Genomic DNA, 113972 nt, shown 5'->3' with positions numbered 1-113972 from the left:
GCAGGAAAACGGGCAGAGCCAGGATCACGAACCCGAAGGCGGTCTTCACATGGCTCATCCACGGGCCGCTCTTCGGCAGCAGACGGTTGCCAAATACGGTGACGAGGATCAATGGCAGGCCCATGCCCAGCGCGTAGAGGTACAGCGTGCCGCCGCCCAGCCAGAGATTACCGCTCTGGGCGATATACAACAGGATGGCGCTCAGCGGCGCGGTGGTGCATGGGGAGCAGATCAGTCCGGCAATGGCGCCCATCGCGAAAACGCCACCGGGCGAGCCGCCCTGGCGCTTATTGCTGAGCAGCGCCAGCCGCGTCTGCAGCGAGGAGGGCAACTGGAGCGTGAACAGGCCGAACATGGAGAGCGCCAGCAGAATAAATACCACCGACAGTCCCGCCAGGACATACGGGTGCTGCAGGGCCGCCTGGAACTGCAGACCGGCGGCGGCCACTACCAGCCCCAGCGCGGTGTAGGTTAAGGCCATCCCCTGGACGTAAATAAAGGCCAGCAGCAGGGCGCGCGCGGTGGAAAGCCGCTGCTTTCCGCCCAGCACAATGCCGGAAATCAGCGGGTACATCGGCAGTACGCAGGGGGTGAAGGCGATACCAATACCTATCAGCAGCGCCCACAGCGCCGTAAAGGGCAGGCGGGCAGGCGTGTCTGCAGGCGGCACTGCGGCAGGCGCAGGTGATGTGGCGAGCTCCGGGGCCGGTCGCGGCTCAACCGGCAGCGGCGGGTTGAACGCCGGACGGCTGCTCGTCGACGGCATGGGCTCGATGGCGGTTGCCTGGCCGTCGGCAGAAGTCGCCAGCACGGCGCTCAGCGGGATCACTTTGGTTTCCGGTGGATAACAGAATCCGGCATCGGCGCAGCCCTGCCAGGTGACGGTGAGGGTGGCGTCTTTCTCCGCCTGCTTCACCGTGACCGGCACGGTCAGGCGCTGGCGGAAAATCTCGCTTTTGCCGTAAAACTCATCTTGATGCCACTCTCCTGCCGGGAGCGCCGGTTCGTCGATCGTCGCCCCGGCGGCGCGAAAGGTAAACTGTTGACGATAAAGATAGTAACCATCCTTGATTTGCCAGCTCAGGTTGACATCGTGCTGTTGCTGCTGAAAGTCAAAGGCGAAGGCCTGGTCAGCAGGCACGAAGTTCGAGCGCCCCGGCGCGTCGAATAACCCGGCGGTGGCTGACGTGCTGCACAGCAGCAGGATCAGCGTAATGATGCGGTAAGCCATGAGAGGTAATCGTTGTCTCCATGAATGACGGGCAGAACCAGCAGTTCAGGGGTTTGATACGGGTGGTGAGACTTCAGGCAATCCAGCAGCGCCTGCTGATGGGCAAGGTCGGTTTTGAGCAGCATCTGAACTTCATACTCCTGCTCGAGTTTCCCTTCCCAGTAATAGAGCGAGGTGGCGCCCGGCAGCAGCGTGGCACAGGCGGCAAGCTTGTCCGCCAGGGCTTTTGCCGCCAGATCCTGGGCGGTCGCTTCATCCGGCGCGGTACAGAGCACAACAACAGCATCAGGCGTAGTCATCATGAACCTCGTATCAGCGAAAAGAGGCACTATAGCACGCAAGATGCGGGGATATTAGCGTCACGATCGGGGTAGGGGAGGGAAACGGGCAGCGGGCCCGCGCGGGGCCCGCTGCCAGCGGTATTTACAGCATAATCCCGCCAAAGATAAAGCCCAGGATCACGCACAGCGTGATAGCGATAACGCCAGGGATCAGGAAGGCGTGGTTAAAGACGTATTTGCCGATGCGCGTCGAGCCGGTGTCATCCATCTCCACCGCCGCCAGCAGGGTCGGATAGGTTGGCAGGACGAACAGCGCCGAGACGGCGGCAAACGAGGCGATCGCCGTCAGCGGGCTGACGCCGAGCAGCAGCGCAGCGGGCATCAGCGCCTTGGTGGTGGCTGCCTGTGAGTAGAGCAGCGTGGCGGCAAAGAACAGCACCACCGCCAGCAGCCATGGGTAATTGTGCAGCAGGTCGCCGGCCACGGCCTGGATATCGCTGATGTGCGCTTTAACGAAGGTATCGCCCAGCCAGGCGACGCCGAGGACGCAGACGCAGGCGCTCATCCCGGACTTAAAGGTGCTGGCGTTGAGCACTTCGCCAGTGTCGATTTTGCAGGTGATGCTAATCAGGGTGGCGATGGTCAGCATAAACACCACGATCGCTTCGTTACGCGGCAGCACCGGGTTCTTAATCAGGCCGACGGTATCGCTGATGGCCGTGGCGTAGAACATCACCGCCACGATGCCGATCAAAAACAGGAGGACAGAGCGTTTGGCGTGCGGCTTCAGCTCAAACACCTGGCTGCCGCGCAGTCTAACTTCCCCCTTGGCCAGCCGCTCCTGGTAAATGGGATCGTCTTTCAGTTCGCAGCCGAGGAAGTTGCAAACAATCGCGGTGAGCATTACCGCCAGCAGGGTGACCGGAATACAGATGGCCAGCAGCGTCAGGTAGCTAACGCCCAGCGGCTCAAGGATCCCGGCAAAGAACACCACCGCCGCGGAGATAGGCGAGGCGGTGATCGCTATCTGAGAGGCCACGACCGCAATCGACAGCGGACGAGATGGGCGAATGCCTTGCTCTTTGGCCACTTCGGTGATCACCGGCAGCGTGGAGAAGGCGGTATGGCCGGTGCCGGCGAGTACGGTCATAAACCAGGTCACCAGCGGGGCAAGGAAGGTAATGTACTTCGGGTGGCGGCGCAGCATCCGTTCGGCGAGGCTGACCAGGTAATCCATCCCGCCGGCGACCTGCATGGCGGCGATAGCGGCGATGACCGCCATGATGATTTCAATAACGTCGAAGGGGATCGCACCCGGTTTGATTTGAAAAATAAGCGTCAGGACAAGGACGCCAAGGCCACCGGCAAAGCCGATACCAATGCCGCCGAGCCTGGCGCCGAGATAAATCGCCAGCAGGACAATAACCAGTTCTGCACCAAACATATATGCCTTCCTTGTTTTTTAACAAGTTGATATTGGATTGTTGTATTTTAGTAAAACTAAAAAGCAAAAAAGGCATGTCATCGCTGACATGCCTTTCAATGACTAACCGGAAAGATTACTGTTCGCTTTCATCGGTATAACGCTTCGCTTTATAAGCAGGATGCATCAGGTTTTGCGCGGAGAAAATATCATCCAGCTCCGCCGCCGTCAGCAGCCCACGCTCCAGCACCACTTCCCGCACGCTCTTGCCGGTTTCGGCGCAGATCTTGCCGACGATATCGCCATTGTGGTGGCCGATAAACGGGTTGAGGTAGGTGACGATGCCGATGGAGTTGTAGACGTAGCCTTCACATACCGCTTTATTGGCGGTGATGCCGTTAACGCATTTCTCCAGCAGGTTGTAGCAGGCGTTGGTCAGGATATGTATGGATTCGAACATCGCCTGGCCGATCACCGGCTCCATCACGTTCAGCTGCAGCTGCCCAGCTTCGGAGGCCATGGTCACCGTGGTGTCGTTGCCGATGACTTTAAAGCAGACCTGGTTGACCACCTCCGGCACTACCGGGTTAACCTTCGCCGGCATAATAGAGGAACCCGCCTGCAGCTCCGGCAGGTTGATTTCGTTGAGGCCTGCGCGTGGACCGGAAGAGAGCAGGCGCAGGTCGTTACAGATCTTGGACAGTTTCACCGCCAGGCGTTTCAGCGAACTGTGAACCATAACGTACGCCCCGCAGTCCGAGGTGGCTTCAATCAGATCTTCCGCCGGAACGACCGGTAAGTTGCTCACTTCCGCCAGCTTCTGCACCGCCAGCTGTTGATAGCCGTCCGGGGTGTTGAGGCGTGTACCGATGGCGGTGGCGCCGAGGTTCACCTCCAGCAGCAGCTCCGCAGTGCGCAGAATACTTTTGGTCTCTTCATTAAGCAGCACATTGAAGGCATGGAACTCCTGGCCGAGGGTCATCGGCACCGCGTCCTGCAGCTGGGTGCGGCCCATTTTGAGAATGTCCTGGAACTCCACGGCTTTCGCCTGGAAGCCTTCGCCCAGCTGTTTAATCGCATCGATTAACTTCAGGATGGAGGCATACACCGCGATGCGGAATCCGGTCGGGTAGGCATCGTTGGTGGACTGGCATTTGTTGACGTGATCGTTTGGGTTCAGGTACTGGTATTCGCCTTTCTGATGGCCCATCAGCTCGAGGCCGATGTTCGCCAGGACTTCGTTGGTGTTCATGTTTACGGAGGTGCCGGCCCCGCCCTGGAAGACATCGACCGGGAACTGGTCCATGCATTTGCCGTTATTGAGGACTTCGTCACAGGCGGCGATAATCGCATTTGCCGCGCTTTTGGGAATGGTCTGCAGCTCCTTGTTCGCCAGCGCGGCGGCTTTCTTCACCATCACCATGCCGCGCACGAATTCTGGTATGTCGCTGATTTTGCTGTTGCTAATGTAGAAGTTTTCAATCGCTCGCAGAGTATGAACGCCGTAGTAAGCGTCCGCGGGAACTTCCCTGGTGCCCAACAGATCTTCTTCGATACGAATGTTGTTTAACATGTGAACCTTCTTTTCAAGCTGCCAATGAATTCACCAAATACACAGAATATCCAGGATTCAGTATATTTTCTGGCCGACGATTATTTCCTTAACCGGCCTGGTGCCCAAGATCATATGCTGATGATAGCGAATATCAGTAAGCTTGATCACTTATTACATCGCGGGTGTGAGAAGATTTATTAATCTGTGAAATGGGTCACCGCTTTCCTATTGCTGGAAAAAATAAGCATTTCCGCTGATTGAAAAGCCGCGCAGCATCCCCATCTTAGAGGGATGCGATCAGCAAATTGATGATTACGGGGGCTGAGCTCAGCGCCCGTTGATGAAGGAGACGCCGGTGCGTTGGATTCCGTTTATTGCCTTTTTTCTTTACGTTTACATTGAGATATCGATCTTTATCCAGGTCGCGCACGTGCTGGGCGTCTTTATGACCCTAATCCTGGTGATCTTTAGCTCGGTGGTAGGGATGTCGCTGGTGCGTAACCAGGGCTTCAAAAATTTCCTGCTGATGCAGCAGAAGATGGCCGCAGGCGAGAGCCCGGCGGCGGAGATGATCAAGAGCGTTTCACTGATTATTGCCGGTCTGCTGCTGTTGCTCCCGGGGTTCTTTACCGACTTCCTTGGCCTGCTGCTATTGCTGCCGCCAGTGCAGAAGCACCTGACGATGAAGCTGATGCCGCATCTGCGCTTCAGCCGGATGCCGGGCGGCGGCTTTAGCGCCGGAACTGGCGGCGGTGAGACCTTCGAAGGGGAATTCCAGCGTAAGGATGAGCAGCGCGAACGTCTGGACCATAAGGACGATCCCCGCGATTAATACACGCCCGGCCCGGTCAGCAAATGCGACCGGCCGGTTTCTTTCCTGGCTTACACGCCAGCTTGCGCCTGGGTAAAAACAGCCACAGCCCCGCCAGCATCACCAGCGCGTACAGACTCTTCCAGCCGACCATCGCCAGCAGCAGCAGACAGAGAATACTGCCCACCACCGCCAATAGCCGATAGCGCCCGCGCAGCAAACGACAGCCGGCCAGCATGCACAGCAGATAGATCATGATGAAAATGCCGTTGGCATAGACGATCAGCGCGTCCAGGTTGATATCGAGCAAATAGATACACAGGGTGCTGACCACGCAGGAGCCCAGCACGGCGTTGAGGGCATTGCGCGGGATCTGCCGTGGCGACAGCCGTGCGAGGTAGCTTTCGGGCTTATGCTGCGCCTGCGACCAGACCAGGCGGGCGAAGCTTTGAATATAGATGTTGAGGCTGGCGAAACAGGCGAGATAGCCGATGACGCAGGCCACCCACAGCGCTTCGACGCCGAACAGACGGACCACGATGTTCGGTAGTGACGCCGCCGCCGCCATCTCCTCGCCAAAGGCGTGGAAGTGCAGCACCAGCACGGTACAGGCCCAGTAGACCGAACCGGCAAGCAGCAGGCCTATCATCAGCGCCCTGGGGAAGTCACGCTCGGGATGTTTAAACTCCGAGGCCAGGTGAGCAAAAGCTTCCAGACCGACAAAGCACCAGAACATGACCGACAGCGCGGAGAAGAGCTGACCATGGTCGATCTCCGTCAGGGCGGGGAAGGGGATCTGCGCCGGGCTTATCCCGCCACGCCACCAGACGGCGACGATCAGCGCCACAATCAGCACGGCAACCAGCGTCTGCAGGTTGGCGCTGGAGCTGGCGCCACGCGAACCGATCCACCAGACGATGGCCAGGGTGCCCAGCTCCGCCAACAGTAGCTGCGCATCATGCCAGCCGAACAGCGCCTGGCCGAAGCCGGTGGCGATGTGCAGCGCGGCGGGGAGTCCGACCGGGATAACGGATAAAAACAGCCAGCCGGTGACGCTGGCCAGACGTGGGCCAAATGCCATATCGACAAAGTGGGCCACGCCGCCCGCGCTGGGAAAATGGCGGCCCAGCAGGGCAAAGACGATGGCAATCGGGAAAACAAGGAGAATGAGCAGCGGCCATGCCCACAGACTGTTATCGCCAGCGACCAGCGCCGCCAGCGCCGGGACGGCGAAGACGCCGGTACCCAGCAATGAGGTGGAAAGTAATCCGACTCCCTGTCCCAGTCCCAACTCCTGTTTTAAACCACTCATGATTCCATCCTGCGCCAGTGAAAAAAAAGAGAGTATCACAATCGCTTTTCCTTATGACGCATTGGCCGATAGCGCTGCTTTTTGCGCGCTAGCGCAAAGGTAAAAATTTTTTTTGATTTTGCCCTTGAAGCGGGAAATGGCCACCCCCATCTCTCTCTGCACTAGCCGGTAAACCGCGTTCGGCCCGGCGTCACCCATAACTGATAATGACTTTCTCGAAGGAGAGCTATCAATGAGTATTCGTCCGTTACATGATCGTGTGATCGTCAAACGTAAAGAAGTTGAAACCAAATCTGCAGGCGGCATCGTTCTGACCGGTTCTGCGGCAGCTAAATCAACTCGTGGCGAAATCATCGCTGTCGGTAAAGGCCGCATTCTGGAAAACGGAACTGTGCAGCCGCTGGACGTTAAAGTTGGTGACATCGTGATTTTCAACGATGGCTACGGCGTGAAGTCTGAGAAGATCGACAACGAAGAAGTGCTGATCATGTCCGAAAGCGACATCCTGGCAATTGTTGAAGCGTAATTCGCACGACCCTGAACGAATTTGAGGAATAAAAGAAATGGCAGCAAAAGACGTAAAATTCGGTAACGACGCTCGTGTAAAAATGCTGCGCGGCGTAAACGTACTGGCAGATGCAGTTAAAGTGACCCTGGGCCCGAAAGGCCGCAACGTGGTTCTGGACAAATCCTTCGGCGCGCCGACCATCACTAAAGATGGCGTTTCCGTTGCTCGTGAAATCGAACTGGAAGACAAGTTCGAAAACATGGGTGCGCAGATGGTGAAAGAAGTTGCCTCTAAAGCGAACGACGCGGCAGGCGACGGTACCACCACCGCAACCGTACTGGCTCAGGCTATCGTGAACGAAGGCCTGAAAGCTGTTGCAGCAGGCATGAACCCGATGGATCTGAAACGTGGTATCGACAAAGCTGTCATTGCCGCCGTTGAAGAACTGAAAGCGCTGTCCGTACCGTGCTCTGACTCTAAAGCTATCGCTCAGGTTGGTACCATCTCCGCTAACTCCGACGAAACCGTCGGTAAACTGATCGCGGAAGCGATGGATAAAGTCGGTAAAGAAGGCGTGATCACCGTTGAAGACGGTACCGGTCTGGAAGACGAACTGGACGTAGTTGAAGGTATGCAGTTCGACCGCGGCTACCTGTCTCCGTACTTCATCAACAAGCCGGACACCGGTGCCGTTGAGCTGGAAAGCCCGTTCATCCTGCTGGCTGACAAAAAAATCTCCAACATCCGCGAAATGCTGCCGGTTCTGGAAGCCGTAGCGAAAGCGGGCAAACCGCTGGTTATCATCGCTGAAGACGTTGAAGGCGAAGCGCTGGCGACCCTGGTGGTTAACACCATGCGCGGCATCGTTAAAGTGGCTGCGGTGAAAGCACCGGGCTTCGGCGACCGTCGTAAAGCCATGCTGCAGGATATCGCTACCCTGACTGGCGGTACCGTTATCTCTGAAGAGATCGGTATGGAGCTGGAAAAAGCGACTCTGGAAGATCTGGGCCAGGCGAAACGCGTGGTTATCAACAAAGACACCACCACCATCATCGATGGCGTTGGCGAAGAGTCTGCAATCCAGGGCCGTGTAGCTCAGATCCGTAAGCAGATCGAAGAAGCGACCTCCGATTACGACCGTGAAAAACTGCAGGAACGTGTCGCTAAACTGGCTGGCGGCGTGGCAGTAATCAAAGTCGGTGCGGCTACCGAAGTTGAAATGAAAGAGAAAAAAGCACGCGTCGACGACGCCCTGCACGCAACCCGTGCTGCGGTTGAAGAAGGCGTGGTGGCTGGCGGCGGCGTAGCGCTGGTTCGCGTTGCGGCGAAACTCGCTGGCCTGACCGGTCAGAACGAAGATCAGAACGTCGGTATCAAAGTTGCGCTGCGCGCAATGGAAGCACCGCTGCGTCAGATCGTGTCCAACGCCGGTGAAGAGCCGTCTGTTGTTGCTAACAACGTGAAAGCTGGCGACGGTAACTACGGTTACAACGCAGCAACTGAAGAATACGGCAACATGATCGACTTCGGTATCCTGGACCCAACCAAAGTGACCCGTTCTGCTCTGCAGTACGCGGCATCCGTGGCTGGTCTGATGATCACCACCGAGTGCATGGTGACCGACCTGCCGAAAGGCGACGCGCCTGACTTAGGTGCTGCTGGCGGTATGGGCGGCATGGGCGGTATGGGCGGCATGATGTAATCGTGCGCTCTACGGCATAAAAAAGCAGAAACCCCTGGCCAGCAATGGCTGGGGGTTTTTCTTTTGGCGCGCTTTTTAGTATAAGGCTTATACATAAAAATCATTTAAGCTGCATCAGAGCGGCAAGCACCTCCGTTTCGGGCGTGAACTGACAAGCGCGACCGGGGAGGAAATGAACGCGGCTCATGCCGACGCAGTTTGAAGGATGACAGATTTACATCCGGGCCAGTGCGTCCAGCTCATCGATCATGGGGAATAACATGCAGGTAAAATATTTAGCAGGGATTGTCGGCGCAGCCTTACTGTTGGCAGGTTGCAGTTCCAGCAATGAATTAACCTCTGCCGGCCAGAATGTGCGCTTCGTGCAGGAGAAGCCGGGCGCAGAGTGTCAGCTGTTAGGGACCGCGACGGGTAAACAGAGCAACTGGCTCTCCGGCCAGAATGGCGATGAGGGTGGTTCTATGCGCGGTGCGGCGAACGCTCTGCGTAACCAAGCGGCAGCGATGGGCGGCAACGTGATTTACGGCGTCAGCAGCCCGACGCAGAATCTGTTGTCGAGCTTTGTACCTACCGACAGCGAAATGAACGGCCAGGTTTATAAGTGCCCGAACTGATGCGTGACGCCTCTCTCTGCGAGCGCGGAGAGAGGCGTGGTGTTATTTAATCCCTAAAGAGACTTTAGTTTCCTGATAGTAGTTTTTCAGGAATTTTAAGCCTTGTTCGGCCGATAACGTCTGTCCATCTTCGGCAGGGAGGTCATGCATAAACGTCCGTTTTATCTGATGCTTATCGTTATATCCGCGAAATTTAGGTATAAGGTGCATTATACGTAATGCAACATTTTGAATTTGCTGATCGTTAGCGTTGAGGTAGGTCTTGACGATACATCCGCATAGTAGTTTCTCACCATCATCGGTGTGGTAGCTAAACAGAATGGCGACATGATTGGGAAATAACGCCTTTCGCCATTCATCATGAGAATAGTGTTGATAATTCATGGTCGCGCTTTCATCAAGTTCGCAGTCGTAGAGCATAATAAAATCAAGAGTTCCGCTGAAATGAAGAATCGCTTCTTTATCACCGGAGTTTTGTAGTGCCTGAATCATTGCGCGTAATATGATCTCTGCCTGACCATTACTGAAGCGTAAGGTAACAATTTGCTCGCTTTGTAAAGCAGCGATGATGGTAAAGGTTTCACTATCTTTCTTTAAAGCGATTGACATGATGCGCTTTGCAGGATCGGGACATTCGACGTCTTCCTGTTGCATAACTGGTGACTGACTAATAAGAGCCTGGCTTTCCGCGATGAGAACAGTTTTATATTTTTCACCGTCTTTTTGCAGTCGCTCCATTACCGCCATTAGTCTATTCTGCGTAATTAATAAAAAATCACGAATGACCGTATGCTGCATTGTATAACATTCATCAATGCCATCACTATTGCGGACTTTGAGAACAATCGCTAATAAATGTCCTTCATGCATGATAGTTCCGGTATTGATGCCTTTAATGAGGTTATTCATTTTTCTCCTTCCTTGAGATTAACAATTATTTATGAATGTTTTTGCTAGAGAGATCGATGATTCTATCTGCTGAAGCAATTGTTGATGGCCGGTGTGCCACGATAATACGAGTAATACTTAACGATGATATGGACTGATTAATATAAGATTCATTAGCCAAATCCAGGTGACTGGTAGCTTCATCCATAAATAAAATATTTGGCTTACGATAAAGTGCACGAGCGATAAGCAGACGCTGTTTCTGTCCACCAGAGATCCCCAGGCCTAATTCCCCAACCAGGGTTTCGTATCCCATTGGCATCTTCATGATTTCATCATGAATGTTGCTGAGTTTGGCACAATGCATCACAAACTCCATGTCAGGGTTATCTTCAAAACTACAGATATTATCCGCAATTGAGCCAGAAAACAGGCGATCTTCCTGCAATACACAAGCTGTACTCATGCGATAGTTATTTAAACCAATTTTTGAGATATCTAAACCTTCAACAACGACTTCCCCATGAGTGGGGGTCAGAAGACCACACATCACTTTCAAGAGCGTCGTTTTGCCAATACCTGAGGGACCGACCAGCGCAATTGATTCGCCAGGTAGGACATTAATATTAAGATCGCTGAAAATTGGCTTGGTAAACGGATCATATTGATAGCTCAAGTTTTGAACGTTGAGGGCGACACCTCTATTCTCTTCAAATATACGCCTGGCCGGGAGTTCTTTTTCAGGCTCGGTGAAAACGATCTCAGAGAGACGTTCATTATGTAAAGAGAGCATGCGTAGCTGCATACTTAAGTCCACCAGGCTTGACGCTCGTTGCGAGAACTGGCCACGGAAGGCATTAAATGCCATAAACATCCCAAGCGTCATTTCGTTATCAATAACCATGACTGCCCCTAACCACAGGATAACGACCTGATCTATTGATGTAATTAAGGTGTTTATACCACCGAATAGCATATCGAAGCGTGTTTGTTTAATACCAGCATTACAGGCTTCAATATTGATGTTAAGCCAATGTTCCGAACGCCGCCCTTTAAGATCGAGAGCCTTGATTGTAGAGATGCCATACAATGATTCCATAAAATGTGAGCTGGAACGCGCGCCTTTTACAACCTGCTCTTCCGCCACTCGGCGATAGAACTGGTAAGTCGCCAGACGCATGATGGCGTAACACAGAGTAAACCCGATCACTACCCAGACCAACCATCCGCCATACAGCGTCAGCATGATGATTAAGCCAACAGTCATGATCAGGTCTATCAATCCGGAGATGATGCTGTTAGTAAACGTTGAGCGAATTGTATCTAATGAAGAAAAACGTGATTGAATATCACCCAGATGCCGCTTTTCAAAGAAAGAGAGTGGCAGGCTCATTAAATGATCAAATAGCGTAGTTTTCCATTGAATACTGGTTAAGGTGTTTAATGTTAATGAGGTCCATGCACGTAACATGCTGATGAACGTCCGAAATAACGTAAACATTACTAAACCGATGCAGATGACAGCTAAAAGGCTTTCATCGTGAGCAATAATTACATGGTCGGTTACCAGTTGGGTGCCAATGGGTAATAGCAGGTTGATTGCTTCAACAACAACCGAATAAGCAAAAATTTTAAGCAAAGCATTTTTTAGACCACTGATGTTTTTCATCAGGTCAATGAGGCGTAAGCGACTTTTTGCTTTTTCCTGCTGAAAGTTGTTATCAGGCCATAATTCAAGTGCAACGCCGGTAAAGTGATTTGACATTTCTTTTATGCCTATAACACGTTTACCCATTGCCGGATCGTGAATAATGAAACTATTTTTCTTGCGTTTTACTAGTACTACGTAATGATTTAAATCCCAATGTAAAATACAGGGTAGTTTCAATTGTTGGATTTCATCAAGATCAAGAGAAAGCGCGCGACTTTTGAGTTGCGCTTGTTCGGCCGTTTTGCTAAGTGATAATAGTGTTGCACCTTGCGTTGCGCTACCGAAACGATGACGAAAATTAAATAAATCAATTTCGAGACCATGGTAGCCACATATCATTGCCAGACATGCAATGCCACATTCTGAGCCTTCGGATTGCAATATAATAGGGGCTTTTCGACGTAACGAAAAATTTACGCGAGAAGTAATTTTGTCAAATAATTCGTTAATCATTGATCGGCCCATTTACACTGTGAGAGATTTTATAGAAAGGAGTAAACATCCACATATAAAGTGGTCGCTCTTCCAGGAAGACAGTTGCTTCTGCTTTTAGTCCGTTTGAAAGTGTTAAAACTTTATCGTTATAGCGAAATGAACTGTCTTCTATAGATACTAAGGCCTTATATAAAGTGATATCTTGTTGGTTAGCCGCATTACCAACGTTGTTATACTCTTGTAACTCTTGTCGAGAGGCAGGAACCGTTGAGATAGTCGCTACCTTACCAGGAAATTGTCCAAATTTATCTGAAGGAAAGGCTTCATAACGAATATTTATGGTGTCCCCAACCTTAATATAGGGAATACTATTGTTAGGTAGCCAAAGCATTAGATAATATTCAACATTCCCGATGGGCTTAATCTGTGCAAGGCTACTGCCACGATCAACCATTTGACCGCTAGTCACTGCTAATGATTCTATTTTTCCGTCGGCAGTTGCTTTAATGATAGCATTGTCGTTTGCGCTAGACTCGACACGCTGATTTTTATAGTCATTGATTTGGTTCTTTTGGCTTGAGATCTGGTTATCAAAATCAGCAGATTTAGTCACCATATCGCTCTTAAGCTGTGTTAACTGCGTCTCCAGTTGCATTTTTTGGCTGGTAAGCGATTGGTAGGAACTCTGCTGTTGAAAATAAAGGTTATGCTGATAATTATACTGATCTTTAGTAATTAGCCCCTTTTTAAGATAGTCATCGTAGCTGGAAAGATTGGTACGCATCTTTTTCAGGCCAGCTTGAGTATTTGCCAACATACGCACGGTTTCATGTAGAGAAGATTCTACGCTGGTGAGCTGGTCATTTAGCGCATCAACAGTTTCTTTTTTGTTTTCGGTAATCTTCTGAATAATTTCTTTTGCATTACTGATTTTTTCATCGATCACCTCTGTCATAGCCAGACTAACGTTACCACTGGTGGTATGTCTGGAGACATCAAGTTCGTAGAGCGGAGTTCCTTTTTTTACAACATCACCGATGTTAACAAATTGCTTAACGACAAAACCCTGTTGCGGAGCAAAAACGTTGATGGAGTGCGGTAACGTGACGACTTCACCATACACATTAATGCGCTGGGTATAGTTAAAAAAAATCAGCATGAATATTAGGACGATTAAAAAGGTACACGCCAGCAGGGTAATTAGCCAGGCAGGCATCCCTGCCAACAGAAGTGCTTTGCCCTTCCAGTGATATTTTTTATATTCGATCGCTTCCTTGCGATAAATATTTTGTGCCATATGTGTCTACTTTTTTAATGGGAGAGAAAAGGCCCGAGGGCGGGCCTTATGAAGGGGGTCATTTATGTTTCCCAGAGTACAGACGTGGCGTTAAAAACCGCATATAACATGTCTTCAGTAATCTGGGAAGCGATATTGAGCCCCCTAAAGACGTCAGTGGTTAAGTCACCAACCAGACCAGCGGCCCAGCTGACGATATAGTATTTTGATTAAATTACCAAAATACTAAAGTACCGTTGAACCCTGCGTACAATACATCTTCGAAAATTTGGCAGACAGTATCGTAACCACCAAAAAGGCCTGCAGTTAGGCCACCGACCAGGCCAGCAATACCGCCGACGATGGCACCACCCAAGGCACCAATCAGACCGAAGCCTAACATACCGCCGGTATTTCCGCCGATGGCGGCGCCTGTTGCCATGCCGCCGAGTGTTCCGCCTACCCCACCGATAATCAGACCTGCACCTGCCTGAAAGAGATTGTTGGCGAGAGAGGTGATCGCACTCTGGGCAGAGCTAAAGTCCCAGATATATCCGGTGCCCCATCCTGGTGTATCAGCAGCACCAGAGACGCAATCCATTTCGACCATTGATAATTCTTTCATTGCGAATTCCTTTGCAATAAGAAAGTTATAAAAATCCTAAATTAGGATCTGCTTGGTTCGGTTTGCTTACCAGAGAACAAACGTACCATTGAAGGCCGCATACAGTACGTCTTCGGCAATTTGAAAAACGGTATCGAAACCGCCGAATAAGCCCGCAGTCAGACCACCGACCAGGCCAGCAATACCACCGACGATGGCACCACCCAAGGCACCAATCAGACCGAATCCGAGATTGCCGCCAGTATTGCCGCCGATGGCGGCGCCTGTTGCCATGCCGCCGAGTGTTCCGCCTACCCCACCGATAATCAGACCTGCACCTGCCTGAAAGAGATTGTTGGCTAGAGAGGTGATCGCACTCTGGGCAGAGCTAAAGTCCCAGATATATCCGGTGCCCCATCCTGGGGTATCAGCAGCACCAGAGACGTAATCCATTTCCATAATAGATAATTCTTTCATTATGATATCCTTCACATAATATTTTTCGATTCGTATGGTAGTTTTAGTATTTGTCTTGTATTACCAGAATACTAAGGTGCCATTAAAGCCAGCATAAAGTACGTCTTCTGCAATTTGCATAACGGTGTCAAAACCACCAAAAAGCCCTGCGGTCAGGCCACCAACCAGGCCAGCAATACCGCCGACAATGGCACCACCTAGAGCACCAATCAGACCGAAGCCTAACATACCGCCGGTATTTCCGCCGATGGCAGCACCTGTCGCCATACCGCCAAGTGTTCCGCCTACGCCACCAACAATCAGGCCTGCTCCAGCCTGAAAGAGGTTGTTGGCAAGGGAGATAATTGCGCTCTGGGTAGAACTAAAGTCCCAGGTATAGCCAGTACCCCACCCTGGGGTATCAGCAGCACCAGAGACATAACCCATTTCCATGATAGATAATTCTTTCATTTATTATTTCCTTTATGAGTTAAATGTAATCTCCGTTTTTCAGAGCCGGAGAAACGCTCCCTATAGCTATAGCTAATATAAATATTATTAGTACAGATATTCGTTTTCTGATGGCAGAGGAATGGACACTATCAGCAAATTATCTGCCATAAAATTTCCGCACAAATTAAGTGGTCCTGTATTCTCATGCAATGTGAATTAATAATTCATATTAAAAATTCATCACAAAACAAAACCCTCAACAATAGATGAGGGTTTTGTTATTACAGTTGCTTATCAATCCTGATCGATGGTTACCGTCATGCCCGTATTTGCCGTTCCTGGGCCGATATTGCCAACAGTGGTTGCAGCCTTATATCTGGCAGTCATTGGTAATGTGAGCTCCTTGTTACTTACGCTTGAACTGGTGTAAGTATAATCAGAAGAGAATTTAAGTAGGGTATTATTATTATCCCGGACCTCAACACCTACGTTCTGGGCTGCATTTGCGACTGTGGAATCAACATCCATAAAGCCGTCACTTGCACCAGACGTCATTCGCTCGAAGGAAATCTTCACCGGCGCATCGGTTGGGATGCCATCGGGGCAGTTAATCACCAGTTTGAAGTTTTTCACCGGACCGTAGCCGCCACTATTAAAATCGCTCTTACTGATAGTCCCCATCTGTACTGTCTGGTTACGGTTTGAGTTACTTAAGGTACAACTTTTCGCCGTCCACCCTCCGGCAGGCCCATTGGCAATGTTAATTTCATAAAATTGCTTGGCACCGACAGAAGTGGCACGTGAATTAACCTTAGCAGTGACCAGCGTACCTGTTTTAAATTTTCCTTTATTAACAGTAGGAATTTCACCCGTTTTGATAATTTCTATTTTTACCGTACCGGTGGCATTGCTACCGCTCCATGAACCCATGGCAGGGCTTTGAGTGTAGGGGGCATACTGTGAACGATAGACAATGTCCGTAACACGGATGCCGATACCGGTTAGCCCTGTTTCATAAACTCCTGAAATAGCAGATTCTGTACTAAAATTAGATCCCATCGTTGACCCATACCACAGCGCCTGCGTTCCACAGTTAAAGGCGGCGGGATAATTTCGGGTATTTACCTGCTGTACTTTTAATACACTGCCTACTGGCGCATCGGGATCGATTTTAAGTGAATTAATAGTGATATTCACCTTATTGGCTGAAACAGAGCAGTCTGCCGCCTGAGCCTTGCCGATAGCCAGAGACGTAGCCGCGAGCAACAGGCTTATATGCAATATATTTTTTCTAGTAACTCTCATGCTCAATATCCTTTTATCGCATCCGATTAGCGGCAGACCGCTTGAGACTGTGTTATCCCTGCGTTCTGCGCAGCAGTTTGTAATGAGAATGCAGCAGTACACATTTGGGTCGATTTTTTACCCCACTGTACTTTCAACGAGCCAGTCTCTTGAAGTCCGGTTAGGTATACCATGCCATTATCGTTAACAATACTGCTATAATTTTCCTGCGCAGGGTCAGATACCGTGGCACCGAAAGGTAAAGGATTATTTAAAGTATCAACCAATCTAATTATTGCTCTTAATCCAACATTACCGCTAAAGTTTGCTCTGGATATGGCACCGCGGGTGGGGACAACTTTTTGACTTGTAATATCCATATCGACGTTGTCTGCAAAAGTTTCACTATCCAACATAACTTCATTATAACGATAAGGCGTCAGATACGGGACAATCGCATAGCCGCGGAAATCTGTTTTCACACCGGTTTCATTTAATATCCGGGTGTCTGTCACTCCTGGTGCTTTAACCAGGGCTGCAGTATCGCCTAATTGTTGGCCAAATGTTAATCCGTTCTCATGAAGAACAACGCTGCCTGATGCGCCATAGTTTACGCGCTGCGCATTGTGATCATAGTCATAGCTGCCAAAAACTTCTCCATAGGTTCCGCTATAATCCATACCGGCGCTGCCACTAGCATATTGTTCATTATCATAAGATTGCTGAACGTTCCAGCTTAAATTGTTATCAGCCAGGGTGGTGCCATTTAGCCCAACACTGTTAGTTGTTGAGCCTGGATTCCCTGTATTCATTGAGTATGTGACCCAGGTATTTGGTAACAAACTGCTAAATGGCAGACTTAAGGTTAGTGAAAATAATTTATCACTGTCGTAGTGTCGATTTGAGTCACCATTGATTTGTGAGGATCTATTGTATGAATAATTAAGTGAATAATTAACCAGTTTCCATGTATTGTTATAACCTACACTAAGTGAAGTATTCCGGCGATCTTCATTCCAGTAATCTTCAACTACACCATTGAGCGTTAATGATCCCAGTGAGCGTCCCATATTCTGGCTAATTGTCGCTTCTGTTCTATTGCGAACACGGTCGTATGAATAACTACCGCTATTGCGATAGCTGTTTAGCACATCATCTAACGTATTATAACCAGACGTTGAGTAGCGATAGCCTGCAATGGATAAGTTTGTCCCGATATCGGTTAAGTTTTTACTATAGCGTATGCGCCAGGACTGACCCGATGTTTTATCCTGATTTTTTAATGTTGACCACGCTTGCGTGACATCGACGGATACCGCACCAAAATCACCCATATTTTGTCCAATACCGACCGCAACAGACTGGTATTTTGAGGATGACTGAAAGCCTCCAAACGTGGTGGCACCATACGGTAAACCATAGCTGGCTGTGGCTTGTGTAAATGGAGTCTCGTCAACGGCACCATCGTAGGGGCGATATTGTCCAGAAGTGATACTGTATTTCAGACTGCCTTCACGACGCAGAACTGGCAGGGAAGCGTAAGGTACAACGAACTCTTGCCGACTACCATCTGATTCCTCTACGGTAACATAGAGGTCGCCACTACCACCGGTAGAGTACATATCAGAAATTTCAAAAGCCCCGGGACGCACATAGGATTGGTAGATTAAATATCCGTTTTGCTTAATTAATACTTTAGCATTTGTTCTGGCTATCCCGCGGACAACAGGAGCATATCCCTGAATACTATCGGCATCCATTTGGTCATCAGTAGCTAACTGAGCACCTGTAAAAGGCACACTATCAAAAATGTCTGCATTAGATGAGCTTTCGCCCATTGTTAATACGCTTTTAATTGTTGGAATATTGCGTTCTACATAGGTATAAACAGTATCCCAGTCTCCTGAGCTTGAATCACTGTCAGACTTGTTCCATGTGGTATAATTCCTCAAGCGCCACGGGCCCAGGTTGAGGCCTGGTTGCATGTTGAGATTATAGTTCTCTGTGTCGCTGATATTGGACCGGCGCGCGTAGCTGTTAGAACCGTTGAACTGATAATTCATCAACAAAGCAGTGATACCATCATCAAACTGGTCCGGGGATACATAACCACGAATAGCAGGACTCAGTGCGGCCTGTGGCAAGTTAAATCTTAATGTTTGCGTATTGAAAATAAATTCGTAAGTCGCTTCAGGAATCACAGAGATATCTGCACATCCGAGCGTGTTATCAATTAAGTTTGGAAATGAATCGGTTCTGATACCAAAAGCACGAAAATCTTTTACGCTTAAACATGGCTGGAGAGTGCTACTGTCCTTACCGCTGGAATTTGTTTTAGTGGTAAATTCAACATCACGGGTATCAATAAACGCATCATTAACAATGATATCAACACGATATTTACCGGGAGATTGCGAGTTTTCGTGCTCAAAAGCTGAGAGGTCTGGCACGCGATCCGAACCGTTCATACCGTTCAAAAATGCCGGGTTGAAAAAGTCTCGCGCAATGACATTTGAGCTCAAGCAAGTAAGACAGGCACTCATCAACGCAAGAGAATAGGTGGTGTATCTAAATTTAACAACCATCGCATAATCCTTTATATTAGCGAGTATCGCTTTATTTTTTTCCGTCTATGCACTTTTATAATGTGGTTTTATGTTCCGGCCCTATACCGCCTTGGTCGTTTATGATTTTCCAGATTACGGTCCCGCTTGATACGCCATTGGGGAGTGCATATTCATTACTTGAGAATGGCGCGAGTAATAGCGCATCCTTTACCAAGGAGTTATTAACTTTTACAGTAGAAAAATTCATATAGTAACCTGTAGGGTTTATGACTTTGAGTTTTCCTCCAGTTATTTGCCAGGTCAACTTTGTTGTAACATTTTCTGGTGTGTCATCGGCAAGTGCTTTTGGCCGATAAAATAGTTTCATCCGATTACGTACAGCGATTTGCAAAGTATTTTGCTTCGCATCTTCATCTGTCGCTGCCGGGATGGAGGTTACGTTAAAGTAAAAGAGAGATTCTCGATCTGCCGGCATCGCACTGCTTGCGTTGAAGATACGTAAAACACTCTTTTGTTGTGCATCAAGCCGGAAAAGTGGCGGCGTGATCATAAAATAACCGGCAGATGATTCAATGCTTCCTTTCTCAAGAAAGGTTTTTATCAAATACGGAAAGTTCTCTTTATTCTCGACTGTTATGTTTATCTCTTTTTTACCTTCCGGATAAACAAGACGAGTACCGCCAATCACAACTCCCGCTTGAGCGTTTGTAATATTAAAGATAACCGTTACTATTGACAGGAAAAATGATAGAAAAATACGCATAATTTTCTCTGCTTAAAAAGAGGATGTGCTCCCATTTATGGGAGCACAAATTACGTCTTAACTACTATTAATAGTTAATGGTAAAGGTAGCGCTAGAGTTTGCAGTACCAGCAGAGATGGTGGTTTCACGCTGGATATAAGCTGCTTTGAAGTTCAGCTCGGTAGAGCTACCGGTACCTACGTTCAGAGTGAACGGCTCAGACGGCTCACCCAGCTTCAGCGCATTGCCGCTTGGGTTAGACAGCAGGATCGCAACTCCAGACGCTGTGGAACCGCTGTCCAATGCCAGGTAGCTGTTATCGCCATTATAATAAGCGCCATCAAACTTCAGAGTTGCCTGAGTCGGAGTACCCGCTGGGCATTCGGTCAGGAAAATCTTCACATTAGTAGAGCCAGCGCCTTGTGCCGCAGTTGAACCTACGCCAGAGAAGCTGCTTACAGGTACAATGCCCAGATCAACGGTTTCGTTGCTGCCGCCAGTCAGGCTACCGATGTGCGTTTCGCAGGAAGCATCGGTGATAGTACCGGTGAACTGAACAGTACCATCAGCTGCCAGTGCATTGCAGGAGATGATTGACGCAGCTACGAATGCAGCGAGAAGCTTAGCATTTTTTTTCATTTTACAAGTCCATATAAATATAAAGTTACTTAGTCCTGCATAGATACCGATAATTAATTATTATCATGTGAATGACATATCATTTATTGATAATTTTGATAAATGTTTGAGGTGTGCTCGATATTTATCAATGCAATTGCCGGCTCTATGATATCGCTTGCCATAGCGAACCATGGGAAAGCGGGAGTAATTTAAAAGCATGGTGCAAAAAATGCTTGTGAATTCTTTATGAAATGCCTCTGAATTTAATGCTTTTATAGTAGATTGAGATGCTGCCATTATTTGAGGTGAATTTAATCTGAAAATGCGGGGGCTAAACAAGATAACTGTCGCATATTGATTTATCTCCTGTATTCTGTGTGGCGCCGGTCAATGTGAACTAAACTCGTTCCTTTTTGAAATGATAATGTTCATAGACCATGTTGGCTGAACTAATTAGAATTTATTATGGATAATGGTTTTTCGTGGGGCAGGGATATGGATAACGCTGCGTTATTTAATGGGTGTATGATTAATCATGAAGTTATCTTTAATGCAAATATGAATGAGCTGCGGCCGCTTTCAGGTGACGGAGAGTGTGTCAGCCTCAATGCGCCCACTGCCAGATGCTTGCTGTTACTCTTGCAGAATAGCGGTAAAGTGATTTCGCGGGATGAATTTCTGGCTGCTGTTTGGGAAACCCGGGGAGTGGTGGTGTCACAAAATACGTTCTATCAAAATATCTCTTTGCTGCGAAAATCATTGCTCAAAGCGGGGTTGTCGGCGGATATCATTATCACCGTCAGGCAAAAAGGGTTTAGCGTCGCGCCAGATACCCTGATCATCCCTCTCTCTGATGAAGAGTGCGAGAATATGAATCGGGCGACATTAACGCATTATCAAAATAATAAGGTTGCCGACGTTACTGCCGAGAGCAAAGGTCATTCTGACGATCACGTAGTTATTCCATTAACAGAAAGCTTAGCGATTCAGGGCAATGAGTTGATAGAGAATAAAGTGGAGATACCAGAAAAACAATCGGAACGATTACAGGTAACTTTTAAAATGCCCACCTGGTTAATCGCGCTGATTGTAGTGATGATTGTGATTAATATCGTGGTGCTGGTGGTGCTTCACCGTTAGCTTGTCGCAATAGGGGGTTATCACGTAATGCGATAGCTGACAGCTGACAGCTGACAGCTGATAGCTGTTTACCTAATCCTCTGGCAAGAAATGGCTTCACATGGTTTGTCTGCCAGAGCGTCCTGGCAGACAAGAGAATCTGACGTTTATCGCTGCTTCAGCCCTAAATCCAGCGGCGTCTTGCTGGGTTCCCCGCCGATCTCGCGCGCCAGCTTCGGCACCATGTAGCCGGAGATGAGGGTCAATAGTTCACGCATGATTTCACGGGCTTCATCATCGCTAACCATGAAGTGCGCCGCCCCTTGCACCCGATCCAGCACGTGCAGGTAGTAGGGCATTACCCCGGCGTCAAACAGCGCATTGCTGAGGTCGGCCAGGGTTTGCGCGTTGTCGTTCACCCCGCGCAGCAGCACGCTCTGGTTGAGCAACGTGACGCCCGCCTGACGCAGCATGGCCATCGCCGCGCGGAACTCATCGTCAATTTCATTGGCGTGGTTGACGTGGTTAACCAGGATTACCTGCAGCGACGAACGCTGGAAGCGGCTGGCCAGCGTCTCGGTGATGCGCGCCGGGATCACAATTGGCAGGCGGCTGTGAATACGCAGACGCTTAACGTGCGGAATAGCTTCCAGCTGGGTCATCAGCCAGTCAAGCTCATGGTCCTTTGCCATCAGCGGGTCGCCGCCGGAGAAGATGATTTCATCAAGCTGCGGATGCGCTGCGATGTAGTCCATTGCCGTCTGCCAGTTGCGCCTGGTGCCCTGATTTTCGGCGTATGGGAAGTGGCGGCGGAAGCAGTAACGACAATTTACCGCACAACCGCCTTTCACCAGTAGCAGTGCCCGGTTGTGATATTTGTGCAACAAGCCGGGCACCACGCTGTGCTGTTCTTCCAGCGGATCGGTGGAGTATCCGGGGGCGACGATAAACTCTTCCTCGGCGGTAAGTACCTGACGAAGCAGCGGATCGTTAGGGTTGCCTTTCTCCATGCGGGCGATAAACGCGCGCGGGACGCGCAGCGGGAACAGGCGTCTGGCCTCGCGTCCGGCCAGCAGTTTTTCATCAGCGTCTACATTTAAAAGACGCAGCAGTTCATCAGGACTGGTCACAACATTGGCAAGTTGCGTTATCCAATCTTCTCTGGATGGGGTATTTAGGGTTACAATATGCGCCATTTTGTGGCTTAGCTACCAGTTAAACAATTTCAGAGGGCCTTATGGCGACTTACTATAGCAACGATTTTCGTGCTGGTCTTAAAATCATGTTAGATGGCGAACCTTATGCGGTAGAAGCCAGCGAATTCGTTAAACCAGGTAAAGGCCAGGCGTTTGCGCGCGTTAAACTGCGCCGCCTGCTGACTGGCACCCGTGTTGAGAAAACCTTCAAATCTACCGATTCGGCAGAAGGCGCGGACGTTGTCGATATGAACCTGACTTACCTGTACAACGACGGTGAGTTCTGGCACTTCATGAACAACGAAACTTTCGAACAGCTGTCTGCTGACGCGAAAGCGATCGGTGACAACGCTAAATGGCTGCTGGATCAAGCTGAGTGCATCGTGACCCTGTGGAACGGCCAGCCGATCGCGGTCACCCCGCCGAACTTCGTTGAGCTGGAAATCATTGAAACCGATCCAGGTCTGAAAGGCGACACCGCGGGTACTGGCGGTAAACCAGCGACCCTGTCTACTGGCGCCGTGGTTAAAGTTCCGCTGTTCGTCCAGATTGGCGAAGTGATCAAAGTGGATACTCGCTCTGGCGAATACGTATCCCGCGTGAAATAATTTCGCGCCATGTTGACTGGCGCAGCCTCCGTGCTGCGCCGCTCTTTACGCACAGGTACGACGAACACGAGACATGAAGCGCAGCGTAAAACTTCTGGTGTTACTGTTTCTGAGCAGCGCGTTACTGGCTGGCTGCAACACCGCCCGCGGAGTGGGTGAAGATATTCAGGGCCTGGGCCACGCCATCTCTCACGCCGTGAGCTAAATTTCCTTCCGTTTTGCTAGTGGCGGTTGCCTCCTGGCGCGCCAGCTTCCTCCACGAATATTCCTTTTCTCTTAAAAATCGCAAAGATCCCTTCATCTGTGGACGGTTTGTCTATGCTTATAGGGCATGAAAACAAAACTGACACTAAGGATGACATTATGGTGAAAAAAACGATTGCAGCGTTCTTTACGGTTTTGGTCCTCTCTTCAGCACTGACTGCTTGTAACACTACGCGCGGAGTGGGTCAGGATATTTCAGAAGGCGGCAGCGCAATCTCTGGTGCGGCAACCAAAGCTCAGCAATAACGCCGTCGACGGTACGGTTTTACGCCGTACCGTTCTTCACTTCCCCCATCCTGTTGGATATACTCACTGCGACTTTTCATCCACCTTACGGGACGACCCGTAAGCGTTTCTCATCCGGGGACGGCCCCAGCAAAGGAGCCTTATGTCCTGGATAGTCTTATTTATCGCTGGTCTGCTGGAAGTGGTATGGGCCGTCGGCCTGAAATATACCCATGGCTTTAGCCGACTGGTTCCCAGCGTCATCACCATCGTGGCGATGGTCGTCAGCATGGCGCTGCTTTCGTGGGCGATGAAAACCCTGCCGGTGGGAACTGCTTACGCCGTCTGGACCGGAATCGGCGCTGTGGGCGCCGCCGTGACCGGTATTGTGCTGTTGGGTGAATCCGCCAGCGCTATGCGTATCGCCAGTCTCGCCTGCATCGTGGTCGGCATCATTGGCCTGAAGATTAGCGCGCACTAGTTGTAGCGCTGATTGACCCAGATCAGTTTGCTGACATCAAAGCCCTGCCGGGTAGCAATATCCAGCATCTGCTGCCTGACCTCCGGAGCGATGGTCGGTGCCCGCGCCAGTAACCAGAGATAGTCGCGATCGGGTCCGCAGACCAGCGCGTAACGATACTCCTTATCCAGGGCAATGACGTTATAGCTGCCGTAGAAAGGGCCGAAGAAGGAGATCTTCAGCGCGGCGCGGCTGGGCTCGCCGGTAAAGTACGCCACTCCATCCGTTTTCTGCCACATACCGCGGTCGGGGTTATAGCCTTTATTGACCACGTCCAGGCCGCCGTCATCGCGTGGGTGCCAGGCGATCGTGACCTTTTCCAGCCCGCTTTCAAAAGGGTGGTCAAAGCGGGCGATTTCATACCAGGTACCCAGATAGCGCTGAACGTCGAAGGGACTGACCACGGTGACGCCCGGCGGTGGGGTGGGCGTGCTGCAGGCGACAGACAGGAACGAGACGGCAATCGCGGTGATTATCGGCAGGATACGCATGGCATGCTCCTTGCTGGCTTTTAAGCTAAGTGTAGAGTCCAGCAGGGAAAAGGCGGCAAGATTTTTACATGAAGCGAGCCCGGTAGCAGAAATGCGACCGGGCTCTTGCAGGATCAGATAAACAGTACGCCAACGAGGGTGATGACGCTGAGGATTGCCGCCAGGCCGTAGAAGACCCACTTACCGTTGGGTACATGGATTTTCAGGTCGTGCATGGCGTGGTGAATACGGTGTAGACCGCACCACAGCGGCAGAACAATCATCAGAAAGATGAATGCGCGGCCGATAAAGCTTTGGGCAAAAGCCAGCACGCGCTCATAGCTGAAGGCGTCGGCCGGGGCGAGCCCCAGCGGCAGCAAGATGCCGACCAGCAGCACCATCACCGGCGCGACGATCGCGCCCCACATGCCGCCTGCGCCAAACAGCCCCCAGAATACGGGTTCATCGGAACGTTTCGGATTGGGATTAATCATCTCAGCCTCCTTACCAGAACAGGGCCACAAACAGGATCACCACAGTGACCACCGCCGTTACCACCCAGAGCCCTTTAATGACCGGCTCTGGCCCCATTTTTTCGCCTTTGATGATGACGTTGGCGGCTTTCGGCGCCAGCTCAAACCAGGTTTTGGTGTGCAGCAGCGCCGCCGCCAGGGTAATCAGATTGAGGATCACCACCACCGGGTTTTGCAGGAATCCGATATATCCCGCCCAGCTTTCGGCGCCGTGCTTGAGGGCAAACAGCCCGTAAATCAGCACAATGCTAAACCATACTGTCGGTACCGCTGTCCCTTCCCGCACCATGTAGAAGCGATAAAACGGCAGCTTTTTCCACCAGGTGGAGGTCATTGGCCGCACGTAGGGTTTGCGTTTCGTCGTCATAATGCACTCCTTAGCGTGGTTTCAGGGTGGCGATAAGAAAGTCTTTCGAGCTTTCCACCTTGCCCTGCTGGATCGCGGCCGCCGGGTCGACGTGCTTCGGACACACTTCCGAGCAGTAGCCCACGAAAGTACAGGTCCAGACGCCGTTCTGGCCGTTAAGCTGCGCCATACGTTCCTTTTTGCCGTGGTCGCGGCTGTCTTCGTTGTAGCGGTGGGCGAGGGTGATCGCCGCCGGGCCGATAAATTCCGGATTCAGGCCGAACTGCGGGCAGGCGGCATAGCACAGCCCGCAGTTGATGCAGCCGGAGAACTGATGGTATTTGGCCATCTGGGCTGGCGTCTGCTTGTTTGGCCCCTGGTCCGGCGTGCGGTTATTGCCGATGATATACGGCTTAATGGCCTCCAGACTTTCGATAAAGTGGGTCATATCCACCACCAGATCGCGTTCGATCGGGAAGTTGGCCAGCGCCTCAACTTTGATGCCTTTGGTGTAATCGCGCAGGAACGTTTTACAGGCCAGCTTCGGCACTTTGTTGACCATCATGCCGCAGGAGCCGCAGATCGCCATCCGGCAGGACCAGCGGTAGCTCAGGTCTGGCGCCAGGTTGTCTTTGATGTAGCCCAGGGCGTCCAGCAGCGAGGTCTGCTCATCATAGGGCACGTCATAGAATGCGCTATGCGGTGCGGTGTCGACCTCCGGGTTGTAGCGCACCACTTCGACTTTCAGGTTTTTCATCTCAGCCATGGGTGGTCTCCTTCTTCTCAGCCGCTTCCGCTTCGGCGCCATAGACACGTTTTGCCGGTGGCAGCGTGGTGATCTTCACGTCGCCATATTCCAGACGGGTGGTGCCATCGGCCTCGCGGAAGGCGAGGGTGTGCTTGAGGAAGTTGACGTCGTCGCGCTCGGTACAGCCCTCATCCAGACGCTGGTGCGCACCGCGCGATTCTTTTCGGGCGATGGCCGAGTGCGCCATACATTCGGCAACGTTCAGGCCGTGTCCCAGTTCAATGGTGTACAGCAGGTCGGTGTTGAACACGCTGGAGTTGTCGGTAATGCGCACGCGCTTGAAGCGCTCCTGCAGCTCAGCCAGCTTATCGATAGTTTTCTGCATCAGCTCCGGCGTACGGTAGATGCCGCAGCCTTCCTCCATCGACAGCCCCATTTCGTCGCGGATTTTCGCCCAGTTTTCGTTACCTTCCTGGTTCACGAGATTTTTCAGCCGTTGCTCTACATCGGCGGCCTGTGCATCTAGTGCGGCACTATTTGCCTCAGTCGTCTGTGCGGCGCGCTGCATAGCCTGTTCCCCGGCCAGGCGGCCGAAGACCACCAGCTCGGCCAGCGAGTTGGAACCCAGACGGTTGGCGCCGTGCAGACCGACGGACGAGCATTCGCCCACGGCAAACAGCCCTTTGATCCGGGTTTCACACTGCTGATCGGTTTCGATACCGCCCATGGTGTAGTGCGCGGTCGGGCGCACCGGGATCGGCTCTTTCACCGGGTCGACGCCGACGTAGGCTTTCGCCAGTTCACAGATAAACGGCAGACGCTCCAGCAGTTTTTTCTCGCCGAGGTGGCGGAGATCGAGGTAGACCACGTCGCCGCGCGGCGTCGGGATGGTGTTCCCTTTCCGCCATTCGTGCCAGAAGGCCTGGGACACTTTGTCGCGTGGACCCAGCTCCATATATTTGTTCTTCGGTTCGCCGAGCGGGGTTTCCGGGCCCATGCCGTAATCCTGCAGGTAGCGATAGCCGTTTTTGTTGACCAGAATCCCGCCTTCACCGCGGCAGCCTTCGGTCATCAGGATCCCGGAGCCCGGCAGGCCGGTCGGGTGATACTGAACAAATTCCATATCGCGCAGCGGCACGCCATGGCCCAGCGCCATACCCATACCATCACCAGTAACGATGCCGCCGTTGGTGTTGTAACGATAGACGCGCCCGGCGCCGCCGGTAGCCAGCACGACCGCGTTAGCGCGGATCTGCACCAGGGTGCCTTCCATCATATTCATCGCTACCAGGCCGCGGGCCTGCCCGTCATCGACCAGCAGGTCAAGGACGAAATGTTCATCAAAGCGCTGAATTTGGGGAAACTGAAGGGAGGTCTGGAAGAGAGTATGCAGCATGTGGAAGCCGGTTTTATCGGCGGCAAACCAGGTGCGTTCGATTTTCATCCCACCGAAGCGCCGGACGTTGACGCTGCCGTCGGGGCGGCGGCTCCACGGGCATCCCCACTGTTCCAGCTGGGTCATTTCCGTTGGGCAGTGATGAACGAAATAGTCGACGACATCCTGCTCGCACAGCCAGTCGCCTCCGGCGACGGTGTCGTGAAAATGGTACTCAAAGCTATCGTGATCCTGGGCAACGGCTGCGGACCCCCCTTCTGCAGCGACCGTATGGCTGCGCATCGGATAGACTTTAGAAATCAGGGCGATTTTGGCATTGGGGTTGGCCTGGGCGGCGGCGATAGCGGCGCGTAGGCCTGCTCCGCCAGCACCAATTACGGCGAGATCGGCTTGAAAAGTTTGCACGACATTCCTCCAGTTTTAGTGTATTTCGCCGCCGGGCTGGCGAAAAAGTATCACTGCTCCTTTATAGGTACAGGAGTATAGCCGTAGGGTCAGTAAGGAAAATTGACGTGTTCGATTTTTTTATCGATATGTGCGGTTATTTATCAGTGATATTTATGCATTCAGGTTAACGATAGATTAATGGCATGTAATCTGCCGGGGATTGCACAAAATTTGTTTCACTCGCCGGTTGCGAGTAGACTTCGTGCCCTTAATTTGCAATCGGAGAAAGTACCATGAGCGAGACGGCAACCTGGCAGCCGAGCGCACCCATTCCCAATCTGTTGAAACGCGCGGCGGTGATGGCGGAAATCCGCCGTTTCTTTACCGATCGCGGCGTGCTGGAGGTGGAGACGCCTTGCATGAGTCAGGCGACGGTAACGGATATTCATTTGTTCCCGTTCGAAACCCGTTTCGTCGGCCCGGGCCATTCACAGGGACTCAATCTGTACCTGATGACCAGTCCGGAATACCATATGAAGCGCCTGCTGGCGGCGGGCTGCGGTCCGGTTTTCCAGTTGTGTCGCAGCTTTCGTAATGAAGAGATGGGCCGGCATCACAACCCGGAATTCACCATGCTGGAGTGGTATCGTCCGTGCTATGACATGTATCGCCTGATCAACGAGGTGGACGACCTGCTGCAGCAGGTTCTGGAGTGTCAGCCAGCGGAAAGCCTCTCCTATCAGCAGGCGTTCCAGCGTCATCTGGATATTGATCCGCTCTCTGCTGATAAAACGCAGTTGCGTGAAGTCGCGGCGAAGCTGGATTTAAGCAATATCGCCGATACTGAAGAAGATCGCGACACGCTGCTGCAACTGTTGTTCACCATGGGCGTGGAGCCGCACATCGGTAAAGATCGGCCGACGTTTATCTATCATTTCCCGGCCACCCAGGCCTCGTTAGCGCAGATCAGCCCGGAAGATCATCGGGTCGCTGAGCGCTTCGAGGTTTACTACAAAGGTATTGAGCTGGCGAATGGTTTCCACGAGCTGACCGATGCCCGCGAACAGCGTCTGCGATTCGAGCAGGACAACCGCAAACGCGCCGCGCGCGGCCTTCCGCAGCAGCCTATCGATAACAACCTGCTGGCGGCACTAGAGGCGGGCCTGCCGGACTGCTCCGGCGTGGCGCTGGGCGTTGACCGTGTGGTGATGCTGGCGCTGGGTGCCGAAAGCATCGGCGAGGTGATCGCCTTTACGGTCGACCGCGCCTGATGGCGCTGTCACCTCCTGCCGCCTTAGAGCGGGGGAGGTGACAGACCCGCCCTGACCGATCCTCCCTCACGCTATCCCGGTTTTCGCCCGAATACCCACAATCTCCTTCCGTGCTTTTGCTACTATCCGCGCTCATTTTTTGAGGCCAGGCGTTGCCTGTTGGGTGATGCCCTCGTTTGGATAGATTTATGCATCAACAATTCAAGAAGATGAGCCTGATTGGGCTGATTCTGATGATCTTCACTTCGGTGTTTGGCTTTGCCAACAGCCCGTCGGCGTTTTATCTGATGGGCTACAGTGCGATGCCGTTTTATCTTTTTTCCGCCCTCTTTTTCTTTATTCCGTTCGCGCTGATGATGGCGGAGATGGGCTCGGCTTATCGTCGCGAAGAGGGCGGGATCTATTCCTGGATGAACCACAGCGTCGGGCCGCGCTTTGCTTTCATCGGCACCTTTATGTGGTTTGCGTCGTACGTGGTGTGGATGGTGAGTACGGCGGCTAAAATTTGGGTGCCGTTATCCACCTTTTTGTTTGGCGCGGACAAAACCCAGACCTGGGCGCTGGCTAGCCTGACCCCGACGCAGACGGTGGGCATTCTGGCAGCCTGCTGGATGGGTGTCGTGACCTTTATTGCCGTCAAAGGGATCAATAAAATCGCCAAAATCACCGCCGTCGGCGGCATCGCGGTGATGGGGCTTAACCTGGTGCTACTGCTGGTGAGCGGGGCGATCCTCCTGCTCAACGGCGGCCATTTCGCCCAACCGTTAAACTTCACCTTTTCACCTAATCCCGGGTATCAGTCGGGCATGGCGATGCTGTCGTTTGTGGTATTTGCCATCTTTGCCTATGGCGGAATTGAGGCGGTCGGCGGCTTAGTGGATAAGACTGATAAGCCGGAAAAGAACTTTGCCAAAGGGATTATCATCGCGGCGATCGTTATCTCGGTCGGTTACTCGCTGGCGATTGTGCTGTGGGGCGTGAGCGCCAACTGGCAGCAGGTGCTTGGCGCGCGTTCGACCAACCTCGGCAACATCACCTATGTGCTGATGACCAGCCTTGGGACGACGCTCGGCCAGGCTCTGCACCTGACGCCAGAGTCGGCGGCCCTGACCGGAGTCTGGTTCGCCCGTATTACGGGCCTGTCGATGTTTCTCGCTTACACCGGCGCGTTCTTCACCCTCAGCTATTCTCCCCTGAAAGCGATTATCCAGGGCACGCCAAAAGCGCTCTGGCCGTCGGTGATGACCCGTCTCAACGTCAACGGCATGCCCGCCGCGGCGATGTGGCTGCAGTGTCTGCTGGTCGGGGTGTTTATCGTACTGGTATCGTTCGGTGGGGATAGCGCTTCCGCGTTTTATAACAAGCTGACGCTGATGGCCAATGTCTCCATGACCTTGCCCTATCTATTCCTGACCATCGCCTTCCCGTTCTTCAAGGCGAAAACGCATCTTGACCGACCGTTCGTGATTTTCAAAAACCGTTCGTCGACGCTGCTGGCGACCGGCGTGGTGTTGCTGGTGGTGACTTTCGCCAATATCTTCACCATTATCCAACCCGTCATCGACAGCGGGGACTGGAACAGTACCCTGTGGATGGTCGGTGGACCGATCTTCTTCTCACTGCTGGCGCTGGGGATCTACGAAAGCTACCGTCGGCGCATGGCGTCCGGCGCGCTGGTGATGGAGAGTTAAAGAACCTGCCCGGCGGTGCAGCCGGGCAGGGGATGGTTTACAGGCTACCAGCCGTACGGCGGCTGGTTTTTCCGGCCGAGGTCATGGTTTTACTGCTTTGCCTGCCGTCGATACTTTCCAAACGCATCTGGAACGGAGGGAACGGCATATCAATGCCATGTTCGCGGAAGCCCGCCAGGATCAGCTGATGCATCTCATGGCGCAGCGGCATGCGATGCCCCATCTCCGCGGCAAAAATACGCAGCTCGAAAATCTGGATCCCCTGCTGCAGGTCGACGAGAAACGCCTCCGGCGCCGGGGTATCGATGACCAGCGAGCAGCGATGCGCCGCGGCAATGAGAATTTTCGTGACCTCGTCGGTATCGGCGTCCACGGGGGCCGGCACTGTCAGCACCACGCGGGTGACTGAGTCCGACAGCGACCAGTTGATAAACTGTTCGGTGATGAACGCCTTGTTCGGCACGATAATCTCTTTCCGGTCCCAGTCACTGATGGTGGTCGCACGGGTATTAATGCGGGTGACGCTGCCCGTCAGGTCGCGAATGGTGACTGTATCGCCGATGCGGATCGGCTTCTCAAACAGGATAATCAGGCCGGAGATAAAGTTGGCGAAGATCTCCTGCAGGCCAAACCCGAGACCCACACCCAGCGCGGCGACCAGCCACTGCAGCTTCGACCACTCAATACCGATCATCGAGAAGCCCACCAGCCCGCCGACGAGCATCAGCAGATATTTGGTGATGGTGGTGATGGCGTAGCCGGTGCCGGGCGTTAAATCGAGATGCTGGAGGATCGCCAGTTCCAGCAGCGCGGGCAGGTTGCGCACCAGCTGAGTGGTGATGATCAGCACCAGAATGGCAATCAACACCGCGCCAAGCGTGATCGGCTCAAGGCTTTCCACCCCTTGTACCGTCGAGGTCACGTCCCACAGCGAGATATTCTCAAGGAAGCCAAACGCCGAATGAATTTCCGACCACAGCACGATGACCGACAGCAGCGCGATCAGCATCAGCAGGGAACGCACAAGCCGCAGCGACTGGGTACTGATGGCATCGAGATCGACCTCGCTGACCTCCGTCTCCACCGACCCCTCCGGACTGCTGAGGTGAACGGGCTCATCTTCGCCGCGGGCGCGCTGGGCGAGAATTTCCGCGCGACGGTGGCGGGCCCGGTCGAAGGCCAGCCGGCGGCGCTGGATCAGCATCCAGCGGCGGATGATGTGATAGACCACCAGCAGCAGGAACCAGATGGCGACCGAGGTTTCCAGACGCGCAAGCAGCGCCTGGGCGGTGGCGAGGTAGCCGACGGCGGCCGCCAGCATGGCCACCAGCGGGGCGCCAAGCATCAGGTTCCACAGCAGGCGGTTCACCATATTGTCGCCATTCCCCTCTTTATCCAGATAGAGCGGAATACCGGCGTGCTTAAGGCTCAGGGTAACCACCGCCAGCGCGCCGCAGATCAACAGGAAGCACAGGCGGCCCAGCGAAGCGGAGAACTCGCGGTCGTTAAGATTATCAAACATGATCAGCGCCATAATCAGCGGCACAATCAGCCCGATGCTCATCAGGTAGTAGCGCATCGCCTTCGCCACGCGGTTACGCGGCCAGCCGAAGTGGGCGATAAACAGCCCGTTTGGCCGGGCGAAGGTGGCGCAGATCATCACCACCCACAGCAAAGGCACGGTCGCCGTGACCCCATCGCCTATCGCCACCGCCAGCGGGAAGGGCCAGGCGGACTGCAGGCCATAGCCGAGCGTCATCCACAGCACCGGCAGCGGCGAGGCCACCAGTATCGACCAGAAGACCGTGCGCAGCGTCAGCCAGAAGTGATCCTGGGTGACTTTCCCCACCCGGGCGCTGGAGCGCTCAAGGAAGCGGGTGAAATGGCGTCGGGAGCTGATGCTAAAGCCAACCAGCAGCAGGGCGGCAAACAGCGGCAGCAAGGTCTCTTTGCTGGTGAGCATCATCGCGCTGGCTTTGCCCAGCTCGCTGATGGTATCCAGGGAGATCAGACGCCGTAGATCCTGGACAATCTCCAGCGGCCAGGAGAAGCCGATGGGGCTGACGTCCGAAGTCCAGAACAGATAGCGGTGGGTCGCTTCGTTGATCTCTTTCAGCGCGTCTTCCAGCTGGCCGTTGGCGACCTTCAGCTTAGTGAGCTCCAGCATCAGAGTATCGCCGCCGCGCAGCAGCGAGTTCAGCAGCTCGTTCTGCGTGCGCAGCTGCGCCTGCAGGATCTTGTTCTGCTCGCTGGTCAGCGGTTGGCCGTCGGCCTGACGGATCTGCCGCAGCTGTGGTTGCTTACTGAGTAAATCTTCAAAGCGCAGACGCTGCACGCGCAACTGTGCCATTTCCGTATCCAGCTGCTGTGGGCGAGGGCGTTCCGGCAGTCGCGCCACCTGGGCGCGTAAGGCTTCACCCAGCAGGTTGGAAGAGCCCAGCCACTGCGATTGCTCGCGCAGGGTGTTTAACGCCTGGCGCACCTGCAGCGTTTGATTCGTCGCCTGCCGCTGCTGGGAGGCCACCAGATCCATGCGCTGCGCCTGCTGGTTCAGCGCCTGGGAGAGCTCCCGGTTGACCTTGAACTGCGCGGTGATGTCCGGCGGCAGGTTTTCACTGTTCTCCGCCAGCAGTTCGGTGCTCTCCAGCGCCTTTTCCGCCTCCCGCTGGCGCTGGCTGTTCTGTAAATTGCGCAGCGCCTGCAGATAGGCATCCAGTTGTTCGCTCTGCTTTTGCGCCAGCTCGGAACGGGCGCGCGACAGCTCCTGGCGGTTGTTGGCGGAAAGCTGGGCGAGGTCGAGTTCATCCACCAGCGCCTTCAGGCGCGCCGATTCCGCCTGCAGGGCAAGATTTTGCGCCTGGGCGAGAGCATTGTTGCCGGTTTGCGTGCCGATGCGGCGCTCAACCTCATTGAGCTGACGACGGGCATCGGTTTGCTGTTGCGGCAGCTGGTTCAGGGAGTCGGCGATTTCACGCGCGCGATCCTGCTCCTGCTGCGCCTGGCGGCTCGATTCCAGCAGCTGGCTGCTGACCTGCAGGATCTCCTGGTTCAGCGCATCGGCGGTCAGGCCGGTTGGCACCTGGCGCGGTTCTTCGCTCAGATTGTTGAGCTGGGAGCGCAGGCTTTGAAACAGTTTGGGGAAATTATCGATAACGTCCTGATACTGACGGGCGCGCTCGAGGGACGATTTTTGCTCCTCAAGCGCGTTCAGCGCGGACTGCAGAACTTCAACGGTTTCAGGCTGGGCGGGCTTTGCCGCCTTCGCCTGTTCCAGTTCCTGGGTTATCTGTTTAGCATCCGGGGCTGTCGCAGCGTACGCCCCGAAACTGAGGCTCAAGGCCAACAGGAAAGTGTATATCAGGCGCACGGCATAACCCTTTTTGCTGAAGAATTAACCTTGGTCTTGTGTATCGTCAACCAGCGGGCTGGCGCGGTGTTCGGCGCGGATCTCTTCTTCCGGTAACGGCGCGGGTTCAGCAGCGGTGCTGGCTTCCACGGCGGTCGCCAGCGGTTGGCCGATTTTAGTCACGGACAGGCTTTGCAGCGAGTCGACCAGCTTCACCTGGCCCGGGGCAAACAGGTTGATCACGGTGGAACCCAGTTTGAAGCGGCCCATCTCCTGGCCTTTCAGCAGGGCGACGGAGCCTTCGCTGTCGCCAGCGGGCCAGGTCCAGCGTTTAATAATGCCTTCGCGCGGCGGGGTCACGGTGCCGGACCACACGGTCTCGATGCTGCCGACGATAGTCGCGCCCACCAGAATTTGCGCCATTGGGCCAAACTCAGTATCAAACAGGCAGATGACGCGCTCGTTACGGGCGAACAGGTTAGGCACATTCTGCGCCGTCAGATGGTTAACCGAGAACAGGTCGCCAGGGACGTAGATCATTTCGCGCAGGATGCCGTTGCACGGCATGTGCACGCGGTGATAGTCGCGCGGCGACAGATAGGTGGTGGCGAAGCTGCCGTTACGGAACAGGTCGGCCATTTGATAGTTGCCGGCCAGCAGGGCTTCCAGGCTGTAGTCATGACCTTTGGCCTGCAGGATTTTATCGTCTTCAATGGCGCCAAGCTGGCTGATCACGCCGTCTGCCGGCATCACCAGCACGTTGGGATCGGTATTCAGCGGGCGAACGTCGTCGCGCAGCGGACGCACAAAGAAATCGTTGAAGGTGCGATAAGCCGCGGTATCCGGCTTCTGCGCCTCTTTCATATCGACCTTGTAGTATTTCACGAACAGATCGATGACCAGTTTCGTCAACCAACCTGCGCGTTTGCTCGCACCCCAGCCTGCGAGGCGGGTGAGCCACAGTTTAGGCAGAATGTATTGCAGTGAAAGTTTAAGATCGTTTAACAAAGTAGCCTCCAGGCCATGATATGTCGTTCCTGACCCCGCCCGCGGGCGGGGTCCTGAAAAAAGGGGACGATTCTATACGTAAACCTCGCCAAATGGCATCCGCGTTAGTCGCAGTTTGACCGCGTCCTGGCAGAGCCTGACGTGATGCTCAGCTTAATGATCAGTCATCGGACGAGGAAAAGTTTTTACGCGTTTTTACCTGTACCTGCTCCATGCTTTCGAGGATGCGGTGGTAGTTCTCAAAACGGCTTTCGGCGATCTTGCCGTTCTCTACCGCTTCGCGAAGCGCACAGCCAGGATCGTTATCGTGTTTACAGTCGCGGTATTTGCAATGGCCTAAATAATCATGGAATTCGACAAAGCCATGGGTGATTTGTTCCGCTTCCAGATGCCAGAGGCCAAATTCACGAACGCCCGGCGAATCAATCACATCGCCGCCGTGCGGGAAGTGGTAGAGGCGCGCCGCGGTGGTGGTGTGCTGGCCTAAGCCGGAAACGTCCGAGACATCATTGGTGAGGATCTGATCCTCATTCAGCCCCAGCAGGGCATTCAGCAGACTCGATTTACCGACCCCGGACTGCCCGGCGAAAATGCTGATGCGGTCGGTCAGGGCCGCTTCCAGCGGCTTGAGACCGTCCTGAGTCCGGCTGGAGACCATGAGCACGCGGTAGCCGATATTGCGGTAGATGTCCATTTGCTCATTGACGAAGCGCAGGCCATCGTCATCCAGCAGATCGATTTTATTCAGGACGATCAACGGCTCGATATCCTGCGCCTCGCAGGCCACCAGATAGCGATCGATAATATTCAGCGACAGTTCAGGCAGGATCGCGGAAACCACCACGATCTGATCGATATTGGCGGCGATAGGCTTCACGCCGTCGTAAAAATCCGGACGCGTCAGGACGGAGGCGCGCTCGTGCACCGCTTCGACGATCCCTTTGACGTTTACGCCGTCGGCGGCGTCTTTACCCGGCCGCCAGACCACGCGGTCGCCGGTGACCAGCGAACGGATTGTCCGGCGAATGTTGCAGCGATGGACGCTACCGTCAGCGGATTCGACGTCGGCATGCATACCAAAGCGACTGATGACAATGCCTTCCGACGTTTCGCCAAACAGGTTGTCATCGTAGTCGGCCTTCTCCGCAGTGGTTTTCAGGCGGCGCTGGTGGTTGGCGTTGACGCGGCGCTGCTGGCCTTTGGAGAGTTTATTTTTACTCAATCGAACTGGCTCCTGGTCGCCCTGATGGGGCAAAACCTCTATGATACACGCTATTTTAGATGAATATAGTCACGCAAGAAGGGTGGAAAATAGCATGAGTGCAAATGAAAACAACCTCATTTGGATCGATCTTGAGATGACAGGGCTGGATCCGGAGCGCGATCGCATTATCGAAATCGCCACCCTGGTGACCGATGCCAACCTGAACATTTTGGCTGAAGGGCCGACTATCGCCGTGCATCAGTCGGATGCTCAGCTGGCATTAATGGACGAGTGGAATGTGCGGACGCATACCGGCAGCGGACTGGTGGATCGCGTGAAGGCCAGCGCCGTCAGCGAGCACGATGCCGAACTGGCGACCATTGAGTTTCTTAAGCAGTGGGTGCCGGCAGGCAAGTCGCCGATCTGCGGCAACAGCATCGGCCAGGATCGTCGCTTCCTGTTTAAGTACATGCCGCAACTGGAAGCCTATTTCCACTACCGCTATCTGGACGTCAGCACGCTGAAAGAGCTGGCTCGCCGCTGGAAGCCGGAAATTCTCGACGGCTTTAAAAAGCAGGGCACCCATCAGGCGATGGACGATATCCGCGAGTCGGTTGCCGAGCTGGCCTACTATCGCGAGCATTTCATTAAGCTGTAAACCAATACCGGGCCTGGTGCGGCCCGGTACATCTTTCTGATTATTTAAACCACTTTTGCTGCATCTGCTGGAAGTCAGGCGTCGCCATGACCGCGGTCAGGGCATCGTTGATGGCATTCAGCAACTCCGGATCGTCTTTGCGCACCGCAATCGCATACTGCTTACCGTAATAAGCCGGGTCGGTGGCCCGCTCATCCATGATGGCGTAGTCAGGGTTCTCTTGTTGCCAGGCGTCAAGGGTGGCGAAGTCGCTCATGACGCCGGTTATTTCGCCGGCTTTCAGCGCGGCTAAAGCGCTGGCGACGTCGTCGTAAGGGATCGCCTGCACGGCCTTCTGCTTATTGCGCAGATAGTGCTGGTGCAGCGTGCCTTTCACCACGCCGATTTTTTTGGCTTTCAGATCGGCAAAGGTATGGGCGACATCTTTATTGACGATCACCACCCCGGAGAGGGCCTGTCGATAGGGGCGGCTAAAGGCGACCTGCTTCTCGCGCATTGGGATCACTTCCATACCGGCAATCACCGCATCAAACTTCTTAAAGCGCAATGCCGGGATCAGGGTATCGAAACGCTGCGCCGTAAACTGGCACTGCGCCTGCATCTGCTGGCACAGGGCGTGAGCGAGATCGATATCGAAGCCGACGGGCTGATTTTTGCCGTTGGCGGTGACAAACGGCGGATTGGCCGTGGTAGTGCCAAAATGGAGCGTCTCGGCTGACGCGGTTCCGATGGCCAGCGTGCTCAGCAGCAGGACGGTGAGGACTTTTCTCATGCTAATTCCCTGTTTGGCGTCGTGGTGGCCACGTTATACGTCGCGCCACCGCACTATGATGCGAGCGATTTTGCGTCATTCAGCCGGGCGGAAAAAGCAATTTTGCCCGTTATGACGCTTATTTATACAATTCAGCGGCGTAGGTGGCGAGAAAATGTCCATTTAAACAAAAAACGCAAAAAAGTGATCGTCAGGGGGTTGCAGGGGCATCGAATTCTCGTATAATGCGCCTCCCGTAACGACGCAGAAATGCAAATTACGACGCCATCAAAATATGGCAAAAAAAGCAGTAACGCGGGAATAGCTCAGTTGGTAGAGCACGACCTTGCCAAGGTCGGGGTCGCGAGTTCGAGTCTCGTTTCCCGCTCCAAAATTTGAAAGCACCATCCTGATCACAGGGTTTCAACTCGCAGATGCGAGGCGAAAGCCGAAGATTAAGCGGGAATAGCTCAGTTGGTAGAGCACGACCTTGCCAAGGTCGGGGTCGCGAGTTCGAGTCTCGTTTCCCGCTCCAAAATTTGAAAGACATACCACACCAGTCGCAGTATTCAGGTTGCTACACGGTAGCTTGAATGACGATGATTAAGCGGGAATAGCTCAGTTGGTAGAGCACGACCTTGCCAAGGTCGGGGTCGCGAGTTCGAGTCTCGTTTCCCGCTCCAAATTTTCTTCCATCTCTTATTTATCCACAGTGCAATCCAGCGCCGGGGATGATTTTCATTTGATATCCAGAAATACTGTGAACAGAGTTATCCACAGGTTGTCGTTCCGTCTTTGACGGCGTAAATGCTTCGCTTTGTAAATAGTATCTTTATATACCATTGAAATTTAACAATTAAATTTCATTTCGAAATGTTAATCCGATCACTTGACCTCGGTCTGCGCCTTGAAACGCAATGTGTTTTAGATTTTATTCACAGCCTGTGAATGAATCAGGCGTCGCGCGGCAAGCCTTTCTCTACTACCCTGACCAGACGTAATTTTTTCGGCAGTTGTACTTCGACGGCGTCGGCGTTCCGCTTGTTTATTTGCTCAGCGATAGCCCATTCGATGTGCTCGTCGAGAAGCGGGTGCTCACCCCGGCGACTCTCCAGCGCGCGAAGATGGGCTTCATCCCAGGGCGCATTGCCCAGCGCGACGGCGATATTGCGCAGCCAGCGCAGGTGGCCAATGCGACGAATCGCCGACCCTTCGGTTACCTTCAGAAACCACGCTTCGCTCCAGGCGAACAGCTCCACCAGCGGTGGCGCATGCAACGCTTTGCGTGGACTGAAATCCTCTTCATCGGTGAGCTGTGAGAAACGGTTCCACGGACAGATCAACTGACAATCATCACAACCGTAAATACGGTTGCCGATAAGCGGACGGAACTCCTCCGGGATAGAGCCTTCCAGTTCAATGGTGAGATAGGAGATGCAGCGCCGGGCGTCGACGGTGTAGGGCTCAACGATGGCGCCGGTGGGGCAGATGGTCATGCAGGCGACGCAGCGTCCGCACTCCTCCGCAACCGGGCTGTCGACCGGTAGAGGCAGATCGATCAGCAGTTCGCCGAGGAAAAAGAATGATCCCGCGTCGCGGCTTAAGATAAGTGAGTGCTTACCTGTCCAGCCAAGGCCCGCTTTTTCTGCGATTGGCCGCTCCAGGATAGGCGCGGAATCGACAAAAGGTCTAAAATTGAGCGAAGCACACTGTTCCTGAATCTTCTCCCCCAGTTTTTTCAGGCGATTACGTAGCAGCTTATGATAATCACGCCCGAGGGCATAACGGCTGACGTAACCCAGTGCGGGATCTTTCAGGGTGCGGGCAAAGGCGGCGTTGGCGGGCAGATAGTTCATCCGCACGCTGATAACGCGTAACGTACCGGGCAGCAGTTCGTGGGGACGGGCGCGCATCATACCGTGACGGGCCATCCACTCCATTTCGCCGTGGTATTGTTTATCCAGCCATGCCTGCAGTTTGGGTTCACTAGCGCTGAGGTCGGTATCGGCGATACCCACCTGCTGGAACCCGAGCTCTGTGCCCCACTGTTTGATTTGTTGCGCTAACTGAACGAGATCGAGGGGCTGTGACATGATGGACCATACAATGACGAAAAACCCTGACAGTATACCATACAACATTTGGCCTGCGGAGGCGCTGCGCCTGGCCGAACGAGAGGCGGCGGACAGCCTGGGGCTGACGCTGTTCGAACTGATGCAGCGCGCGGGCGAGGCGGCCTTTCAGCTGGCCAGCCGCGCTTATCCCGCCAGCGCGCACTGGCTGATCCTCTGCGGACATGGCAACAACGGCGGCGACGGATATGTTGTCGCGCGTCTGGCACAGGCCGCGGGGCGGCGGGTGACGCTGCTGGCGGTAGAGAGTGACAGCCCGCTGCCGGAAGAGGCGCAGGCGGCGCGGGAGGCGTGGCTTAACGCCGGCGGCGTGATCCATGCGGCGACTATCCCGTGGCCCGACGATATCTCACTGATTATTGATGGCCTGCTCGGCACCGGTCTGCGCAGTGCGCCGCGCGATCCCGTCGCGGCGCTCATCCACCAGGCGAACCACCACCCGGCGCCGGTGGTGGCGCTGGATATCCCTTCCGGCCTGAATGCGCAGACCGGCGCGACCCCAGGTGCAGTGGTTCAGGCCGACCACACCCTGACCTTTATCGCCCTCAAACCCGGGCTGCTGACCGGCAAGGCGCGGGATGTCGTCGGGCATCTCCATCATCATGCCCTTGGGCTCGAGCGCTGGCTCGCCGGGCAAAGTACTCCCCTGACGCGGTTTTGCGCCGCCCACCTCGCCGACTGGCTGCCGCCGCGGCGGGCCACCTCCCATAAGGGCGATCACGGCAAGCTGGTGATTGTCGGCGGCGATCGCGGCACAGCAGGCGCTATCCGTATGTGCGGTGAAGCGGCCCTACGCAGCGGTGCAGGGCTGGTGCGAGTGCTTACTCACCCGGAGAACGTGGCGCCCATTGTCACCGTGCGGCCGGAATTAATGGTAGATGAACTGACGCCCCAGACCCTGAAAGCCGCGCTGGAATGGGCTGATGTGGTGGCGATTGGCCCGGGTCTGGGGCAGCGCGAATGGGGGCGCAGCGCCCTGCGCACGGTGGAAAGTTTTAACAAACCGATGGTCTGGGACGCTGACGCGCTGAACCTGCTGGCATTCAATCCCGATAAACGTCACAATCGCGTGTTAACGCCGCACCCCGGCGAAGCGGCCCGTCTGCTGAACGTTAGCGTGGCAGAAATTGAAAGCGATCGCTTACTTTCTGCGCAGCGTCTGGTAAAACGGTATGGTGGCGTGGTTGTGCTGAAAGGCGCAGGCACGGTGGTGGCCAGTGAAAGCGGGGCGATGGGCATTATCGATGCCGGCAATGCCGGGATGGCCAGCGGCGGGATGGGCGATGTGCTTACCGGCATTATTGCCGCATTGTTAGGACAGCACCTGACGCCGTATGATGCAGCCTGTGCCGGGTGCGTCGCTCATGGCGATGCCGCCGACCGGGTGGCCGCTCGCGAGGGCACCCGCGGTATGCTGGCGACCGATCTCTTTTCCACGCTCAGGCGTGTTGTTAACCCGGATGTGATTGACGTAGACCATGATTAACCGAGTGATTCCTTTACCCGATGAGCAGGCCACGCTGGCCCTTGGCGACCGCATCGCGCAGGCCTGTACCGGCGCCACCGTGATTTATCTGTATGGTGATTTAGGCGCGGGGAAAACGACCTTCAGCCGCGGATTTTTGCAGGCGCTCGGTCACCGCGGCAATGTCAAAAGCCCAACCTATACCCTGGTGGAGCCGTATACCCTCGAGAATCTGATGGTATATCACTTCGATCTCTACCGACTGGCGGATCCTGAGGAGCTCGAATTTATGGGGATCCGTGATTATTTTGCCGACGATGCCATCTGCCTGGTGGAATGGCCGCAGCAAGGCGCAGGTGTCCTGCCTGACCCGGATGTTGAAATTCACCTTGATTACCAGGCACAAGGGCGTGAGGCGCGTATTACCGCGATCTCCTCACGGGGTGAATCTTTACTGGCGCGTTTAGCCATTTAGCCTGAAGGATGACGGGATGAAGTATCGCATAACCACCTGGCTTGCCGCTGCGCTAATGCTGTCGAGTCTTCACGCCACTGCGGCGAGTTTATCCGATATCCAGGTCTCTAACGGAGACCAGCAGGCCCGTATTACCCTAAGTTTTGTCGGTGAGCCGGAGTACTCCTTTACCCCACAGGGTAAACGTCTGGTCGCGCTGGATATCAAGCAGACCGGCGTATTGCAGGGACTACCGCTGCAGTTTAGCGGCAGCAACCTGGTGAAGAGTATTCGCGCCGGTACGCCGCAGGATACGCAGACGCTGCGTCTGCTGGTGGATTTGACGGAAGATGGTAAAACGCGAGCGGTGAAGCAGCAGAATGGGGCGAATTACACGGTGGTCTTTACCATCAACGCCGACGCACCGCCGCCACCGCCACCGCCGCCTGTGGTGGTGAAACGGGCTGACCCGCCGCCAGTGATGCCTTCCCGGACGGCGACGTCAGGGCGTAACCCGTTCAGCTCGTCGGGTCATGAACGGCAGACGGCGATGACCTCCTCCCAGCCGGCAATGACCAACAATCAGACCGTGACTCGCCCGGCGGCCCGTACGGTGTCGGCGGATGATAAGGTGATTATCGCCATCGATGCCGGACACGGCGGTCAGGATCCTGGCGCAATTGGTCCGAATGGCACCAAAGAGAAGAACGTCACTATCGCTATCGCGCGCAAGCTGCGGGCGTTACTGAACGCCGATCCGCAGTTTAAGCCGGTGCTGACCCGCGACGGAGATTACTTTATTTCGGTGATGGGCCGCTCTGACGTAGCGCGTAAGCAAAACGCCAACTTCCTCGTCTCTATCCATGCTGATGCCGCGCCAAACCGCGATGCGACCGGCGCCTCGGTGTGGGTGCTCTCGAACCGTCGCGCCAACAGCGAAATGGCCGGTTGGCTCGAGCAGCATGAGAAGCAGTCTGAACTGCTCGGCGGGGCAGGCGACGTGCTGGCGAACAGCCAGGCCGACCCCTACCTGAGCCAGGCGGTGCTGGATCTGCAGTTCGGTCATTCCCAGCGCGTCGGCTACGATGTGGCGACCAACGTGCTGAGCCAGCTGCAGCGCATTGGCAACCTGCACAAACGCCGCCCGGAGCATGCCAGCCTCGGTGTATTGCGCTCGCCGGATATCCCGTCGATCCTCGTGGAAACGGGCTTTATCAGTAACAACGGTGAAGAGCGGCTGCTGGGGAGCGATGATTACCAGGAGCAGATTGCGGAGGCGATTTATAACGGCCTGCGCAACTACTTTATGCAGCATCCGCTGCAGTCGGCGCCTCGCGGCGAGGCGGCGCAGACCGCCAGCGCCGCAGCGCCAGGCGGGATGTTGATTAACTAAGGAGCAGGGGATGCCGATTCAGGTTCTGCCGCCGCAGCTCGCCAACCAGATTGCCGCCGGCGAAGTGGTGGAGCGGCCCGCGTCGGTGGTGAAAGAGCTGGTTGAGAACAGCCTTGATGCTGGCGCTACGCGGATTGACATTGATATCGAACGCGGCGGCGCGAAGCTCATTCGCATCCGCGATAACGGCAGTGGCATCAAAAAAGACGAGCTGGCGTTGGCCCTGGCCCGTCATGCGACCAGCAAGATCGCCTCGCTTGACGATCTGGAGGCGATTATCAGCCTCGGCTTTCGCGGCGAAGCGCTGGCCAGTATCAGTTCGGTGGCGCGCTTAACGCTGACTTCGCGCACGGCGGAGCAGCAGGAAGCCTGGCAGGCTTATGCCGAAGGCCGCGATCAGGCGGTAACGGTGAAGCCGGCGGCGCACCCGGTCGGCACCACCCTGGAAGTCCTCGATCTGTTCTACAACACGCCGGCGCGGCGCAAATTTATGCGCACCGAAAAAACCGAGTTCGGCCACATTGACGAGGTGGTGCGCCGCATTGCGCTGGCGCGCTTCGACGTCACCATTAACCTCAACCATAACGGTAAGGTGATACGACAGTATCGGGCAGTGGCGCAGGATGGCCAGCGGGAGCGGCGGCTGGGAACCATTTGCGGCGCCGCTTTTCTCGAACATGCGCTGGCGATCGAGTGGCAGCATGGCGATCTGACCCTGCGCGGCTGGGTTGCCGATCCGCTCCATACCACCCCGGCGCTGGCGGAAATTCAGTACTGTTACGTCAACGGCCGGATGATGCGCGACCGGCTGATCAATCATGCTATCCGCCAGGCCTGTGAAGACAAGCTGGGCGCCGATCAGCAGCCGGCGTTTGTGCTGTATCTGGAGATCGATCCCCATCAGGTGGATGTGAACGTCCATCCGGCCAAGCATGAGGTGCGTTTCCATCAGTCTCGCCTGGTGCATGACTTTATCTACCAGGGCGTACTGAGCGTGCTGCAGCAGCAGCTTGATGCGCCGCTGGCGGAAAAAGACGACCCGCCGACGCCGCGCCAGATGCCGGAGAACCGCATCGCCGCAGGCGGCAACCAGTTTGCTCGGCCGTCGGAAGCGCGTGAAGCGGCAACCCGATTCAGCATCACATCGTCGCGTGAGCCGGCTGCCTCCGGCGGCAGTTCTGGCGGCGCGAGCTGGCCGCATGCGCAGCCCGGTTACCAGAAGCAGCAGGGCGCGCTTTATCGTCAGTTGCTCGACACGCCCGCCGCTCCGCGACCCGCGCAGCCGTCCGCCGCCCCGGCGGAACTGGCTGGTCACAGTCAGAGTTTTGGCAGAGTGCTGACGATTGTCGGCGGCGATTGCGCGCTGCTGGAGCGCGAGGGCAGTCTGGCGCTGCTGTCGTTGACCGTTGCCGAGCGCTGGCTGCGCCAGGCGCAGTTGACGCCGGGTACGGAAGCGGTATGTGCCCAGCCGCTGCTGATCCCGTTGCGGTTAAAAGTCACGGAAGGGGAGAAGCGGGCGCTGGCCGCTGCGCAGTCGGCGCTGACGCAGTTGGGGATCGAGCTTCATACCGATGCCCTGCACGTGACGGTGCGCGCGGTCCCTTTACCCTTAAGACAACAAAATTTACAAATCTTGATTCCTGAACTGATAGGCTACCTGGCGCAGCAAAACGCATTCGACGTCGGCAACATCGCCCAATGGATGGCGCGTAATCTGACGAGCGAACAGGCGTCATGGAATATGGCGCAGGCGATTGCGCTGCTGGCGGACGTCGAACGTCTTTGCCCGCAGCTGGTGAAAACGCCGCCGGGTGGCCTGTTACAACCTGTAGATCTCCATTCGGCGATGAATGCCCTGAAAGATGAATGATGTAACCGAGGCGAGCCTGCCCAAGGCAATTTTTTTAATGGGCCCGACGGCCTCAGGTAAAACCGCGCTGGCGATAGCCTTACGTAAAGTTTTGCCAGTAGAGTTGATTAGTGTTGATTCCGCCCTCATTTATCGGGGAATGGATATTGGCACTGCCAAACCGGATGCCGCGGAGCTTAGCGCTGCGCCGCACCGGCTGCTGGATATTTTGGATCCCGCAGAAGCCTATTCCGCGGCTGATTTTCGCCGCGACGCGCTGGCGGCGATGGCCGATATTGTCGCCGCCGGGCGTATTCCGCTGTTAGTCGGCGGAACGATGTTGTATTTCAAAGCGTTGCTGGAAGGATTGTCGCCCTTACCGTCGGCTGACCCAGAGGTCAGAGCGCGGATTGAGCAGCAGGCCGCAGAGCAGGGGTGGAACGCGTTACATCAGCAATTACAGGAAATTGATCCCGTGGCTGCTGCGCGTATTCATCCAAATGATCCGCAAAGGCTTTCCCGGGCACTGGAAGTTTTTTTCATTTCGGGTAAAACTTTAACGGAACTGACGCAAACGTCAGGAGACGCTCTGCCATATCTGGTGCATCAGTTCGCCATCGCCCCGGCGAGCCGTGAACTGCTCCATCAACGCATAGAACAGCGTTTTCATCAGATGTTAGCTTCAGGTTTTGAAGCAGAAGTACGGGCGCTTTTTGCCCGCGGAGATTTGCATACGGATATGCCTTCCATCCGTTGTGTTGGATACCGCCAGATGTGGTCATACCTCAATGGCGAGATCCCTTATGATGAGATGGTTTATCGAGGTGTTTGCGCCACGAGACAGTTAGCCAAACGTCAGGTCACCTGGCTGCGCGGTTGGGAAGGTGTGCACTGGTTAGACAGTGAACAACCTGAACAAGCGCTCAACAAAGTATTACAGGTTGTTGGTGCGAGCCAGAACTGAACGTGTACAATTGAACGGTATCGTGCGTAATTTTTTTTAAGAATCGTAAGGTTCTGAGTACAAAACAAGCATACATATAAGGAAAAGAGAGAATGGCTAAGGGGCAATCTTTACAAGATCCGTTCCTGAACGCTTTGCGTCGGGAACGCGTTCCGGTTTCTATTTATTTGGTGAATGGTATCAAGCTGCAAGGGCAAATTGAGTCTTTCGATCAGTTCGTGATCCTGTTGAAGAACACGGTCAGCCAGATGGTCTATAAGCACGCAATTTCTACTGTTGTCCCGTCTCGCCCGGTGTCTCACCACAGCAATAATGCTGGCGGCGGTTCCAGTAACTATCACCACGGTGGTAGCGCGCAGGGCTCTTCTGCGCCGCAACAAGACAGCGACGACGCCGAATAAGGCCAGTGCTGTTTTTCCACGCCGGGGAGCCAGGTTTTCTGTGTTCCCCGCTGGTATTTTATAAGGGGTTTACGCTTGTTTGACCGTTATGACGCCGGTGAGCAGGCGGTACTGGTACACATCTATTTTTCGCAAGACAAAGATATGGAAGATCTCCAGGAGTTTGAAACTCTGGCCTCTTCCGCCGGTGTCGAAGCAATGCAGGTGATTACCGGTAGCCGTAAAGCACCGCACCCGAAGTATTTTGTTGGTGAAGGTAAGGCAGTCGAAATTGCGGAAGCCGTTAAAGCGACCGGCGCGTCGGTCGTGCTCTTCGATCATGCCCTGAGTCCGGCGCAAGAACGCAACCTGGAACGTCTGTGCGAATGCCGGGTTATCGATCGCACCGGTCTTATTTTAGATATTTTCGCCCAGCGCGCGCGCACCCATGAAGGGAAACTGCAGGTTGAGCTGGCGCAGTTGCGCCATATGGCAACCCGTCTCGTCCGCGGCTGGACCCACCTTGAAAGACAGAAAGGCGGGATTGGTTTGCGTGGCCCGGGTGAAACCCAGCTCGAAACCGACCGTCGTTTATTGCGTAACCGCATCATGCAGATCCTGTCGCGACTGGAAAAAGTTGAGAAACAGCGTGAGCAGGGGCGGCGGTCGCGCGCGAAAGCCGATATTCCAACCGTGTCGCTGGTGGGCTACACCAACGCCGGAAAATCAACGCTCTTTAACCAGATCACCGCTGCCGAGGTCTATGCCGCGAACCAGCTGTTCGCCACCCTGGACCCGACGCTGCGCCGCATTGACGTCCCTGACGTCGGCGAAACGGTACTGGCCGATACCGTCGGCTTTATTCGCCATCTGCCGCACGATCTGGTAGCCGCGTTTAAAGCGACGTTGCAGGAGACGCGTCAGGCGACGCTGCTGCTGCATGTGATTGACGCGGCGGATGTCCGTGTGCAGGAAAACATTGATGCGGTAAATACGGTTCTCGCTGAGATTGAAGCCGATGAGATCCCCGCGCTGATGGTGATGAACAAAATCGACATGCTTGACGATTTTGAACCGCGCATCGATCGCGACGATGAAAATAAACCGATTCGGGTCTGGCTTTCAGCCCAGACCGGGGTTGGCGTACCACTGCTTTTTCAGGCATTAACGGAACGTCTTTCCGGTGAAGTGGCCCAGCATACGCTGCGCTTACCGCCGAAAGAAGGGCGACTGAGAAGCCGTTTCTATCAGCTTCAGGCGATAGAAAAAGAGTGGATGGAGGATGACGGCAGCGTGAGTCTGCAGGTGCGCATGCCGATCGTTGACTGGCGGCGCCTCTGTAAGCAAGAGCCAACGCTTGTTGACTATGTGGTTTAACCTTGCAGCTTGCCTGAAGATATTGACCCCTGTGGGGATATCAAAAACAAATATGGAGCATATACATGGCGTGGAATCAGCCCGGTAATAACGGACAGGACCGCGACCCGTGGGGGAGCAGCAAACCTGGCGGCAACTCTGAGGGAAATGGCAACAAAGGTGGTCGCGAGCAGGGGCCGCCGGATCTGGATGATATCTTCCGCAAGTTAAGTAAAAAACTTGGCGGGCTCGGCGGCGGCAAGGGCGGACTGGGCGGTGGTAATAACGCGCAGACCCCTCGCGGACCGATGGGCGGGCGTATTGTCGGCATCGTTGCCGCGGCGGCAGTGATTATCTGGGCGGCCAGCGGTTTTTATACCATTAAAGAAGCCGAACGCGGCGTCGTGACCCGTTTTGGTAAGTTCAGCCATCTGGTTGAGCCAGGCCTGAACTGGAAACCGACCTTTATCGATAACGTTCAGGCGGTGAACGTGGAGTCGGTACGTGAACTGGCCGCTTCCGGCGTCATGCTGACCTCTGACGAAAACGTCGTGCGCGTTGAGATGAACGTGCAGTACCGCGTCACCGATCCGGAACGCTATCTGTTTAGCGTTACCAGCGCGGATGACAGTCTGCGTCAGGCGACTGACAGCGCGCTGCGCGGCGTGATCGGCAAATACACCATGGATCGCATTCTGACCGAAGGTCGTACCGTGATCCGTAGCGATACCCAGCGCGAGCTGGAAGAGACTATCCGCCCGTACAACATGGGGATCACCCTGCTGGACGTCAACTTCCAGACGGCACGTCCGCCGGAAGAGGTGAAGGCGGCGTTTGACGATGCCATTGCCGCGCGTGAGAACGAGCAGCAGTACATCCGTGAAGCGGAAGCTTATACCAACGAAGTACAGCCGCGGGCGAATGGCCAGGCGCAGCGTATCCTTGAAGAGGCGCGTGCCTACAAGACCCAGACCGTCCTGGAAGCCCAGGGTGAAGTGGCTCGCTTTGCTAAGCTCCTGCCGGAATACAAAGCCGCGCCGGAAATTACCCGCGAGCGTCTGTATATCGAAACCATGGAAAAAGTGCTGAGCCACACCCGCAAAGTGCTGGTCAATGACAGCAAAAACGGCAATCTGATGGTTCTGCCGCTTGACCAGATGCTGAAAGGCGCCGCTGCGCCGGCAGCAAAGAGCGATAGCAGTGACGCCAGCGATCTGCTGCGTCTGCCACCTGCATCCAGCACAGGCAGCGCCAGCACCTCATCAACCTCGAGCTCAACCGGGGGTAGCATTATGGACCAACGCCGCGCTAACGCGCAGCGTAACGACTACCAGCGTCAGGGGGAATAACGATGCGTAAATCTGTTATCGCGATCATTGTCATCGTGCTGGTAGTGCTCTACATGTCAGTCTTTGTCGTAAAGGAAGGCGAGCGCGGGATTACGCTGCGTTTCGGTAAAGTTCTGCGCGACGACGAAAACAAGCCGCTGGTGTATGCGCCGGGCCTGCACTTCAAGATCCCGTTTATCGAATCGGTGAAGATGCTGGATGCGCGTATCCAGACCATGGACAACCAGGCTGACCGTTTTGTGACCAAAGAGAAAAAAGACCTGATCGTCGACTCCTATATCAAGTGGCGCATCAGTGACTTCAGCCGTTACTACCTGGCAACCGGCGGCGGCGACGTCTCCCAGGCCGAGGTGCTGCTGAAGCGTAAATTCTCTGACCGTCTGCGTTCTGAAATTGGTCGTCTGGATGTGAAAGACATCGTCACCGACTCCCGTGGCCGCCTGACGCTGGAAGTGCGCGATGCGCTGAACTCGGGTTCTGCTGGCACGGAAGACGAGGTCAGCACCCCGGCGGCTGATGACGCTATCGCCAAAGCCGCTGAGCGGGTGGAAGCGGAAACCAACGGCAAAGTGCAGGTGATCAACCCGAACAGTATGGCGGCGCTGGGTATCGAAGTTGTCGACGTGCGTATCAAACAGATCAACCTGCCGGCAGAAGTGTCGGAAGCGATTTATAACCGTATGCGCGCGGAGCGTGAAGCGGTTGCTCGTCGCCACCGTTCACAGGGTCAGGAAGAAGCTGAGAAACTGCGCGCGACCGCAGACTACGAAGTCACCAAGACGCTGGCGGAAGCCGAGCGCCAGGGTCGTATCCTGCGTGGTGAAGGTGATGCTGAATCGGCAAAACTGTTTGCCGACGCGTTCAGCCAGGATCCAGGCTTCTACTCCTTTATCCGTAGCCTGCGCGCCTATGAGAAGAGCTTCCAGAGCAACCAGGATGTGATGGTCCTGAGCCCGGACAGCGATTTCTTCCGCTATATGCGTTCACCGGATTCGGCGCGTAAATAAGCCGCAGAGGGTGTAAGCCTGAAGTGCTAACGCGAAAAGGCGCCTGTTTCAGGCGCCTTTTTTCATACTGCGGGGGCGTGAATTAGTTGCCGAGCAGTTTGTTCAGCAGGCCACCGATCACCGGCAGGCTCGCCAGCGCACTTTCGATGGTGCCACCGATAGTCGACCCAACGCTTTCGCCCAGGGTTTTGCCCAGGTCTGGCGCCAGGTCGGCCAGATTGAGGGTGCCAATCAGCGGCAGGTTGATGCTCAGGGCATCGGTACCCATCGTCCATGCGGCGGCGCCGACCTTGCTGCCTAAGGAAGCCAGGCCATCCTGTAACCAGCCTGCGCCGCTCACATTTTCGATTTCAAACGCGGTTAATTCTCTCATGATAATCTTCCTGATTATGTAGACGTACCGGGTTGTAGTACGCGACGGCATATTTACAATTTAAAAAATATGGAGCAATACAATTAGTTGTGAATTTTGTTTCACCTTGCCAGTTCATAATGAAGATGAAATACGGGACAATATGAAATGAGTGAATGAATTCACCATGCTGGCCGATGACGCCCGCGAGGGCGACGATAATACTTTTCAATTAGGGTTGATAATGAACTCCACCATTTGGCTGGCGCTGGCGCTGGTTTTAGTACTCGAAGGGCTCGGCCCGCTGCTCTATCCTCGCGCCTGGCGCAAAATGGTCGCCAGCCTGAGCCAGTTACCGGATAATTTATTGCGCCGCTTTGGCGGCGGACTTGTGGTTGCAGGGATTGTGATCTACTACATGTTGAGGAAATCGATTGGCTGATCAAAAAGTGGTCGGATTTGCCTTATTTTGGATGCAAAAAGTGCTGTAACTCTGAAAAAGCGATGGTAGAATCCATTTTTAAGCAAACGGTGATTTTGAAAAATGGGTAACAACGTCGTCGTACTGGGCACCCAATGGGGTGACGAAGGTAAAGGGAAGATCGTCGATCTCCTGACAGAACGGGCTAAATATGTTGTGCGCTACCAGGGTGGCCATAACGCAGGCCATACTCTCGTAATCAACGGTGAAAAAACCGTCCTCCATCTTATTCCATCAGGTATTCTCCGTGAGAATGTAACCAGCATCATCGGTAACGGTGTTGTGCTGTCTCCGGCTGCGCTGATGAAAGAGATGAAAGGTCTGGAAGACCGTGGTATCCCTGTTCGTGAGCGTCTGCTGCTGTCCGAAGCCTGCCCGCTTATCCTCGACTATCACGTGGCGCTGGACGTCGCACGTGAGAAAGCACGCGGTGCGAAAGCTATCGGTACGACCGGTCGCGGTATCGGCCCGGCTTACGAAGATAAAGTTGCTCGTCGCGGTCTGCGCGTTGGCGACCTGTTTGATAAAGCCACCTTCGCTGACAAACTGAAAGAAGTGATGGAATATCACAACTTCCAGTTGGTGAACTTCTACAAAGCAGAAGCGGTTGACTACCAGAAAGTGCTGGACGATGTCATGGCGATTGCCGACATCCTCACCGGCATGGTCGTTGATGTTTCCGATCTGCTGGATCAGGCGCGTAAGCGCGGCGACTTCGTGATGTTCGAAGGCGCGCAGGGCACGCTGCTGGATATCGACCACGGTACCTATCCGTACGTAACTTCCTCCAACACCACCGCGGGTGGCGTGGCGACCGGTTCTGGCCTGGGTCCGCGTTATGTGGATTACGTACTGGGTATCATCAAAGCTTACTCGACTCGCGTAGGCGCGGGTCCGTTCCCGACCGAGCTGTTTGATGAAACTGGCGAGTTCCTCTGCAAGCAGGGTAACGAATTCGGCGCCACCACCGGTCGTCGTCGTCGTACCGGCTGGCTGGACGCGGTTGCAGTACGCCGCGCGGTGCAGATTAACTCCCTGTCCGGCTTCTGCCTGACTAAACTGGACGTCCTCGACGGCCTGAAAGAAGTGAAAATCTGCGTCGGCTACCGTATGCCGGACGGCCGTGAAGTGACCACCACTCCGCTGGCTGCCGACAACTGGGAAGGTATCGAGCCTATCTACGAAACCATGCCGGGCTGGTCCGAAACCACCTTTGGCGTGAAAGAGCGCAGCGGTCTGCCGCAGGCAGCGCTGAACTACATCCAGCGTATTGAAGAGCTGACCGGCGTGCCGGTGGATATCATCTCTACTGGTCCAGACCGTACCGAGACCATGATTCTGCGCGACCCGTTCGACGCGTAATCACTCTCAAGGGGCGCCGTTCGGGCGCCCTTGTTTTTGCTGTTCGCCCGCCCCATTTCAAATAAATTAGCGGCCTGAGCGCTGGCTGGTTTATCATCAATAATAATGATGTCGCTCGACATACCCTGTTTTCTTTTCCCTGAGGTTTATGTGCAGTTAACGAGTTTCACCGATTACGGATTACGCGCGCTGATTTATATGGCGTCGCTGCCGGAAGGACGCATGACCAGCATCTCGGAAGTGACCGAGGTCTATGGCGTCTCCCGTAATCATATGGTTAAAATAATCAATCAGTTAAGCCGCATGGGCTACGTGACTGCCGTGCGGGGGAAGAATGGGGGCATTCGCCTCGGTAAACCAGCAGGGCAGATCCGCGTGGGCGACGTGGTGCGCGACCTTGAACCCTTATCGCTGGTCAACTGCAGCAGCGAATTTTGCCACATTACACCAGCCTGTCGTCTGAAACAGGCGCTAGCTGAAGCCGCGCAGAGTTTTCTCAAGGAGCTGGATAACTATACGCTGGCTGATTTGGTTGAGAAGAATCAACCGCTTTATAAATTATTACTGGTGGAGTGACGCCACTCTGCCGGAGATGACAACGGAGGAACCGATATGTCACAAGATCCATTCCAGGAACGCGAAGCTGAGAAGTACGCGAATCCCATCCCGAGCCGGGAATTTATCCTCGAACATTTAACCAAACGGGAAAAGCCTGCCAGCCGCGATGAGCTGGCCATCGAGTTGAATATTGAGGGCGAAGAACAAATAGAAGCGCTGCGCCGCCGCCTGCGCGCGATGGAGCGCGACGGTCAGCTGGTCTTCACACGCCGCCAGTGCTATGCGCTGCCGGAGCGTCTTGATCTCCTCAAAGGTACCGTTATTGGCCACCGTGATGGCTATGGATTCCTGCGCGTTGAAGGGCGCAAGGACGATCTGTATCTGTCGTCAGAGCAGATGAAAACCTGTATTCACGGTGACCAGGTGCTGGCCCAGCCGCTGGGTGCGGACCGTAAGGGCCGCCGCGAGGCGCGCATCGTTCGTGTGCTGGTACCGAAAACCAGCCAGATTGTTGGCCGCTACTTCACCGACGCTGGCGTCGGCTTCGTCGTCCCGGACGACAGCCGCCTGAGCTTCGATATCCTGATCCCGCCTGAAGATATTATGGGCGCGCGGATGGGCTACGTGGTGGTGGTCGAACTGACCCAGCGCCCAACCCGCCGCACCAAAGCGGTCGGGAAAATCGTCGAAGTGCTGGGCGACAACATGGGCACCGGCATGGCCGTCGATATGGCGCTGCGTACCCATGAAATTCCTTACGTCTGGCCGCCGGCGGTGGAAAAACAAGTTTCCGGCCTCAAAGAGCAGGTGCCGGAAGAGGCGAAAGCCGGACGCGTCGATCTGCGCTCTCTGCCGCTGGTCACTATTGATGGCGAAGATGCCCGCGACTTCGATGACGCGGTGTACTGCGAGAAGAAACGCGGCGGCGGCTGGCGTCTGTGGGTGGCTATCGCCGACGTGAGCTACTATGTGCGCCCCGGTACGCCGCTGGACGGTGAAGCGCGTAGCCGCGGGACGTCGGTCTACTTCCCGTCGCAGGTGGTGCCGATGCTGCCGGAAGTGCTGTCGAACGGCCTGTGCTCGCTGAACCCGCAGGTCGATCGCCTGTGTATGGTGTGCGAGATGACGATTTCGTCAAAAGGCCGCCTGACCGGCTTTAAGTTCTATGAAGCGGTGATGAGTTCACATGCTCGCCTGACCTACACCAAAGTGTGGCATATGCTGCAGGGCGATCAGGAGCTGCGCGAACACTACGCGCCGCTGGTGAAGCATATTGAAGAGCTGCATAACCTCTACAAAGTGCTGGAGAGCGCCCGCGAAGAGCGCGGCGGTATCTCATTTGAAAGTGAAGAAGCTAAATTCATCTTCAATGCCGAACGCCGTATTGAGCGTATCGAACAGACTCAGCGTAACGATGCGCATAAGCTGATTGAAGAGTGTATGATCCTGGCGAACATCTCCGCCGCGCGTTTCGTTGAGAAAGCGCAGGAGCCGGCACTGTTCCGTATCCACGATAAGCCAAGCACCGAAGCGATTACCTCGTTCCGTACCGTGCTGGCTGAGCTGGGACTGGAGCTGCCGGGCGGCAACAAGCCGGAGCCGCGCGATTACGCCGAACTGTTGACCTCCATTGCCGATCGTCCGGATGCCGAAATGCTGCAAACGATGCTCCTGCGCTCCATGAAGCAGGCGGTCTACGATCCGGAAAACCGTGGCCACTTTGGCCTGGCACTGCAGTCATACGCCCACTTCACCTCGCCGATTCGCCGCTACCCGGATCTGTCGCTCCACCGCGCCATCAAGTATCTGCTGGCAAAAGAGCAGGGACATAAAGGGAATAGCACCGAGACCGGCGGCTGGCACTACAGCATGGAAGAGATGCTCCAGCTGGGCCAGCACTGTTCGATGACCGAGCGCCGCGCCGACGAAGCGACGCGTGAAGTGTCCGACTGGCTGAAGTGCGACTTCATGCAGGATCAGGTGGGCAACACCTTCTCCGGTGTCATCGCCAGCGTGACCGGCTTTGGCTTCTTTGTCCGCCTGAACGATCTGTTTATCGATGGTCTGGTGCATGTCTCCTCCCTGGATAACGACTATTACCGTTTTGACCAGGTTGGCCAGCGGCTGATCGGCGAGTCCGGCGGCCAGACTTATCGTCTGGGCGACCGCGTGGAAGTCCGCGTGGAAGCCGTCAACATGGATGAGCGTAAGATTGATTTCAGCCTGATTTCCAGCGAGCGTGCGCCGCGTAATGTTGGCAAAACCGCCCGTGAGAAAGCGAAAAAGAGCACCTCTGGCAAACCGGGTGGCCGTCGCCGCCAGGTGGGTAAACAGGTGAACTTCGAGCCGGATAGCGCGTTCCGCAAAGAAAAAGACCAGGCTAAAGCGAAGCCCAAAGGCGAGAAGAAAGCGAAAAAACCGTCGGCGAAAACACAGAAAATCGCCGCCGCGACCAAAGCCAAGCGCGCGGCAAAGAAGAAAATCGCCGAGTGATTGACGTCCCTTCACCCCAGCAGTCTGCTGGCGCAGAACGGGGTGAAGGGGACGGATAACAGAACCTAAAACGAGTACATCAATGAGTGAAATGATTTACGGCATCCATGCGGTGCAGGCACTGCTGGAACGCGCACCTGAGCGTTTTCAGGAAGTTTATATTCTGAAAGGCCGTGAGGATAAGCGCCTGCTGCCGCTGATCCATGCCCTGGAAGCGCAGGGCGTGGTGATTCAGGTGGCCAACCGCCAGTTCCTCGATGAGAAGAGCGAAGGCGCGGTGCATCAGGGGATCATTGCCCGCGTGAAGCCAGGACGTCAGTATCAGGAGAACGATCTGCCGGATCTGCTGGCGCAGCACGATCAGCCGTTCCTGCTGATCCTCGACGGCGTAACCGATCCGCACAACCTCGGCGCCTGCCTGCGTAGCGCTGATGCCGCTGGTGTGCATGCGGTGATCGTGCCAAAAGATCGTTCCGCTCAGCTGAATGCGACGGCGAAGAAAGTGGCCTGCGGCGCGGCGGAGAACGTCCCGCTGATCCGCGTCACCAACCTGGCGCGCACCATGCGTCTGCTGCAGGAAGCGAACGTCTGGATCGTCGGAACCGCAGGGGAAGCCGACCATACGCTGTTCCAGAGCAAAATGACCGGCCCGATGGCGCTGGTGATGGGCGCGGAAGGCGAAGGCATGCGTCGTCTGACCCGCGAACACTGTGATGAATTGATCAGCATCCCGATGGCGGGCAGCGTCTCCTCGCTGAACGTCTCGGTGGCTACCGGCATCTGTCTGTTTGAAGCAGTACGCCAGCGCAGCTAAGCTGAACCATCGACGAATCAAAAAAAAGCCATCCTCCGGGATGGCTTTTTTGTGACCGCTCTCGCGGGCGAGTATCCCTCCGGATAACCATACTTATGGCTATCGCCATTGATGGAGGGAGACACGATGCACTGGCAAACGCACACCGTTTTTAATCAACCCACCCCGCTGAATAACAGCAATCTGTTTCTGTCCGATACCGCTCTGCGTGAAGCCGTGGTCCGCGAAGGCGCCGGCTGGGATGGCGATCTGCTCGCCAGCATTGGCCAGCAGCTGGGGACAGCCGAATCGCTGGAGCTGGGACGCCTGGCCAACAGCAATCCGCCGGAGCTGCTGCGCTATGACGCCACCGGCGCCCGGCTGGACGACGTGCGCTTCCATCCCGCCTGGCACCTGCTGATGCAGGGGCTGTGCGCGAACCGGGTACATAATCTCGCCTGGCAGGAGGATGCCCGCGAAGGCGCGTTTGTCGCCCGCGCCGCCCGCTTTCTGCTCCATGCCCAGGTGGAGGCCGGGACGTTGTGCCCGATTACCATGACCTTCGCCGCAACGCCCCTGCTGCAGCACGCCCTGCCCGCGCCCTTTCGCGACTGGCTGTCGCCACTGCTGAGCGACCGTTACGATCCGCACCTTGCGCCTGGCGGCCAGAAGCGCGGCCTGCTGATCGGCATGGGGATGACCGAGAAGCAAGGGGGGTCTGATGTGCTGAGCAATACCACTCGCGCGGAGAAAACGGCGGAAGGGTTTTACCGACTGGTGGGACACAAGTGGTTCTTCTCGGTGCCGCAGAGCGATGCTCACCTAGTGCTGGCTCAGGCTCCGACGGGGCTCTCATGCTTCTTTGTGCCGCGTCTGCTGCCCGACGGGCAGCGTAACGGCGTGCGTCTTGAACGCTTAAAAGAGAAGCTCGGCAACCGCTCCAACGCCAGTAGCGAAGTGGAGTTTTATGATGCCTGCGGCTGGCTGGTGGGCGACGAAGGCGACGGCGTGCGGCAGATCCTCAGGATGGGCGGCCTGACCCGCTTTGACTGCGCGCTGGGCAGCCATGCCCTGATGCGTCGCGCCTTCTCGGTGGCGCTGTATCACGCGCTACAGCGTCAGGCGTTTGGCAAAAACCTGGTCGATCAGCCGATGATGCGCCAGCTGCTGGGGCAAATGGCGCTGCGTCTGGAGGGGCAAACCGCGTTTCTGTTTCGCCTGGCTCGCGCCTGGGACCGTCGGGAGGATGCCCGGGAAAGCGCATGGGCGCGCCTGTTTACGCCGGCGGCCAAGTTTGCCATCTGTAAGGCCGGCATCCCGTTTGTCGCCGAGGCGATGGAAGTGCTCGGCGGCATCGGCTATTGCGAGGAGAGCGAACTCCCGCGCCTCTACCGTGAGATGCCGGTCAACAGCATCTGGGAAGGTTCCGGCAACATTATGTGTCTCGATGTCATGCGGGTGCTCAGCAAGCAGCCGGCGGCGATGGAGCTGCTGGCGGCAGAGTGCGCGGAGGTGAAAGGACAGAATCGCCATCTCGACCGCGCGTGGCGTCAACTGCAGCAGCTGCTGAGACGGCCCGCCGAAGAGCAGGGGAGAGAGATTGCCCGGCTGGTCTATCGTCTTGGCGCGGGGGCGCAGATGCTGCGCCACGCTTCGCCGCCGCTGGCTGAAGCCTGGTGTCGGATGATGCTCGACACCCGCGGCGGCATGCGTCTTGATGCGCCGACCCTCGACGACCTGCTGCTGCGGGCCATGGGGCGCGGGCGCCAGGCGCCTCAGGCGTAGAGAATGGCCTGAACGCGCCAGCTGTCCGGCTGTTGTTCTTCGTACATCTGAATAATGCGATACCAGGAGGCGCCTTGCTCGTCCGCTTTGCGGGCAATGGCGTGCTCCACATCCTGTTGGCTGCCGGAAAGATTAGTGACGGAGATCAGACCGATTTCATTCAGGCCAGTGACGCAATCCGCGCTGGCGAATTCGGCTGACTGCGCGGACGTATTGGCCGTCGCAGCGGTAAACAGCAGGCTGGGTAGGGTAAAAGATCGTTTCATCGTCAGCTCCATTTCACGTAGTCCCAAGGGCAGTCCGTTGCTAACGTTCTGCCAGGTGGCTGGCCGAACGTTATTATGCACAGGAGAACGTGAATGGACGCAAAGCTGTGTAAAGCAGATTTAAAGACGCCGCCTCGTCATCGACGATAGAGGATCGCCTGCGAATACCACTGGCCGGGTACCATGGTGTCATCGATCATGATGATGACGTAGTAATCGGCTTTGGCCGCTTCTGCTTTGGCCTTCAGCGCCGCTTCGACATCCATCGGCGAACCGTACATCAGCACACTCACCGTGGCCATTTTCTGCAGGCCAGCCGTCTGGTTACGCTGGATCTCCTGCGGATGGGCGGTGGCGGGCGGCGGGGCTTCCGGCGTTCCCTGCAGGGCACTACACCCGCTGAGGACGATAGCCAGTAACCACGGTGAAAACCTGCGCATAACCATATCTCGTTTCCTGATAGTGATAGTGTAGTGGTAGCCTTAACAGGATTGCCGGGGAATGTTCCCGAACTGTTATCTCTGACGCGATTTTCGAATGAAAATGTTGTGAAAGCGTAACCGGGTTCTCAACATTATGAATCGTAGCAAACTGGGTTGCCCGGTGAATGAATTTTCCCATGACGCCTTACCACGATAGAGAAGGGAGACGATAAATGATTGCACTAGAAATGCGCAACCTCGGCGGCGGTGAAATTTTGCATGCCTGCCCGCAGGAGAGTCTGGATAAACCCTTGCCCTGTATCGTCTTTTATCATGGCTTTACCTCCTCGAAGCTGGTCTACAGCTACTTTGCGGTGGCGTTGGCCGAGGCGGGCTTCCGGGTGATCATGCCGGATGCGCCGGAGCATGGGGCGCGTTATCAGGGCGACGAGGCCGGGCGGATGCAGCGCTTCTGGCCGATCCTGCAGCAGAATTTCAGGGAGTTTCCCGCGTTGCGCGAGGCGATTATCGCCGAGGGATGGCTGGAGGGAGAGCGGCTGGCGGTGGCTGGCGCCTCGATGGGAGGGATGACGGCGCTGGGCATCATGACGCACCATCCCGAACTGAACAGCGTCGCTTGTCTGATGGGGTCGGGCTATTTTCGTTCGCTGTCGCAAACCCTGTTTCCCTCGCCTGGCTTTGATGCTGACAGTCTCCGCGAATGGGATGTCAGCCATCAGCTGGCGTCCCTTGCCCGGCGGCCGCTGTTGCTCTGGCATGGGGACGCTGACGATGTGGTGCCGCCGGAAGAGACCTTCCGTCTTGAGCAGGCGCTGCGGCAAGGCGATCTTACCGCCAGGCTGACCTGCGTCTGGCAAAAGGGCGTCCGCCATCGCATTACGCCAGAGGCGCTGGCCGCGACGGTCGCCTTTTTCCGCCAGCATCTTTAAACGCGGATCACGCTGACGCCCTGATCCTCAAGCTGTTTGAGGATTGCGGCATCAGCTTGTTTCCCGGTGATCACCACGTCAATTTGCCCGGCCTGGCTGAATAACATCCCGGCGCGCTCGCCGACCTTGCTGCTGTCGACCAGCACCGCCAGTTTGCCGACCACGTTGAGCATTTTCTGCTCGGCCATGGCGGTCAGCATATCGGTTTTGTAGAGCCCTTCGGCGGTGAGTCCTTTGCCGCTGGTGAACATCCAGTGTCCGGCATACAGGCTGTTTTCGCTACCGTGGGGGCTGAGCGTGATGGCGTGGCTACGGTTGTACTGTCCACCCATGATAATCACGCTGTCGTGCTCCTGGTCGATCAGGTAATTAGCCAGCGGCAGATAGTTGGTGATGATCTGCACCGGTTTACCGCACAGTTCCCGTCCCAGCAGAAAGGCGGTGGAGCCGCAGTTAATGACGATACTTTCCCCCGGCGCGATCAGCTGCGAAGCGGCGCGTGCGATACGCACTTTTTCATCCAGGTTTTGCGCCTGATGGATATTCATCGGCGTCCAGCGGGGGCGCTGCTCACTAATGGCTTCCGCGCCATTGCGAACCTTTTTCAGTTTGCCGCTTTCATCCAGCTTGTTGATATCACGTCGGGCGGTTGCGGGTGAGATCCCGAGCCGCGACATCACCTGCTCTACGGTAACAAACCCCGTTTGGGCGAGCAGATCCAGCAGAATTTGGTGCCTTTGCGCTTCCGTCATGAGCGAATCCGATTAAAAGTGAACGGCAAAGATGATATTTGAAATCATGTGAAAATACTAACCCTGAGACGGGGTATTTCCGGCAGGCAGTGCCTGCCGGAGGCGGCTTACAGGAAGGATTTGAACGGCAGGTCCGGCTCAATGGTGAAGCAGTCATCGAAGCCGCGCGGGTAGTGATATTCGAAATTGTCTTTATCCAGCGGCCAGGTAAATTTGCCGCCGACCTGCCAGATAAAAGGCTTGAAGCCGTACTTCAGACGATCCTTTTTCATCTCCCACAGGACGCGGATCTCCTGCGGATCGGCCTGAAAGTTTGACCAGATATCATGGTGGAACGGGATCACCACTTTGGCGTTGAGCGACTCCGCCATACGCAGGATATCGGCGCTGGTCATTTTGTCGGTGATGCCGCGCGGGTTCTCGCCATACGAGCCGAGGGCGACGTCAATTTGATGCTCGTTGCCGTGTTTCGCGTAGTAGTTGGAGTAGTGGGAATCGCCGCTGTGGTAGAGATTGCCGCCCGGCGTTTTAAACAGATAGTTGACTGCGCGCTGGTCCATGCCGTCCGGCAGCACGCCGGCGGCTTTTTGATCTGCCGGGAGGGTGATCAGCGCTGTGCGATCGAACGCATCGAGCGCATGGATCTCAATGTCTTTGATCTTCACGACATCGCCAGGTTTCATGACGATACAGCGCGCTTTCGGCACGCCCCAACCGATCCACAGGTCGACGCAGGTTTTCGGGCCGATAAACGGCACATCGGCCGGGCAGTTCTGCATGACGGCGGCGGCGACGTTGACGTCAATATGATCGTTGTGATCGTGGGTCGCGAGGACCGCGTCAATCTGGCGAATGGCGAACGGATCCAGCACGAACGGCGTGGTGCGCAGGTTAGGCTGTAATTTTTTCACGCCTGCCATCCGCTGCATTTGATGGCCGGTTTTCATCAGCGGATTGCCGTGGCTCTGTTTACCGGTGCCGCACCAGAAATCGACGCAGACGTTAGCCCCTCCCTCGGATTTTAACCAGATGCCGGTACAGCCCAGCCACCACATGGCGAAGGTGCCTGGCGCAACCTGCTCTTGTTCAATCTCTTCATTCAGCCAGCTACCCCATTCCGGAAAGGTGTTCAGGATCCATGATTCTCGGGTGATGGTTTGGACTTTACTCATCGCGGTCTTCCTCATGAATTTTCAAAAGTAATCAGTATTTGATTGGTTTTGATTTATGTTGTCACTGTGTTTTCAAGATTGCAATCTTGTTTTCCTGCATTTTTGCGAGGCGTCGCGCATAATTTCCGGGCTCTATCCGCTCAAATTGACGTTAGGTGTTGTTTTATCTATATGATTTAAAGATGTTTATTTGTGTGTCTACGTACATAATTGGTAATGACCAGAGTGAAAGTGAGGATTATTGCGGTGTACGTCACATTTAATCAAATTCAATCTTGTTGTGATTATTTTTGATTATTAGAGTGAGGGCGACGACAACTGCTGAGCGACATGCGCGTTCAAAGCCTTCCTCTTCTGGAGTGTGTTATGGAGATCCTCTACAACATCTTTACCGTCTTCTTTAATCAGGTCATGACCAATGCCCCGCTGCTGCTGGGTATCGTGACCTGTCTTGGCTATATTCTGTTGCGTAAAAGCGTCAGCGTGATTATCAAAGGTACGATCAAAACCATCATTGGTTTCATGCTGTTACAAGCTGGTTCCGGCATCCTCACCAGCACCTTTAAGCCGGTGGTGGCGAAAATGTCAGAGGTCTATGGCATCAATGGCGCGATCTCCGATACTTACGCCTCGATGATGGCGACCATCGACCGGATGGGCGAGGCCTACAGCTGGGTAGGGTATGCGGTGCTCCTGGCACTGGCGCTGAACATCTGTTACGTCCTGCTGCGCCGCATTACCGGTATCCGCACCATCATGCTGACTGGCCATATCATGTTTCAGCAGGCGGGGCTGATTGCGGTCTCGTTCTTCATCTTTGGTTACGGGATGTGGACGACCATTATCTGCACCGCGGTACTGGTCTCTCTGTACTGGGGGATCACCTCCAACATGATGTTCAAGCCGACTCAGCTGGTCACCGACGGCTGCGGCTTCTCCATCGGTCACCAGCAGCAGTTTGCCTCGTGGATTGCCTACAAAGTGGCGCCGTATCTGGGGAAAAAAGAGGAGAGCGTCGAAGACCTCAAGCTGCCCGGCTGGCTGAATATCTTCCACGACAACATCGTCTCTACCGCGATTGTGATGACCATTTTCTTTGGCGCGATCCTGCTTTCCTTCGGTATTGATGTGGTGCAGGCGATGGCGGGCAAAACCCACTGGACGGTCTATATCCTGCAGACCGGTTTCTCCTTCGCGGTGGCTATTTTCATCATTACCCAGGGCGTGCGGATGTTCGTCGCCGAACTGTCCGAAGCCTTCAACGGCATCTCGCAACGCCTGATCCCCGGCGCGGTGCTGGCGATTGACTGCGCCGCGATCTACAGCTTTGCGCCGAATGCGGTGGTGTGGGGCTTTATGTGGGGCACCATCGGCCAGCTGATTGCCGTCGGCATTCTGGTCGGCATCGGCTCTTCAATTCTGATTATTCCAGGCTTTATCCCGATGTTCTTCTCCAACGCGACGATTGGCGTTTTTGCCAACCATTTCGGCGGCTGGCGTGCGGCGCTCAAGATCTGCCTTGTGATGGGCATGGTTGAAATTTTCGGCTGCGTATGGGCGGTGAAGCTCACCGGTATGAGCGCCTGGATGGGGATGGCGGATTGGTCGATTCTGGCGCCGCCGATGATGCAGGGCTTCGCCTCCATCGGGCTGGCGTTTATGGCCGTCATCATCCTGATTGCACTGGCTTATATGTTCTTCGCCGGCCGCGCGCTGCTTGCCGAGGAAGACGCGGAAAAACAACTGGCAGAGGCCTCTGCCCAATAAGGAGTTCTGATTATGACCGTACGTATTCTGGCTGTGTGTGGCAACGGGCAAGGCAGTTCCATGATCATGAAAATGAAGGTGGATCAGTTCCTGACGCAATCCAACATCGACCACACGGTAAACAGCTGCGCGGTAGGTGAATACAAAAGCGAACTGAACGGCGCGGATATCATCATCGCTTCAACCCATATCGCGGGGGAGATTACCGTCTCCGGCAATAAACACGTGGTGGGCGTACGCAATATGCTGTCGCCGGCGGATTTCGGCCCAAAACTGCTGGAGGTGATCAAAGCTCACTTCCCGCAGGACGTGAAATAAGGAGCGGCCATGAAACTGCATGACTCACTGGCGCAGAACCACTCCATTCGCCTGCAGGCGGAAGCGGAAACCTGGCAGGAGGCGGTGAAAATCGGCGTCGATCTGCTGGTGGCCGCCGACGTCGTGGAACCGCGTTACTACCAGGCGATCCTCGACGGCGTCGCGCAACATGGCCCCTATTTTGTTATCGCGCCGGGGCTGGCGATGCCGCACGGGCGGCCGGAAGAGGGCGTTAAGAAAACCGGCTTTGCGCTGGTGACGCTAAAAAAACCGCTGATTTTCAACCATGAAGATAACGACCCGGTCGACATTCTGATCACCATGGCGGCGGTTGACGCCACCACCCACCAGGAGGTGGGCATCATGCAGATCGTTAACCTGTTTGACGATGAAGCCAATTTCGACCGTTTACGCGCCTGCCGTAGCGAGCAGGAAGTGCTGGATTTAATCAAAAACGCCACCGCGGCGGCTGTTTAAAAGGAACACCATCATGTCATTACCTATGTTACAGGTCGCTCTGGACAACCAAACGCTGGCCAGTGCCTATGAAACGACCCGCCTGATCGCCGAAGAGGTGGATATCATTGAAGTCGGTACTATTCTTTGCGTCGGCGAAGGGGTGCGTGCGGTGCGCGATCTGAAGGCGCTGTATCCGCATAAAATCGTGCTGGCGGACGCCAAAATTGCCGACGCCGGCAAGATCCTGTCGCGGATGTGCTTTGAAGCCAACGCCGACTGGGTCACGGTGATCTGCTGTGCCGATATCAATACCGCCAAAGGGGCGCTGGACGTCGCCAAAGAATTTAACGGCGATGTGCAAATTGAGCTGACCGGCTTCTGGACCTGGGAACAGGCGCAGGCATGGCGCGAGGCGGGTATTCAGCAGGTGGTCTATCACCGCAGCCGCGACGCACAGGCGGCAGGCGTGGCGTGGAGCGAGGCGGATATCAGCGCGATTAAACGTTTGTCCGATATGGGCTTCAAAGTGACTGTCACCGGCGGTCTGGCGCTGGAAGACCTGCCGCTGTTCGCGGGTATCCCTATTCACGTCTTTATTGCCGGGCGCAGCATCCGCGATGCCGCCTCGCCGGTGGAAGCGGCGCGCCAGTTTAAACGCTCTATCGCCCAGCTGTGGGGTTAAGGAGCGGTTATGTTGGCGAAATCCATTCCGCTCGGCATCTATGAAAAAGCGCTCCCCGCCGGGGAGTGCTGGCTGGAGCGGCTGCAGCTGGCGAAGGCGCTGGGCTTTGATTTTGTGGAAATGTCTCTCGATGAAACGGACGTGCGCCTTGCGCGACTGGACTGGAGCCCCGAGCAGCGTCTGGCGCTGGTCAAGGCGGTGGCTGACACCGGCGTCCGGGTACCATCGATGTGCCTTAGCGCCCATCGCCGTTTTCCGCTGGGTAGTGAAGACGACGCGGTGCGTCATCAGGGGCTGGAAATTATGCGTAAAGCCATCCAGCTGGCGCAGGATGTGGGGATCCGGGTGATCCAGCTGGCAGGCTACGACGTCTATTACCAGCAGGCGAACGATGAGACGCGCCGCCGCTTTCGCGATGGCCTGAAACAGAGCGTCGAAATGGCCAGCCGTGCCCAGGTCACGCTGGCGATGGAGATCATGGATTACCCGCTGATGAACTCGATCAGTAAGGCCTTAGGCTACGCCCATTACCTGAATAATCCGTGGTTCCAGCTTTACCCTGATATCGGCAATCTGTCAGCGTGGGATAACGATGTCCAGATGGAACTGAAGGCGGGGAGCGGGCATATCGTGGCGGTACACGTCAAAGACACGAAACCTGGCGTCTTTAAAAACGTGCCGTTCGGCGAAGGGGTGGTCGATTTTGAACGCTGCTTCGAAACGCTCAGGCAGACCGGCTACTGTGGCCCGTACCTGATTGAGATGTGGAGCGAAACCAGCGCTGACCCGCTGGCGGAGGTGGCGAAGGCACGTGACTGGGTGAAGGCGCGGATGGCCCGCGCGGGCCTGATGGAGGCGGCGTAATGCAACAACTGAAACAGCAGGTGTTCGAGGCCAATATGGATCTACCGCGCTACGGTCTGGTGACCTTCACCTGGGGCAATGTCAGCGCCATTGACCGGCAGCGCGGGCTGGTGGCGATCAAGCCCAGCGGCGTCGCCTATGAGACCATGAAGGCGGACGATATGGTTGTCGTGGATCTTGAGGGCAACGTGGTGGAAGGGCTGTATCGCCCCTCCTCTGATACCGCCACCCATCTGGCGCTCTATCGTCGTTATCCCGACCTTGGCGGAGTGGTGCATACCCACTCGACGCATGCCACCGCCTGGGCGCAGGCGGGGCTGGCGATCCCGGCGCTTGGCACCACCCATGCGGACTACTTCTTCGGTGATATCCCCTGTACCCGGGCGCTTAGCGCACAGGAGGTGGACGAGGCTTACGAGCTGAACACCGGGCAGGTGATTATCGAAACGCTGGGCGCGTCGAATCCGCTGCATACGCCTGGGATCGTCGTCTATCAGCACGGGCCGTTTGCCTGGGGCAAAGACGCCCACGAGGCGGTACACAACGCGGTGGTGATGGAAGAAGTTGCGCGCATGGCGTGGATTGCCCGCGGGATTAATCCGCAGTTGCAGCCCATCGATAGCTGGCTGATGAATAAGCATTTTCAGCGTAAGCATGGGCCAAACGCCTACTATGGGCAAAAGTAGATAGCGCGCTCCGGGGCTTTCACCCCTCACGGTGAAGCAACTGGTCTGGCCCCGGAGCCGTTTTTTTAGCCCTGACGATAGGCCGACGGCATCACGCGCATGCCGATGAGCGTGACCATACAAATTATCGCGCCGGCGTAAAACGTCGAGGCGGCGCCGAAGGTTTCCCACAGTACCCCTGCGCCGGTACTGGCCAGCAGCAGCGCCAGGCCGCTCATCAGGTTGAACATGCCGAATGCCGTACCGCGTAGTTCCGGCGGCGCGGTATGCGCAACCATCGCTGCCAGCAGGCCCTGGGTCATTCCCATATGAATCCCCCACAGCGCGACGCCGAGCAGTAGCGTACTCCAGTGGCCGCTGAGCGCCAGCACGATATCGGCGAGGATCAGCACCAGCAGTCCCCACTGCAGCAGTTTGCTGTGGCTCATGCTGTCTGAGAGTTTACCGAACGGGTAAGCCGTGAGGCTGTAGACCAGGTTCATCGCCACCATCACCAGCGGGATGGTAAACAGCGGGATCTCCATCTGCTGGGCGCGCAGCACCAGAAAGGCTTCGCTGAAGCGGGCGAGGGTGAAGATGCTGCCGATGGCGACTACCCACCAGTAGGCGGCGGAGAGCTTTTTCAGGTTTTCGCGCTTCAGCGGATTGCTGCGTTTGTGTGCGATGGCGGATTTTGGCTCCTGCAGGCCAAACCCGAGCAGGAGAATGGAGAGCACGGCGGGAATGACCGCCACCCAGAAAATAGCGTGAAAATCGTTGGCCCAGATAAACATCAGCAGCACCGCCAGCAGCGGGCCGAGAAAGGCGCCGACGGTATCCAGCGCCTGGCGAAGCCCGTAGGCGGCGCCGCGGATCTCCGGCGGGGTGACGTCGGCAACCAGCGCATCGCGCGGCGCGCCGCGAATACCTTTCCCTACGCGGTCAATCATGCGGGCGCTAAACACCACTCCGGCGGTGGGGGCGATGGCAAACAGCGGCTTACTGAGCGCGCCCAGGCCGTATCCCAGCAGCGCCAGTCCTTTGCGCTTGCCGACATAGTCGCTGATAACGCCGGAGAAGACTTTCAGGATCAGGGCGGTGGCTTCCGCCAGTCCCTCGATAAGACCGATAATTATCACGCTGGCGCCGAGGGTGGTGGCCATAAACAACGGTAAGAGGCTGTGGATCATCTCGGAGGAGACATCCATCAGCAGGCTGACGCCGCCGAGTACCCAAACGCCTTTGGGGATACGGCCTAAGGTGGCGAAACGCGGAACCATCAATCACTCCTGATTATCAAATGGCGAGTGGCTGATTAAATCAGGTTGCGATGGCGCTGATAAGTCGGTTTGTAAAATAATTCTCAATTGCGTTTAGGTGAAAACCTCGCTTCGCCCCTCGCGAAGAGAGGCGAAGAATCGGCCTGGCGCTAACGGTATATCACCGCGCTGGCGCGAAGCGGGCCGTTGGTTTCGGGTTCGTGCATCAGGATAGGCTGAAAGTATTTCGCCCCCTGCGCATCGCTCATCTGGCTAAGGGCCTGCTCGGCCTCGTGCTCAGTGGCCATATTGTGATTGATATAGATAACGCCGAGGCTCTGCACGTCGTCCATGTTGCGGGCCTGACGTTCGGTGATTTGGATAGCTGCCAGCGCGTTGGCGCTGAAGAAAAGCGCAGCCATCATGGCGATGATTTTCAGTTTCATATACTACGCTCCTGACTGACAGTCCTGACGCTGACTCGGGGGCTCTCCTGTGGTCGTTTGGCTCTGATATAAGTGTAATCGCTGCGCGTTCGTCGCATGGCGACCTTTTCTGATGCAGTCGTTCAAAAAAATGCCGCTTCCTTTATTGGTTAATTTTAAATCACCCACTTAGCGCCACTTGGCGCTTAGTGCGAATTATTTGTGCAAATCCGCTTGTGTTCCTGGGGGGGCGCCATTAGAATGACGCGTCAATTTTTCAGCCGCCCTTTAACACGTTCCTTGCCTCCATGGGCCGCGGCTGACCCAGACAGGAGGCTGAATAATCCGTAAGGAGCAATTCGATGCGTCATTACGAAATCGTTTTTATGGTCCATCCTGACCAGAGCGAACAGGTTCCGGGCATGATCGAACGTTACACTGGTGCAATCACTGCAGCAGCAGGTACGATCCACCGTCTGGAAGACTGGGGCCGCCGTCAGCTGGCTTATCCGATCAACAAACTGCACAAAGCTCACTACGTTCTGCTGAACGTTGAAGCACCGCAGGAAGCGATCGATGAGCTGGAAACTAACTTCCGCTTCAACGACGCCGTTATCCGCAGCATGGTAATGCGTACTAAGCACGCTGTTACCGAAGCATCTCCGATGGTTAAAGCGAAAGACGAGCGCCGTGAGCGTCGCGAAGATTTCGCCAACGAAACCGCAGATGATTCTGAAGCTGGGGATTCTGAAGAGTAATCCTGATGACCAACCGTCTGGAGCTGTCCGGCATTATTTGCAGGACTCCACTTCGTAAGGTCAGCCCGTCAGGAATTCCTCACTGCCAGTTCGTGCTTGAGCATCGTTCAGTGCAGGAGGAAGCCGGTTTTCACCGGCAGGCATGGTGTCAAATGCCCGTTATTATTAGCGGTCACGAAAACCAGGCCATTACTCACAGTATAACGGTCGGTAGCGCAGTAACCGTTCGAGGGTTCATCTCTTGCCATAAGGCAAAGAACGGCTTGAGCAAAATGGTTCTGCATGCCGAGCAGATTGAATTGATAGATTCTGGAGACTAGCCATATGGCACGTTATTTCCGTCGTCGCAAGTTCTGCCGTTTCACCGCGGAAGGCGTTCAAGAGATCGACTATAAAGATATCGCTACGCTGAAAAACTACATCACCGAAAGCGGTAAGATTGTCCCGAGCCGTATCACCGGTACCCGTGCAAAATACCAGCGTCAGCTGGCTCGCGCTATCAAACGCGCTCGCTACCTGTCCCTGCTGCCGTACACTGATCGTCATCAGTAATCGGTCACGGTCCATTAATACGACTTTGAGAGGATAAGGTAATGCAAGTTATTCTGCTTGATAAAGTAGCAAACCTGGGTAGCCTGGGTGATCAGGTTAACGTTAAAGCGGGCTACGCTCGTAACTTCCTGGTCCCGCAGGGTAAAGCTGTTCCTGCTACCAAGAAAAACGTTGAATTCTTCGAAGCACGTCGCGCTGAACTGGAAGCCAAACTGGCTGACGTTCTGTCAGCTGCTGAAGCTCGTGCTGCGCAGATCAACGCCCTGGAATCCGTAACCATCGCGTCCAAAGCTGGCGACGAAGGTAAACTGTTCGGTTCCATCGGTACTCGCGACATCGCTGACGCTGTTACTGCAGCAGGCGTTAAAGTTGCTAAGAGCGAAGTTCGCCTGCCGAACGGCGTTCTGCGTAACGTTGGCGAGCACGAAGTGGACTTCCAGGTTCACAGCGAAGTATTCGCTAAAGTTATCATCAACGTGGTTGCTGAGTAATCGGCCTCTGACGTTCTGGTAACAACAAATCGCCGGCCTTGTGCCGGCGTTTTGCTTTTTAGCGCCTTTCATTTTGCGGCGGCGTAACGCTTGCTGTCGTCTTCTCCGCTATCGCGCACGCACAAAGCTGCCGTTCGACTGGCGGGTAAACAACACCTGCTGGCCGTTGCCGGTATCGATAGTGAGGCCGGTGACTACGCCGTTGGCGTTCTGCCGAATTTGCACCGTCTGTCCGCTCTGCAACGTGCTTAATGGTTTGCCAGCGCCTTCAACCTGCGCCATCGCGTAGACGTCGGTGGCCGGCAGCCCATGATCGCGGAACAGCTGGGCCAGGGTTTTGCCTGACTCGATGCGATAGGTCCGCCACTGCTGCTCAATGCCCGGTGCGGACTGCTGCTGCGAGGATTGATACGGTTGGGAAGCAGGCTGCTGCGTCTGCGCCTGATCTGGCTGCTCGTCCTGAATCGGCTCCGGGGCGACGGGCGCCATCTGATCGGCATCGCTCACGGTCGGCGTATTGGTGATCGGCGGGAGCGGAACGGCCTGATTGCCGCCAGCTTGCGGCTGGGACTGCGACTGAAGATTCAGGTTCGCTTCGCGGCTGTTTGTCGCCGGGCTTTGGCTATCGTCGGAAGGAAGAAGGATACCGATAATGACCAACAGGAAGCCTGCGATGATACCCCGGCGGTGCATCGGGGGAAGCGGGTCCAGGAGGCGAAAATGATCCGGGGCGTGCCAGATCTTCGCCAGGGTAGATGTCAGTTCAAAGCGCCCGGGCATGGCTTTCCTCCTGCTCCGCATATTTTTATCCTGCATATGAGTATAGATGGCTAACGTCCTGATGACCGGAACAAAGTAAAGTTAACCTGCTGCCACCTATTGTTTCTGTTTCGCTGAGATTTGTCATCATCCGCCGACAAAGTTTTACCCATTTCGCTATGGCTGTTATGCTTTCGCACGCTTTTCTCTTGATGTTTATCACCCAAAAAGGAACAAAGATGGCAACCCCAACTTTTGACACTATCGAAGCGCAGGCAAGTTACGGTATCGGCTTGCAGGTTGGACAACAGCTGAGCGAATCCGGCCTGCAGGGGCTGCTGCCGGAAGCGCTGGTGGCGGGTATCGCTGATGCGCTGGAAGGTAACCAGCCGCAGGTGCCGGTAGAAGCCGTTCACCGCGCGCTGCGTGAAATCCACGAGCGTGCTGACGCCGTACGCCGCGAACGTTTCCAGGCTATGGCCGCCGACGGCCAGAAATACCTCGATGAAAACCGCGAGAAAGAGGGTGTGAACAGCACCGAATCTGGTCTGCAGTTCCGCGTACTGGCCCAGGGCGAAGGCCCGATCCCGGCACGTACCGACCGCGTACGCGTGCACTACACCGGCAAACTGATCGACGGCACCGTCTTCGACAGCTCCGTCGCCCGTGGTGAGCCTGCTGAATTCCCGGTGACCGGCGTGATTGGCGGCTGGATTGAAGCGCTGACCCTGATGCCGGTCGGTTCTAAATGGGAACTGACGATCCCGCACAACCTGGCCTACGGCGAACGCGGCGCTGGCGCGTCGATTCCTCCGTTCAGCACCCTGATCTTCGAAGTTGAACTGCTGGACATTATCTAAACAGCAGAGGCTTCCTCTTCCCATGAGGTGGGGGAAGCCGCAAAAATAGCGTAAAATCCTTAAGTTAAAAATTAATTAGAATTATGTTTTGCATTCATCGCGTATGGGTGTATTTTTGTGAGCTATTTCGCGGTGGATGAGTGATATAACACTCACTTTAAACATAAAATTAACATTATATCTAAATCATAGTATTCATCCCTCCGATTCTTACCTAATATCGACTAGCCCTTGCTGGGGTTAATGACAGACGACGGGCCATCAGAGCCTGAACAACACAGACAGGTACAACAGGAAGAAATCACATGGTAGATCAGGTTAAAGTCGCTGCTATTGAGCAGGAGCCGACTGAACAATCGCTACGGCGAAATCTCACAAACCGACATATTCAGCTGATTGCGATTGGCGGGGCGATCGGCACTGGGTTATTTATGGGTTCTGGCAAAACTATCAGCCTTGCCGGGCCATCTATTATTTTTGTTTATATGATTATCGGTTTTATGCTGTTTTTCGTTATGCGAGCCATGGGCGAATTACTGCTGTCGAACCTCGAATATAAATCCTTCAGCGATTTTGCGGCCGATCTGCTGGGGCCGTGGGCGGGCTACTTTACCGGCTGGACCTATTGGTTCTGTTGGGTCGTCACCGGAATGGCGGACGTAGTGGCGATCACCGCCTACGCGCAGTTCTGGTTTCCCGGACTCTCCGACTGGGTCGCCTCGCTGGCGGTGATCCTGCTGCTGCTGGGCCTGAACCTGGCCACCGTCAAAATGTTTGGCGAAATGGAGTTCTGGTTCGCGATGATCAAAATCGTCGCCATCGTGGCGCTAATCGTCGTCGGCCTGGTGATGGTCATGATGCATTTCAAATCGCCGACCGGCGTCGAAGCCTCTTTCGCCCATCTGTGGAATGACGGCGGCTGGTTCCCGAAAGGGCTGAGCGGCTTCTTTGCCGGCTTCCAGATTGCGGTGTTCGCCTTCGTGGGGATTGAGCTGGTGGGGACCACCGCCGCCGAAACCAAAGACCCGGAGAAATCCCTGCCACGGGCGATTAACTCCATCCCGCTGCGTATCATTATGTTCTACGTCTTCGCGCTGATTGTGATTATGTCGGTGACGCCGTGGAGCTCCGTGGTGCCGAGCAAGAGCCCGTTCGTTGAGCTGTTCGTGCTGGTCGGCCTGCCGGCGGCGGCGAGCCTGATCAACTTTGTGGTGCTGACTTCCGCAGCCTCCTCGGCCAACAGCGGCGTGTTCTCTACCAGCCGTATGTTGTTCGGTCTGGCGCAGGATGGTCAGGCGCCGAAGATGTTCGCCAAGCTGTCGAAGCGTGCGGTGCCGGCGAAGGGTTTAACCTTCTCCTGCATGTGCCTGCTGGGCGGTGTGGTCATGCTGATGGTCAACCCGAGCGTGATTGCCGCGTTCACCATGATCACCACGGTGTCGGCGATCCTGTTTATGTTCGTCTGGACGATTATCCTCTGCTCTTATCTGGTCTACCGTAAAAAGCGCCCGCAGCTGCATGAGAAGTCCAAATACAAGATGCCGCTGGGCAAATTCATGTGCTGGGTGTGCATGGCCTTCTTCGTCTTCGTACTGGTGCTGTTGACCCTGGAAGATGATACCCGTGAAGCGCTGATGGTTACCCCGCTGTGGTTTGTTCTGCTGGGCGCGGGCTGGCTGTTTGCCGGCAAAAAACGTCTGGCGAAATAAAAAAGGCCACCCGGAGTGGCCAAATAAGACGGACAATGTCGAGGGCGCCTGCGGGCGCCTTTTTCTTTATTTTCCGGCAAGGGCGCGCGGGAACAGTACGTTATTTTCCAGACTGATGTGCTCCATCAGATCGTCAATCATCTCGTTGATACCGTTATACATCGCCTTCCAGGTGGTGCAGGCTTCCGGCGGCGGCGTCACGTTATGGGTGATGTGCTTAATGACCTCCAGCAGTTCACCCGCTTCATCGTGCTCGCTTTCCATTACGCTGATCGGCCCCCCGGCCTGGGTGCCCATCCCCTGTTTGATCATCGGGAACAGGATCTGCTCCTCTTTCATCATGTGGCTGGAGAGTTCCTGATGCAGCATGGTCAGGTATTTGGTCAGCCCTTTCGGCACGTTCGGTTTATCGGCATGCACACGTTCAACCTTGGTGGCCTGCAGGATCAGCTCCGGCAGCTGTTCGCGGTGCCGGTCGTGATAGCGGACGATGATGTGGTCAATAATCTCCGGGAGGGGCGCCGCGCGCCAGTCGCGGGAAAGAGGCTGCTCGGCCAGTTTCGCCAGCTCGGCTTCAATCACCGCGACATCCAGCGCTTTCCGCGATGCAGCGCGCGCCAGGGTCTGTTTGCCGCCGCAGCAGTAATCCATATCGTATTGACGGAACAGGGCGGAGGCGCGCGGGATGGTCAGCGCCAGCTCGCCTAAAGGTTGGTCACGGAAAGCCATAGCAGTTACCTCGTCATCAGGAATATAAGATGTATTTTAAATGCATCTTTTTGGCGAGGGAATACCCCTTAAGGAGGCCTGGCTACTTTTTTTCGTCCGTCAGCGGCTGCAGCATCGGTTTTTCCGGTCTGGCGCGTACGGCGGAGACCACGCCGAGCACCAGCAACAGGATGCCGCTCAGGGTCAGCAGCGGCGGTAAACTTTGCCGCAGCAGGAAGGTATACAGCAGCCCGGCCAGAGTTTCGAAGACGATCAGCGGCCCGAGGATCACCGTCGGCAGCCGCTGGCTGGCGATATTCCAGCACAGCGCGCCGACCCATGAGCAGAGCACCGCGATGGCCAGCATCAGCGTAATGAACACCGCCGGGCGCGGGCCGAAGGGCAGGGGAAACCCGGCCTGCTGGCCGTGCAGCCAGGCGCAGGCGGCGAGATAGCCGGCCAGCGAAACCGGAAGCGTGACCAGTGCCTGAGCGGTAGCCCACATCATCGGCGGCTGATGCGGATTTTCCCGCAACCAGCGGGCGTTGCGCAGGGCATACCAGGCCCAGCAGGCCACCGATCCCAGCGCCAGCGCGATGCCGGAGCCGTAGCGCCACGGGCTAAAATCAGGCAGCCCCTGGCGCAGTTCTGCGACGTTAACGCAGATCAGGCCCACGGCGATGCAGACCAGCGCCGGAAACAGACGCCGCCACGGCAGCTTTCCGTCGCGCTGGCTGTAGAGCAGATTGGCGAAGACCGGCAAGACCACCGGCAGCGTGCCGATAATCATGGTGGAGACCGGCGCCCCGGTGCGCTGAATGGCGCTGGCCAGGCAGGCGTAATAGATAAGATTTCCCATCATCGTCAGGCCCAGCGCAGTCCACCAGTCGTTGCGGCTCAGCTGGCGCAAACGCGCGCGCCCGAGCCACGCCAGCGGCAGGGCGATCAGGCCCAGCGCCAGATAGCGCCCCATCGACTGCAGCATCGCCGGGTACTCTGGCACCAGCAAAGGCCCGACAAAAATTAATCCCCACATCAGCCCCGCCAGCAGGGCGTACAGCACACCACTAATCATCATTGCATCCGTTGTCATCACAGTTGTCTGCAGTGTAGAAGGGGGCCGGGCAGGAATATTGTATGAGATTGCGCATTAGCGCCTGGCGACCTGCTTCTGATAGCGCACCGGCGTAATGCCGTAACGCAGGGTGAAGGCGCGGGTCAGGTGGGACTGGTCGGTGAGGCCGACGGCTATCGCCACTTCGGCGGCGGGCATACCGTGGGTGAGAAATGCCTTGGCGCGCCACAGACGGATGGCCATCAGCATCTGATGGGGCGTCACGTGATAGTGGGCTTTAAACTGGCGCTGAAAGTGGTATGGGCTAAGCGCCGCCACCTGCGCTAGCTCGTCGAGGGTGATGGGGCGCATATAGTTATCGTGCAGGTAGTCGCGCACCCGGTCGAAGCGATGCCCGGCCTCACCCTGCGCAGAGGCATGGTGGGCCAGAGGGCGGAAGGCGTCGATGAGGTCGAGCAGCAGTCCCTGCTGGGCCAGCGGATCGTCGCTATGCCACAGGCCATAAATCAGCTGGCCAATCTGTCGGGAACGCAGGGGATCCTCGCGGACCACCTCGCTGAACCACCAGTCGCGCACCCCGGTGATGGCTTCCAGACGGTCCGGCTCCAGATAAATCATCCGGTAGCGCCAGCCGTCAGCGGTTTCCGCTTCGCCGGTATGCAGCTCGTCGGGATTCATGGTGACAATGGCGTTCGCGGCGGCGATATGCTGGCTGCCGCGGTAGCGAAAGCGTTCAGCGCCTTGCTCAATCACGCCGATGCCGAAGGCTTCGTGGGTATGGGGTTCAAAGGCGTAGCGAGAGATATGGGCGTGGTAGAGCTCCACCCCGGGCAGCTGTTCGAGATGGCGAAAGCGCGCGCGGTCTTTTTCATCACTAAATTGGGGTGGTACGCCCTGCATGCCTGCCTCCCGACGGTTATCCCTTCAATATGAGAGAGGAACCGCCGGGACGCAACCGCAAAAGCTGACAGGGGTGGTTACAGAATGCCTTTCACGCTTTCAGCAAGGGAGGTGGTCGGACGGCCGATCAGCGTACTCAGGGTGCGGCTGTCGTCAAACAGCCCGCCTTTCGACGCGCCGACATCGGAATCCGCCAGCATATCCGCCAGACCCGCCGGCAGACCGACGCTTTTCAGCGCGGCGGCGAAATCGGCTTCGCTGAGGTTCTGGTAGACCACGTTTTTTCCGCTTTGCGTGCTCAGCTCAGCAGCCAGGTCGCTCAGCGTCCAGGCGTTATCACCCGCCAGTTCGTAAATCTTCCCTTCATGGCCTTCACCGGCGATAACGCGGGCGGCAGCGGCGGCATAATCCGCGCGGGTGGCGGAGGCAATTTTACCCTCGCCGGCGGCACCGATAAACACGCCATGCTCCAGCGCCGGCGGTGCGCTGGCCAGATAGTTTTCGGTATACCAGCCATTGCGCAGCAGGGCGTAAGCGATACCAGAGTCGGCCAGCATCTGCTCGGTTTCAATATGCTCTGCGGCCAGGCCCAGCGGCGAGGTGTCGGCGTGCAGCAGGCTGGTGTAGGCGATGAATGTCACCCCAGCGGCTTTGGCGGCGTTGATGACGTTGCGGTGCTGAACGGCGCGCTGACCGACTTCGCTGGAGGAGATTAACAGCAGTTTATCCACGCCCTGCAGCGCGGCGGTTAGTGCCGCTTCATCGCCGTACTCGGCCTGACGGACAACGACGCCCTGCTGGCTGAGCGCCTGGGCTTTGGCCGGGTTGCGGACAATCGCCACAATCTGGCTGGCAGGGACGGTTTTTAACAGGTCTTGCAGAACGTAGTGGCCAAGCTGGCCGGTGGCACCGGTAAGGGCGATCATGGGACTTCTCCTTCGTGTTTAGTGGCAGTTGTGGTAAGCTAACACCTTAACTAACTTTTAGTAAGTACGTACAAAAAGGTAAGTGTGAAAATGGCCGAACCGACGCTGAGCGAGAAACTGCGTAACGGCAACCTGTTTGCGGAACAGTGCCCGTCGCGCGATGTACTTAAACATGTCACCAGCCGCTGGGGCGTGTTGATTCTGGTGGCGCTGCGCGAGGGGACCCATCGCTTCAGCGATCTGCGCCGCAAAATGGGCGGGATCAGCGAAAAGATGCTGGCGCAGTCGCTGCAGGCCCTGGAGCAGGATGGTTTTATCGACCGCGTCTCTTATCCGGTGGTGCCGCCACACGTTGAATATAGCCTGACGCCGCTCGGCCTGCAGGTGAGCGAGAAAGTGGCGGCGCTGGCGGACTGGATCGAGAGCAATCTGCCTGCGGTGTTGGCTAACCACGGGGAGTGAAAATGTATCACTCCCTGTAGCCCCGCCACCGGGGAGATATTCCCGGATAGCGGCTGGCGCCTTATCCGGGCTACCCGTCAGCCCCGGTTTGTAGCCCCGGTAAGCGCAGCGCCACCGGGGAGATGTACCCGGATAGCGGCTGGCGCCTTATCCGGGCTACCCGTCAGCCCCGGTTTGTAGCCCCGGTAAGCGCAGCGCCGCCGGGGAGATGTACCCGGATAGCGGCTGGCGCCTTATCCGGGCTACCCGTCAGCCCCGGTTTGTAGCCCCGGTAAGCGCAGCGCCACCGGGGAACAGGCATTACTTGCTCAAATCCAGCTGATAAATGGCGAAGCCGATATCATCGGTGGCCACCTGGCGCATTGGATACTGTGCTTTCTCTTTGATAAACGCCGCGGCTTTGTTGCCTGGCGAGGTCTCAAAACGAATATCCAACGGCGTGTTGCTGTGGATCGGCGCCAGACGCCAGTTGTTATCCGCCGCCGGATGGATCGCGCCATCCTTCTTCGATTGCGCGCCTATCCACGCCGCCAGCACTGAACGGTTTTCATCCGGTGAGGCAAAGGCGATATGGCTCTCACCGGTGCCGGCGAATTTGCCGCCGTAAGCGCGATAGTTATTGGTCGCGACCAGGAAAGTGGCCTGCGGATCGACAGGTTTACCGTTAAAGGTCAGGTGCTTAATACGCTCTGCCTGCGGATGGATCATCTGACATTCGCCGTCGTAGCGGGCCGGCTGGGTGACGTCAATCTGGTAGTTCACCCCGTCAATGACGTCGAAGTTATAGGTGCGGAAGCCGTCCCAGTTGATCAGCGACTGCGGCTTGCTGCTGGCGGGATCGATCTGGTTAAACTGTCCGGCGGAGCACTCCAGCCACTCCTTGACCTCTTTCCCGCTGACCTTCATCACCACCAGGGTGTTGGGGTAGAGATAGAGGTCGGCGGCATTGCGGAAGGTGAGCTGACCTTTCTCCACTTCGACAAAGCTCGCCGGATCGTTTTTACGTCCGCCGACTTTAAACGGCGCGGCGGCGGAGAGCACCGGCAGCTTCGCCAGATCCGGGTCGCCCTGAATATAGTGTTCTACATAGGCTTTCTGCGCCATGTTGACCACCTGCACCGTCGGGTCGTCCTGCACCAGCGCCAGATAGCTGTACATGTTGTCGGCGGACTTGCCGATCGGCTTGCTGACGAATTCGCGAGTGGCGTCGTGGTCGGCTTTCAGCACCGCCACCAGCTTGCCGTCTTCGGCCGCCAGCGATTTCTTCGCCACCGCGTCATAGATTGGCCGCGCTTCCGCTCTATTCTGAGTTACCTGCCATTTGCCGCTGTCGTTGTTCAGCACCAGATCAACCACCCCGAGATGATCGCCCCACATTCCCGGCATCACCGCCGGTACGCCGTTCAGCGTCCCTTTGGCGATATCCGCGCCTTTGATGTTGGCGAAGTCTTTACCCGGGAACACCGCGTGGGCATGGCCGAACATAATGGCGTCCACGCCGGGCACCTGGCTTAAGTAGTAGACCGAGTTTTCGGCCATCGCCTGATACGGGTCGGCGGAGAGGCCGGAGTGCGCGACCACGACCACCACATCAGCCCCTTTCGCCCGCATCTCCGGGATATATTTGCGCGCGGTTTCGGTAATGTCGTTGACCGTCACTTTACCGCTGAGATTGGCTTTATCCCAGGTCATGATCTGCGGCGGCACAAAACCGATATAGCCGATGCGCAGAGTATGGGGTTGACCATCGCTGTCCACGACCCGGGTATCCTGGATCAGGTACGGCGTAAACATCGGTTTGCCAGTTTTGGCATCGATGATATTGGCGTTCACGTAGGGGAATTTCGCCCCGGCCAGCGCCTTATGCAGGAAGTCGAGGCCATAATTGAATTCATGGTTGCCCAGGTTGCCGACGGCGTAATTCAGGGTATTCATCGCCTTATACACCGGATGCACATCGCCTTCTTTCAACCCTTTCGCGGCCATGTAGTCGCCTAACGGGCTACCCTGGATAACATCCCCGTTATCCACCAGCACGCTGTTTTTCGCTTCTGCCCGCGCCTGTTCGATCAGGCTGGCGGTACGCACCAGGCCGAATTTCTCCGTGGCGGCATCTTTGTAATAGTCAAAGTCCATCATATTGCTGTGCAGATCGGTGGTTTCCATGATCCGCAGGTCGACCGTCGCGGCGTTGACGCTGGCGGCGATCAGCGTGGCCAGGAGCGTTGCGCTAAACTTAATCATCAGAGGCGTCCTTTTTTTATGAGCGATAGCACAGTAGAAAATGTATTTATATTCTGTTGCTTACAGAAATGTGAATCTTGCCAGAAAAGCGGGCAGAGAAACCGCCATCGTTATCACAGATAGCGGAACTCGCGGTGATGCGATATAAATAAAACAACGAGTTAACGCCACTGTAACCAGACGAGGTGGAGAATGTTAGAACAAGTATGTCAGCTTGCACGGAACGCGGGCGATGCCATCATGGAAGTCTACGATGGAAACCAGCCGATCAACGTCGCCAGCAAGAAAGATGATTCTCCGGTCACGGCGGCGGATATCGCAGCGCACAACGTCATCATCAGCGGTCTGAAAGCGCTGGATCCTGACACCCCGGTTCTTTCCGAGGAGGACCCGCCGGCCTGGGAGGTACGTCAGCACTGGCAGCGCTACTGGCTGGTCGACCCGCTGGACGGCACCAAAGAGTTTATTAAGCGTAACGGCGAATTCACCGTCAATATCGCGCTGATTGAAAACGGCAAGCCGACGCTGGGCGTTGTCTATGCCCCGGTGATGAAGGTGATGTACAGCGCGCAAAATGGCAAAGCCTGGAAAGAAGAGTGCGGCGTACGCAAGCAGATCCAGGTCCGCGATGCCCGTCCGCCGCTGGTGGTGATCAGTCGCTCTCACGGTAACGATCCGGAGCTGCAGGAGTATCTTGAGCAACTGGGCGAGCATCAAACCACTTCTATCGGATCTTCGCTGAAGTTCTGCCTGGTGGCGGAAGGCCAGGCCCAGCTCTATCCGCGCTTCGGGCCGACCAGCACCTGGGACACTGCCGCCGGCCACGCGGTCGCGGTGGCCGCCGGGGCGCATGTTCACGACTGGCAGGGAAAAACCCTCGACTACACGCCGCGTGAATCCTTCCTCAACCCCGGCTTCCGGGTCTCTATTTATTAAGCAATTTATGCAGCAGGTCGATGACCTGCTGCACCTCCTGCTGGGTCAGCGCACCGTCTTTGGCCCACTTTACGCGCCCGTCCTTATCCAGCACCACGATCGCGGAACTCTTCTCGTCCAGTTGCCAGGCTTTACGCACCAGCCCGTTGCTGTCGACGATAAACTGCGACCATGGAAAAAGCTTTTTATTACTCTCAATGCTGCTGCGCACGAACATGCCGGTGCCCGGAATGGCATCGTCGGTGTTAACGATGGTGGTGGTCTGGTAACGATCGTGCGGGAAACCTGCCGCTTTAATCGCCTCGATCAGGTTGGCATTTTTCTCTTTGGCTGACGAGCGACCGGCAATGTGCTGGATAACTCGCACTTTTCCCACCAGCTGCGAGCTGTTCCAGTTTTTATAGCTAAACTTATCCTTATCCAGAATGAGTTCTCCCCGATCCGCGACGCCGACCGGCGCCACACGCTGGCCGTCGACGAAGTTATGCGCTGTGGCCAGCAGCGGGAGAAGCAGTAACGAGGCGGCCAGTATGCTACGTAGGGTCATGCGTAATCCTTAATCATTTTTATGCAGGTGATCCGACCACTTGGTCTCGTTTAATCATAAGTGCGATTGGCGGCGATTACCCGCAATGAGGATGCCAGTTTGCGTGTTGACGCACAAATTAGTAGAAAAACGGCGACTTATACTTACTTCATCGTATGTCCGAAACGAAAATTCTGAATTATTGTCATCAAACGGTAAATAAACTTATACACACTGGGTCCCTCTGAGATTCTGGACTATAGTTTTAGGGCATTAAAATTTGCGCTCCCGATACGTGGGCTAACTGTGGCACCACAGGAGCGTAACCCTGGCAGGAGAGAAGAATGAAAATTTTCCAACGCTACAATCCGCTGCAAGTGGCGAAGTACGTGAAGATCCTGTTTCGTGGACGGTTGTACATCAAGGACGTTGGCGCATTTGAATTTGATAAGGGCAAAATCCTTATCCCGAAGGTCAAGGACAAGCTGCATCTGTCAGTGATGTCCGAAGTCAATCGTCAGGTGTTGCGTCTGCAAACTGAGATGGCATAACCTGAAACGTAGCAGTACGTAGTAGGTAAAAGACGGCTCCCGATGGGAGCCGTTGATGTTTTTAGCCCTTCATTTCCGCATAGCGTTTGCGATATTCGCCCGGTGGGATGCCGTTATGTTTACGAAAAAGGCGGGTGAAATAGACCGGATCGCTGTAACCCACCGATAAAGCAATTTTGTTAAGTGGGAGCGAGGTGCTCTGAATAAGCCACCTGGCGCGGTTGATGCGCTGCGTTTCCCGCCACGCATAGACCGTTTGCCCCAGTTCATTTTTGAAAAGGTGCGCCAGACGTGAAGGGGAGATAAACACCATCGCCGCCAGGGTCTCGATTTTTACCTCCTGCGCAATATGGGCGTTAAGATAGTCGCAGATGGCGTTAATCCGTGGGTCGTGGGCATGGCGGTTGCTAATGGGCTGCTGCTGAAAACAGCGGAGAATTAATCTCTCCAGCGCGTTCATTGCCAGCGCTTCTGACAGCGGTACGGACGCAGAGTGGTGGCGTATTACTTCGTAGAAAAGATCGCGCAGCTGCTGGAGCTGGTCGGGATCGTTAATGGTTGTTTTGCCGATACCGTGGGTGGTTTGGTCCCACTTTAGCCAGTCTATCCAGTAGGGGCGGGGGATAAAGTAGATCCACAGATGGTCCCAGTACTCGCTGTGTTCGTCCCTGCCGTAATGATGGGGCACGCCGGGAGGAAACAGCAACAGATCGTTTTCCCGGCACAGCAGGAAGCCATCGCCCGCTTTCGCCCGCGCCTGGCCGCGCAGGGTCAGATTAATGATGTAACCTTTCATCCCCTGCGGGCGATTAATGTAGTAGTCCAGCGTGGAGCCGCGGGTAATCGGCGTGAAGCCTGCGACGACCCAGGCATTGAAGGTAAAGGTCTTCATCAATGGCGAAAAATTGAGTAGCTCATTGATATCCAGTTCCATTCTTTCTCCCACCTGGGCGCCGCCGCGTCGTTAGCTTTCGATGATAGTAAATTCCCAGGCCCTGAGGCGCAACGGCTGGCCGACGTCTACAGCCTCCCCGCTCAGCAGCGCGGTACCCGCGGTCTCGCTGACAACATCCAGCGCCTCGCCGGAGTAATTGAACAGGAAGTGGATAGTATTTCCGGCTCGGTTACGCATCTTTTTAACCACTAACGGATAGCGATAGGCGGAAGTTCGCGAGTTCAGCGTGAGATCCGCCGTCAGGACATCAAACAGCTGGCTAATCAGGCGCTTGTGCGGCAGGAAGCCAACGTACAGGGCGCGTCCCTGACCGTAATCCGCCGCCGTTGCGGCGGCGTATTCGCCCCATGCCGGATGCTGATAGCGCAGCAGTGTGCGGGTTCCGCCATCGGGCGTCAGCAATTCCATCCACAGCTCAGCCTGATTATCATTGCGGCAATCAATCTCTGCGCAGCATGAGCTTACCGTCGTCCCTTCCGGCAGGGTGAACTGGCTGTAGCTGACGCCGCAGCTCTGGCGCAAAATCCCCGGCTGCGCGCTGTTGCGCACCTTGACATTTTCATCGCTAAAGCCTGATTTAAAGCCGATCAGCGCTCTGCCGCCCCGGGCGATATAGTCGTTAATCCGTGTTAGCAGGCCATCATCGGCGGCGTACAGACCAGGAACGATCAGTACCCGGTAGCGCGAGGTTTCCTCGTTCACATCGTGGATGATGTCGAGGCTGATATTGTGGTCATACAGCGCATCGTGGAAGCGGCGGAAGATATCGTTATAAATGTTGCTCTCGGCATCGCCGGGACGGAAGTGATTGAGGGCGTCCATCGCCTCATTGCTTATTAGCAACGCGACGTCATTTTCGGCCTTCAGCTCCGCCAGCTGCGGCGACAGGCGGGCGAAATCGGCGCCGATGGTGGTGGCTTCCTGCCAGGTTGGGTTGCGCGAGAAGTCGTGGCTGAGCAGCCCCTTCCAGTAGGTTTCGAAGGCGTTATGAATCGAATGCCAGTGCCAGTAGGAGACCATGGCGGCGCCGGAGGCGATATGGCTGAATGCCTGCAGGCGTAGCTGGCCCGGGAAGGGGGTCCACTGGGCGAAGCCCTGAGCCTGGGTTTCCAGTACGAAGTAGTTCTGACCCGGCTTAAGCGAGCGGGTGATGGCGCCGCCAAAGGCGATTTCCCGCCCGGTCAGGTGCGCCTGGCTCGGGTGATAGATATCGACGCCGGCGATATCCAGCGCCTGCGCCGCCGCAAAATGGTCGACCCGCGGCTGCACGCCGTAAGAGTAACCGCGCCATTCGAAATCGAAGTTGTGGGTGACGAACTGGTGCGGCTGGGCGTATTCCCGAACGATGGCCGCCTGCCAGGCCAGATACTCGGTGACCTGCTGACGCTGATAGCGGGAGAAGGCGCAGGCGAGGCTGGCGTTGATGGTGTTTTCCACCGGCGGAAAATCCTGCCAGCGGTCAATGCGGTTGCTCCAGTAATCCAGGCCGAAATCGCGATTCAGCTGCCGGAGGTCAGGATATTTCTCCTGCAGGCTGCGCACGAAGCCCTCCTGCATATAGCGGCCAATATTGTCGTAATGCTTGGTTTCGTTATCCAGTTGCCAGCCGATAATCGCCGGATGGTGCTGCACATGGGCCATCAGCGTGCGGATAATTTTTTCGGCATAGCGGCGAAAGGTCGGATTGACGATATCCATGATCTGCCGCGGGCCATATTTTTGCTGCCCCGCGACGGTGGTGACCAGAATATCGGGATGTTTCGCCGCCAGCCAGGCCGGTACCGCATAGGTCGGCGTCCCGACGATGACCGCAATGCCGGCCTCATGCATCGCCTCCAGCACCCGGTCGATATGGTAGAAATTGTACTGGCCCTCTTCAGGCTCCAGCGTACTCCAGGTGGACTCGGCAATACGCACCACGTTAATGCCGGTTTCGCGCATTAAGGCGATATCCTTCGCCAGCCGATCTTCCGGCATATATTCATCGTAATACGCCACGCCATAAAATAAATGAGACATACACACTACCTCCTGACATTAATTCGCGGGCACCGGTTGTGAAGCGAAGACACGCGCTTTATCCAGCGTAATAAAAGAAATGAGCGTGAAGCACAGAGCGATACCGCCGAGTACGATATAACTGCTGGTAAAGCCCATGCTCTGGTACATATGGCCGATACCGGTCGAGAGAAAAATAGAGCTAAAGCTTTTCGAAAACTGGAAGCCAATTAAGTAAACGGTCGCTGACAGCAGAGGGTTAAAGTTAGCGGTAATATATTTTAGCGCCGCGACGAGGAGCACCGAGCTTTCAAAGCCGTGGAGGAGTTTAATCAGGCTGATGGATACCGGGCCAATAGCCCATGCGGAGCCGATAATGCGCAAGCTCATAATCAGCCCGCAGTATAACAGCGCATTTTTCGGGCCGATTTTATTCACAAACCATGGCGCAAAGAACATCACGATGGCATCAAGGAAAATCTGACCCGTGGTTAAATAACCGAAGACTTCTGCACCCCGGGCTTTACTCTCAAAGAAATGGCTGTAATAGATAGCGAACTGCTGGTCATAGGTTTCATAGACCGCCCCGACGCCAATGACATAGAGGGCGAAGAACCAGAATTTTTTAATTTTTAACAGCGAGACGGCATCGCGGAGGGTAACCGGCGAGTCTTTGCCAGACAGCAATCCCTGCTGCGGGTGGGCGCTGATCTGCATTTTCCAGACAATGACCAGCAGGCAGACGCCTGCGCCGCTGGCCAACCAGAAAATCATATTCTGATCAATGCCGTAGAGTTTTCCTGCCGCAAAGGTGCCGATCGCGGCGCCGATGCCGCCGAACATCCGCGCCCGGCCAAATTCGAAACCGGAAGCGCGGCTGACTTTATCAATGTAGGCTTCGCAAACCCCGCAGCCTGCGCCGTAGGCCATGCCAATATAAAGGCCGCCAGCCAGCGCGCCGAGGAACACATTTATTTTTAACAGGGGAGCAAAGACATAGATCCAATAAGGGGCGAATAACGTGATTATAATCGCCAGCATCCACATCAGATTTTTACGATATACCAGTTTATCGGAGATGAAGCCGAATAACGGCTGAACGCAGACGGCGACAATAGCGGTAAAGGAATAGACCAGACCGACGTCCGTATAATTGATGCCGATGGTTTCCGTTAACCACAGTGATAAATAGGGGTAGCAGCATCCCCAGCCTATAAAGAAGAACAGGAAAAACAGACAGCTGATAAAGTAATTTTTATTTGACGTTATCATGGTAACCCTCGCTTCCTTTATTCAGGAATATGATCGTGTAGACGCGGGCAACGTTACCTTTTTGCGTGGCGAGGAGTCATGAACGTTCCGCTATCGAGCAGGAGTAATCTGCTATCGGCAGAGGGGCGTGAGCCGCTTCACATTCGGGACATAAAAAAAGGGCGGATGGTTATCCGCCCTTGAGAGAGAAAAGGTCAGGCTCAGGCGTTCTGGCTTTCCGCCGCTTCGGCCTGCTTGGGCACCAGCACCGTTGGCTTGTTATCGATACGGGTCACCAGCAGCTGGTCGATCCGGTAGTTATCGATATCCACGACCTCAAACTTATACCCGGAGAACTTCACCGCGTCGGTGCGTTTGGGGATTTTACGCAGCATAAACATCATAAAGCCGCCGATGGTCTCGTAATTCCCGGACTGCGGGAACTCGTCGATATCCAGCACACGCATCACGTCATCAATCGGCGTACCGCCATCGATCAGCCACGAGTTTTCATCGCGGGCGACAATCTGCTCTTCCAGCCCCTGGCCGACGAGGTCGCCCATCAGGGTGGTCATGACGTCGTTGAGGGTGATGATCCCGACCACCAGCGCGTATTCATTCATGATCACCGCGAAATCTTCGCCGGCGGTTTTGAAGCTTTCCAGCGCTTCTGACAGGGTCAGGGTATCCGGCACGATCAGCGTGTTGCGGATCTGCACGCCGCCGGTCAGGACCAGGCTCTGGTTGGCCAGTACGCGGTTCAGCAGATCTTTTGAATCGACGTAACCGATAATGTGGTCGATATCTTCATTACAGACGAGGAATTTCGAGTGCGGATGTTCGGCCACTTTATTTTTCAGGCTCTGCTCGTCTTCGTGTAAATCAAACCAAATGACGTTTTCGCGCGAGGTCATGGAGGAAGGAACGGTACGGGACTCCAGCTCGAACACGTTCTCAATCAGCTCGTGCTCCTGCTTGCGCAGCACCCCGGCCAGCGCGCCGGCTTCAACGACGGCATAGATATCGTCGGAAGTAATATCGTCTTTACGCACCATCGGCAGTTTGAAGATGCGGAAGATCATGTTGGCCATGCCGTTAAACAACCACACCAGCGGGCGGAAGACTAACAGGCAGAAGCGCATCGGGTTGATGATGCGCAGAGCCACGGTTTCGGGCGCAATCATACCGATGCGTTTCGGAGTCAGGTCAGCAAACAGGATGAACAAGCTGGTGACCAGGGTAAAAGAGATGATGAAGCTCAGCTGCTCGGAGAGCTCCGGCGACATATACCCGCTGAGCAGGCTATGAAACGCCGGGGAGAAGGCCGCGTCGCCCACGATACCGCCAAGAATGGCGACGGCATTGAGGCCGATTTGCACGACGGTAAAGAAGGTGCCCGGGTTCTCCTGCATCTTCAGCACGCGCTGTGCGTTGACGTTGCCTTCATCGGCCAGCAGTTTCAGTTTGATTTTACGTGAGGCGGCCAGTGAGATTTCCGATATCGAAAAAAAGGCACTGACGGCTATCAGACAGAGTATTACTAAAATACTGTTTAACATATCTTTTCTGACCGTTGAGGTCAGATCCTCGGAAGGGAAGTTGATCGAACTATAAGGAAGCTACTTGAACACCCGCCCACAGGCGCGGGCTGGCAATTTCAGAAGGTAGTATAGCGTAACAGTCAGCAAAATCGCCAGAGCATTGATTAATCATTGTTAATTACGCGGTTATCTCTCCGCCACGCGTCAGCGTAAACGCGTACTTATGATGACAGGCGCGCGCCGGTTATTTACCACAACAAGAGCGACTCGCTGCAGGTGAAAGGGAAGGTGATGATCGGCTAATAAAGGGAGCGGAGTCGATCACAGAAATTCACCTGCCATGATAATAACGGATGAAAATTTGTGATGAGAATAGCATCGGTATTTTTACCGTCTTGACCATTCGTATTTAGTAATAGAAATATATCTGTAATTGAAAACGATACTGCAAACGATTTCATATTGATTTGTAAAATATATAGATACGGTCATATTCTTTTCCGTTTTATTTCGAGATGATTAATTTTAGGGATAAAATATGCGTACAAAAACCGCTTTTATTATGTGTTGCGTTCTTGGCATTTCTGCAGCCGGCCACGCGCTGACCTTTGATGTCAGGGGAGGATATCGGGCGGGAAGCCACTCTTACGAGTCCCGCTATAAGGTCAGCCAGGGGTGGGAAACAGGCTGGTGGGCGAGTATGGAGATGGATAACAAAAACAACAAAAATAACCATCAGGGCAACCAGGGTACCGACAGAGCTGATGGTTCCCACTCCTTTGGCGACAGCACGGTCGATTATAATGAAATAGAGGCTAACTATAGCTGGCCATTCGCCGATAAATGGGCCTTGCAGCCTGGCGGCATCTATCACTGGAGCAGCAAAGGCACTCAGCTACGGCCTTATCTGCGCGTTAATTATAAAGCCACGCCCGACCTTACCTTTGGGCTGCGTTATCGCTATGACTACAACACTTATGAAACGGTCAATAGTGCCGGTGAGTCGCATCGGGATAGCTTCAATCGTCTGGATTTATATGTTGCCTATAAATTTAATGCACAATGGAGCGCCTTATATCAAGGCACGGTCTATCGCCACGTCAATGACGACTATAAGTATAAAAATGATAAGTCTTCGGCGACAGAAAATGCGCTAACGCTACGCTATAAATGGAATGACTGGTTTAGTCCCTATATCGAATATGATTATCTCGGGAAACAGGGCTACCATGACGGCCAAAATAAAATCTCAGAATCACGGTATCGTATTGGCATGACGTTTACGCTATAACCTCCCCCTGACGAGCAAGAATCAATATCTGATAACATTAGCTGGCATAATATTAAATACTGCCCCGGCCCTGTCACACCCTTTGGGCCGGGAACCTTCGCCGCTTAGCGATAAGGCCGCGTGGAAGCGCGCGGGATCAGCGTCGGCAGAGAATAGCGCTGGGGATTTTCCGCATGGTTGCTTAACAGTAATTCGACAGCATGGCTGGCAAGCTGATCAAGCGGCGTTTTTACCGAGGTTAAGGGGATCGGCAGACGGCTGACCAAAGGAATGTCGTTATAACCCACCAGAGAAACGTCGCGGCCTATCTCCAGTCCGAGTCGATGTGCCGCCGCCATCACGCCGATCGCCAGGTCATCATTGACGGCGAAAATGGCGCTGGGGCGCGCAGGACTATTCAGTATTTCATAACCGGCGTTTTCACCGGCCACAATGGTAAAATCGGAATCTCGCCACCACTGGGGATTCACCTCGGCCTGCGCTTCCTGCATGGCACGCAGGAAACCCTTTTGCCGGTTTAAGGTGCTTGATGAAAAATTCGGCCCGGCAATGATGCCGATTTCCCGGTGCCCTAAATCCAGTAAATGGCGGGTCGCCAGATAACCTCCCAGTTCGTCATCACCAATGGCCGATGGGCTTATACCGTCGGTACGTAGCGCCAGAACATGGTTGATCTGTTTTTCCCGTAGCTGCTGGGGCAGGCGATCGCCCAGGCGGCAGGTGGAAAGGATCAGGCCGTCCACCCGGCGGTCTAACAGAGATTGCGTGGCGCGCTCTTCCGTTTCTGGATCGTTGCCACAGGTGGCCACTACCGTGAAATACCCATGGCGCGCAGCGGCCTGAGAGACGGCTTCATAGAACATCGCCGTCACGGTATCAGTCAATCTGGGCACCAGAACGCCTATCGTGCCGGTATCGCCCCGGCGCAGACTTGACGCCACGTAGTCACGTCGATAACCCAGCAGCTTCGCCGCTTCGCGTATTTTTTCAGCGGAAGGGCTGCGGGACGGGGGGAGACGTTCATCCAGCACGCGTGAAACAGTTGAAACACTCACGCCTGCAGCGCGTGCCACATCCTGCATCGTGATCGTTCTTCCATTTTGCTCTGAAGATGACTGATTTCCCATGACCGATTCCCTGTTTAAATTCAGCTGAGATTGTATTCGTAGTTATTTCGCCCACGCAACTGAATTGGCGTGAGCGGTAACAGGCAATAATGTGGGAAATAGATCACGTAATGCAGATTGATAAACATTTAAGCCGCTCTTTTTTGTGATTCGAATTGCATTTATTCGCAGAGTACCCTTGATCTTGCGGAGTAAAGGGAAGACATTTCAATTCACTTGCAATCGTTCCTGCAATCGATTTCAAGAAGGGGATTTTATCATCTTTATTGTTGAAATGTGTAAGGAGTTAACATGAAAGCACTTGATTTGCGTGGTATTGTTCCAGCCCCCGTTACCCCTTTTACCCGCGATGGACGCATCGATCATCAAGCGATCAAACGCTTAGGTTCCTGGCTTGGCAGCGTGAAAGGCGTGAAAGGTCTGGTGGTGCTGGGACATGCCGGGGAAGGTACCTTCCTGACTCAGCAGGAGCAGGCCGATGTTATCCGTAGTTTTGTGGACTCGACCGAAGGCCGCGTGCCGGTTATCGCCGGTATTACCGGCGAAGGGACGGAAGTGGCGGCGCTGGAAGCACAGCGTGCCGTCGACGCTGGCGCCTCTGCTGGCCTGCTGTATCCCTCCCATGGCTGGCTGCGTTTTGGCTACCAAAAAGGGGCGCCGCAGGATCGTTATCGCGTGGTATACGAAGAGAGCGGCCTGCCGCTTATTCTGTTTCAGTATCCGGATGTCACGAAAGCCACCTATAACCTCGAAACGATGCTGGATATCTCCGCGCAACCGGGAGTCTTTGCGATGAAAAATGGCGTGCGGAATATGCGCCGCTGGGATACGGAAATTCCGGTTATTCGTCGCGAACGCCCCGACTTACAGATCCTCAGCTGCCATGATGAATATTTGCTGCATACCGCTTTTGATATTGATGGTTTCCTGGTGGGGTATGGCAATATTGCGCCGGAACTCCTGTTAGAGCTGCTGGAAGCCGGTAAAGCGCAGGACTATGTGAAGGCCAAAGCGGTTCACGACCGTCTGCTGCCGGTCACCCGGGCCGTTTATCACCGTGGCTCACATATGGAAGGCACGGTCGCGCTGAAACATGCTCTGGTTGAACGTGGCATCCTGGAACACGCGACCGTTCGTTCACCGTTGTTACCGCTGGAACCCGGCGCGGAAGAAGAGATCAAAGCGGCTATCCGTGAAGCAGGTATTAAAAAAGCGGTTATTTAATTCATTATTTGTATGTTAAACCCGTATTCATCATGAATACGGGTTGGTTTTACCAGGGACTATCCGGTTTTATTCAATATATAAGGTTGGCCATATAATATTCTGTAAAGATAATATAATGAGGCTGTCATGAATAATTTAGAAAAAACATCTTCCACTGTACCCGCACAAATAGAAAAACTTCCCTTCTCTCAATTAATTCGCCGTATTGGTCCGGGTATTGTTCTTACCGGGGTCGTTGTCGGTCCCGGCGCTATCACCACCGCGTCGATGTTAGGGGCGGACTATGGCTACTCTTTGTTATGGCTGCTGATCCCCATTGCCTTTATGGGGATCACGTTTATGTTGACGACCTATCGTATCTCGATGCTCACCGGAATGCCGTCAATCGAGGCGATACGTCACTATTACGGTAAAGTCGCCTCGGGGTTTGTGGGGGTGGCTACTTTTTTAGCCTGTCTTTTTTTTACCATGGGGAATATCTCGGGTACCGGGGCCGGCATGAACCTGGTTTTCGGCATTGACTGGAAACTCGGTGCGTTAATTATGATTGCGGTGATGATCTATTGCTATTTCTCTAAAGGCGTTTATTCCAAAGTCGAAAAAGGGATCACTATTTGTATTGTGGCAATGATTATCGCTTTTTATATTACCCTGGTAGGGACGGGGGGACCAGACTGGAAAGCCAGTGGCGAAGGGTTAACGCATTGGATGTTTCCTGCGGGGAGTTTAGTCACCGCCCTGGGCTTTATCAGTACCAATGCCTCCCTGACGACCGGGATCTACGGCACTTACCTTGGCAAAGAGAAAAAATGGAAAAAAGATGACCTCTTTAATGGCGTGATGGTGGCGGATACCGTCGCCCATATTATCGGTGTGCTGCTGATCAGCGGGGCGATTATTCTGGTGGGGGCCATCGTCCTTTTTCCGCAAGGGATATCAATCAATACGCCGACGCAGCTGGCCGATTTGTTAACGCCCAGTATGGGACGGGCGGCAAAATACATTATGGGTGTCGCCCTATTGGGGGCGGGTTTCTCATCTCTACTGGGGAATACTCAGCGTGGGGTTGTGCTGCTCAATTCCGGCTTCAATAAATCTACCGCGCTGGAGAGTAAAGCGGTCCAGTGGGGATCCATGGTGGTGCTGGTGGTGGCGGGGTTAATCTGCTTTAGCTTTGGCGGTTCGCCGGTGCAGTTAATTTACTTAGCGAATGTGGCAACGGCGGTATCCACGCCGGTCGCCGGCTTGTTTATTTGCCTGCTGCTGTGGCGAAAGGATATTAATAAAGGATACAAGGCGCCACGGTTATTACAAATATGCATGGCGATCAGCTATCTCTTTTGTTTGTTGCTCACTCTCGTTGCGCTGATAAATACCTTACCTAAGTTTATGTCCTCTCTTTCACCCCTGTTTTGAGGTGGGGTATGACAGATGCTGCGCGGTTAAGCGAAGGCTGGAATCAGATGCGTCCCGGCATGGGCGTTGTGCAAGTACGTATAACAGAGGGAAAATAAAATGGAAGAGACTGTTTTACTGGATGTGCAGAGAATACAGACCTCCGAACAGAGCAGCATTATTCTTCACTCTGTCCGGGCGGTGGATTTAGTGAATCACCTGGTACCTGAGTTACACCTCCTCGATAGTCACAGCGAGCCATACAACGTCCAAAAAACAGTGGTTAACTGCCTTTATGCCGGACAGCAGCTTGCCAGAGAACGGCGGGTTGTTTTGCCATTATTGCCAGAGTCGCTCTATTTGCTGGGTGGGATGGTGATTGCTGCCGGGAAGACCATCGAGAAAAAAGAGGTTATTACCCATAATCGTCTGTGCGAAGAGGCCGGGAGGCTGCTGAAAGACGAGGCGGTATGGGAGAGTATCGACATTATAAGAAGTGTTGCTCTGCCTGTTTACCGCCGGCTGGTGAAAGAGCAGCGCACCCACGTCGCCTCTTTATTACAGGCTCTGCTGCATATCCTTGCCTGGCGTAGCGAGAGTGGCTGGGCGCGGGACCAGGCGCAAAGAATACTATGGGCCGGGGGCGTGTTCGGAACGGCAGGCATCGATTCGCTAATCGCTTTCGATCGGGCATTGGCAGAGAAAGAGATGACGTTTCCGTCATTGCGTGAATGGTTAACCGTGACGGCATTTCTGGCCCACTTCCCTGCGGGCCCGGTCTTTTCTGATTAACCACCACTCCCCGATAGCGCAATCGGGTTGTTACTGAGGCGGCAGGCACACGCCGATGCCGCCGATGCCGCAATAGCCGTGCGGGTTTTTATACAGATACTGCTGATGATCGTCTTCGGCATAGTAGAAGGGTTTGGCGGTAGCGATCTCGGTAGTGATGTGACGAGTATCGTGCGCGTCGTTCATCGCCGCCTGGAAGCGGGCGAGGCTGGCCTTTGCCGCTGCCGTTTGTTCCGGCGTCAGCGGGTAAATCGCCGAACGGTACTGGGTACCGTGGTCGTTGCCCTGTCGCATGCCCTGCGCCGGATCGTGATTTTCCCAGAACACCTGTAATAACTGCTCATAGCTAATGACCTGCGGATCGTAAACCACGCGCACTGCTTCCGCGTGACCGGTCTGGCCGCTGCACACTTCGCGATAGGTCGGATTTGGCGTATAGCCGCCGGTATAGCCTGCGGCGGTGCTGTAAACCCCCGGCAATTGCCAGAACAGGCGCTCCACTCCCCAGAAGCAGCCCATGGCGAACAGCGCCACTTCCATCCCCGCCGGGACGTTGGTCATCGAGTGGCCGTTAACTGCGTGGAGCGTCGCCACTGGCATGGGGGTATTGCGTCCAGGCAGCGCATCCGCCTGGGCGACAAGATGCGTTTTATCAAATAGACTCACGGTTGGCCTCTCAATACAGAAATCGTCGTTAAGGTTGTAACGAAGCGTGTCTTTTAACACAATAAACACGCGTAATACGTCTAGATTAATACATAAGAATTATTTGGGTTATTGCCACTTTTTCAACCCTGGTTGTTAGGGTTTTGTTAAGCCGTGGAGCGGCGCCAGTGTTTCCTGTAGGGGGAAACAGGGAGATTCAGGAGAAAATGTGCTAAAAATCCGCCAGTTATGTATCACCAGCCTTTTGCTGGTCAGCGGGGTCGCCAGCGCAGCGAATGTGCGTTTGCAGGTTGAGGGATTATCCGGGGAGCTGGAGAGAAACGTTCGCGCCCAGCTTTCCACCATCCAGAGTGATGAGGTCACGCCGGATCGTCGCTTTCGCGCGCGCGTCGATGACGCCATTCGCGAAGGTCTGAAAGCGCTGGGTTATTACGAGCCGACGATTGAATTTGATTTACGTCCGCCGCCGAAAAGGGGGCGTCAGGTGCTGATCGCCAAAGTGACCCCGGGTGAACCGGTGCGCATTGGTGGAACCGAGGTCATTCTGCGCGGCGGCGCCCGTACCGATAGCGACTATCTGGCGCTGCTAAAAACGCGTCCGGCCATCGGGACGGTGCTGAACCATGGCGATTATGACGGTTTCAAGAGCTCGTTGACCCGCGTCGCCCTGCGCAAAGGCTACTTTGACAGCGAGTTCAACAAAAGCCAGCTCGGGGTCTCCCTTGACCGCCACCAGGCGTTCTGGGATATCGATTACGACAGCGGCGAGCGCTATCGCTTTGGTCACGTCACCTTCTCCGGATCGCAAATTCGCGATGAATACCTGCAAAACCTCGTGCCGTTTAAAGAGGGCGACTACTACACCTCGCAGGATCTGGCCGAGCTAAACCGCCGCCTGGCGGCGACCGGCTGGTTCAGTTCAGTCGTGGTGGCGCCTGATTTCGCTAAATCACGGAAAACCAAGGTGCTGCCTCTGCAGGGCGTTGTTTCGCCACGCAAAGAGAACACCGTGGAAACCGGGGTTGGTTTTTCAACCGATGTCGGGCCGCGCGTGAAAGCCACGTGGAAAAAACCGTGGATGAACTCGTATGGCCACAGCCTGACCTCCAGCGTCAGCCTCTCCGCTCCGGAGCAGCAGTTCGACTTTACCTATAAAGTCCCGCTGCTGAAGAGCCCGCTCGAGCAGTACTATCTGATGCAGGGCGGCTTTAAGCGCACCGATCTTAATGACACCCAGGCCGACTCCACCACGCTTGGGGTATCGCGTTTCTGGGAGATGTCGAGCGGCTGGCAGCGGGCGATCAACCTGCGCTGGAGCCTGGACCACTTTACCCAGGCGAACGTCACCAACACCACCATGCTGATTTACCCTGGGGTCTCGGTGAACCGCACTCGCTCTCGCGGCGGTCTGATGCCCACCTGGGGCGATTCACAGCGCTACTCCGTGGACTACTCCAACACCATGTGGGGCTCGGACATCAACTTCATCGTGATGCAGGCCCAGGACGTCTGGATCCGTACCCTCTATGACCGCCACCGCTTTGTGGTGCGCGGCAACCTTGGCTGGATCGAAGCGGACAACTTTGACAAGGTGCCGCCGGATCTGCGCTTTTTCGCCGGGGGCGACCGCAGTATTCGCGGCTATAAATACAAATCTATCTCGCCGAAGGACGATGACGGCAAGCTGATCGGGGCCTCGAAGCTGGCGACCGGCTCGCTGGAGTATCAGTACAACGTCAGTGGTAAATGGTGGGGCGCCGTGTTTGTCGATAGCGGCGAAGCGGTCAGCGATATTCGCGAGAGCGATTTCAAAACCGGCGCCGGGGTGGGCGTGCGCTGGCAGTCGCCGGTGGGGCCGATCAAGCTGGATATCGCCCGGCCGATCGGCGACAAAGAAGAGCACGGTTTACAGTTTTACATCGGTCTGGGGCCTGAATTATGAGTTTATGGAAGAAGATAAGCCTCGGCGTCTTAATCGTGTTGGTGCTCCTGCTGGGCACCGTCGGGTTCCTGGTGGGGACGACCACCGGCTTGCATCTGGTGTTCAAAGCGGCGGATCGCTGGGTACCGGGGCTGGATATCGGCAAAGTCACCGGTGGCTGGCGTGATTTAACCCTCGATAATGTCCGCTACGAGCAGCCCGGGGTGGCGGTCACCGCCGGTCAGTTTCACCTCAGCGTCCGGTTGCGCTGCCTGTGGGACAGCAGCCTGTGCGTAAACGACATCGCGCTGCGCGATATTTACGTCGCCGTCGATACGAAGAAGATGCCGCCCGCCGCGCCGGTCGAGGAAGAAGACAGCGGGCCGCTGAATCTCTCCACCCCTTATCCGATCACCCTCAGCCGCGTCGCACTGCATAACGTCAACGTCAAAATCGACGATACCGCAGTGTCCGTGCGCGATTTTTCCACCGGCCTGAACTGGCAGGAGAAAAACCTGACCCTGACGCCGACCTCGCTGCAGGGGCTGCTGATCGCCCTGCCGAAGGTGGCGAAAGTGGCGCAGGAGCAGGTGGTCGAGCCGAAAATCGACAACCCGCAGCCGCAGGAAAAACCGCTCGGCGAGACGATGACCGACCTCTTCTCGCAGCCGGTGCTGCCGGCAATGACCGATGTCCATCTGCCGCTGAACCTCAATATTCAGGCGTTCCGCGGAGAACAACTACGCCTGACCGGCGATACCGACATCACCGTGTATAACCTGCTGCTGAAAGTCAGCAGTATCGACGGTCAGATGAAGCTCGACGCCCTAGATATTGACTCCGATCAGGGCAAGGTCAGCGCCTCGGGCCACGCGCAATTGCAGGATAACTGGCCGGTGGACATTACCCTCGCCGGAACGCTGAACGTTGACCCGATGAAAGGGGAGAAGGTGCAGCTGAAGGTGGGCGGTGAAGTGCGTAAAACGCTTAAGGTCGGGGTGGACTTAAGCGGGCCGGTCGCGGCCACGCTGCGCGCGGATGCGCAGCTGGCGGAGGCCGGGCTGCCGCTCAATATGGAGCTGAAGAGTAAGCAGCTCGCCTGGCCATTCAGCGGCGAGAAGCAGTTCCAGGCCGATGATGTCCAGCTGAAGTTCAGCGGCAAAATGACCGACTACGCGCTGGCCTTCTCCACGGCGGTGAAAGGTCAGTCGCTGCCGCCGGCGAAAATCACCCTCAACGCCAAAGGCAATGAGCGGCAGATTAATCTCGACAAGCTGACGGTCAACGCCCTGGAAGGGAAAACCGAGCTGAAGGCGCTGCTCGACTGGCAGCAGGCGATCAGCTGGCGCGGCGAGCTGACCCTCGATGGGATCAACACCGCCAAAGAGGTGCCGGACTGGCCGTCGAAGCTCAACGGCATGATCAAGACCCAGGGCAGCCTGTACGGCGGCAGCTGGCAGATGTCGGTGCCGGAGCTGAAAATTACCGGCAACGTGAAGCAGAACAAAGTGGATGTTTCGGGCTCGCTGCAGGGTAACAGCTATCTGCAGTGGAAAATCCCGGGCCTGCACCTGGCGTTAGGCCCGAACAGCGCCGATATCAAAGGTGAGCTTGGGGTGAAGGATCTTAACCTCGACGCCACTATCGATGCCCCGCATCTGGATAATGCATTGCCGGGGCTTGGCGGAACGGCGAAGGGGCTGGTGAAAGTGCGCGGCACTGTCGATGCGCCGCAGCTTCTGGCCGACATCACCGCCCGGGCGCTGCGCTGGCAGGAACTGACGATCGCCCAGGTCAACGTCAAAGGGGACGTGAAATCCACCGATCAGATTGGCGGTAATCTGGATGTGCGGGTCGATCGCATTAGCCAGCCGGGGGTCAATATCAGTTTGGTGCAGCTCAATGCCAAAGGTACTGAGAAGCAGCATGAGCTGCGGCTGCGCGTGCAGGGCGATCCGGTTTCCGGCCAGCTGACGCTGGCAGGCAGCTTCGATCGTCAGGCCGAACGCTGGAGAGGCTCGCTGAGCGATACCCGCTTCCAGACGCCGGTAGGGCCGGTAGCGCTGACGCGCAGCATTGCGCTGGACTACCGCAACCAGGAGCAGAAAATCAGCATTGGGCCACACTGCTGGACCAACCCGAACGCCGAGCTTTGCGTCCCGCAGACCATCGACGCGGGCGCCAGCGGGCGGGCGCGAGTGAACCTCAACCGCTTCGATCTGGCGATGCTTAAGCCGTTTATGCCGGAGGCGACCCAGGCCAGCGGCGTGTTTACCGGTAATGCCGATGTGAGCTGGGACACCACCAAAGAGGGGCTGCCGCAGGGCAAAGTGACCCTCAGCGGGCGCAACGTCAAGGTGACCCAGGTGGTCAACGACGCGCCGCTGCCGGTGGCATTCGATACGCTGAACCTCAGCGCCGACCTGCATAACAATCGCGCCGAGCTGGGCTGGCTTATCCGCCTGACCAACAATGGTCAACTGGATGGGCAGGTGCAGGTCACCGACCCGCAGGGGCGGCGTAATCTCGGCGGCAACGTCAATATCAGCAACTTCTCGCTGGCGATGATCAACCCGATTTTCGCTCGCGGCGAAAAAGCCGAGGGGAGGCTCAACGCCCGTCTGCGTCTGGGCGGCAACGTGAAAAGCCCGCAGCTGTTCGGCCAGATGCAGCTCAGCGGGGTGGATATCGATGGCAACTTCATGCCGTTTGATATGCAGCCGAGCCAGCTGGCGATGAACTTCAACGGCACGCGCTCGACCCTGCAGGGGACGGTGAACACCCGCCAGGGGCAAATTGCTCTCAGCGGCAACGCCGACTGGACGCAGATCGATAACTGGCGGGCGCAGATTGCGGCGAAGGGCAGCCGGGTGCGGATCACCGTGCCGCCGATGGTGCGTCTCGATGTGTCGCCGGACGTGGTGTTTACCGCCACGCCGAGCCTGTTCAGCCTTGATGGCAAGGTGGATGTGCCCTGGGCGCGGATCGTGGTCAACGAGGTGCCGGAGAGCGCGGTTGGCGTCTCCTCTGATGAAGTGATGCTGGATAAAAACCTCAAGCCGATTAATCAGCAGAGCGCCGGTATCCCGATCAACAGCAACCTGACGATCCACGTCGGCAACAACGTGCGTCTTGAAGCCTTTGGTCTGAAAGCGCGTCTGACCGGTGATTTGAAAGTGGCGCAGGACAAGCAAGGCTTGGGCCTCAACGGGCAGATCAATATTCCGGACGGCCGCTTCCACGCCTATGGTCAGGATCTGATTGTTCGCAAAGGGGAGCTGCTGTTCTCCGGTCCGCCGGATCAGCCGCTGCTGAATATCGAAGCGATTCGTAACCCGGATGCTACCGAAGACGATGTGATCGCCGGCGTTCGCGTCACCGGCTCTGCCGATCAGCCGAAAGCGGAGATCTTCTCTGACCCGGTGATGTCCCAGCAGGAAGCGCTGTCTTATCTGCTGCGCGGCCAGGGTTTGAGCAGCGGACAGAGCGATAGCGCCGCGATGACCTCAATGCTTATTGGAATGGGGGTTGCACAAAGTGGTCAGGTTGTGGGTAAAATCGGCGAGACGTTTGGCGTAAGCAATTTGGCGTTGGACACCGAAGGGGTAGGCGACTCTTCCCAGGTGGTGGTCAGCGGCTATGTACTGCCGGGTCTGCAGGTAAAATACGGGGTCGGTATTTTCGACTCCCTGGCGACGCTGACTTTACGTTATCGCCTGATGCCTAGGCTATATGTGGAAGCGGTGTCTGGCATTGACCAGGCGCTCGATTTGCTCTATCAGTTTGAGTTTTAGCAATGCGAATATTTGTTTACGGCAGTTTACGACGCAAACAAGGCAACAGCCACTGGATGACCAACGCCCAGTGGCTGGGCGCTCATAGTGTCAACGATTATCAGCTGTACAGCCTGGGCCACTATCCAGGCGCGGTGCCCGGCGAAGGCACAGTACATGGTGAAGTTTATCGTATTGATGCATCGACGCTGGCCGAACTGGATGCGCTACGCACGAAGGGGGGCGAGTATGCGCGCCACCTCATTCAGACGCCTTACGGCAGCGCATGGATGTATGTGTATCAACGTTCCGTTGAGGGATGTACGTTGATAGCGAACGGCAACTGGTTGGATCGCGACCAGTATTAACCACGACAGCGCCACCTTCGGGTGGCGTTGTTTTTTCTGCTCCATGCCTTACCAGAGTGGCAGACGATCCTTCGCCAGCCACATCGCGGAAGCCAGCGTCGTCAGCGCGAGAAAGAATAATCGTCGTGTGGGGGTGCTGAACATTACATGATCTCCTCAAGCGTGGTATGGCGGGCCACTCCCTGCAGGTAGCGCCGCATCGCCGAGCGCATCTTCAGCCAGTCAGCTACCCGGTGTGATAATAACCAGGCCGTTGGGCCAATCAGCTCCAGTACCGCCAGTATCCCGCCAAAGCAGAGTAATAATAGGGACAGCATGTCCAGTGAATCCTGAACCTGCCACCAGACGCTCCGGCCTGACTGAAGGGCACTGATGAGTTCAACAGCGAGAAATAGCAGATACATCACCAGCGCGAGGCCGTAAAACAGGTAATAGAGCAGCGCCAGTTGTCGGCGACCTGGATAGAGTGGATGGTTTTTTATATAAGCCGCGCCGTCGCTGGCATTGTATAGCGCGTGGATCGCACGGCTGTCGCGCTCGTACACGGCGACTATCCGATCGCCGATAGCGAGAAAGGGCGGTTGACGGCGGTAAAAAAAGGGATGCAGCGCGAAATTGGCGCAGCCTGCCTGCCACCAGAAGGCCAGCGGCGCCGTGTCGCATTGTATCCCAACGCCATGGTATTCCCGCGTTGGGTTCCCCGCGAACCACTTCTTAAAAATGATATTGCTAATTTTTCCCGTCCGGACGGCATAGCGTTCCGGCAGGGCTTGCGTAAAAGGCATTGCCGTCTGGCGGAGGGCTTTCGCCGTTGCGGGTAGTGGCTGGCAAAAGGAAAAGTCGCGGCGGCGGGCCATTGCCATCTTCGCCAGCAGATCGCGCATGGCGGGGTGCCGTTTTAGCGCCGGGTGGAACAGTCGCTCATAGAGCCCTGTTAACAGTCCGATGAAGGCCAGTATCGCGATAATGCCGCAGCCGAACCTTCCCCATTCTGAGGTGCTCATCACGAGCGGGATAAGAGCGACGATGAGCGTCAGCAGGCTGATAATCAGCAGCGGACGGGCCCAGCGCGTTACCCGTTGACTGGGTTCAAGGAGCGTTTCGCCATCGCTGAGCCAGTGGATCCAGTAACAGCCGTTGTCCAGACGGCGGACGCCAAGGTGCAGAGGCTGATTGATCGTCAGGCGGTCAAAAAGCGCGGGGTCTTTAAAATAGCGTTTATCGGTATAAAAGACATGCTCGCCGGCGATAAGGCGCAGATATCCCTGTTTTTCACAGGCGGCGGTGGTGAAACCGGTATAGTTCAGAGTGAAATAGCGAACGCTTTTCACGGGACACCCTCCATGGTGTTATCGCGGCTATCCGTGCCGCAATCAGGCAGGGGATGACCCTGCCTGAGACAGAATTACTTCTGCTTTGCGCGCTCGAAAGAGGCAACGATTTCGGCTTTCGCCGCTTCCGCGTTGTCCCAACCGTCGACTTTAACCCACTTGCCTTTTTCCAGATCTTTGTAGTGCTCAAAGAAATGAGTGATCTGGGCTTTCAGCAGTTCCGGCAGGTCGTTCACATCGTTGATGTGATCGTATTCTTTGCTCAGCTTGGTGTGCGGTACGGCAACCAGTTTCGCATCTTCACCGGATTCGTCGGTCATCTTCAGAACGCCAACCGGACGGCAGCGGATCACGGAGCCCGGCTGCAGCGGGTACGGCGTCGGGACCAGCACGTCAACCGGGTCACCGTCCAGGGACAGGGTGTGGTTGATGTAACCGTAGTTGCACGGATAGAACATTGCTGTGGACATGAAACGGTCAACGAACAGTGCACCGCTCTCTTTGTCGACTTCATATTTGATAGGATCTGCGTTCGCCGGGATTTCGATCACGACGTAGATGTCTTCCGGCAGATCTTTGCCCGCAGGTACGTTGAGTAAGCTCATGTCTGTTTCCTTTAAAATGTATGGCAAACAAGTGCTCGGTATTATAGCCAACTCACATCGAAAGTCTTCGCTTCTTTTTCCCGATATCGCCGCGGAGTGCTCCGAATTTTTCGCGTAATAATGACATGAAAATCCATAAACATAGCCACATCATGAATAAATTTATGTAACCGTTTTCATTGCATGTGATTGATTTATCAAACTGCTTAAAAAAACGTCATAAACCGCAACAGCCGCGCTCCCTGCGAAGCCTTATCGGCTCTCCGCTGGGCAGCGAGGCCATCATTAACATCTCATTTACTTTTTTGAAGTGTGATGTAACGCATTCAGTTACATCACCGATTGTCTATAGTTTGTCCGCAGGTGAGACTTTAACCAACAATAACCCTACGAGGATACCCTTATGTGGAAGCGCTTACTTCTTGTCACAGCAGTTTCCGCAGCTATGTCGTCTATGGCGATAGCTGCCCCGCTAACCGTAGGTTTTTCGCAGGTCGGTTCTGAATCCGGCTGGCGTGCGGCGGAAACCAGCGTCGCGAAAGAGGAGGCCGCCAAGCGCGGTATCACCCTGAAGATCGCTGATGGTCAGCAAAAACAGGAAAACCAGATCAAAGCAGTGCGCTCCTTTATCGCTCAGGGGGTCGACGCGATCTTCATTGCACCGGTGGTGGCCACCGGCTGGGAACCGGTGCTGAAAGAGGCGAAAGAGGCCAAGATCCCGGTCTTCCTTCTCGACCGTTCCATTGATGTTAAAGATAAAGATCTCTACATGACCACCGTGACCGCCAACAACGTGCTGGAAGGCCAGCTGATTGGCGACTGGCTGGTGAAAACCGTCGACGGTAAGCCGTGTAACGTCGTTGAACTGCAGGGCACCGTTGGGGCCAGCGTGGCCATCGATCGTAAGAAAGGGTTCGCCGACGCGATTGCCAAAGCGTCGAATATCAAAATTATCCGCTCTCAGTCCGGCGACTTCACCCGCAGCAAAGGGAAAGAGGTGATGGAGAGCTTTATCAAAGCTGAGAATAACGGCAAAAACATCTGCATGGTCTTCGCCCATAACGATGACATGGTAATCGGCGCCATCCAGGCCATTAAAGAGGCGGGTCTGAAGCCGGGCAAAGATATCCTCACGGGCTCCATCGACGGCGTGCCGGATATCTATAAAGCCATGATCGCTGGTGAAGCCAACGCCAGCGTCGAACTGACGCCAAATATGGCCGGCCCGGCGTTTGATGCGCTGGAGAAATACAAAAAAGACGGCACCCTGCCTGAGAAGCTGACCATTACCAAATCGACGCTGTATCTGCCGGATACGGCGAAAGAAGAGTTAGAGAAGAAGAAAAATATGGGCTACTGAGTGGGGAGCCCCTCATTCCATCCCTCTCCCCAGTGGGAGAGGGTAAAAAGCAGCGTTCCAGTAACCCCGGGAAGCCCAGCGCGACCCGGGGTAACCTGACATCATTTGAAGGTGACATCGATTATGAGCGCCGAGGCACACCAGGAGATCCTTCGCACCGAAGGACTCAGTAAATTCTTCCCCGGCGTTAAGGCGCTGGATAACGTCAACTTTAGCCTGCGGCGCGGCGAAATCATGGCCCTGTTGGGCGAAAACGGCGCCGGAAAATCGACGCTGATCAAAGCGCTTACCGGCGTTTACCATGCCGATCGCGGCACCATCTGGCTGGAAGGCCAGGCTATTTCGCCCAAAAATACCGCCCATGCCCAGCAGCTGGGGATTGGCACCGTCTACCAGGAAGTGAACCTGCTACCCAATATGTCGGTGGCGGATAACCTGTTCATCGGCCGTGAGCCGCGGCGGTTTGGCCTGCTGCGACGCAAAGAGATGGAGGCGCGGGCGACGGCGCTGATGGCCTCCTACGGCTTTTCTCTCGACGTGCGCGAACCGCTGAACCGCTTTTCGGTGGCGATGCAGCAGATCGTCGCTATCTGTCGGGCCATCGACCTGTCGGCCAAAGTGCTGATCCTCGACGAGCCCACCGCCAGCCTCGATACCCAGGAGGTGGAGATGCTGTTCACCCTGATGCGCCAGCTCAGGGATAACGGCGTCAGTCTGATCTTCGTCACCCATTTTCTCGATCAGGTCTATGCGGTCAGCGATCGCATCACCGTGCTGCGCAACGGCAGTTTCGTCGGCTGCCGCGAGACTCGCGAGCTACCGCAGATTGAGCTGGTGAAAATGATGCTGGGTCGCGAACTGGACCACAATGCCCTGCAGCGGGCGGGCCGTACCCTGCTGAGCGATAAGCCGGTGGCGGCGTTTGAAGGCTACGGTAAAAAAGGCACCATCGCCCCGTTCGACCTGCAGGTCCGTCCGGGCGAAATTGTGGGCCTCGCCGGCCTGCTGGGTTCCGGACGCACGGAAACCGCCGAGGTGATCTTCGGTATTAAAACGGCGGACAGCGGGAAGGCGTGGATCAAAGGCAAACCGCAGACCCTGCGCTCTCCGCATCAGGCTTCCTGCCTCGGGATCGGCTTCTGTCCTGAAGATCGCAAAACCGACGGCATTATCGCCGCCGCTTCGGTGCGGGAAAATATCGTCCTCGCCCTGCAGGCGCAGCGCGGCTGGCTGCGGCCGATCCCCCGGCGTGAACAGAACGAGATCGCCGAGCGCTTTATTCGCCAGCTGGGGATCCGTACCCCGAGCGCGGAGCAGCCGATCGAGTTTCTCTCCGGCGGCAATCAGCAGAAGGTACTGCTCTCCCGCTGGTTACTGACCAAACCGCAGTTCCTGATCCTCGATGAGCCGACCCGCGGCATCGACGTCGGCGCCCATGCGGAAATTATTCGCCTGATTGAAACCCTCTGCGCCGATGGTCTGGCGCTGCTGGTTATCTCCTCTGAACTGGAGGAGCTGGTGGGTTACGCCGATCGGGTCATTATCATGCGCGATCGCCGACAGGTGGCGGAGATCCCGCTCGCCGAGCTCTCTGTACCGGCGATCATGAACGCTATTGCGGCATAAGGAGTAACTCATGATGCCTCGATCTCTTTCGCAAACCGGCCCGGAGAAGCGACGCTTCAGCTGGCCGAAGGGTACCCCGCAGATTATTGCCCTGCTGCTGGTGTTGCTGGTCGACAGCCTGGTGGCGCCCCATTTTTATCAGGTGGTGCTCCAGGATGGCCGCCTGTTTGGCAGCCCGATCGATATTCTTAACCGCGCCGCGCCGGTGGCGCTGCTGGCCATCGGCATGACGCTGGTGATCGCCACCGGCGGCATCGACCTGTCAGTGGGGGCGGTGATGGCGATTGCCGGCGCGACGGCCGCCTCGATGACCGTCGCCGGGCACAGCCTGGCGGTGGCGGTGCTGGCCTCGCTGGGGGCCGGTGCGCTGGCCGGGCTGTGGAACGGCATCCTCGTGGCGATCCTTAAGATCCAACCTTTCGTGGCGACGTTGATCCTGATGGTGGCCGGGCGCGGGGTCGCGCAGTTAATCACCGCCGGACAGATCGTCACCTTTGATTCCCCGGCCCTGGCATGGCTCGGCAGCGGATCGTTTCTGCTGTTTCCGACGCCAGTGATCATCGCCGCCGCCACGCTGCTGCTGTTCTGGCTGTTTACCCGTAAAACGGCGCTGGGCATGTTTATCGAAGCGGTGGGGATCAACATCCGCGCGGCGAAAAACGCCGGCGTGAATACCCGCATCGTGGTGATGCTGGCCTATGTACTGAGCGGCGTCTGCGCAGCGATTGCCGGGATCATCGTGGCGGCGGACATACGCGGCGCGGATGCGAATAACGCCGGGTTGTGGCTCGAACTGGACGCCATTCTGGCGGTGGTCATCGGTGGCGCCTCCCTGATGGGCGGGCGCTTCAACCTGCTGCTGTCGGTGGTGGGGGCGCTGATTATCCAGGGAATGAATACCGGCATTTTGCTTTCTGGCTTTCCGCCGGAGCTCAACCAGGTGGTGAAAGCGGTGGTGGTGCTGTGCGTACTGATTGTCCAGTCGCCGCGCTTTATCGGTTTACTGAAAGGGGTACGCGGCCATGATAAAACGTAATTTACCGTTGATGATCACCCTGGCGGTGTTTGTACTGGGCTATCTCTACTGCCTGACGCAGTTCCCCGGCTTTGCCTCAACGCGGGTGATCTGCAATATCCTGACGGATAATGCCTTCCTCGGGATCATCGCCGTGGGCATGACCTTTGTGATCCTCTCCGGTGGGATCGATCTGTCGGTGGGGTCGGTGATCGCTTTTACCGGCGTCTTCCTCGCCAAAGCGATTGGCTTTTGGGGAATATCGCCGCTGGTGGCGTTTCCGCTGGTGCTGGTGATGGGCTGCGCCTTCGGTGCGTTTATGGGGCTGCTTATCGACGCGCTGAAGATCCCGGCTTTTATCATCACGCTTGCCGGCATGTTCTTCCTGCGCGGCGTCAGCTATCTGGTGTCGGAGGAGTCGATTCCGATTAACCATCCGGTCTACGACACCTTGTCCGGGCTGGCATGGACCATCCCCGGCGGCGGTCGTCTCAGCGCCATGGGGCTATTGATGCTGCTGGTGGTGGTGGCCGGTATTTTTGTCGCCCATCGCACCCGCTTTGGCAACCAGGTGTATGCCATCGGCGGCAACGCGACGTCGGCGAATTTAATGGGGATTTCGACTCGCAGCGCCACGATCCGTATCTATATGCTTTCCACCGGGCTGGCGACGCTGGCCGGGATCGTCTTTTCCATTTATACCCAGGCGGGCTATGCGCTGGCGGGCGTCGGCGTGGAGCTGGACGCGATTGCCTCGGTGGTGATCGGCGGTACGCTGCTCAGCGGCGGTGTTGGCACCGTGCTGGGAACGCTGTTCGGGGTGGCGATCCAGGGGCTGATTCAGACTTACATCAACTTCGATGGCACCCTCAGCTCATGGTGGACGAAAATTGCGATCGGTATTTTGCTGTTTATCTTTATCGCGCTGCAGCGTGGGCTGACGGTGCTGTGGGAAAATCGGCAGAATGCGGCGGTGACGCGGGTGAGCGGAGCGGGGAGTCGCTGACAGGGAACTCCCTTCCCGCAAGGCGGGAAGGGAGGGCAGGGATCAGGCGTCCGGGAATGCTTTAATGAAGTTCTCGACGTCTTCAACCATGTGGTTGTTACCGACAAAGAAGGAGCGGCGCTGGTGCAGGCTTTCCGGGATAATATCCAGAATACGCTCTTTACCGTCGCTGGCCTTACCGCCCGCCTGTTCGGCGAGGAAGGCCATCGGGTTGCATTCATACAGCAGGCGCAGCTTGCCGTCCGGGTGGCTGGCGGTGCTCGGATACAGGTAGATGCCGCCCTTCAGCAGGTTACGGTGGAAGTCCGCCACCAGCGAGCCGATATAGCGTGAGGTATAAGGACGCTGAGTCTCTTTGTCCTCTTCCTGGCAGTACTTAATGTACTTCTTCACGCCCTGCGGGAATTTGATGTAGTTGCCTTCGTTGATGGAGTAGGTATTGCCCTTCTCCGGGAAGCGCATGCGCTCCTGACACAGACAGAAGACGCCGAGGGACGGGTCGTAGGTGAAGGCGTGGACGCCGCAACCGGTGGTATATACCAGCATCGTCGAAGAGCCGTAGACCACATAGCCCGCGGCCACCTGCCTGTTACCCGGCTGCAGGAAGTCTTCTTCTGTCACCGGCGTGCCGACAGGCGTGACGCGGCGGTAGATAGAGAAGATCGTTCCGACAGAGACGTTAACGTCGATGTTAGAGGAGCCATCCAGAGGGTCCATCAGCACCACGTATTTGGCGTGTTCACACCCTTCGAAGACGACAATTTCATCTTCTTCTTCGGAGGCGATCCCGGCAACAATATCGCGTGCTCGCAGTGCGGCTTTTAATTTTTCATTAGCGAACAGATCGAGTTTTTGCTGAACCTCGCCCTGAACGTTTTCAGCACCGCTGGCACCCAGGATATCGACCAGACCGGCCTTGTTGATATCGCGGTGGATGATCTTGGCGCCCAACTTTATTGCTGACAACAAAGCAGTCAGCTCACCGGTGGCGTGGGAGAACTCGTGCTGCTTTTCAACAATAAACTCACCTAACGTTTTCATAACTCGTTCCCTGCATTTTTATGTTGAGTAAAACGAACGCAACAATCTTAACAAAGAATCAAAAAAGTGCGCACTGGTGAATCGCGCCAGCAAAATACAGATTCGCCTGAAATGCATTTCGCCAGGGCCCGGGATATGGGTAAAATGTGCCCCGGATAAGAGAAGGAAATGACGAATGCGCATTCATATTTTAGGAATCTGTGGCACGTTTATGGGGGGCCTGGCCATGCTGGCGCGCTCCCTCGGTCATGAGGTAACAGGGTCGGATGCTAACGTCTATCCGCCGATGAGCACCCTGCTGGAAAACCAGGGGATTGATTTAATTCAGGGTTATGACCCCAGCCAGCTGGATCCCCGGCCGGATCTGGTGATCATCGGTAATGCCATGACTCGCGGCAACCCGTGCGTTGAAGCGGTGCTGGAAAACAATATTCCGTATATGTCCGGCCCGCAGTGGCTGCACGACTTCGTGCTGCGCGATCGCTGGGTGCTGGCCGTCGCCGGGACCCACGGGAAAACCACCACCGCCGGGATGGCGACCTGGATCCTCGAAGCCTGCGGCTATAAACCGGGCTTCGTGATCGGTGGCGTACCGGGGAACTTTGATGTTTCCGCACGCCTGGGCGACAGCCCGTTCTTTGTGATTGAAGCCGACGAATATGACTGCGCCTTCTTCGACAAGCGCTCCAAGTTTGTTCACTACTGCCCGCGGACGCTGATCCTCAACAACCTTGAGTTCGACCACGCGGACATCTTTGACGACCTGAAGGCGATTCAGAAACAGTTCCACCATCTGGTGCGTATCGTGCCGGGCAAAGGCAAAATCATCCTGCCGGAGAACGACATCAACCTGAAGCAGGTGATGGCGATGGGCTGCTGGAGCGAGCAGGAGCTGGTGGGCGAGCAGGGCCACTGGCAGGCGAAGAAGCTGAACGCCGACGCCTCGCAGTGGGAAGTGCTGCTCGACGGCGAAAAGGTTGGTGAAGTGAAGTGGGCGCTGGTCGGCGAGCATAATATGCATAACGGCCTGATGGCGATTGCCGCGGCGCGTCACGTCGGCGTGCTGCCGGCGGATGCCGCGAACGCGCTGGGCAGCTTTATCAACGCCCGCCGTCGCCTGGAGCTGCGCGGCGAAGCCAACGGCGTCACCGTGTATGACGATTTCGCCCATCATCCGACGGCAATCCTCGCCACGCTGCAGGCGCTGCGCGGCAAAGTGGGCGGCACCGCGCGCATTCTCGCCGTGCTGGAGCCGCGCTCTAACACCATGAAAATGGGCGTCTGCAAAGACGATCTGGCGCCGTCTCTCGGTCGCGCTGATGAAGTGTTCCTCCTGCAGCCGCAGCATATTCCGTGGCAGGTGGCGGAAGTGGCGGAAGCCTGCGTCCAGCCGGCTCACTGGAGCGCCGACGTCGATACCCTGGCGGAGATGGTGGTCAAAACCGCCCACCCGGGCGACCATATCCTGGTGATGAGCAACGGCGGCTTCGGTGGCATTCATCAGAAGCTGCTGGATAAGCTGGCGCAAAAAGCGGCCGCGGCAGAATAAGCGCGAACGCCTCCGATCACTGCCCTCCGTGTGAGGGCAGTTTTGTTTTCGCTACCAGGGATTGTGCCATGCTGACCTGCGAAAGATTACGTTCTACCGACTCGCCCCATTTCGCCACGCTGGACGCGCTCTACGCGCGCGCCTTTCCGTGGCACGAGCAGCGCGAAAGCGACGCCAAACTTCAGGCGCTGAGCCACCCGCGCTACGCGCTGGAAGCGTGGTTCGATGAGGGCGTATTTATCGGCCTCAGCGGCTGCTGGCAGTTTGCCGGCTACGGTTATATCGAACATCTGGCGATCGACGATACGCTGCGCTCCCGCGGCTATGGTAAACAGCTGCTGGCGCAGATCCTGACGCGCGCGCCGCTGACCATTCTGGAAATCGATCCGCTAACCACGGCAATCGCTCATAAACGGCTGCGCTTTTATCAGTCGATGGGATTTCATGCCAATGCGTGGGCGCATCATCACCCGAGCTATCATCAGGGCATCGCGGATCATGAGTTGCTGGTGCTGAGCTACCCGCAGCCGATCGATGAGCGACAGTACCAGCAGTTTGCCCGGGATCTCGGGCGCGAGGTGATGGGGCGGGAGTAGTCCGGAACGGGGCGTCGCCCCGCTCCGGGAATTCACTGGTTACAACCTTACTCTTTGGCGATCGGCGTCTCGTTCTCCGCGACTTTATTGTCGCCCTGAATCTGCGCGATTTTCTGCTCAACGGCGGCCACCTGAGCGCTGTCGTGCAGCAGGGTGTAGGTCAGATCAAACTGCGCGCTGGCGCCCGGCTGCAGCTGCTTCACGCGTTTTTGTTCGCGTTCAATGGTGACCGGATAGGCGTAGCTGGTGCCCGGTTCGATACCGGTGACGTAGCCCTGTTTGATGGTGTCGGTGTTTTTCCATAGCGTCAGGACCGGCAGCTGACGGGTATCAAACTGAATGGAGGCCCCTTTATCGCCCGCTTTGTTGACCACCGCGGCCAGGGTCTGGTGATTTTCATCGGCCAGCGGCTGAATATTAAATACCATCTCGTCAAAATCTTTGGTCGGTCCCTGATAGGTCTGCCAGGTTTTTAACCCGCTCTTCGCGTAATCATTGAACGGGCTGATGCTGGACATCGGGGCGAGGAAGCGCGCGCCTTCTTCCAGAATCGGGGTGCCGAAGTTGCTGTGGTAGATAATCTGATAATCATGCGGATAGTCAGCATGGTTGGTTAAGACATCATGCAGGCTGAAGCTGTTGCTGCCCGGCACGTAGCGCAGTTCGGTCAGGGTCTGCAGATCGGCTTTTTTGAAGGTGCTCTCTTTCACCAGGCCGCGGATGCGGATTTCATACGGCGCGCTGTCAGCCACCTCGACTTCTACCCGCGAGGCCGGAGTGTTGCCCGCCTTGCCGTGCAGGGTATAAATCTGCCCGTCCGCGGTCACCGGATGGCCGGTCCATTCATAGCCGCAGCGGACCATCATCTCGTTGAATCCTTCCAGCCAGCCGAGTCCATTGCGGCTTTCCAGGTTGATAAACGCCGGGTTGACGACCTCTTTAACCGGCGAATCCCAGCCCATCCGGCTGCCGAAACCCTCAATACGCAGTAAGTTCATGCCACGGGTTGGGCTGAGAGTGATGGTCAGGCCGTCTTTACTGTGAATGGTGAGGATTTTGCTGCCTTCCTGCTTACCGCCGTGCAGGACTTTTTGCTCAATGCTGAACGCATGGTCTTTTACCTTCAGCTGATCGCTGCTGATCTGCCAGTTTCCTTTATCCATGCCCTCTTCAGCGTTCGTCAGCACCCATGTTTTTGCCGCGGCTGAGCCAGAAACCAGCAGGGCGATCGTTGTCAGAACCAATGTCTTTTTCATTTTTATTCCCTTTTTGCTGAATCGATTGTGTCATTGACGTGTGAAATCTACCGGCATGGGGGTGATTAAAATGTGAAGCGCCTCACCTGGTGAGAAAGTGGCCGTTTTGATGATGTTAAATGCTATGAAAGTCGTATTATTTTGCTAAGTAATGCGTATTTATCACCAGGATATGTGATCTACATTGTTTTTAGCTTTAACGATTCAGCTTGATAGGTCAGGCTATAAACAAACGCATCGTTGTGCGGATGAGGGGCCCCAGGCGATACGGAGGGTACATCCCTGCTGGCGCAAACCTTAGAACTGGGGTGAAGGTAGGCCGGATAAGGCGTTAGCCGCCATCCGGCACAACGACGGGAACAGAGTCTGGTACAGATTGCCCGGCGGCGCTGCGCTTGCGCGGGCCTACGAAACAGATTAACCGGTTGATATACAGGGCTCTGTAGGCCGGATAAGGCGTTAGCCGCCATCCGGCACAACGACGGGAACGGAGTCTGGTACAGCTTGCCCGGCGGCGCTGCGCTTGCGCGGGCCTACGAAACAGAGTAACCGTTTGATATACAGGGTTCCGTAGCCCGGATAAGGCGCAGCGCGCCGCCATCCGGGAGACGATTGCGGGCAAAAACAGCGAGACTTAGCCTTCGTTTTCCGCCAGTTCACGCAGATACTGGAAGATCAGGCGCGCCGATTTCGGCGGCTTGTTGCCTTCTTTCTCTTTCTTCGCATTGCGGATCAGCGAACGCAGCTGCTGACGGTCAGCATCTGGCCACAGGTTCAGCACTTCAGCGACAGCGTCATCCCCATCGTCAATCAGTCGGTCGCGGATCTGCTCCAGCTTGTGGAACAGCGCAACCTGCTGGTTGTGACGGTTTTTCAGCTTGTCCAGCGCCTGACGAATCGGATCGACATCGCGGTTGCGCAGCATCTTACCGATAAGCTGCAGCTGGCGGCGGCGACCCTCTTTTTTGATTCGCTGGGCGAGTTCGATGGCGTCGCGCAGGTCAGTATCCAGCGGAATTTTATCCAGCGCGTTTTTCCCCAGGTCAACGAGTTCCGCGCCAAGACGCTTCAGTTCTTCCGCGTCGCGCTTAATTTCACTCTTACTGACCCAGATGATTTCATCATCTTCATCTTCAACATCATCACCGGGCACGTCGTCGAGCCAGTCTTCGGGCTGCTTTGTCATCTCAGGCTCCTTAAAAAAAGAGGCTAATGTTACCAGTTAAGGCGCGCACTGAAAAACGGTTCTCTGTTAGACTTCAGTTAACTCCTTCTTACATTATGGCATTAGCAATGAAAGTCATCTCTCAAGTTGCACAGCAGCGTAAGACGCTGGAAGAAGCCGTTACCACGGCACTGGAACTGGCGGCAGGTAAATCTGACGGTGCGGAAGTCTCCGTCAGCAAAACGACGGGCATCGGCGTCAGCACCCGCTATGGCGAAGTGGAGAATGTAGAATTCAATAGCGATGGGGCGTTAGGCATTACGGTTTACCATCAGAACCGCAAGGGCAGCGCCTCTTCCACCGATCTTAGCCCGGACGCCATCGCCCGCACCGTACAGGCGGCGCTGGATATTGCGCGCTACACCTCCCCGGATCCGTTTGCCGGTGTGGCCGATAAAGAGCTGCTGGCCTTTGACGCCCCGGATCTGGACCTGTTCCACCCGGCGGAGGTCTCCCCGGACGAAGCCATCGAACTGGCCGCCCGCGCGGAGCAAGCGGCGCTGAAGGCCGATAAACGCATCACCAACACCGAAGGCGGCAGCTTTAACAGTCACTACGGCATCAAAGTGTTCGGTAACAGTCACGGCATGCTGCAAAGTTACTGCTCGACTCGCCATTCGCTCTCCAGCTGCGTCATCGCGGAAGATGATGGCGATATGGAGCGCGACTACGCCTACACCATTGGCCGGGCGATCGAGGATCTGCAGTCCCCGGAATGGGTCGGGGAAGAGTGCGCTCGCCGCACCCTGTCGCGTCTGGCGCCGCGTAAGCTGTCGACCATGAAGGCGCCGGTCATTTTCGCCAACGAAGTGGCGACCGGGCTGTTTGGCCACCTGGTCGGAGCGATTGCCGGTGGTTCGGTATACCGCAAATCCACCTTCCTGCTCGATTCGCTGGGCAAACAAATTTTGCCAGAGTGGCTGACCATCGAAGAGCATCCTCACCTGCTGAAAGGGCTGGCCTCCACGCCGTTCGACAGCGAAGGCGTGCGCACCGAGCGTCGTGACATCATCAAAGACGGCGTGCTGACCCAGTGGCTGCTGACCAACTACTCGGCGCGTAAGCTGGGGATGAAAAGCACCGGCCACGCCGGGGGCATCCACAACTGGCGCATTAACGGCCGCGGCCTGAGTTTTGCAAAGATGCTTAAAGAGATGGGCACCGGTCTTGTGGTTACCGAACTGATGGGGCAGGGTGTCAGTGGCGTCAC

Annotated in this window: 109 protein-coding genes and 3 tRNA genes (2 of these 112 cut by a window edge); 61 read left to right on the top strand and 51 right to left on the bottom strand. The window is 55.7% G+C overall.

The window, feature by feature from the left end; genetic code table 11:
• From FHW76_RS21180 to aspA, 4 genes are all read right to left on the bottom strand, one after another.
• A protein-coding gene (locus FHW76_RS21180; RefSeq protein ID WP_008807223.1) for a protein-disulfide reductase DsbD crosses the window boundary here: on the bottom strand, nt 1–1231 show its 5' portion. 566 nt of this gene lie to the left of the window's left edge; only the first 1231 of its 1797 coding nucleotides appear in the window; the start codon lies at nt 1229–1231; its stop codon lies off the left edge, out of view.
• Nucleotides 1207–1530, bottom strand: coding sequence for a divalent cation tolerance protein CutA (gene cutA, locus FHW76_RS21175; protein ID WP_008807222.1), 324 nt, complete (start codon nt 1528–1530; stop codon nt 1207–1209). The genes FHW76_RS21180 and cutA overlap by 25 nt, the downstream gene beginning before the upstream one ends.
• Nucleotides 1531–1654: 124 nt before the next feature.
• The gene (locus tag FHW76_RS21170; RefSeq protein ID WP_008807221.1) at nt 1655–2956 is read right to left on the bottom strand and encodes an anaerobic C4-dicarboxylate transporter; all 1302 of its coding nucleotides are present in this window, start codon (nt 2954–2956) and stop codon (nt 1655–1657) included.
• A gap of 115 nt (nt 2957–3071) precedes the next feature.
• Nucleotides 3072–4508 carry an aspartate ammonia-lyase gene (gene aspA, locus FHW76_RS21165; RefSeq protein WP_002885424.1) on the bottom strand — a complete coding sequence of 479 codons (1437 nt, stop codon included), beginning with the start codon at nt 4506–4508 and terminating at the stop codon, nt 3072–3074.
• A gap of 337 nt (nt 4509–4845) precedes the next feature.
• Between aspA and FHW76_RS21160 the strand changes: the two genes are divergently transcribed.
• Entirely contained in the window at nt 4846–5322 is a 477-nt protein-coding gene (locus FHW76_RS21160; RefSeq protein WP_072123590.1) for an FxsA family protein, read from the top strand.
• A gap of 16 nt (nt 5323–5338) precedes the next feature.
• Here the strand turns inward: FHW76_RS21160 and yjeH are convergent, their stop codons facing one another.
• The gene (gene yjeH, locus FHW76_RS21155; protein ID WP_119867179.1) at nt 5339–6613 is read right to left on the bottom strand and encodes an L-methionine/branched-chain amino acid transporter; all 1275 of its coding nucleotides are present in this window, start codon (nt 6611–6613) and stop codon (nt 5339–5341) included.
• A gap of 232 nt (nt 6614–6845) precedes the next feature.
• Here yjeH and FHW76_RS21150 point away from each other — a divergent pair, with 232 nt between their 5' ends.
• The 3 genes from FHW76_RS21150 to FHW76_RS21140 all read left to right on the top strand — a co-directional run bounded on the left by FHW76_RS21150 (nt 6846) and on the right by FHW76_RS21140 (nt 9437).
• On the top strand, nt 6846–7139 hold the full coding sequence (locus tag FHW76_RS21150) for a co-chaperone GroES (RefSeq protein WP_003855929.1): 294 nt from the start codon (nt 6846–6848) through the stop codon (nt 7137–7139).
• A gap of 37 nt (nt 7140–7176) precedes the next feature.
• Nucleotides 7177–8823, top strand: a complete 1647-nt coding sequence (groL, locus tag FHW76_RS21145; RefSeq protein ID WP_008807218.1) for a chaperonin GroEL — start codon at nt 7177–7179, stop codon at nt 8821–8823.
• A gap of 260 nt (nt 8824–9083) precedes the next feature.
• Nucleotides 9084–9437, top strand: coding sequence for a DUF4156 domain-containing protein (locus FHW76_RS21140; protein ID WP_004152419.1), 354 nt, complete (start codon nt 9084–9086; stop codon nt 9435–9437).
• A 42-nt stretch (nt 9438–9479) separates the two neighbouring features.
• On the opposite strand, the gene yjeJ is transcribed toward FHW76_RS21140, so the two are convergent.
• The 10 genes from yjeJ to FHW76_RS21090 form a co-directional block, all read right to left on the bottom strand.
• Nucleotides 9480–10346 carry a YjeJ family protein gene (gene yjeJ, locus FHW76_RS21135; RefSeq protein WP_040971181.1) on the bottom strand — a complete coding sequence of 289 codons (867 nt, stop codon included), beginning with the start codon at nt 10344–10346 and terminating at the stop codon, nt 9480–9482.
• A 25-nt stretch (nt 10347–10371) separates the two neighbouring features.
• Nucleotides 10372–12489 (bottom strand): peptidase domain-containing ABC transporter, encoded by a 2118-nt coding sequence (locus FHW76_RS21130; RefSeq protein WP_032731750.1) that lies wholly within the window; start codon nt 12487–12489, stop codon nt 10372–10374.
• Nucleotides 12482–13768 carry an HlyD family secretion protein gene (locus tag FHW76_RS21125; RefSeq protein ID WP_032731752.1) on the bottom strand — a complete coding sequence of 429 codons (1287 nt, stop codon included), beginning with the start codon at nt 13766–13768 and terminating at the stop codon, nt 12482–12484. The genes FHW76_RS21130 and FHW76_RS21125 overlap by 8 nt, the downstream gene beginning before the upstream one ends.
• A 214-nt stretch (nt 13769–13982) precedes the next feature.
• A complete protein-coding gene (locus tag FHW76_RS21120; RefSeq protein WP_032731754.1) occupies nt 13983–14372 on the bottom strand; it encodes a hypothetical protein in 390 nt (129 codons plus the stop codon).
• A 66-nt stretch (nt 14373–14438) separates the two neighbouring features.
• The gene (locus tag FHW76_RS21115) at nt 14439–14828 is read right to left on the bottom strand and encodes a hypothetical protein (protein ID WP_032731756.1); all 390 of its coding nucleotides are present in this window, start codon (nt 14826–14828) and stop codon (nt 14439–14441) included.
• 60 nt (nt 14829–14888) lie between these two features.
• Nucleotides 14889–15278 carry a hypothetical protein gene (locus tag FHW76_RS21110; RefSeq protein ID WP_032731758.1) on the bottom strand — a complete coding sequence of 130 codons (390 nt, stop codon included), beginning with the start codon at nt 15276–15278 and terminating at the stop codon, nt 14889–14891.
• 276 nt (nt 15279–15554) lie between these two features.
• Complete coding sequence (locus FHW76_RS21105) at nt 15555–16565, bottom strand: fimbrial protein (protein ID WP_032731760.1); 1011 nt, start codon at nt 16563–16565, stop codon at nt 15555–15557.
• Nucleotides 16566–16591: 26 nt separating this feature from the next.
• Nucleotides 16592–19129, bottom strand: a complete 2538-nt coding sequence (locus tag FHW76_RS21100; RefSeq protein WP_183476969.1) for a fimbria/pilus outer membrane usher protein — start codon at nt 19127–19129, stop codon at nt 16592–16594.
• Between the two features lie 55 nt (nt 19130–19184).
• On the bottom strand, nt 19185–19874 hold the full coding sequence (locus FHW76_RS21095) for a molecular chaperone (RefSeq protein WP_022064651.1): 690 nt from the start codon (nt 19872–19874) through the stop codon (nt 19185–19187).
• A gap of 67 nt (nt 19875–19941) precedes the next feature.
• Complete coding sequence (locus FHW76_RS21090) at nt 19942–20493, bottom strand: fimbrial protein (RefSeq protein ID WP_022064650.1); 552 nt, start codon at nt 20491–20493, stop codon at nt 19942–19944.
• 477 nt (nt 20494–20970) lie between these two features.
• On the opposite strand from FHW76_RS21090, the gene FHW76_RS21085 reads away from it, so the two are divergent.
• Nucleotides 20971–21615 carry a winged helix-turn-helix domain-containing protein gene (locus FHW76_RS21085; RefSeq protein ID WP_022064649.1) on the top strand — a complete coding sequence of 215 codons (645 nt, stop codon included), beginning with the start codon at nt 20971–20973 and terminating at the stop codon, nt 21613–21615.
• A 146-nt stretch (nt 21616–21761) separates the two neighbouring features.
• Here the strand turns inward: FHW76_RS21085 and epmB are convergent, their stop codons facing one another.
• Nucleotides 21762–22790: an EF-P beta-lysylation protein EpmB gene (gene epmB, locus FHW76_RS21080; protein ID WP_008807210.1), complete on the bottom strand. Its 1029-nt coding sequence runs from the start codon at nt 22788–22790 to the stop codon at nt 21762–21764.
• 41 nt (nt 22791–22831) lie between these two features.
• Between epmB and efp the strand changes: the two genes are divergently transcribed.
• The 4 genes from efp to sugE all read left to right on the top strand — a co-directional run bounded on the left by efp (nt 22832) and on the right by sugE (nt 24368).
• Nucleotides 22832–23398, top strand: coding sequence for an elongation factor P (efp, locus tag FHW76_RS21075; RefSeq protein ID WP_002885506.1), 567 nt, complete (start codon nt 22832–22834; stop codon nt 23396–23398).
• A 73-nt stretch (nt 23399–23471) separates the two neighbouring features.
• Nucleotides 23472–23603 (top strand): entericidin A/B family lipoprotein, encoded by a 132-nt coding sequence (locus FHW76_RS21070; protein ID WP_002885511.1) that lies wholly within the window; start codon nt 23472–23474, stop codon nt 23601–23603.
• Nucleotides 23604–23761: 158 nt separating this feature from the next.
• On the top strand, nt 23762–23908 hold the full coding sequence (gene ecnB, locus FHW76_RS21065; protein WP_004206423.1) for a lipoprotein toxin entericidin B: 147 nt from the start codon (nt 23762–23764) through the stop codon (nt 23906–23908).
• Between the two features lie 142 nt (nt 23909–24050).
• Nucleotides 24051–24368: a quaternary ammonium compound efflux SMR transporter SugE gene (gene sugE, locus FHW76_RS21060; RefSeq protein WP_008807209.1), complete on the top strand. Its 318-nt coding sequence runs from the start codon at nt 24051–24053 to the stop codon at nt 24366–24368.
• On the opposite strand, the gene FHW76_RS21055 is transcribed toward sugE, so the two are convergent.
• From FHW76_RS21055 to frdA, 5 genes are all read right to left on the bottom strand, one after another.
• Entirely contained in the window at nt 24365–24898 is a 534-nt protein-coding gene (locus tag FHW76_RS21055) for a lipocalin family protein (protein ID WP_008807208.1), read from the bottom strand. The two genes, sugE and FHW76_RS21055, sit on opposite strands and share 4 nt — an antisense overlap.
• A gap of 113 nt (nt 24899–25011) precedes the next feature.
• Entirely contained in the window at nt 25012–25371 is a 360-nt protein-coding gene (gene frdD / locus FHW76_RS21050; RefSeq protein ID WP_002885526.1) for a fumarate reductase subunit FrdD, read from the bottom strand.
• Between the two features lie 10 nt (nt 25372–25381).
• On the bottom strand, nt 25382–25777 hold the full coding sequence (frdC, locus tag FHW76_RS21045; protein WP_002885530.1) for a fumarate reductase subunit FrdC: 396 nt from the start codon (nt 25775–25777) through the stop codon (nt 25382–25384).
• A gap of 10 nt (nt 25778–25787) precedes the next feature.
• On the bottom strand, nt 25788–26522 hold the full coding sequence (gene frdB / locus FHW76_RS21040; RefSeq protein WP_004177729.1) for a fumarate reductase iron-sulfur protein: 735 nt from the start codon (nt 26520–26522) through the stop codon (nt 25788–25790).
• The gene (gene frdA / locus FHW76_RS21035) at nt 26515–28305 is read right to left on the bottom strand and encodes a fumarate reductase (quinol) flavoprotein subunit (protein ID WP_008807207.1); all 1791 of its coding nucleotides are present in this window, start codon (nt 28303–28305) and stop codon (nt 26515–26517) included. The genes frdB and frdA overlap by 8 nt, the downstream gene beginning before the upstream one ends.
• A gap of 275 nt (nt 28306–28580) precedes the next feature.
• Here frdA and epmA point away from each other — a divergent pair, with 275 nt between their 5' ends.
• Nucleotides 28581–29558: an elongation factor P--(R)-beta-lysine ligase gene (gene epmA / locus FHW76_RS21030; RefSeq protein WP_008807206.1), complete on the top strand. Its 978-nt coding sequence runs from the start codon at nt 28581–28583 to the stop codon at nt 29556–29558.
• Between the two features lie 188 nt (nt 29559–29746).
• On the top strand, nt 29747–31249 hold the full coding sequence (yjeM, locus tag FHW76_RS21025; RefSeq protein ID WP_016160143.1) for a glutamate/gamma-aminobutyrate family transporter YjeM: 1503 nt from the start codon (nt 29747–29749) through the stop codon (nt 31247–31249).
• A gap of 37 nt (nt 31250–31286) precedes the next feature.
• On the opposite strand, the gene mscM is transcribed toward yjeM, so the two are convergent.
• The 3 genes from mscM to rsgA all read right to left on the bottom strand — a co-directional run bounded on the left by mscM (nt 31287) and on the right by rsgA (nt 36825).
• Nucleotides 31287–34616, bottom strand: coding sequence for a miniconductance mechanosensitive channel MscM (gene mscM / locus FHW76_RS21020; protein WP_032731763.1), 3330 nt, complete (start codon nt 34614–34616; stop codon nt 31287–31289).
• A 24-nt stretch (nt 34617–34640) separates the two neighbouring features.
• The gene (gene asd / locus FHW76_RS21015; RefSeq protein ID WP_012969117.1) at nt 34641–35603 is read right to left on the bottom strand and encodes an archaetidylserine decarboxylase; all 963 of its coding nucleotides are present in this window, start codon (nt 35601–35603) and stop codon (nt 34641–34643) included.
• A gap of 160 nt (nt 35604–35763) precedes the next feature.
• On the bottom strand, nt 35764–36825 hold the full coding sequence (gene rsgA / locus FHW76_RS21010) for a small ribosomal subunit biogenesis GTPase RsgA (RefSeq protein ID WP_008807202.1): 1062 nt from the start codon (nt 36823–36825) through the stop codon (nt 35764–35766).
• 94 nt (nt 36826–36919) lie between these two features.
• Here rsgA and orn point away from each other — a divergent pair, with 94 nt between their 5' ends.
• Nucleotides 36920–37465 (top strand): oligoribonuclease, encoded by a 546-nt coding sequence (orn, locus tag FHW76_RS21005; protein WP_004206435.1) that lies wholly within the window; start codon nt 36920–36922, stop codon nt 37463–37465.
• A gap of 40 nt (nt 37466–37505) precedes the next feature.
• On the opposite strand, the gene FHW76_RS21000 is transcribed toward orn, so the two are convergent.
• Nucleotides 37506–38237, bottom strand: a complete 732-nt coding sequence (locus FHW76_RS21000) for a transporter substrate-binding domain-containing protein (RefSeq protein ID WP_032731766.1) — start codon at nt 38235–38237, stop codon at nt 37506–37508.
• Between the two features lie 294 nt (nt 38238–38531).
• Between FHW76_RS21000 and FHW76_RS20995 the strand changes: the two genes are divergently transcribed.
• From FHW76_RS20995 to FHW76_RS20985, 3 genes are all read left to right on the top strand, one after another.
• Nucleotides 38532–38607: transfer RNA gene (locus FHW76_RS20995), tRNA-Gly, on the top strand.
• Nucleotides 38608–38675: 68 nt separating this feature from the next.
• Nucleotides 38676–38751, top strand: a tRNA-Gly gene (locus FHW76_RS20990).
• 72 nt (nt 38752–38823) lie between these two features.
• A tRNA-Gly gene (locus tag FHW76_RS20985) sits at nt 38824–38899 on the top strand.
• Nucleotides 38900–39169: 270 nt separating this feature from the next.
• On the opposite strand, the gene queG is transcribed toward FHW76_RS20985, so the two are convergent.
• Nucleotides 39170–40309 carry a tRNA epoxyqueuosine(34) reductase QueG gene (queG, locus tag FHW76_RS20980; protein ID WP_008807198.1) on the bottom strand — a complete coding sequence of 380 codons (1140 nt, stop codon included), beginning with the start codon at nt 40307–40309 and terminating at the stop codon, nt 39170–39172.
• Between the two features lie 13 nt (nt 40310–40322).
• Between queG and nnr the strand changes: the two genes are divergently transcribed.
• The 9 genes from nnr (at nt 40323) to hflC (ending at nt 50565) form a co-directional block, all read left to right on the top strand.
• Nucleotides 40323–41834 carry a bifunctional ADP-dependent NAD(P)H-hydrate dehydratase/NAD(P)H-hydrate epimerase gene (gene nnr / locus FHW76_RS20975; protein WP_023323501.1) on the top strand — a complete coding sequence of 504 codons (1512 nt, stop codon included), beginning with the start codon at nt 40323–40325 and terminating at the stop codon, nt 41832–41834.
• Nucleotides 41827–42288 carry a tRNA (adenosine(37)-N6)-threonylcarbamoyltransferase complex ATPase subunit type 1 TsaE gene (gene tsaE / locus FHW76_RS20970; protein ID WP_012543113.1) on the top strand — a complete coding sequence of 154 codons (462 nt, stop codon included), beginning with the start codon at nt 41827–41829 and terminating at the stop codon, nt 42286–42288. The genes nnr and tsaE overlap by 8 nt, the downstream gene beginning before the upstream one ends.
• Nucleotides 42289–42304: 16 nt before the next feature.
• Nucleotides 42305–43660 (top strand): N-acetylmuramoyl-L-alanine amidase AmiB, encoded by a 1356-nt coding sequence (gene amiB, locus FHW76_RS20965; RefSeq protein WP_008807196.1) that lies wholly within the window; start codon nt 42305–42307, stop codon nt 43658–43660.
• A gap of 10 nt (nt 43661–43670) precedes the next feature.
• Nucleotides 43671–45530 carry a DNA mismatch repair endonuclease MutL gene (gene mutL, locus FHW76_RS20960; RefSeq protein WP_008807195.1) on the top strand — a complete coding sequence of 620 codons (1860 nt, stop codon included), beginning with the start codon at nt 43671–43673 and terminating at the stop codon, nt 45528–45530.
• A complete protein-coding gene (miaA, locus tag FHW76_RS20955; RefSeq protein WP_183476968.1) occupies nt 45523–46473 on the top strand; it encodes a tRNA (adenosine(37)-N6)-dimethylallyltransferase MiaA in 951 nt (316 codons plus the stop codon). Before mutL ends, miaA begins: the two co-directional genes overlap by 8 nt.
• Before the next feature lie 92 nt (nt 46474–46565).
• Nucleotides 46566–46874 carry an RNA chaperone Hfq gene (hfq, locus tag FHW76_RS20950; protein WP_002885659.1) on the top strand — a complete coding sequence of 103 codons (309 nt, stop codon included), beginning with the start codon at nt 46566–46568 and terminating at the stop codon, nt 46872–46874.
• A 75-nt stretch (nt 46875–46949) separates the two neighbouring features.
• Complete coding sequence (gene hflX / locus FHW76_RS20945) at nt 46950–48230, top strand: ribosome rescue GTPase HflX (RefSeq protein WP_008807194.1); 1281 nt, start codon at nt 46950–46952, stop codon at nt 48228–48230.
• 65 nt (nt 48231–48295) lie between these two features.
• Nucleotides 48296–49558 (top strand): FtsH protease activity modulator HflK, encoded by a 1263-nt coding sequence (hflK, locus tag FHW76_RS20940; protein WP_012543112.1) that lies wholly within the window; start codon nt 48296–48298, stop codon nt 49556–49558.
• 2 nt (nt 49559–49560) lie between these two features.
• Nucleotides 49561–50565 (top strand): protease modulator HflC, encoded by a 1005-nt coding sequence (hflC, locus tag FHW76_RS20935; RefSeq protein ID WP_002885662.1) that lies wholly within the window; start codon nt 49561–49563, stop codon nt 50563–50565.
• Nucleotides 50566–50647: 82 nt separating this feature from the next.
• Here the strand turns inward: hflC and FHW76_RS20930 are convergent, their stop codons facing one another.
• Complete coding sequence (locus FHW76_RS20930) at nt 50648–50938, bottom strand: hypothetical protein (protein WP_008807192.1); 291 nt, start codon at nt 50936–50938, stop codon at nt 50648–50650.
• A 223-nt stretch (nt 50939–51161) separates the two neighbouring features.
• Here FHW76_RS20930 and FHW76_RS20925 point away from each other — a divergent pair, with 223 nt between their 5' ends.
• The 6 genes from FHW76_RS20925 to FHW76_RS20900 all read left to right on the top strand — a co-directional run bounded on the left by FHW76_RS20925 (nt 51162) and on the right by FHW76_RS20900 (nt 58389).
• Nucleotides 51162–51359, top strand: coding sequence for a DUF2065 domain-containing protein (locus tag FHW76_RS20925; protein ID WP_002885664.1), 198 nt, complete (start codon nt 51162–51164; stop codon nt 51357–51359).
• Nucleotides 51360–51461: 102 nt separating this feature from the next.
• A complete protein-coding gene (locus FHW76_RS20920; protein ID WP_012543110.1) occupies nt 51462–52760 on the top strand; it encodes an adenylosuccinate synthase in 1299 nt (432 codons plus the stop codon).
• A 150-nt stretch (nt 52761–52910) separates the two neighbouring features.
• Nucleotides 52911–53336, top strand: a complete 426-nt coding sequence (nsrR, locus tag FHW76_RS20915) for a nitric oxide-sensing transcriptional repressor NsrR (RefSeq protein ID WP_002885667.1) — start codon at nt 52911–52913, stop codon at nt 53334–53336.
• Nucleotides 53337–53372: 36 nt separating this feature from the next.
• The gene (gene rnr / locus FHW76_RS20910; RefSeq protein WP_008807189.1) at nt 53373–55811 is read left to right on the top strand and encodes a ribonuclease R; all 2439 of its coding nucleotides are present in this window, start codon (nt 53373–53375) and stop codon (nt 55809–55811) included.
• Between the two features lie 82 nt (nt 55812–55893).
• Nucleotides 55894–56625 (top strand): 23S rRNA (guanosine(2251)-2'-O)-methyltransferase RlmB, encoded by a 732-nt coding sequence (gene rlmB / locus FHW76_RS20905; RefSeq protein ID WP_008807188.1) that lies wholly within the window; start codon nt 55894–55896, stop codon nt 56623–56625.
• 126 nt (nt 56626–56751) lie between these two features.
• The gene (locus FHW76_RS20900) at nt 56752–58389 is read left to right on the top strand and encodes an isovaleryl-CoA dehydrogenase (RefSeq protein ID WP_044650089.1); all 1638 of its coding nucleotides are present in this window, start codon (nt 56752–56754) and stop codon (nt 58387–58389) included.
• Here the strand turns inward: FHW76_RS20900 and yjfN are convergent.
• Together yjfN and bsmA are read right to left on the bottom strand one after the other, a co-directional pair.
• Nucleotides 58380–58655 carry a DUF1471 family protease activator YjfN gene (gene yjfN / locus FHW76_RS20895; protein ID WP_008807186.1) on the bottom strand — a complete coding sequence of 92 codons (276 nt, stop codon included), beginning with the start codon at nt 58653–58655 and terminating at the stop codon, nt 58380–58382. The two genes, FHW76_RS20900 and yjfN, sit on opposite strands and share 10 nt — an antisense overlap.
• Before the next feature lie 137 nt (nt 58656–58792).
• Nucleotides 58793–59101 (bottom strand): biofilm peroxide resistance protein BsmA, encoded by a 309-nt coding sequence (gene bsmA / locus FHW76_RS20890; RefSeq protein WP_040971218.1) that lies wholly within the window; start codon nt 59099–59101, stop codon nt 58793–58795.
• 209 nt (nt 59102–59310) lie between these two features.
• On the opposite strand from bsmA, the gene yjfP reads away from it, so the two are divergent.
• Entirely contained in the window at nt 59311–60027 is a 717-nt protein-coding gene (yjfP, locus tag FHW76_RS20885; RefSeq protein ID WP_016160153.1) for an esterase, read from the top strand.
• Here yjfP and ulaR read toward each other — a convergent pair.
• Both ulaR and ulaG read right to left on the bottom strand, forming a co-directional pair.
• Nucleotides 60024–60779 (bottom strand): HTH-type transcriptional regulator UlaR, encoded by a 756-nt coding sequence (gene ulaR, locus FHW76_RS20880; RefSeq protein WP_008807183.1) that lies wholly within the window; start codon nt 60777–60779, stop codon nt 60024–60026. The genes yjfP and ulaR overlap by 4 nt on opposite strands.
• 107 nt (nt 60780–60886) lie before the next feature.
• Nucleotides 60887–61951, bottom strand: coding sequence for an L-ascorbate 6-phosphate lactonase (gene ulaG, locus FHW76_RS20875; RefSeq protein WP_008807182.1), 1065 nt, complete (start codon nt 61949–61951; stop codon nt 60887–60889).
• A 366-nt stretch (nt 61952–62317) separates the two neighbouring features.
• Between ulaG and ulaA the strand changes: the two genes are divergently transcribed.
• Genes ulaA through FHW76_RS20845 form a run of 6 tightly spaced genes read left to right on the top strand, consistent with a single transcriptional unit; the run spans nt 62318 to nt 66727 of the window.
• Nucleotides 62318–63718: a PTS ascorbate transporter subunit IIC gene (gene ulaA, locus FHW76_RS20870; RefSeq protein ID WP_183476966.1), complete on the top strand. Its 1401-nt coding sequence runs from the start codon at nt 62318–62320 to the stop codon at nt 63716–63718.
• 12 nt (nt 63719–63730) lie between these two features.
• Entirely contained in the window at nt 63731–64036 is a 306-nt protein-coding gene (gene ulaB, locus FHW76_RS20865) for a PTS ascorbate transporter subunit IIB (RefSeq protein ID WP_002885682.1), read from the top strand.
• A gap of 9 nt (nt 64037–64045) precedes the next feature.
• The gene (ulaC, locus tag FHW76_RS20860) at nt 64046–64513 is read left to right on the top strand and encodes a PTS ascorbate transporter subunit IIA (RefSeq protein ID WP_008807180.1); all 468 of its coding nucleotides are present in this window, start codon (nt 64046–64048) and stop codon (nt 64511–64513) included.
• 13 nt (nt 64514–64526) lie between these two features.
• Complete coding sequence (gene ulaD, locus FHW76_RS20855; protein WP_008807179.1) at nt 64527–65177, top strand: 3-keto-L-gulonate-6-phosphate decarboxylase UlaD; 651 nt, start codon at nt 64527–64529, stop codon at nt 65175–65177.
• A gap of 9 nt (nt 65178–65186) precedes the next feature.
• Nucleotides 65187–66041 (top strand): L-ribulose-5-phosphate 3-epimerase, encoded by an 855-nt coding sequence (locus FHW76_RS20850; protein ID WP_044650088.1) that lies wholly within the window; start codon nt 65187–65189, stop codon nt 66039–66041.
• Nucleotides 66041–66727, top strand: coding sequence for an L-ribulose-5-phosphate 4-epimerase (locus tag FHW76_RS20845; RefSeq protein ID WP_012969108.1), 687 nt, complete (start codon nt 66041–66043; stop codon nt 66725–66727). Before FHW76_RS20850 ends, FHW76_RS20845 begins: the two co-directional genes overlap by 1 nt.
• Before the next feature lie 65 nt (nt 66728–66792).
• On the opposite strand, the gene FHW76_RS20840 is transcribed toward FHW76_RS20845, so the two are convergent.
• A complete protein-coding gene (locus tag FHW76_RS20840) occupies nt 66793–67986 on the bottom strand; it encodes an MFS transporter (RefSeq protein ID WP_008807176.1) in 1194 nt (397 codons plus the stop codon).
• 149 nt (nt 67987–68135) lie between these two features.
• Nucleotides 68136–68411 (bottom strand): DUF1471 domain-containing protein, encoded by a 276-nt coding sequence (locus FHW76_RS20835; protein WP_002885689.1) that lies wholly within the window; start codon nt 68409–68411, stop codon nt 68136–68138.
• A gap of 341 nt (nt 68412–68752) precedes the next feature.
• Between FHW76_RS20835 and rpsF the strand changes: the two genes are divergently transcribed.
• From rpsF to rplI, 4 genes are read left to right on the top strand one after another with little or no spacing between them, the layout of a single operon-like run.
• The gene (gene rpsF, locus FHW76_RS20830) at nt 68753–69148 is read left to right on the top strand and encodes a 30S ribosomal protein S6 (RefSeq protein WP_008807174.1); all 396 of its coding nucleotides are present in this window, start codon (nt 68753–68755) and stop codon (nt 69146–69148) included.
• A gap of 5 nt (nt 69149–69153) precedes the next feature.
• The gene (priB, locus tag FHW76_RS20825) at nt 69154–69468 is read left to right on the top strand and encodes a primosomal replication protein N (RefSeq protein WP_002885722.1); all 315 of its coding nucleotides are present in this window, start codon (nt 69154–69156) and stop codon (nt 69466–69468) included.
• A gap of 4 nt (nt 69469–69472) precedes the next feature.
• The gene (gene rpsR / locus FHW76_RS20820) at nt 69473–69700 is read left to right on the top strand and encodes a 30S ribosomal protein S18 (RefSeq protein WP_000135199.1); all 228 of its coding nucleotides are present in this window, start codon (nt 69473–69475) and stop codon (nt 69698–69700) included.
• A gap of 41 nt (nt 69701–69741) precedes the next feature.
• A complete protein-coding gene (rplI, locus tag FHW76_RS20815; protein WP_008807173.1) occupies nt 69742–70191 on the top strand; it encodes a 50S ribosomal protein L9 in 450 nt (149 codons plus the stop codon).
• Between the two features lie 108 nt (nt 70192–70299).
• On the opposite strand, the gene FHW76_RS20810 is transcribed toward rplI, so the two are convergent.
• Nucleotides 70300–70971, bottom strand: a complete 672-nt coding sequence (locus FHW76_RS20810) for a LysM-like peptidoglycan-binding domain-containing protein (RefSeq protein WP_022064856.1) — start codon at nt 70969–70971, stop codon at nt 70300–70302.
• Nucleotides 70972–71189: 218 nt separating this feature from the next.
• Here FHW76_RS20810 and fklB point away from each other — a divergent pair, with 218 nt between their 5' ends.
• Nucleotides 71190–71810 (top strand): FKBP-type peptidyl-prolyl cis-trans isomerase, encoded by a 621-nt coding sequence (gene fklB, locus FHW76_RS20805; RefSeq protein ID WP_022064857.1) that lies wholly within the window; start codon nt 71190–71192, stop codon nt 71808–71810.
• Nucleotides 71811–72115: 305 nt separating this feature from the next.
• The gene (gene cycA / locus FHW76_RS20800) at nt 72116–73519 is read left to right on the top strand and encodes a D-serine/D-alanine/glycine transporter (RefSeq protein ID WP_008807170.1); all 1404 of its coding nucleotides are present in this window, start codon (nt 72116–72118) and stop codon (nt 73517–73519) included.
• A gap of 66 nt (nt 73520–73585) precedes the next feature.
• On the opposite strand, the gene ytfE is transcribed toward cycA, so the two are convergent.
• The 4 genes from ytfE to FHW76_RS20780 form a co-directional block, all read right to left on the bottom strand.
• Nucleotides 73586–74248, bottom strand: a complete 663-nt coding sequence (ytfE, locus tag FHW76_RS20795) for an iron-sulfur cluster repair protein YtfE (RefSeq protein WP_008807169.1) — start codon at nt 74246–74248, stop codon at nt 73586–73588.
• Nucleotides 74249–74330: 82 nt separating this feature from the next.
• On the bottom strand, nt 74331–75302 hold the full coding sequence (locus FHW76_RS20790) for a DMT family transporter (protein ID WP_012969105.1): 972 nt from the start codon (nt 75300–75302) through the stop codon (nt 74331–74333).
• A gap of 75 nt (nt 75303–75377) precedes the next feature.
• Nucleotides 75378–76202, bottom strand: coding sequence for an AraC family transcriptional regulator (locus FHW76_RS20785; protein ID WP_012543102.1), 825 nt, complete (start codon nt 76200–76202; stop codon nt 75378–75380).
• Nucleotides 76203–76279: 77 nt separating this feature from the next.
• Nucleotides 76280–77128, bottom strand: coding sequence for an SDR family oxidoreductase (locus FHW76_RS20780; RefSeq protein WP_012969103.1), 849 nt, complete (start codon nt 77126–77128; stop codon nt 76280–76282).
• 90 nt (nt 77129–77218) lie between these two features.
• Here FHW76_RS20780 and FHW76_RS20775 point away from each other — a divergent pair, with 90 nt between their 5' ends.
• Nucleotides 77219–77590, top strand: a complete 372-nt coding sequence (locus FHW76_RS20775; RefSeq protein ID WP_032736723.1) for a helix-turn-helix domain-containing protein — start codon at nt 77219–77221, stop codon at nt 77588–77590.
• Nucleotides 77591–77890: 300 nt separating this feature from the next.
• Here the strand turns inward: FHW76_RS20775 and cpdB are convergent, their stop codons facing one another.
• Nucleotides 77891–79834, bottom strand: a complete 1944-nt coding sequence (cpdB, locus tag FHW76_RS20770; RefSeq protein ID WP_183476964.1) for a 2',3'-cyclic-nucleotide 2'-phosphodiesterase — start codon at nt 79832–79834, stop codon at nt 77891–77893.
• Nucleotides 79835–80026: 192 nt separating this feature from the next.
• Between cpdB and cysQ the strand changes: the two genes are divergently transcribed.
• Nucleotides 80027–80770: a 3'(2'),5'-bisphosphate nucleotidase CysQ gene (gene cysQ / locus FHW76_RS20765; protein WP_064170534.1), complete on the top strand. Its 744-nt coding sequence runs from the start codon at nt 80027–80029 to the stop codon at nt 80768–80770.
• Here cysQ and FHW76_RS20760 read toward each other — a convergent pair.
• Nucleotides 80760–81317 carry a YtfJ family protein gene (locus tag FHW76_RS20760; RefSeq protein WP_008807162.1) on the bottom strand — a complete coding sequence of 186 codons (558 nt, stop codon included), beginning with the start codon at nt 81315–81317 and terminating at the stop codon, nt 80760–80762. The two genes, cysQ and FHW76_RS20760, sit on opposite strands and share 11 nt — an antisense overlap.
• A 323-nt stretch (nt 81318–81640) precedes the next feature.
• Here FHW76_RS20760 and FHW76_RS20755 point away from each other — a divergent pair, with 323 nt between their 5' ends.
• Nucleotides 81641–81847, top strand: coding sequence for a DUF1107 domain-containing protein (locus tag FHW76_RS20755; protein ID WP_002886707.1), 207 nt, complete (start codon nt 81641–81643; stop codon nt 81845–81847).
• Nucleotides 81848–81908: 61 nt separating this feature from the next.
• On the opposite strand, the gene araC is transcribed toward FHW76_RS20755, so the two are convergent.
• From araC to FHW76_RS20735, 4 genes are all read right to left on the bottom strand, one after another.
• Nucleotides 81909–82781 (bottom strand): arabinose operon transcriptional regulator AraC, encoded by an 873-nt coding sequence (gene araC / locus FHW76_RS20750; protein WP_004178353.1) that lies wholly within the window; start codon nt 82779–82781, stop codon nt 81909–81911.
• A gap of 30 nt (nt 82782–82811) precedes the next feature.
• Nucleotides 82812–84821 carry a beta-galactosidase gene (locus tag FHW76_RS20745; RefSeq protein WP_183476962.1) on the bottom strand — a complete coding sequence of 670 codons (2010 nt, stop codon included), beginning with the start codon at nt 84819–84821 and terminating at the stop codon, nt 82812–82814.
• 18 nt (nt 84822–84839) lie between these two features.
• The gene (locus FHW76_RS20740) at nt 84840–86072 is read right to left on the bottom strand and encodes an oligosaccharide MFS transporter (protein ID WP_183476960.1); all 1233 of its coding nucleotides are present in this window, start codon (nt 86070–86072) and stop codon (nt 84840–84842) included.
• A gap of 200 nt (nt 86073–86272) precedes the next feature.
• Nucleotides 86273–87610, bottom strand: a complete 1338-nt coding sequence (locus FHW76_RS20735) for a hemolysin family protein (RefSeq protein WP_008807158.1) — start codon at nt 87608–87610, stop codon at nt 86273–86275.
• Between the two features lie 520 nt (nt 87611–88130).
• Here FHW76_RS20735 and FHW76_RS20730 point away from each other — a divergent pair.
• Nucleotides 88131–88883 carry an oligogalacturonate-specific porin KdgM family protein gene (locus FHW76_RS20730; RefSeq protein WP_183476959.1) on the top strand — a complete coding sequence of 251 codons (753 nt, stop codon included), beginning with the start codon at nt 88131–88133 and terminating at the stop codon, nt 88881–88883.
• A 104-nt stretch (nt 88884–88987) separates the two neighbouring features.
• Here the strand turns inward: FHW76_RS20730 and FHW76_RS20725 are convergent, their stop codons facing one another.
• Nucleotides 88988–90010: a LacI family DNA-binding transcriptional regulator gene (locus FHW76_RS20725; RefSeq protein WP_008807156.1), complete on the bottom strand. Its 1023-nt coding sequence runs from the start codon at nt 90008–90010 to the stop codon at nt 88988–88990.
• Between the two features lie 291 nt (nt 90011–90301).
• Here FHW76_RS20725 and FHW76_RS20720 point away from each other — a divergent pair, with 291 nt between their 5' ends.
• From FHW76_RS20720 to FHW76_RS20710, 3 genes are all read left to right on the top strand, one after another.
• Complete coding sequence (locus FHW76_RS20720; protein ID WP_038422032.1) at nt 90302–91234, top strand: dihydrodipicolinate synthase family protein; 933 nt, start codon at nt 90302–90304, stop codon at nt 91232–91234.
• 129 nt (nt 91235–91363) lie between these two features.
• The gene (locus FHW76_RS20715; RefSeq protein WP_012969097.1) at nt 91364–92653 is read left to right on the top strand and encodes an Nramp family divalent metal transporter; all 1290 of its coding nucleotides are present in this window, start codon (nt 91364–91366) and stop codon (nt 92651–92653) included.
• 99 nt (nt 92654–92752) lie between these two features.
• Complete coding sequence (locus FHW76_RS20710; RefSeq protein WP_008807153.1) at nt 92753–93424, top strand: hypothetical protein; 672 nt, start codon at nt 92753–92755, stop codon at nt 93422–93424.
• A gap of 30 nt (nt 93425–93454) precedes the next feature.
• Here FHW76_RS20710 and msrA read toward each other — a convergent pair whose 3' ends face one another.
• Nucleotides 93455–94090, bottom strand: coding sequence for a peptide-methionine (S)-S-oxide reductase MsrA (gene msrA / locus FHW76_RS20705; RefSeq protein WP_008807152.1), 636 nt, complete (start codon nt 94088–94090; stop codon nt 93455–93457).
• A 208-nt stretch (nt 94091–94298) separates the two neighbouring features.
• On the opposite strand from msrA, the gene tamA reads away from it, so the two are divergent.
• The 3 genes from tamA to FHW76_RS20690 are packed head-to-tail and all read left to right on the top strand — an operon-like array spanning nt 94299 to nt 100152.
• A complete protein-coding gene (gene tamA / locus FHW76_RS20700) occupies nt 94299–96032 on the top strand; it encodes an autotransporter assembly complex protein TamA (RefSeq protein ID WP_008807151.1) in 1734 nt (577 codons plus the stop codon).
• On the top strand, nt 96029–99805 hold the full coding sequence (gene tamB / locus FHW76_RS20695; protein ID WP_043875908.1) for an autotransporter assembly complex protein TamB: 3777 nt from the start codon (nt 96029–96031) through the stop codon (nt 99803–99805). The genes tamA and tamB overlap by 4 nt, the downstream gene beginning before the upstream one ends.
• 2 nt (nt 99806–99807) lie before the next feature.
• Nucleotides 99808–100152: a gamma-glutamylcyclotransferase gene (locus FHW76_RS20690; RefSeq protein ID WP_008807149.1), complete on the top strand. Its 345-nt coding sequence runs from the start codon at nt 99808–99810 to the stop codon at nt 100150–100152.
• 143 nt (nt 100153–100295) lie between these two features.
• On the opposite strand, the gene FHW76_RS20685 is transcribed toward FHW76_RS20690, so the two are convergent.
• The gene (locus tag FHW76_RS20685; RefSeq protein WP_183476957.1) at nt 100296–101483 is read right to left on the bottom strand and encodes a hypothetical protein; all 1188 of its coding nucleotides are present in this window, start codon (nt 101481–101483) and stop codon (nt 100296–100298) included.
• A 74-nt stretch (nt 101484–101557) separates the two neighbouring features.
• Nucleotides 101558–102088 (bottom strand): inorganic diphosphatase, encoded by a 531-nt coding sequence (gene ppa, locus FHW76_RS20680; RefSeq protein WP_002886766.1) that lies wholly within the window; start codon nt 102086–102088, stop codon nt 101558–101560.
• Nucleotides 102089–102491: 403 nt separating this feature from the next.
• Between ppa and ytfQ the strand changes: the two genes are divergently transcribed.
• From ytfQ to yjfF, 4 genes are all read left to right on the top strand, one after another.
• Entirely contained in the window at nt 102492–103448 is a 957-nt protein-coding gene (gene ytfQ, locus FHW76_RS20675; RefSeq protein WP_008807147.1) for a galactofuranose ABC transporter, galactofuranose-binding protein YtfQ, read from the top strand.
• Between the two features lie 123 nt (nt 103449–103571).
• Complete coding sequence (gene ytfR, locus FHW76_RS20670; RefSeq protein WP_008807146.1) at nt 103572–105074, top strand: galactofuranose ABC transporter, ATP-binding protein YtfR; 1503 nt, start codon at nt 103572–103574, stop codon at nt 105072–105074.
• A gap of 10 nt (nt 105075–105084) precedes the next feature.
• Nucleotides 105085–106110, top strand: a complete 1026-nt coding sequence (gene ytfT / locus FHW76_RS20665) for a galactofuranose ABC transporter, ATP-binding protein YtfT (protein WP_183476955.1) — start codon at nt 105085–105087, stop codon at nt 106108–106110.
• Nucleotides 106097–107095, top strand: a complete 999-nt coding sequence (yjfF, locus tag FHW76_RS20660; RefSeq protein WP_002886825.1) for a galactofuranose ABC transporter, permease protein YjfF — start codon at nt 106097–106099, stop codon at nt 107093–107095. Before ytfT ends, yjfF begins: the two co-directional genes overlap by 14 nt.
• A 42-nt stretch (nt 107096–107137) precedes the next feature.
• On the opposite strand, the gene fbp is transcribed toward yjfF, so the two are convergent.
• Nucleotides 107138–108136 carry a class 1 fructose-bisphosphatase gene (fbp, locus tag FHW76_RS20655; protein ID WP_008807144.1) on the bottom strand — a complete coding sequence of 333 codons (999 nt, stop codon included), beginning with the start codon at nt 108134–108136 and terminating at the stop codon, nt 107138–107140.
• 175 nt (nt 108137–108311) lie between these two features.
• Between fbp and mpl the strand changes: the two genes are divergently transcribed.
• Both mpl and FHW76_RS20645 read left to right on the top strand, forming a co-directional pair.
• On the top strand, nt 108312–109685 hold the full coding sequence (gene mpl / locus FHW76_RS20650) for a UDP-N-acetylmuramate:L-alanyl-gamma-D-glutamyl-meso-diaminopimelate ligase (protein WP_023296931.1): 1374 nt from the start codon (nt 108312–108314) through the stop codon (nt 109683–109685).
• Between the two features lie 68 nt (nt 109686–109753).
• The gene (locus FHW76_RS20645; protein ID WP_008807143.1) at nt 109754–110281 is read left to right on the top strand and encodes a GNAT family N-acetyltransferase; all 528 of its coding nucleotides are present in this window, start codon (nt 109754–109756) and stop codon (nt 110279–110281) included.
• Between the two features lie 47 nt (nt 110282–110328).
• Here FHW76_RS20645 and FHW76_RS20640 read toward each other — a convergent pair whose 3' ends face one another.
• Complete coding sequence (locus tag FHW76_RS20640; RefSeq protein WP_023323523.1) at nt 110329–111537, bottom strand: aldose 1-epimerase family protein; 1209 nt, start codon at nt 111535–111537, stop codon at nt 110329–110331.
• A 184-nt stretch (nt 111538–111721) separates the two neighbouring features.
• Between FHW76_RS20640 and FHW76_RS20635 the strand changes: the two genes are divergently transcribed.
• Entirely contained in the window at nt 111722–111838 is a 117-nt protein-coding gene (locus FHW76_RS20635) for a hypothetical protein (RefSeq protein WP_049139579.1), read from the top strand.
• 333 nt (nt 111839–112171) lie between these two features.
• On the opposite strand, the gene yjgA is transcribed toward FHW76_RS20635, so the two are convergent.
• Complete coding sequence (gene yjgA, locus FHW76_RS20630) at nt 112172–112723, bottom strand: ribosome biogenesis factor YjgA (protein WP_004177664.1); 552 nt, start codon at nt 112721–112723, stop codon at nt 112172–112174.
• A gap of 95 nt (nt 112724–112818) precedes the next feature.
• On the opposite strand from yjgA, the gene pmbA reads away from it, so the two are divergent.
• Nucleotides 112819–113972, top strand: the 5' portion of a protein-coding gene (pmbA, locus tag FHW76_RS20625; protein WP_008807141.1) for a metalloprotease PmbA. 199 nt of this gene lie beyond the right edge of the window; 1154 of the gene's 1353 nt are visible here — the first part of the coding sequence; the start codon lies at nt 112819–112821; its stop codon lies beyond the right edge, outside the window.

This window comes from Klebsiella sp. RC2 (assembly GCF_014192815.1).
GTDB classification, from domain to species: domain Bacteria; phylum Pseudomonadota; class Gammaproteobacteria; order Enterobacterales; family Enterobacteriaceae; genus Klebsiella; species Klebsiella variicola.
The sequence above is the reverse complement of the archived record's forward strand: the minus strand, read 5'-3'. Positions and strand labels throughout refer to the sequence as shown.

Excerpts from the sequence above, each read along its gene's own strand:
- ulaA (WP_183476966.1), top strand. The coding sequence starts at position 62,318 with ATGGAGATCCTCTACAACATCTTTACCGTCTTCTTTAATCAGGTCATG.
- ecnB (WP_004206423.1), top strand. The coding sequence starts at position 23,762 with ATGGTGAAAAAAACGATTGCAGCGTTCTTTACGGTTTTGGTCCTCTCT.
- FHW76_RS20720 (WP_038422032.1), top strand. The coding sequence starts at position 90,302 with ATGAAAGCACTTGATTTGCGTGGTATTGTTCCAGCCCCCGTTACCCCT.
- FHW76_RS20850 (WP_044650088.1), top strand. The coding sequence starts at position 65,187 with ATGTTGGCGAAATCCATTCCGCTCGGCATCTATGAAAAAGCGCTCCCC.
- FHW76_RS21070 (WP_002885511.1), top strand. The coding sequence starts at position 23,472 with ATGAAGCGCAGCGTAAAACTTCTGGTGTTACTGTTTCTGAGCAGCGCG.
- rpsF (WP_008807174.1), top strand. The coding sequence starts at position 68,753 with ATGCGTCATTACGAAATCGTTTTTATGGTCCATCCTGACCAGAGCGAA.
- yjeH (WP_119867179.1), bottom strand. The coding sequence starts at position 6,613 with ATGAGTGGTTTAAAACAGGAGTTGGGACTGGGACAGGGAGTCGGATTA.
- FHW76_RS20730 (WP_183476959.1), top strand. The coding sequence starts at position 88,131 with ATGCGTACAAAAACCGCTTTTATTATGTGTTGCGTTCTTGGCATTTCT.
- ytfR (WP_008807146.1), top strand. The coding sequence starts at position 103,572 with ATGAGCGCCGAGGCACACCAGGAGATCCTTCGCACCGAAGGACTCAGT.
- fbp (WP_008807144.1), bottom strand. The coding sequence starts at position 108,136 with ATGAAAACGTTAGGTGAGTTTATTGTTGAAAAGCAGCACGAGTTCTCC.
- amiB (WP_008807196.1), top strand. The coding sequence starts at position 42,305 with ATGAAGTATCGCATAACCACCTGGCTTGCCGCTGCGCTAATGCTGTCG.
- FHW76_RS20810 (WP_022064856.1), bottom strand. The coding sequence starts at position 70,971 with ATGCCCGGGCGCTTTGAACTGACATCTACCCTGGCGAAGATCTGGCAC.
- FHW76_RS20845 (WP_012969108.1), top strand. The coding sequence starts at position 66,041 with ATGCAACAACTGAAACAGCAGGTGTTCGAGGCCAATATGGATCTACCG.
- yjfN (WP_008807186.1), bottom strand. The coding sequence starts at position 58,655 with ATGAAACGATCTTTTACCCTACCCAGCCTGCTGTTTACCGCTGCGACG.
- FHW76_RS21000 (WP_032731766.1), bottom strand. The coding sequence starts at position 38,237 with ATGAGAAAAGTCCTCACCGTCCTGCTGCTGAGCACGCTGGCCATCGGA.
- FHW76_RS21055 (WP_008807208.1), bottom strand. The coding sequence starts at position 24,898 with ATGCGTATCCTGCCGATAATCACCGCGATTGCCGTCTCGTTCCTGTCT.
- nnr (WP_023323501.1), top strand. The coding sequence starts at position 40,323 with ATGACGAAAAACCCTGACAGTATACCATACAACATTTGGCCTGCGGAG.
- hflK (WP_012543112.1), top strand. The coding sequence starts at position 48,296 with ATGGCGTGGAATCAGCCCGGTAATAACGGACAGGACCGCGACCCGTGG.
- FHW76_RS20760 (WP_008807162.1), bottom strand. The coding sequence starts at position 81,317 with ATGACCCTACGTAGCATACTGGCCGCCTCGTTACTGCTTCTCCCGCTG.
- yjfP (WP_016160153.1), top strand. The coding sequence starts at position 59,311 with ATGATTGCACTAGAAATGCGCAACCTCGGCGGCGGTGAAATTTTGCAT.
- fklB (WP_022064857.1), top strand. The coding sequence starts at position 71,190 with ATGGCAACCCCAACTTTTGACACTATCGAAGCGCAGGCAAGTTACGGT.
- FHW76_RS21125 (WP_032731752.1), bottom strand. The coding sequence starts at position 13,768 with ATGGCACAAAATATTTATCGCAAGGAAGCGATCGAATATAAAAAATAT.
- cysQ (WP_064170534.1), top strand. The coding sequence starts at position 80,027 with ATGTTAGAACAAGTATGTCAGCTTGCACGGAACGCGGGCGATGCCATC.
- mutL (WP_008807195.1), top strand. The coding sequence starts at position 43,671 with ATGCCGATTCAGGTTCTGCCGCCGCAGCTCGCCAACCAGATTGCCGCC.
- frdD (WP_002885526.1), bottom strand. The coding sequence starts at position 25,371 with ATGATTAATCCCAATCCGAAACGTTCCGATGAACCCGTATTCTGGGGG.
- FHW76_RS21115 (WP_032731756.1), bottom strand. The coding sequence starts at position 14,828 with ATGAAAGAATTATCTATTATGGAAATGGATTACGTCTCTGGTGCTGCT.
- FHW76_RS20715 (WP_012969097.1), top strand. The coding sequence starts at position 91,364 with ATGAATAATTTAGAAAAAACATCTTCCACTGTACCCGCACAAATAGAA.
- aspA (WP_002885424.1), bottom strand. The coding sequence starts at position 4,508 with ATGTTAAACAACATTCGTATCGAAGAAGATCTGTTGGGCACCAGGGAA.
- ytfE (WP_008807169.1), bottom strand. The coding sequence starts at position 74,248 with ATGGCTTTCCGTGACCAACCTTTAGGCGAGCTGGCGCTGACCATCCCG.
- FHW76_RS20690 (WP_008807149.1), top strand. The coding sequence starts at position 99,808 with ATGCGAATATTTGTTTACGGCAGTTTACGACGCAAACAAGGCAACAGC.
- FHW76_RS20925 (WP_002885664.1), top strand. The coding sequence starts at position 51,162 with ATGAACTCCACCATTTGGCTGGCGCTGGCGCTGGTTTTAGTACTCGAA.
- yjgA (WP_004177664.1), bottom strand. The coding sequence starts at position 112,723 with ATGACAAAGCAGCCCGAAGACTGGCTCGACGACGTGCCCGGTGATGAT.
- rlmB (WP_008807188.1), top strand. The coding sequence starts at position 55,894 with ATGAGTGAAATGATTTACGGCATCCATGCGGTGCAGGCACTGCTGGAA.
- FHW76_RS20780 (WP_012969103.1), bottom strand. The coding sequence starts at position 77,128 with ATGATCGCCCTTACCGGTGCCACCGGCCAGCTTGGCCACTACGTTCTG.
- FHW76_RS21150 (WP_003855929.1), top strand. The coding sequence starts at position 6,846 with ATGAGTATTCGTCCGTTACATGATCGTGTGATCGTCAAACGTAAAGAA.
- yjeJ (WP_040971181.1), bottom strand. The coding sequence starts at position 10,346 with ATGAATAACCTCATTAAAGGCATCAATACCGGAACTATCATGCATGAA.
- FHW76_RS20790 (WP_012969105.1), bottom strand. The coding sequence starts at position 75,302 with ATGATTAGTGGTGTGCTGTACGCCCTGCTGGCGGGGCTGATGTGGGGA.
- FHW76_RS20725 (WP_008807156.1), bottom strand. The coding sequence starts at position 90,010 with ATGGGAAATCAGTCATCTTCAGAGCAAAATGGAAGAACGATCACGATG.
- mpl (WP_023296931.1), top strand. The coding sequence starts at position 108,312 with ATGCGCATTCATATTTTAGGAATCTGTGGCACGTTTATGGGGGGCCTG.
- FHW76_RS20645 (WP_008807143.1), top strand. The coding sequence starts at position 109,754 with ATGCTGACCTGCGAAAGATTACGTTCTACCGACTCGCCCCATTTCGCC.
- orn (WP_004206435.1), top strand. The coding sequence starts at position 36,920 with ATGAGTGCAAATGAAAACAACCTCATTTGGATCGATCTTGAGATGACA.
- ulaD (WP_008807179.1), top strand. The coding sequence starts at position 64,527 with ATGTCATTACCTATGTTACAGGTCGCTCTGGACAACCAAACGCTGGCC.
- FHW76_RS21085 (WP_022064649.1), top strand. The coding sequence starts at position 20,971 with ATGGATAACGCTGCGTTATTTAATGGGTGTATGATTAATCATGAAGTT.
- cutA (WP_008807222.1), bottom strand. The coding sequence starts at position 1,530 with ATGACTACGCCTGATGCTGTTGTTGTGCTCTGTACCGCGCCGGATGAA.
- ulaC (WP_008807180.1), top strand. The coding sequence starts at position 64,046 with ATGAAACTGCATGACTCACTGGCGCAGAACCACTCCATTCGCCTGCAG.
- ulaB (WP_002885682.1), top strand. The coding sequence starts at position 63,731 with ATGACCGTACGTATTCTGGCTGTGTGTGGCAACGGGCAAGGCAGTTCC.
- miaA (WP_183476968.1), top strand. The coding sequence starts at position 45,523 with ATGAATGATGTAACCGAGGCGAGCCTGCCCAAGGCAATTTTTTTAATG.
- FHW76_RS20640 (WP_023323523.1), bottom strand. The coding sequence starts at position 111,537 with ATGAAAAAGACATTGGTTCTGACAACGATCGCCCTGCTGGTTTCTGGC.
- FHW76_RS20735 (WP_008807158.1), bottom strand. The coding sequence starts at position 87,610 with ATGTTAAACAGTATTTTAGTAATACTCTGTCTGATAGCCGTCAGTGCC.
- groL (WP_008807218.1), top strand. The coding sequence starts at position 7,177 with ATGGCAGCAAAAGACGTAAAATTCGGTAACGACGCTCGTGTAAAAATG.
- rnr (WP_008807189.1), top strand. The coding sequence starts at position 53,373 with ATGTCACAAGATCCATTCCAGGAACGCGAAGCTGAGAAGTACGCGAAT.
- FHW76_RS21120 (WP_032731754.1), bottom strand. The coding sequence starts at position 14,372 with ATGAAAGAATTATCAATGGTCGAAATGGATTGCGTCTCTGGTGCTGCT.
- bsmA (WP_040971218.1), bottom strand. The coding sequence starts at position 59,101 with ATGGTTATGCGCAGGTTTTCACCGTGGTTACTGGCTATCGTCCTCAGC.
- ulaR (WP_008807183.1), bottom strand. The coding sequence starts at position 60,779 with ATGACGGAAGCGCAAAGGCACCAAATTCTGCTGGATCTGCTCGCCCAA.
- FHW76_RS20775 (WP_032736723.1), top strand. The coding sequence starts at position 77,219 with ATGGCCGAACCGACGCTGAGCGAGAAACTGCGTAACGGCAACCTGTTT.
- epmA (WP_008807206.1), top strand. The coding sequence starts at position 28,581 with ATGAGCGAGACGGCAACCTGGCAGCCGAGCGCACCCATTCCCAATCTG.
- FHW76_RS20920 (WP_012543110.1), top strand. The coding sequence starts at position 51,462 with ATGGGTAACAACGTCGTCGTACTGGGCACCCAATGGGGTGACGAAGGT.
- FHW76_RS20900 (WP_044650089.1), top strand. The coding sequence starts at position 56,752 with ATGCACTGGCAAACGCACACCGTTTTTAATCAACCCACCCCGCTGAAT.
- FHW76_RS21170 (WP_008807221.1), bottom strand. The coding sequence starts at position 2,956 with ATGTTTGGTGCAGAACTGGTTATTGTCCTGCTGGCGATTTATCTCGGC.
- efp (WP_002885506.1), top strand. The coding sequence starts at position 22,832 with ATGGCGACTTACTATAGCAACGATTTTCGTGCTGGTCTTAAAATCATG.
- cycA (WP_008807170.1), top strand. The coding sequence starts at position 72,116 with ATGGTAGATCAGGTTAAAGTCGCTGCTATTGAGCAGGAGCCGACTGAA.
- FHW76_RS21090 (WP_022064650.1), bottom strand. The coding sequence starts at position 20,493 with ATGAAAAAAAATGCTAAGCTTCTCGCTGCATTCGTAGCTGCGTCAATC.
- ppa (WP_002886766.1), bottom strand. The coding sequence starts at position 102,088 with ATGAGCTTACTCAACGTACCTGCGGGCAAAGATCTGCCGGAAGACATC.
- FHW76_RS21130 (WP_032731750.1), bottom strand. The coding sequence starts at position 12,489 with ATGATTAACGAATTATTTGACAAAATTACTTCTCGCGTAAATTTTTCG.
- rpsR (WP_000135199.1), top strand. The coding sequence starts at position 69,473 with ATGGCACGTTATTTCCGTCGTCGCAAGTTCTGCCGTTTCACCGCGGAA.
- FHW76_RS20745 (WP_183476962.1), bottom strand. The coding sequence starts at position 84,821 with ATGTCTCATTTATTTTATGGCGTGGCGTATTACGATGAATATATGCCG.
- FHW76_RS20755 (WP_002886707.1), top strand. The coding sequence starts at position 81,641 with ATGAAAATTTTCCAACGCTACAATCCGCTGCAAGTGGCGAAGTACGTG.
- FHW76_RS20740 (WP_183476960.1), bottom strand. The coding sequence starts at position 86,072 with ATGATAACGTCAAATAAAAATTACTTTATCAGCTGTCTGTTTTTCCTG.
- FHW76_RS20835 (WP_002885689.1), bottom strand. The coding sequence starts at position 68,411 with ATGAAACTGAAAATCATCGCCATGATGGCTGCGCTTTTCTTCAGCGCC.
- ulaG (WP_008807182.1), bottom strand. The coding sequence starts at position 61,951 with ATGAGTAAAGTCCAAACCATCACCCGAGAATCATGGATCCTGAACACC.
- ytfQ (WP_008807147.1), top strand. The coding sequence starts at position 102,492 with ATGTGGAAGCGCTTACTTCTTGTCACAGCAGTTTCCGCAGCTATGTCG.
- priB (WP_002885722.1), top strand. The coding sequence starts at position 69,154 with ATGACCAACCGTCTGGAGCTGTCCGGCATTATTTGCAGGACTCCACTT.
- FHW76_RS21100 (WP_183476969.1), bottom strand. The coding sequence starts at position 19,129 with ATGGTTGTTAAATTTAGATACACCACCTATTCTCTTGCGTTGATGAGT.
- FHW76_RS20710 (WP_008807153.1), top strand. The coding sequence starts at position 92,753 with ATGGAAGAGACTGTTTTACTGGATGTGCAGAGAATACAGACCTCCGAA.
- frdB (WP_004177729.1), bottom strand. The coding sequence starts at position 26,522 with ATGGCTGAGATGAAAAACCTGAAAGTCGAAGTGGTGCGCTACAACCCG.
- hflC (WP_002885662.1), top strand. The coding sequence starts at position 49,561 with ATGCGTAAATCTGTTATCGCGATCATTGTCATCGTGCTGGTAGTGCTC.
- FHW76_RS21095 (WP_022064651.1), bottom strand. The coding sequence starts at position 19,874 with ATGCGTATTTTTCTATCATTTTTCCTGTCAATAGTAACGGTTATCTTT.
- hfq (WP_002885659.1), top strand. The coding sequence starts at position 46,566 with ATGGCTAAGGGGCAATCTTTACAAGATCCGTTCCTGAACGCTTTGCGT.
- FHW76_RS21105 (WP_032731760.1), bottom strand. The coding sequence starts at position 16,565 with ATGAGAGTTACTAGAAAAAATATATTGCATATAAGCCTGTTGCTCGCG.
- yjfF (WP_002886825.1), top strand. The coding sequence starts at position 106,097 with ATGATAAAACGTAATTTACCGTTGATGATCACCCTGGCGGTGTTTGTA.
- FHW76_RS20930 (WP_008807192.1), bottom strand. The coding sequence starts at position 50,938 with ATGAGAGAATTAACCGCGTTTGAAATCGAAAATGTGAGCGGCGCAGGC.
- queG (WP_008807198.1), bottom strand. The coding sequence starts at position 40,309 with ATGTCACAGCCCCTCGATCTCGTTCAGTTAGCGCAACAAATCAAACAG.
- epmB (WP_008807210.1), bottom strand. The coding sequence starts at position 22,790 with ATGGCGCATATTGTAACCCTAAATACCCCATCCAGAGAAGATTGGATA.
- sugE (WP_008807209.1), top strand. The coding sequence starts at position 24,051 with ATGTCCTGGATAGTCTTATTTATCGCTGGTCTGCTGGAAGTGGTATGG.
- FHW76_RS20840 (WP_008807176.1), bottom strand. The coding sequence starts at position 67,986 with ATGGTTCCGCGTTTCGCCACCTTAGGCCGTATCCCCAAAGGCGTTTGG.
- tamB (WP_043875908.1), top strand. The coding sequence starts at position 96,029 with ATGAGTTTATGGAAGAAGATAAGCCTCGGCGTCTTAATCGTGTTGGTG.
- FHW76_RS20785 (WP_012543102.1), bottom strand. The coding sequence starts at position 76,202 with ATGCAGGGCGTACCACCCCAATTTAGTGATGAAAAAGACCGCGCGCGC.
- frdC (WP_002885530.1), bottom strand. The coding sequence starts at position 25,777 with ATGACGACGAAACGCAAACCCTACGTGCGGCCAATGACCTCCACCTGG.
- yjeM (WP_016160143.1), top strand. The coding sequence starts at position 29,747 with ATGCATCAACAATTCAAGAAGATGAGCCTGATTGGGCTGATTCTGATG.
- FHW76_RS21110 (WP_032731758.1), bottom strand. The coding sequence starts at position 15,278 with ATGAAAGAATTATCTATCATGGAAATGGGTTATGTCTCTGGTGCTGCT.
- cpdB (WP_183476964.1), bottom strand. The coding sequence starts at position 79,834 with ATGATTAAGTTTAGCGCAACGCTCCTGGCCACGCTGATCGCCGCCAGC.
- araC (WP_004178353.1), bottom strand. The coding sequence starts at position 82,781 with ATGGAACTGGATATCAATGAGCTACTCAATTTTTCGCCATTGATGAAG.
- ytfT (WP_183476955.1), top strand. The coding sequence starts at position 105,085 with ATGATGCCTCGATCTCTTTCGCAAACCGGCCCGGAGAAGCGACGCTTC.
- tsaE (WP_012543113.1), top strand. The coding sequence starts at position 41,827 with ATGATTAACCGAGTGATTCCTTTACCCGATGAGCAGGCCACGCTGGCC.
- rplI (WP_008807173.1), top strand. The coding sequence starts at position 69,742 with ATGCAAGTTATTCTGCTTGATAAAGTAGCAAACCTGGGTAGCCTGGGT.
- FHW76_RS21140 (WP_004152419.1), top strand. The coding sequence starts at position 9,084 with ATGCAGGTAAAATATTTAGCAGGGATTGTCGGCGCAGCCTTACTGTTG.